Consider the following 113,361-nt stretch of genomic DNA (forward strand, 5'->3'; position numbering starts at 1 on the left):
ATAAACTTTCTTGAAGGGGATATAGGCCATGGCTACCGAGCGGAATTAGTGTGGCAGCGCAGCAGGGTGAAATCGGCCTGTTGCCGGCTGAGCGTGTGCTTGAAATCGAGAATCCACCCTTCAGCCCGTTCGCCGCGCTCGGTGGTAAAGCGAACCCGACCAGTAGGCCTGGCCAGCACACGCACAGCATCACGCCAGGTGCAGGGGGCAGTAAAACTGTAAGCCTGATTGAGCCACAGGGGAGCACCCAGATCAGCCACTGGGATATCAGCGTTTTCCACCACGGCCGTCGCCTCACCAAACAGGCGGGAAGCGAAGGCGTTGTTACCCTCACCGAAGCGGAACCGCACCGACTTGCTGCGCTGGGGCTGCAGGCCCGCTGCTAGCACGGGCGCATGGCGCCGTAGCACGCGAGCCGGGGAAAGGCGGGCATTGTAGACGGTATCGGGGGAGAATACCCCGGTTAGCTCCGTAAAGAGCTGATTGCGTTCGGTCACGAAGCCGCGCTCCGCATCCCGCAGCACGCAGATCAGAAACAGGTCGTTATCGGCGCCAGTGTCAGTGGTCGAGGTAGCATCGTAGCGGTTGCGCCGCACCGACTCGATATAAAAGCCCGACGTGATGTATTCGCCCACGGCGGAATAGGTACCCTGAATAAGGGATAGGGGCAAGCTCCATTCCCGGCGGGTATTGAACTCATCCAAGCCGTTCACCTGCTGGGCCTGCCACTTGCGGTAGCCGGTTTCCACTTGGTTGTAATAGCGGTCGGTGAGCTCACGCTCCACCAGGTTGCTAACCAGTGTACCCTCTTTATCGGGCAGCGCGTCGCTAATGGACTGGGCAAGCTCTAACACCACTTCATCCGAATAGAAGTAGCTGGCCTGCTCCACTCGTACCACCTCCTGGCCAGTAGGCAGCCGCTCAATACCAGTGCCCAGCCACCACGCGTCGCTAAGCGAGCCAAACAGGCCCTGCCACGTAGCAAACAGGCTCTTTTCCGCCAGGGGGAAGCCCCGGGCCTGAAAGCCGCCGGTGACATATGTGAGACTGCCCTCGCCATCAACTGCGTAGGCCGGGCTGGTATCGGTGCGGCCAAAGAAGTCAGACCGGAATGCTACCGCGCTATCGGTAGTGGCCTGGGCCAGACGGTCCAGCGCCTCATAGGCCAGTAGGCCCGGGCACATCGTGGCGTCGGTCTGGGTTTCGGCCTCCATCTTGAAGTAGGAGCCGGGCAGCATATCTACCAAAACCGTGAACTGATAGGGGCCGATAGCGGGCCCACTGATATCATAGACGTGCAGGCGACCGTAGAAATAGACTTTATCGCCTATCTCCAGCGTGCGGGTCACCTTGTAGGGAGCGGTCAGGTTGTAGCGGAATTCACCGGCAATACCCGACTCGCGAAAGCTGGCCAGCTTGACCGGCTGCTCGTTGTTGATGCGGAAATAGACCTCGCCATCGGCCTTATCGAAGTCGCCCCGGCCGTTGGCGCGCTGAATACGCAGGCGGCTGAGCAGGTTGATATCAAAGCTGAAGCGGCCACGCTCGACCGTGGTGTAGATGGCCACTTCGGGTGAGGTGTTGCCCGTAGGCACTGTCACCCCACCACCGCCCACTTCCTGTACCCCGAAGTCATCAATGGCGGGCGAGCCGAAGCCGAAATACAGCACCTTAAACCGGCTTTCGCCATCGGTGACATAGTCTGGCAGCGGGGGCAAGGGCGAGGCAGGCGTTACGGCTTCGTAGCGCTTGCGAATAGCTTTGCTGTGCAGCTCTACCGACACCGGCTCCAGAGCAGCCAGCGACGTGCCACTGATGGAATCACGGCCCAACAGATCTACCGTGGTATCGGCGCGATTGAGAAACTTCTGGGTAAAGCCCGTTTTCTCGGCTTGGCAGCGGAATTCGGTTGCCGTTTCACTGCGGCCGGTAAAGTCCAGACGCCCCTGGTAGTAAACATGCCAGAGAAAGTCATTCGGATCGAAAATCTCAATCAGCAGTTCTACCTCTGCTTCAATACCCGCCAACTGGTAGGCCTGGGATAGGTACTTCTTCGCCTCCTTGATGAACGCGAGCTCTACCGTGTACTCGGTAGTCAGGCCGTGCAGCTTGCCATCGCGGTGCAGCTGAGCACCTACATCTTCCCAGCCCCGTGGGTCATGCTGCGACACCAGCGAGCCGAAACGGCTGCTGAGCAGGGTGAAGCGCAGAAGTGGCTGATTTTGTTCTAGCACCGGCTAATTATTGTTGTACAAAATACACAACAATAATCCGAAAAACCTACAGCCCTTCGGGGTGTTCACGCTGCTTCTTGCGCTCCAGCCAAGCCAGCCGGGCCTGGAATTGAAACACAGGCAGGTTGCCCGCATCGGGGGTGCCGGTTTCAGCCAGCAAGGCGCACAGGTTCTCGAAGTTGCGGTGCATGCTGGTGAGCACGTTGTCGGGGTCGCCGTCGTGGAATACGTCGGGCCGGGCTGCTTCCAGCAACCACCTGTCTACCTCTTCTACGATCTTCAGGTAAGACGCCTCGCCACTGAGCAGGTAGTCACATAGTGCCAAGCCCCGCTTACGCTGCTGACTCGCGATGGAGATGGCTTCGCCCTCGCCGTTTTCACGCTCCGGAAACAGGTCCTTTAGCTCAGACGGTAGTTTTTTTTTACGTCTTCGACTTCCGTCGTTACCATTTCCATCGTCAGGCCATACTCACTGACTTGTTCCAGCAGGGCCTGCAAAGCGGCTTCTGAGTAGTCCGTAACCGGCTGGCCATCTACTTCGGCAATCAGGCAGCCAAAGGCCAGCTGCTGGGGCGAGAACTGCTCCAGCGCGAAGTGAAACGCGTAGTGCAGGTTGGCCAGCTCCGTGCCGGCTTCCTGGAGCATGCCGGCGGCAATCAGCTGGCCAGTGCGACTGAAGCGCTGGTTGATATCGTCCGGAGTAGAGCCAATCCCGCCTTGCTGCACGATATAGGTGTTGAAGGCCAGGTGGCGCCGCGCCGGCAGCTCGTGCACGGTCTGGTACAGCTTAATTGAATGCAGAGGATTGAGCGAGAGTTGACGCATATATTGATGTGTATTTTAACCAACTATATAAAGATAAAAAAGCCCTGCTATTACTAGTAGGGCTTTTTTCATTAACAGTGATTTGGAATCCAATACTGCTTTTCAGCAGTACGTAGCCTTCCCCATCTATCTTGTAGCTCGGTTGCCCAAAGGACAGCTTTGTAAGCGCCTACCTTGACTGCGAGTTTAGCAATGCCGACTACCACCTTTATCATTACACGAGAAGATAGAAAAGGCGTATAAGCCTTGAAGGCAATGACCGTGCAGTTTAGAAGTTCTCCATAAAGCCTTGCAACTTCAGGATTATCAACACGGCGAGCGTTACGAGTAGGCTTGATTACGCTGTGATCGATTTGACGCATTGTCCTGAGGATAGATCCAAGATTGAATGAGTGCTTTACAGCATCAAATTCAAGTGTCACCTGGTTCGTTCTCTCAATCAACCACCGAACAACGGCATAGTCACGCTTGGTCAAAGCTTCCTGATGTGATTCATGGATAAACTGAATCATATCTGATCGTACCTCGCAGAAACGGAACATTACTTTGTCATCTCTTCTCATTTTGAAGAGATAAAAAGCAAACCAGATCTGGAATGTTATTACCGGAATAAAGAGCAGATAGATCATTTTCTAGCGTTTCTTCGGGATGGTTGATGTGAAGGTGGGGTAACATCAAATTTTTTATCGAGCTGAGTCAAGTAAATGTCTCGGTATCGATCATTGTCTTCCCGTAACCTCTTGATCTCACTATTTTTTGATCTTATCAAAGTCACCATTAGGTAACTTATCAAACCAACCATAGCGAAAAAGAGGGAAATTGTTAAGGCTTTTGCCCAACCAAGCGCATTAAAAAGTTTGAGAAAACTGTCTGTGAACTCACTGAAAGTAGAAGCTTCTTGTAGTAGTAAACTCATGGGTAAAGTAAAGCGCCCAAGAGACTAATACATAGATTAATTCGGGCTAAATAACGCCTGAAGTTAATCGCTTATTTCACTTCAATACTAATTCACAGACTTAAAGTTTAAACTTTAGTGAAAATGATATGATTATTTGACGCTGCGAACATATATATAAGGTACGTACGCGCGTGCATGAGACCTTTCTTAGGCATTGGAGCGCACCTTCAAGCATTAGTCGTTGCGCTTGTGGCGCTTATTGGTGTGCTGAATAATGTTGCTACCACGGCGCTCAAACCGCTGCATACCATCTTCGGTCATGCGATACTCCGGCCGCTCGTACCAGGCTTTGATCAGCCGGTCGTTTTCTCGGCGGTTCGCTTCTGCTAAGGCATGCACGGACCGGTTATCGACAACCGGCGCCGACAGCCGCTCGATAGCGGTAGAGGAGCGCGTAAGTTCCTGCTGGTAAGGTTGGGTAAGCAGACGGTTGTTGATAAAGCGGTTTTCCCGCACGATGTCGCGGGTTTCGCTCGCGGTATGCACCGTGGCACCCTGGGGCAGGTAGGTAACAGTAGGGCCGGCGAACATCTGCGCGCCACCACTGGGCGTGCTCACAAGCTCCGCGCCCCGCTCACCTACCATGGCCCATTCCGCCGGACCACCATCACGCCCTTTGAAGTACTGGGGTATTGGCCGGGCTACGATAGCTGCGGCCTGGGCCAGGCCCTGGGCAATAACAATAGCCGACAGGATGCCCGCACTGATACCGAAGTCAGCATAGCGCGTGCCACCACCGGTGCTGAGCACAGAAGTAACTGCCATAGCCGTGTTCAGCGCCACGTTGAAGAGGGCCGCAGTTTTATCCGCTTTGGCCTGCTTCTGCTTGATGGCCAGTTCGCGCTTGCGGAACGTTTCCTCAATCTGGGCTTTTAGCTCTTCATTCTCGCCGGCTACCTTCAGCTCTGCATCCTTCTTGAGCTGCACATCCTGCAGCTCGCGGTTGCGGCGCTGGGCCCCGATTTCGAAGAATGAATCCGATAGCTGCTGCAGGTTTTGCAGGCCTTCAATGATGAGCTCGCCCTCGTGCTGGCGTAGCTCGTCTTTCTTCTGCTGCAGCTCGCGGGCCCGCTGCAGCGCAGCCTGATCCGCTTCGATCTGCCGCGCCCCGTCCTTTTGCAGGTTGATGACCTGCTGTAGGGAGTAGTCATTATCGAGCCGACGGAGTTCCTTATAGTAGTCGCGCTTGCTGATGAGGCCGGCGGCCAACTGGTTCTCTAAGGCCAGCTGGTCCTGCACGTACTGCTTAGCCAGATCAGAATTAGCGAGGTCCGAGTTGAAGGGGCGGGTGCTGGTCAGCGCCTGCTTCCGCTTCGCTTCGGTATCGGCTTCAATCTTGGCAATCTCTTCGGCGTTGCCCTTAGCCGCCCGTATGCGGGCATCGTACTCAATTTCGATAATCTCTAGACGACGCGCTGAGGCATCCAGCGCCGCCTGTTGGCGGGTCTGGTAGTCGTTCTGCTCGTTCTGAGCGATCAGGTCGAGCGTGTCGATTTCCTGCTGCAGAATCAGCTTATCTACCTCGCCTAGCTGATCGAGAATGCTGTTGCGCAGCGCGAGCTCGTCCTTGGTGAGGTCGCGCTCAATGCCCAGCATCTGCTCGGCAAACGCTTCACGCAACCGGATGCGGGTTTTCTCCAGCGCCTGCTGCCCGTTGATCTGGTCTTTATAGCTCTGGGCCGCTTCCCGGATCAGTTCGTCGCGCTCCAGCTTAGCCAGACTACGACGCACGTCGGCAGCCTTACGAGTCGCATCCAGGCGCACTTCTTCCGAGTTAGCCGGGTTTTCAGCTTGCCGGTTGAGGTCGGCTAAACGAGCCTCCAGCCGCTGCTTTTGCAGCTCATATTCAGCCTTAGCGACATCGGCAATGCTCTTTTTCTTCTCCTTGTCCTTTTCAATGGTGGTATCCTCGCCATCGATCACCTCCTGCACCACCTTGGTGCCAGCTTTGCGCACCGAGTTGAGCGCGGCCTGGGCATTAGCTACGTCCTGTTGCTGCTTTTTCAGCAAGGCCCCGTTGTCTTTCAGGCGAATTTCAGCGTCCAGCATGGCCTGAGCCGCATCCAGCTCTTTCTTACTGAACATCTGGGTGCCCTGGCTATCGACCTGCTTAATACCGATTTTGCCGAACTCATCGCGCAACGCCTGCCGGTCCCGAACTGCTTGCTCCAGTTCCTTCCGACGCTCCGCACTCATGCCGGACAGGTCCAGCTTGGCGGTGGCGCCTGATACCTGCTCTGTGAGCTTAGCCTGCAGCTTCTGGGTAGCTTCCACAGCGGATTCCGCGTTTTTCAGCCCCCGCACCAACACTCGCTCATTTTGGGTAGCCAGCGCCTGTCGCGCCGCAATAGCATCCCGGGTAGCCCCGGTATTGAGCTTAAACTTGCCAGTTTCCTTATCCAGCGATACTACCGAAGCGCCTAGCGTTTTCTGCAGCTTCAGCGCCGCGTCGGCCATCTCTTGTTCCTGGCCAGCACTACGGTTGGTAGCACCCGCTAGCTCCTCATAGCGGTTCAGCAGCTTTTCGGCGGCTTCTGCCTGATTGAGTAGGGCTTTGGTGCTGGCCGCTGTAGCACCGAACTGCTCCACACTCACCGGCTTTACCAGCTTGGCTTTGGTGGCCAGGTACGTGAACCCATCGGCGGCCTTGCCCAATAGGCCTACCAAGCCGGAGATGTCGCGCCGGGTATCATCTAAAAATGACTTGAGGCCCTTACCCACGGCGCCATCCGTGACGAAGTCTACGATGCTCTTCTTCGTCTTTTCCCAGGACCCGGCCAGGTTGTCATTCACCAACGCGGCTTCTTCGGCCAGTGAGGTGCCGTTCTGCAGCTGCTCGTTGGCCGTTTTCTGGCGCTCCGCAAACAGTTCGGTGTTTTTGGCCAGTGTGGTGATGGCATTTTTGGCCTCCCCACTGGACAGCTTCAGCGTGCCGAGTAAGCGGTTGAACTTGGTCGTGTTGGTGCCGCCCGCGTTCAGGCCGCGCAGGAACAGCTGAATAGCGCCCTGGAAGTCGGTGTTGACGAGTCGGCGGAACTCGGTCAGGGTCAGGTTGGAGTTGGCAAGCTTGGCAATGGCAAAGCTTTCCTGCGTCTTCGTCGAGAGCGTGTTGAACAAGCGGTTCAGGGCGGTGCCGCTGGTTTCGGCATTGGAGCCGGTTTCCTGCAGCACGGCGGCGTAGGCCAGTACGTCTTTCAGGCCCAGGCGCGCGTTGGCAGCCGTAGCACCTACGCGTAGGGCTACGTCAGTCAGGAAAGGGGCGGTGGCCGCACCTTCGGCCCCAATTTCGTTGATAGCCGAGCCGATGTCAAGCAGGTTCTGATTCTGATCCGGGCCCAGCGTTTTGCGGAACACCATCTCGATCTTGCCGAGCTCCGTCGCGATTTGCTCCGCGCCGCCGCTGAAGTCATCACCCAGAGCCTGCACGGCGACATCGATGGCCTTGGTGTAGCCCTCAATCTCATCCTTACTCTTGCCCAGCTGACCGCCGACTTTGGCAATATCGAGCAGGCCCGACAACGAGGTGCGGGTATCGAGCTTCTTTAGGTTGGTGGCAAGATTGTCGAACTCCTCTGCGGTTTGCCCCGTGGTTTTGCGCACGGCAACCGCCTGATCCGAGTACTGGACGTTCTTCTCGAACAGTTGCTGCAACCCCGTAGCCAGGCCCTGCAATCCGTAGTAGGCGCCGGCAAAGGACTGCACCAGACCGCCCATGCCTTTCTGGATGTTGGCGGTGAAGCCGCTGGCCTGGCCTGATTGCACGCCGTACTGACGTAGCTGGCCATTGACCTTGCCCAGTTCAGCCTGCGTCTGCTCCAGTTCAGCTTGGAGCTTATTCTGCTGATCAGCAGTAAGCCCGGTGGCGCGCTGCTGTTGCTGCAGCGCTACGGTATCCGCTTGAAGTGCCGTTTTCTGCCGCTCCAATGCCGACACGGCTTCCAGAATGCCCTTGGCATAGGAGCCGACCTCGCGGAAGTTCTGGTTGAGCTCGCGGTCAAAATCTTTGAGCTTCTGGGTATTGTCGTAGAACTGGAGCTTGAGTTTCTGGGCCGCTGCGTTGGTGGCATCGAAGCCCCCGGGCATAGCCCGAATCTGATCACCCAGCGCTTTCGTGTCGAGCGCGAGCCGGTTGTAGGATCCGGAGACAGCAGTCAGTTCCGAATTGGTGCCCCGTATCGCTTTGCTGAGCTGATCCGTAGCCGCTTTCGTTTCCACGATGCGGGCCGCGTACACCTTCATCCGGGCGATGTCGCCGGCGGCATAGGCCTCTTTCAGGCCCTGCTGCTGACGCTTCAGCGAAGCAGTCAGCTCGTCAGTCGCTTTCTTGGCGGCCCCACGCACCGTGTTCTGGCCATCCAAGGCCTTCTTGTAGTTGTCCTGCTCTCTTGCCAGTGCCGCTACCTGAGCAGACAGGGCCTGCAGAGCACCGCGCTCTTTCTCACTGCTGACATTGGTCTGAGCAATGCCGTTACGAGTGGCCTGCAATGAGGCCTGCACGGTAGCCAGGCCCGTAGCGATGCGCTGGGCATCTGCATCCAGCGACTTGGCGAGGTTCTTATAGTTGCGGTTGAGGCCCTGAACGGACGTGGTGAACTCTTTGAGTTCCTGAGCCCCAGGGCCCAAGGATTGAAAGAGCTGCTCGTAGGAAATAGGTCCGGCCATGTCGCGTTGATATTATTGGGTAAAGTACACAACAATAGAGCGGATTAGCAACAGTGGCCTAGGCCACTAACTAGGTTGGCTCAACTATACCCAGGACCTTAAACAGGCGGTATTGATCGGGGTCCCAGGTCAGCAGCACGTCCAGCGTTTCTTCTCCCTGTTCGAAATAAAGCGTGATGCGGCCGGCGCGCACACCTTCTTCCCGGAGGCGGCCCAGCACGACAATGGGGCCCATGGTCAGCACATACAGTCCAGCCGTTACCTTTGGGTAGTCCGGAGCGTACACGCGCTCTGTGGCGACGGTGGCACCACTGGGCACGAGTGGGGCCATTAGCTCCGTGGCAATGGTAAAATAGTCAAGGTCTGGCTGCAACAGCCGTAAAGTGGATGGGTTACCCGCTGATCTATCTATACAAAAGGCAGTCATTTATCCGGATTTTACTATTTCAATTCTGTTTGTACATTTACAATTCTGTTGCAAACATAACACCAATCTATATCCTTACACCACCCCAAAAAGAGAATGAAAACTATCAATTCGAGAATTGCGCATCTGATTGCTATAGAGGGGCTAAACAATAATTCATTCGCCAAAAGAATAGGCGTTTCGTCCACTACTATCAGCTACTTGGTAGGGGAGAGGCAGAGCCGGCCGGGCTTCGATGTGATCGAGAAGATTGCGGTAGCATTTCCTGACATCAACATGGACTGGCTGATCCGGGGAACGGGCCCGGAACGGAAGCAGGCCGGCAAAGCACCTGACACCTTCTGGAGCCTGATGCAGAACGAACGTAGCCGCTATGGCACGCTAATGGGGCTGCATGGCAGCTTATCGGGCGACTTTGATGTGGTGCTGGGCGAGTTGAAGACAGCATCGAACTAACTGCAACAAAAAGCCCTGCTATCACTAGCAGGGCTTTTTTGTGTCTCTGTACTTTACCCCAAGGTAGCGCTAGGGCAGCGGATAGTTGGGCAGCTTTGCACTATAAGGAACAGGTTTATAAATCCTGGCTATTCTTTTACAAGGCACCCTAGAACCGCTCTTAAATAATCCAAAAATTAGCGCAAGGTTAACTTATACGTTTCGGTTCGGACTACTTCACCATGTTCAGTAAGATTTTGTAGAGAAGCGTAATAACTAATAGTCACTGGGGTTTGATAGCCTATTTTTCTAACAGCTTCTTCGATAGCGCTGTATGATATAAATAGTCTGAACTTAGAAAAAGCAGCGCCATTACTCGATGGCTTGAAACTATCTGCCGTTGTGAGATTATCAAATTCGTCATCAAATTTATCTTTTGCGCCTAACTGAGTTGAGTTTACATAAAAGTAAATTATTAATCTGCAAGACGCGTCTTTTGAGTTGTAGATCTTGAAGTCACTTTGGAACATAACCCCGGTCATACCTTTCCATCGAGCATTTTCCGTTTTGTCTAGCGTTAGTATACTTCCACCACGTGAACTATTAGGGGCGTCTATTATTGTGCCTGACTTGACCGAATTTGAATTCAATGGGGTGCTATCGTTCGGGTCGTTCTCCTCAGTTGTTGGGCCTCTTGGTACAGGGGGGGATACTGGGTTGGAAACAGACCCTATTATGGTTCCATCAGGACCAATTTGTGAAGGAAGGAGGCCTGTAAGCTTTGTCCCATTTCCGCAAACATTAATTATACTTTCGCATGTGGTACCTTGGGATACACCGTTAATATATTTATCACTACATGTAGACTTGTATACCCCTGTTTTGCCTGTTTTAGGATCGGTACAAAGCACATATTTGTATCTTACATTTCGCTCTTCTACTTGAGCAAACGCTTCAATACCATAAGTTGATATTGACAAGAGAAAAGCAACAATTGAATTACCAATATATTTAGTAGCCATCTTATTGTTAATCAAGTTAAACTGATTCTGCCAGCATATGACTTTTGGGCAGACGGCTTTACAGAGGTCGTCTTTATGCATACAAGTCATGATATATATTAAAATACTAATTTTTTTTAATATATACCTACATTAACGCTGCCTTTTAATTATTATCCCTCTCACCCCATTACCTGAGCCTGCACTGCTCGACACAGGGCCGCCGATGGAAACGCACCTGCTACCCACCACCAAGGCAGGCCTAGCAGCACAATAGCCGCAATACACAAAAACAGCCCTATCCAAAACCCCAAACACAGGTCGCATCGCCGAAACCAAGTAGGCCCGTGCACCTCCCAGGCCTGCAGCCAGCCCCATTTGGCAAAGCAGAACATCAGGGTAGCCGCCGACAGGGCCACCAGTATCACGAGGGCCAGTAGCTCCGTTAGCATAGCACGTTCAGCATCGAGATTTCCAGTTGCACCCGAAAGCAGCCGAAGGGCCACCGCAGCGCCTGCTGTGCCTTCACGCTTTCCAGCGAAAAGCCCCGGTACACCTCTTCTGTCGCAGTGTACACGCGTAGCACTGGGACGGCGGCCTGGTCCAACACGCGCAACACGTCGCGCTGAAGCTCAGGGCCGAAGTCGTAATTTTTCGAGGGGTCTACTTTGGGCAGGTGGTAGTGCACGATCAGGTCCACGCCCTGCGTCAGCTGCAGCGTACCCATGTCGAGCGAGGCTGCATCCGGATTGACGGCCGGGCCGGTAGGATAGAAGAAGCTGTGGGCGGTGATGTTATCGTTGGGCAGCACGTCGCGGTACTCCGCTTTGCCGTCGTACACCGCTGGATAGTAGATCGTTTTGTTGTTTTCGGTGCGGCCAGCGCGCACAGCGCGGCCGTAGGCCACCTGTAGCCAGGGTAGCGTGGCCATCTGCTGCTGAAGGCGCTGCAGCTCTTTGTCCAGGCCTACTGGGCTGGGAATGGCAGGCGCCTGGGGATTGAGGTAGGAGACGGACATCAGTTGGCGAGTAAGCGGATGTATTGGCCACCGAAGCGCTTTTTATAGCGCAGGTAGGCCTTGAGTACTTGGTTGAAGTCTGCTCTGATGTGCAGGCTCCTGCCACACCAAAACACGCTGCATACCGGATATTGCTCTTCTGGATATTGGGCCGGTTCCACTGCCGATGTAACGCCCGACGCTTGTTCCCATTCCCAGGCACCTATGCAGGATTCTACCTGGTTGGTGTCCTCATTCAGCCAGATTTGCTGTGCCATAAAGACAGTGCCGCCGTTGGCTTCAGAAAAGTGTGGTTGTTGATCCGTATCCGTCATACCCCTAAGATACTACGCGTTTTTTCGAGCAATTCCGGCTTTACATAGTCCTGCCGAAACTCCTCTAAGGTGTCTTCAGTGAGGCCTAGAATCTCCTCGCCGTACTTCTCTTGTAGCTCGTCAGACTTCGGATCAGTGGCCACCATTTCGAACTGCTTGCCGCCTAGATTGGCCACGATTGAGGTGTAGAAGTCGCCTTTATCTCGCAGCGTTACCCGGTCGGTGGGCTGGCCTTTGATTTCCTTGAGCGTGCGAGTCAGGTCAGCATATTCCGGGGTGATATCCTTGCCGGTGCTGTCCTTGCCCTGGCTGAGCTGCTCCGTGTTGGCATCTTCCAGAAAGGCCGTATTGTCCCGAACCACCTGCTCAGTGGCCAGCTCCAGCGCCTGGGGCAGCCGCTGTAGGCCACGGGCCAACTCGTCTAGGCGGTCCACAGCTAGATGGTTTTAAACTTGACAGCACCCGGCTTCGGGGCGCAGGGCAGGCACGTCTTGGAGATGCCCGACAAATCGACCTGTAGCGCACTCTTGGCGGTTTCCAGCTGGGTGAGTAAGCCTGGTTGCCCATTGCTACGGTTGTTGAGCTCCAACAGCGCGAGGGCATCCGTTTTGTAGGCGCTGCTGTTGTCGCGCGTCGAGTAGGCCAGTACCTGAAGCAGGTCTACAGCCAGCTGCAGCCGCAACGCTACCTCAAATGCTGGCAGTTGCCTAGTTAATGCGTTAGTAAGGTCACAGGAGGCTTCTAGCTGCAGATTCAGGCCCCAGTTGGTATCGGAGTAGTAGGAGAACAGAGTCGAGTAGAGCGGCTCGTCAGGGGCGGCCAGGTAGGCAAACGGCAGCACCTGCACGTAGGGGCTCCACTGATCGTACTGCATGTAGGCATTGCCACAGCACTGGCCAGGGCGCTGCTGTAGGTTCTGATCGAGCCGAATCGCTTGGCCCTGCATATCATCCTCGTAGTAGCCGATGTACCAGGTGCCACCTTTCTTGCTGCTGAGCACGAGGGGAGTGGCGAGGTTGCTCCATTCGAAATACACCCGGTCGAGACGGGGCAGCGGCAGCTCCTGCACGGGGGCTGTCAGATCGGAGCTGTGGAACACATACAGCTTGAATCCGGGCTCCGGCTGCGTGAACTGAGTCCCTACGGCCGTCACCCGCACCGACACATCGGGCTGATCCGCTCGCATGCGCACTGCGAGGCCTACAAAGCGGCCCTGTCGAATGATCTTGTCGCGGTACTGGCCACTGTAGTTAGTGAGTGGCTGATCCTGTAGGAGCCTTTTGCCAGTGCCGGTGAGCTGCTTCTGGGTTTGCCAGTCCGTCAGCACCTTCGTGGCGGCCGTCACCCGGGCAGTGTCCAGCCACTGGAGAAAGCCCGTCTCTTCCAGCTGTGGGGCGGCCAGTCGCAGGTTAGCCAGTGTAAGCAGCGGATGCACGTCCTGCACGGCGACAGTGCCTTCAGGCGCCAATAAGGTATCGGGGAGTTCGGGCTCGTCGGTGGCGCCGGCATAGCTGGTACGGTAGCCGACGGTAGCCGCGAGCAGGGCGGCGAGGATGAGTGGTTGGAACATGGCGGGAAATAGTCAGATATGAAAAATGCCCGTCCCGAAGCCGGGCCGGGCATTTTCTTATAAAAGGGCACTCTTGGCTAGAACCTAGGCCGCGAGCTTCTGCTCTACCTTGATGATGGGGAAGAAGCGACCAGCCTCATCAGAGGTATACACCTTTACTAGGCAATAGTCAGCACTCCACTCCATAGACTCCACTGAAGTGCGGGTCAGGCCCTGCAGCTGCACGGCAGCTGAGGTAGCTGACTCATCAGAACAGTCCTGACGGTAGTACAGGCCCATGGTGCCCAGGCCGGGCACGTCCTGCTTAGTCCATTCGCGCACTGGGTTTTCAGCACCACCATGCGCAACACCACGGTCGCAGTCTGGGTCGATACGCGACACGATGCCGACGGCACCGTTGCCTACCAGGTACTGCACAGCGCGGTTGCCAGCGCCAGCAATCACGCGGTTAGACGAGAAGAACGAGCCTACACCGTCCAGCACGTAGCTCAGGTCGCCTTCGTCGGTTGTGCCTTGGCCCTGAATCTTACGCACATCGGCCATCGACATGGGGTTGGCCAGCACGTCAGGCGTACCGGTCAGGTCCATCGTTTCCAGAATCGACTGGATGAAGTTGTAGTAGTCCAGACGCTCCGCATCCGATACCTGCAGGGCATCGTTGGCTTCAGGGAAGTAAGCCAGGATAGGAGCGGGGAAATACTGGTTTTTGCTCAGCTCCAGGTGGTCTACACATTTCTGGTCCAGCAGGGTCATAGCGGCCAAGCGGCGCGCTTCGAACATGCGGTAGATGTAGTCCTGCTCACCCAGCTCATTGTTAATGAACTGCGAACGGATGATAGGGAAGCCGAACGACAACGTGAAGAATTCGAACGTTACGAGCTTCGAATTCAAGCCACCTACCTGCACGGCGCAAGTGCGCGTGTTGCCGATGGTGGGGTTGATGTAGTCGATGACAGGAGCCTGCACGACACGGCCGAAGCTGTTTTCCAGCGCGGTTTTAAGCTCTCCCGTAATTGCACCTGTGGGCGAAGCAGTCTGCTTGCGGTAGAGGGAGAGGGCACCGAAGTTGGAGCCGCGTAGTTCCAGCGAGTCCAGGCCGCCGGGACCACGGCGGTAGCGGGTGCGGACGTTCTGCTTAAGGGTTTGGGCGAATGAGGCCATTTTCTTGAGAGTGAAATAAATGAGGTGAAACAGATCCTGCCTCGGTCGTCCCGTAACCTTGCAGAGGGTAAGCGTAAGCGTAAAACGGAGCCGGCAAGCGTCCCTTGCCGCCGGGTCCGGTAGTTCTATCGCATCGGAAGTTTGTCGCCTGCCAGGCTATCCCAGGCGGCATCGTACTCCTTGGTGTCCTGGCCTAGGCCAAGCTCCATGAGGTAGTCCATCAGTTGGCTCTGCGACTTTACAGTGGCAGGCAAAGAGGTCGGAACTGCCTTGCGGCCGGTGCCACCTGCACCACCTGCACCACCATTGCCACCCTGGCCACCAGCACCACCACCAGCACCCGGCTGGCCATTATCGACTACATCCTTCAGCAGATCGGCCAATAGGTCCGAAGCCGTAGCGGGCTGGTTGTCCTTGTTCAGGGCCACCTTGCCATCCCGGAGGTAGACGACGGACTCAGTGCCATCAGCATTCTTCTGGGCGGCTGCCATGCCGACAATCGCACTGGTAGCGTTATCAACAGCCAGCTTGCGTAGCGACTCGGGAAGGGCAGCATTCAGCTTTACTTCGCGCAACCCATCCCGGATATCGAGCATAACATCCTTCTGGAACAGCTTGGTGTCGCGGTCCTTGATGTCGTTCTGATAGGTTTCCTCCTTTTTCTGAAGGGCCTCCAGTTGCGCTTTCAGCGTTTCGTTGCCGTTGCCATCCTTGATCTGCTTCTCTAATTCCGCAATCTTGGTTTGCAGCGGCGTGGTTGCCTCTGTGACGCTGGTTTTCAGACCACCAATGACGCGCTTGGCGAATTCGTAGGTCTTCTCCGTTGGATTCTTGGCAATGCCAGAGGTATCGAAGATGTCCTTATCCAAGCCATCGTAGATCTCTTTGGTTTTGGTGCCGATGAAGGTGTTTTCCTCCTCTGCGGTGCGCGCTACGTAGCCTTGGCTTTTAACGGCACCTACGAGGTGATCCTTTAGAGCAGGGTTGGCTGCCACGGCAGCGGTCAGCTCTTCAGGGGTAAACGTATTGTCTGTGATGGCCATACTGAGTCCCGTTCAGTCGGTAGTTATGGGTGGGAAATGATTATGCGGTATTCGGTGCGGATGGGAGAGGAGAAGTGAGCCGGCCCCGTTTGATCCCACCCGCTGGGACCGGCTCAGGTCGCTTATGCAGCGTCCGTTTCCTCTTCTTCCTGCTCCTCGCCAGCGGTGCTATCCTTGGCCTTGATCAGGTCGATCAACTCGTTATAGCCAACAGCTGGAGCTACCTCGTTATAAAGCTGCTGATAGCGCATTTGCGCATCCTGAAGAGTAGGCAGGCTAGCCAGGGGCTGAGCAGGTTGCTTAGGCTCACCTGGCTCAGCAGGTTGAGCAGCTGCTTTGGCTACAGCCTTGGGGCGTGGGTCGTGCAGAATCGTCTGCTTGTCAAACTCGGCGAACGAGTTGTTTTCTACCATGCGCTCAAACTGGGCCGGAACCAACTTTACAACTTTCGATTCCTCTACATACTTCTTGCGCACCGGATCATTTACCTCTTTGGTGAGCTTGAGGTGGATGCGGTCAGCTTCATGGGCAGGAAACTCATAAGAGTCGTCGGCATTGCCTTTGGCCTGCTCAATATCCTCGCCGCTAAGCTGCTGGCTCTGGAGCGTTTTGAGGTCTAGTTTCGCCTTTGCCGCTGGTTTCGATGCGGTTGGCGATTTTGGGGCTTTCGTTGACATAAGACAGAAGAAATGAAGTGATGGATTCGAGCTTGATGTGGTAAGGCTGCAGCGAAGCGAAGCGGCGCACATCCATCTGCTCGGACTCGAAGCGGGTGAGGTAGCGGCCGAAATCGACTTTCAGCCGCATTAGGCCTAGGTCGAATAAGTCCTTGGCCATGGTGTTGCTGTCGGAAGTAGCCAGGGCAATCATGGTCAGGATCTGCTCGACCGAGTATTCCGGATAGGGCTCCAGATCGGACAGGATCCGCATGCGGTCCAGCTGCGCCGGGTTGTTGCGCCACTGCGTCTGGTAGCGGAAGTCGCGGGCCTGGCTCAGCTCATACACGGGCCGGCCGGCTTTGCGGGCTTCGGCTTCTTCGGTGGCGAGCTGCTCCGGGGTTTTGAGGTAGAACCGCTCACCCATCGACACGAATGTGCCGCGGTACAGCGGGCCGTAGCGCAGCTTGCCCTTGGTGGTGAGGGTCCAGGCGCGGGCGCGCTCGATAGGCTTCTTGAACTCCACCAGGACATCCTGCTTGATCTCAAAGCCACCCTGCACCTGCTTGGTGTTCTTGGCTTGCTCGTTGCTGGGCTCGCCACCACCACCCAGAACCGAGCGAAGCAGCGCTTCCCGGCGGCGCTCCTGCATCAGCTGGACATGCTCCAGCACAGGAACCGACGGCGTCACCATGCCAACAGGGTCGCGGGTATCGGGCATCTCCTTGGAGGGAGCCGGTACTTCCACGTAGGAACCGGGTCCGATCAGCTCACGAGCTGCGCAGGAGGGGCATACCTTCTCGGAGTAGAGCGGGCGCTGCTCCCCATTGCTGAGCGTTTCGTAGCCTTTGATAAATGACACAAAGCCACCCTGGCATACTTCACCTTCCCCGCCCTTGTAGCCACATTCCTGCTCGAAACCCCACATGATAGGGAAGGTGCCATGCAGGCGGTAGTACTCGATAGCGGCATCCCAGAACACGTAGCGGTCCAGAGAGCCCAGCACCGACGACAGCGGGGCACGACGGGCAAGGTTGGTTACCCCATCCATCGCATCATCCCAGAGCACACGCGCTGGGCAGTAACCTAGGATGTGCGGGTTGCGCAGCACTTCCGTCCACTCTTGCTCGCCACGGGGCTTCTCGAAGATGCAGTAGGCCGCATCATCGTAGCAGGCCATGCGCTCGATCACGAGGTCTGAGCCTTCCTGACGGCGCTCTGGCAGCACGAACAGCACATACTCACAGGTCCCATCCGAACGGAGCGCTACGTCATACAACTGCTCCAACTCCAACAAAAAGACGTAGGGCTCCGGACGGGAAGTGCGCTGCTCAGCGGCCATATCGACCACTAACAGCGAGTGAGGGCGGGCCTGAATAGCCTGAAACGCATCACCAGACCAGAACTCCGACTCGCGCATTTGGGTGCGGTAGGTTTCGAAGTCCGTCTCCAGTTCAGGCGTGGCCAGTTCGCACTGCACCAAGCCATCCTGCGCCTCAAACACGCGGCGTAGGCCCGTGCTGATATCTTCTACCACGTCGGTAGAAGGCAGGGGAGCCGGTACGCACTGCTGCCAGCGGGTGAACTTATCCTTGGGCAATAGGCCCTGCGCATACTCCCGAATGTAGCGCCACCCTTCCGGCCGGCGGTCCGGGTCCATGTGCGCTATGGCGTGCAGCTGGAGGCGCTGCTCGTGCCGTAGACATGCCTCAATGGCCCCCGCGTTGGCGGGGGCCTGGAGAAGCTGACGAACCTGATCGGGAGAGAGAATCATTCGGGCCTATTCGGCGGGAGTGGTGGATTCGGCAGGCAGGTCTTTCGTCCAGCCCTTGGTGATGCCTTTCGCTTCCTGAAATGCCAGGATAGCTTTCGCATGTTCAGGCGTGAAGTCCTTGTTAGTACCAAGGCCCTGCGAGTGGAGGGTAATCTTAATATCCTCCATCGTGATGGGGGTAACAGCAGATTGTTTGGCCATGGAAGTAGGGGCAACTAAATCAGGTGAGAGAAAAAAAGGAGGGCTAGACGTCGAGCGCGCTCAGCGCTTTGAAGCTGGGCTCCGTCATCACGATGTCTTCTTCCCACCCATCTTCCAAGGTGTAGCCGAAGGGGCTGATGTTCTTGGACTTCAGGCCTTCCGAGCCGGGCGAGCCGATGTAGAAGTTGCTGAAGGGAATGGCGCGGCCGCCTGATTTATGGATCAGCGTACCGAAACGGTTGATCCAGATGATGCCAACGCGGGCCGTGCCGAGTTCAGCCGCAGATTCAGCTACTAGCTTCTTAATAGAAGCTTGGATATCGGAGGGCAGGCCAGTAAACTGACCTTTGGGCTTCACTGGGCCTTCGCCGGTGTAGAAGCCGGCGCCGCCGATGCTGGCGTTGGTGCCTTCTTCCGCAAACTGGGCCTCCGAGGAAGGCACGGTGTGGTTGGTGAAAAAGGGCGTCAGGATCAGCTTGGTGCTGTCTGGGGCTGCCATCAGCGCTACCCACTCATCAATGGTTTTGATGGTGGTATCGTCGGTGAAGGTGGGGGCGTCGTTCAGACGCACAATAGCCGCCCGGACGATCTGTTCAAAGTTTACCCCGCAAATCAGCTTGGCAATAGCAGATAAGGAGGCTGGAAGTGTGCAGTTGGCCATGACGGGCTAGGGTTGAAGTACGTACCAAATATTGTTGTACAAAATACACAACAATAATCCGTATTTACAACACCTCATGTCTGCATAAAAAAAGCCCTGCTTCTGCGTCGTATCTTCGCGGCCCCAACCTGCGATAGTATGAGTTCCAAGAAGCTGAGCACCTCCGAAGACCTGAATAGCTACGGCGCCAACAAAGCCTACATCCGTATCTTCAAGTATGCCCCACTCAACCAGTACGACCACCTGATCTGCGTGCATGGTGACCGGGGGCAGGGAACGACGGGAGAGGTAGCCCACCTCAAGATTAGCGAAGCCACCTACAACGCCATTGCTGAGCTATACCCAATTGCTGAGCGCGAATCCAACCTGTTCCGGAGCGAGTTCTTCGAAGTAGCGCAGGTGCTAGCCCTGGTGCACGCAGAAGCACTGGCTCCTGCGGAGGAAGAAGCATAACAAAAAAGCCCACCCCGTAAGACGAGGTGGGCTTTTTTGTTATCTGCGAGACTATGGGATAATTGGAGAGCCGCTGTCTGGAATCCAGTTCAGACCATCTACATAGCCATGCCAGAACTCCGCCTGGCCATCTTCTCCTACACTTAAGTAGTATTCCCAGTTGGCATAGGCCTCGTTATAAGCCCGATCCATTTCTATTTCATTCTGGCCAGTGCGCTGGGCGAAAGCTTTGCCATCTCTAAAGCCTAAAGTATAGCCAATAGGAAGAGCCACTTTGACTGTGTTAATTTTGCTAACTGGCGCAGCCTCAAGGGCTGAGCTCACGCCAAACAGCATAACTGCTAGGGCAAAAGAATACGTGATTCGTTTCATAAAAGGAAGGTGGATAGATGAATGATAGGCAAGTCTACCTATTTCCATATACCAGCGAAAGGACAATTGTCCCGCTTTTGTGACATCCGCCTAATTCACCCGCCGCATAAAGCCTTTGCGGGCGACTGGCTGCAGCTCGAACCACTCCCGCATCATGAAGGTGTCGCCGAAGTCAGGCGAGCGACCTAGGATGATCTTCTGCTCTTCCTTGGTGTTGATCTGCTTCTTGCCCTCTTTGTCCGCTTTGGCCCGCTTGATGGCTTTCAGGTCCTGCTTGATGACGTCGCGCACATCCACTACCTGGCTGCCCACTTTCATCTTCGTGGTGCGCTGGCCATCAATCAGGCAGCTATCGGAGGTGACCTCGATACGCACCTCGCCGCGGTTGGTGCGGGCCGCGCTGCGGTAGTAGCACTGGGTTTTTAGGTTCTTGTACGATTCCTTGGTGCCCGTCTCCGGATCCGGCAGGGCAGGAGCACCGCCGCTGAAGCCACTGTAGCCACCCAGCGCTACGGCATGGCCGCCGACGCCGTCCTGATCGACCAGTACATCCGACTGGGCCACGTTGTAGCGCCTACGCAGGGGCTCTACTGCCTCTACGATGTCGCGTGCGCCGGTCTTGCTGATGACCGTGATGGCAACAACGGTCCAGCCCTGCCACGCTTTGATCACGCACTTATCCTGGCCAAATCCGGCGGCGTCACAGGTGATACAGCGCCGGGGCTGGGCTTCAACTACCGGGTAGTTGGTGAACAGATCATTGAGGCGAGTCGGCTCATATAGCGCCAGGCCATCTACCTTGATTTTCCAGTTGCCTTCCAGCAGCTGGGCTTTCGTCTCCTCATCCTGGGCCATCAGGCCGGCGAGGTATTCGGGGTTTACCGCGAGCAGCTTCTTGTTCTCATAGATGCTGCCCGGAATGAAGGTGAGGCTCTTGGGGCTGGTCTGGGCCAATTCCCCAGCGAACAGGTGCGGGGCCTGCTCTACCACTTCTTCGGGCGTATCGCCCCAGATCATGTTCTCGCCGTCCCGAGTGAAGTAGCGCAGCTTACCGGCCCGCTCCGGAATGGGGAAGCCATCAGCCCCGATCCACCACGCAATAAGCTCCGCTACCCAGCTATCCGGATCCGGGTTGCAGCTGCAGCGCACGTAGGGCCGCACGCCGCACATGCTGCGGTTACGGGTGAGCATGTACCAGAACTGCTTCTTGGTGAAGTGGGTGAGCTCGTCGAAGATGATCAGCGGTATCTGGGTGCCCTGCCAGTCAAACATATTCTTCTCGTGTTGCATGTGGGCAAACGAGACGCGGGCGCCACTGGGAAACTTCCATTCCAGGTCGCCCTGCCTGGCACCTACCATCGGGTACAGGTCCTTGCTGGTATCCCACAGGCCGCCTTCGTTCGTGACCATGGCGTAGGTGCGACGGAAGATAACCGCGCCGAAGTCCTTATTGAACCGGTGGCGCGAAGCTTCGATCAGCAGGGCATATGTCTTGCCGCCGCCGGCGCCACCACCGATAATGGCGATGTCAGCAGCCGTCGATAGGGCCGCCATCTGGAAGCCTGGCTGCGGTGTAATGATCTTTGTTTCAGCTGCTGATGCAACACTCATTTGGGTTCCGGGGTACTATAGACTGATACTAACTCGTTTGATACGCTATGGATACTATCCCACAGAACCCCGATTTGCCAGTTGAAGACTCTACAAACGATCTGTGGATGGATGATTTAAGCGCCTTATCCGGGGCGTTCAATCCAGCTATGCTCACCCATGAGTTCTCTCTGCACTTGGGCCTTGGGGAGTAGCTTCCTTCTCCAGCCATTCCAGCCAGGGGAGAGCATTTCCCGGACGTGGCGAGAACACCAGGGGCCTAGGCCTTCACCACCATTGCGACGGTCCCCGTAGGCGGGGAATAGCCACTGATCGTACTGCTCGAAGAAGCGTTTGTGCACGAGGGCTTCTCGCTCGTTCAGCCAGTCTGATGCCTCCTGAGCATCCTGTGCCACCTGGCACTTCGCCTCGGCATAGCATGCGGCTATTTCATCCTGCACTGCCCAGTGAGCTGCAGTGGCCAGGTCGTCTATGAGGCTAGTCGCGTCCATTGTCGGGCATCATGATGTTGGAACCGGGCATATCGTTGCCGTTGGTGGTATGGTCCACCTTGACGGGTGCGTAAGCTCCGAGCAGCTTCAGAATCTTATCAGTCGCATCCTTGGCATCATGCAGCTCCACTGCCCAGCCGCTGCGCGTAGGCTTATAGCTCTTGATAGCACCCAGCTGGTGTAGCTCCTTGGCCTTCTGCAGATCGACGTGGGCAACTTTGCGCATGACCGTCTTGCCGTGGGATAGCTCCTTGGCATCTGGGTCTTTCTGCATGATGATCTCATACCGCAACAGCCGGCGACGAAGTCCCACCAACTTGCTGCGGTGCATCTTCATCTCTTTCTTGCTGTAGCCGGCCCGACGGGCGTACTCGTCTTCAAATTCAATCTCCTGCTCTACCTCTTCATAGAGTTCAGAGATAGGACGCATGATGCGAGGCGTATGCGGCTCCTCCTCGAAGCGAAGTAGGTCGCTCATGCTTACCCGGGCCCAGCCTGCCATGCGAGCTGCAGCCTCTTCGGGACTCATATGCAGCTTGGCTGCTTCTTCCAGTACCGCTGCCTTTATTCGCTCATCAGCCAGCATGTTAGTGGCTTGCTGCTTGGCGGTAGCTTCGCTGTAGCCTGCCATACGCGCTGCTGGAGCACCTTTCCAAAGCAACGCATAGAATTGCGCGAACCGGCGCTGATTGTGGCTCAGTGGCTTATCAGAGTGCGCGGCAGTAGTGGATTCGTCTGGCTGTCCCGTGGCCATGTCGAAAATAAAATCTGGTAAAGAAAGGTAAACCGGTATTGTTGTGTAAAGTACACACAAATATTCCGGAATTAGTGCCTCCATCTGCTGGAGTAGAACTAATTCCGGAATAGATGGGGTGCTAGGCGGCCTGGTCTAGCTCGTAGGGCATCTTATCGCCCTTGGCCTCATTGCAGGGCAAACAGAGCAGCTGCAGATTGCCTAGGTGGTTGCCGCCGCCTCGACCACGGGGAACGATGTGGTCTATCGTGAGGTACAGGCGGCTGTTGCACTGTTGGCAGTGGTTGCCATCCCGGGCGATGAGTTGCTGCCGGATGGTTTTCCGCTGACTTGGGGTGAGCTTGGGCGTCTCTGCATGGAACAGGGGCCGTGGTGGGCAGGTGGCGTACTTCTCTTTCTGCCGTTTACGCCGGCGGGCTTTCTTGCCCTTGCTGGGCGGCTTATCCGGCGGGTAGTAGTCTGCTTGGATGCGGGCCGGCGTCTTGCCATAGGAGCCTGCTTTGAAGTACTGGACCTCTCCGGTTTCGGGGTCTCGGTTTTTACCGACGCGTCGCAGCTTCATGGCTTAAGCGCTGGCTGGAAACTGATCAACCACCTCATCAGGCACTTGCCAGAGGCTTAGGGAACCACGGCAAGGGATAGGCGGCATGATGGTGACAACATCGGACAGCTTCCAGGCGAATCGACCTTCGCAGTAATCACCGGCGGCTATTTCCATCTGTGATAGGTCACCTTTCGCCACTACTACTTCCCCGGCTTTGGTTGTAAGGCCTACGATAGAATCCTTGCCGATTATGTTGAAGCAGTCATCAACGTTGCAGGTTCCCAGTATAGCACCACGAGGGAGAGAATCGAAGGTCAAGCCATGCTTGGCTAGCGCTTCACGGATGTAGCTATTATTCTCACACACATGGCGGGCCCAATAGGGCTTACCAACGCTGGCATGGATAGCCAAGTGGCCACGGTGCTTGGTAGACCACGATCGGGTTTCGAACTGCTTGTAGCCCAGCTGAATCAATGTCGCGTAGGGCTGAATTAAGGATAGTGCTTTCATTTTACTGTCGTGCTTTTAGTAATAGACTGCTTCCATTCATTGAACTCCCGTCTGACCTGCTCCAGGCTGCGGCCCTCGCAAGCAAAGCCACCAGCGGCCCGGACTTGCTCCAGAAACTCGCGCTGCTTTGGCTTGAGGGTATCGGTGCCATATTTCACTTCGACCGCGACGAAGTGCCCCGTAGGGCGATAGAAACCTAGCGTGTCGGATAGGCCTACCTTGCTGCTGCCTTTGCGAAAGGCCCCGATTTGCGGGTCGTAGAGAGCCGCATTGTTGTGACGCCAGATATAGCAGCCCTCGTAGGTGAGCAGGTCGCGGATGGCCGTGGTGAGGTCGTTGGTGGCCTGTGTGTTGCGGGTTCGCTTGGGCTTGGGGGCATCCGGATCCGGTGGGGCTCTGGAAGTTGGCTTGGTGCTGCCAATGATGCGGGCCATCAAGTGCGGAGGTAGGACAGTTTTAGCCATCAGGAAGAGAAGCCGTAATCCGCTGCCGCCTGGTTGTGTCCGTTGGCATCGGGCTGGCCATAGGGCACTGTGGGCTCTTGAACTTCCCAGCCATGGGTGATAGGGTGGAGCTTGTAGAGTGCGTATTGAATCAGGGACGCCACTTCAACCACCTTTTCACTTTCTATACCCTGTAGCTTTTCCAGGCTTGCCTGCAACAGCAACTCTACCTCCGTAATGCCTTCTGGAGTAATTCCGGCCGGCGGCATCGGCTGCACATCACAGATGGGCGTCACCAGCTGCCAGCGGTGGCCTAGGAGCTCCAGAAATTTCAGGGCTAAGGCATCGGAGCTAAAGCGCTTGTCTGTGATGCGGCCTTCGCTGTGTTGATATTGGTAGGATTTCATTTTACTCGCTTTTCTTAGGGACAGGACGCAGCATATTCGCTGCTTCCTCAATCATCAAATACCATTCATCCGATCGGCTACTCTCCAGAGTTAAAGCGCGGTCTAGAATAGCCAAAGCATCCTGGGTGCTAGCCTCAGTATAAGGTTGCAGCACATCATCCAGACGTGAACCGATGCGACAACCGTTGATTGCGTTCTGCTCATCATGTGGGTTCACGCCAGCGTCATCAAGTCGCTGATGAACATATGCCTTGAATTTGCGCAGGTTGCGCACCTCATCCACTAATTCTGGGATAGCATATGAAGCCAATGTTGTCAACTGCTCATCAGCTATTTGCTTATCGGATGGGCTACCATGGCTACTGGAAACCTGCCAATCCTCGCATTCTTCCAAGAATCGCGAGAGCTGTTTTTCGTCTAACACGTTACTGAACCTGCTCATAAGGGAGATAATTAAGTTTTGATGGGATTTGAATGGTGGTGGTGTCACCGATGGGGCGTCTATCCAGTTCCCGCTTAGCCGCTTCCTGCTCCAGTAGCTCTACCCGGGCGGCATAGAGCCGATACTCGCGACGGTAGCGGGATAGCTGCCGATCTGTGAGTAAAGGCAGCCGGCGGCTCAGCTGGTCGAGACTCATGGCCTTAGCCCCTGCGACTCTCGCCGTCGAAAGGGATGATGTTACAGAGCTCATACAGCCGATCAGCTACTCGGTCGCCATACAGATCACGCAGAGAGGGCATATCAGTAGGCATGCCCTCATAGCGCTCCAGGGGGTTATTGGTGCTTAGGTGAGTACCCCACTGAGGCAACTGGCCTCGCTCATACCGGGAGTACCGGCCCAGCAGAACCTGCGCAAGTGGAGCCTCTTCATTGCCCCAGCTTTTCACCACCCCAGGTTCGGCTGCCACATCATCAATGCACAGGCTTTGGCCACCCATGCCGCAAAACGTGCGCTGCAGCTGCTCTGCCTGGTCACCTGCTTTGTAAGCGGCGGCGATGCGTTCTGCCATCACCATGCCGTAGGGGCGATGTGGGTTCTGCTGGTAGCAGGCCATCATATAGCTTTTCCCAACGCCAGGAGGACCAGCAATCAGTAGCCCTTTCTTGATGGTGAACGTGTCATCCTGAAACCATTCCTCCCCTAATTGTCGAACCAGACCTTCGTGGCCAGCAAAATAGGCAGCACAGAAGGCAAACAACTGCTGTTGACGTTCCAGAGGCAGGGAGAACTTGCGGGGGGGCATGCGCGCAGCGCCTAGGCGAATACCTTGTTGCACTGCCCACGCCTGCAACTCATCAGGAGTAAAGCGAGGGGTGCTAGCCTTGCCATGCGCTTGTTGGTACTGCACCTGCGCATCGTGGTAGCGAGAGGCTAAGTTGCCCCAGGCCCGCCGCTGCGCAGCAGCCAGTGCTTCCGTAGCCTCTTCCGCTGTAAGCTCTGTCAGTTCAACTTTCAGTGGCAGGTACGGAGGTGGCGTAGCCGACGGACGAGGGACAGATTCCCAAGTGTCTCGTTCCTCTACATACAACAGGTCGCAGTTTAGGTGTGCCCAGAGTCGATGTTCGCGATAGAGCTTACCGTACTTGACCTTTTTAGCGCGATGCAGGGCCTCTTGCACTTGGCTTGAGGTGAGTTCTACCTCATCAGGTGTTTCAGGTGGCTGCTCAGGCGACCTTCTGGCGACCATAGGCGGCAGCGGGGAGGTTGGCGACCCGTCCTGCTGCTGCGGGACGGCCTGTGCCAGGAGTGCGTTGAATTCCATTTGATTGGGTTTTGAGGGCATCTGCCAAGGCAACTACCCAGTCTTTTTCATTCCAGCCGCCATCTGCGAAGGCTTTGCTTTCGTCGCCGATAAAGCCTTTCCAGCTGTGTACCCGCTCCTGGGTGTGGGCCTTGTAGCCTCGGTAGGCTTGGAACTGAGCCTGTAGCAGCGGGCCCTGGCCGGCTTCGAACTGCACCCGGCAGAAGCGGGTAAGCCGCATGCGGCCGTCGGCCTGTGCAATGGAGAGCTTGAAGTATTCGGCCATCTGGTCACTGAGCAGTCGGACCTGGCCTGCCCACTCCGGATCGGGCCGAAATTCTGGCTTGAGCTCGCCGGCCGGCGCCGCGGCCCCAGTGTGCGAAGCCGACGCGAGCGAGCCTTCAACAGGTAACTCTTCTGTCAGGCGAGGTCCTTCAATTTTTGAGCTTTCAACTTCCAACACACCCACCACGGGGGTAGGGGGTGTTTCTTTTATAGAAGTTGAAATAGAAGATGAAAAGTGAAGAGCTTTTTCTGGGTTATGGGTTGGCTTTTCATTTGAAAGCCGTGGGTTTTCTACAGAAAGCGGTGGGTTTATTTGGCTTTCGTTTGGGTTCTTGCGAGGGCGCCCACCCTTGGAGCCGTTAGCGGATTGCTTCTGACGATTAACCCACTGCTTTTCGGCTTCGGCAACCAAGCGAGGGTTGTAGCGAGTAAGGCCATCGGGGGCCTGGGGAAACTTGCTCAGGATCATTTCCCGACTCTGTTGCCACTCCTCCACACTGAGGCGAGCGAGCCGGCGCATCTTGTCCTCACTATTAGGTAGATGGCCGGGTTGCTCACCTTGCCAGGCATTGAATAGCAGCAAACAGTAGGCTCCCACCTCGCGGGCGTCCATCATCTGCACGTCGGGCGAGCTGAGGAAGTCACCAGTATAGAGTTGGAATGCGGGGGATTTCATTAGGCTGCGGATTTATGCTGGCCAAGGACTGCGTCTCGAAGACGAGCAGCTTCCCCTGTCACAGGCAGCTCAGTTAGGCTCCAGCCATTCTTGAAAGTGGCACCACCAACTATTTCCAGTTGAATGAGGTGAGCATATAGCTCAGGGTTATGTTGGGCGCCATTGAGCAAATCGTTCTTGCTGCCCAGCACACAGAAAGCACAGCTCAGACGCTCGTTACCGAAGACGTAGGCCGGGTGGCAGGGCCATCCCTGCAACGCCTCTTCGTGCTGGCCTGCGGCATACAACAGCCGGCGGCGGGTAAGCTCCGCTGAGCTGGTACCGCAGGCCTGCCAGATTTCTTCTGTATTCCAGTGCAGAAGCGGACGCCAGTTCAAGGCAACACGCTGGCCCGGGTTACGAGCTGCCAGCGCCTCTTCTGGTGTCATCGCCGAGAGGTTGCGCGTAGCCTTCTGGCTACTGGCAGTGATGCCTGTGCGAATTTCTACCACTGGCTTCTTAGCGCGGGCGTGGCTCTCATCAGCCCGAACCCCTTCCGCCGAAATCACTACCTCAGCCGAGCGGAGCGCTGTATCAATCGGGCCACGCTTTAGATCAGAGGTGCAATAGCGACTGGCAGAAGAGGGCCAGAAAGGAGCTGGGTTGCGCAGGGCCGTATCAATCGGGCCGGCCTTCAGGTGGCTAGTGCAGTAGCGGCTTGCCGACGAAGGCCAGAAGGGAGCACCACTTTCGCGGGTGGCTTCCAAGCGCTCTTCGAAGCGGGCTACTAAATCACCTTTGGGCCGGCGCACAACCAGTAGTGGCATGCCCGCATCTTCCGCCATGCGTTCCACCAAGGCGGCAGTCTGTGGCCACTCGGCACGGCCTAGGTCGGCATGCACCACGTAGCACCGTCCGGTATAGCCTTGGGCCCGGAACCAGGGAGCCAGCAGCGCTACCAATGCCTGCGAGTCCTTACCAGCCGAGAGACTTAGTGCCAGATCGGCGCCACCTCGTAGGGCAGCGTCAATCACAGTAGGCACCGCCAAGGTGGCAGCTGGGCGTGCGAATAATGGGATTTGTTTAGGATCCATTATGCAGCCTCCTTTCTAGGCGTTTCCGCATCCAACAGATCAAACAGACTGGGCACAGAGGCCTTGTACTCCGCTTCCCGGCAGTACACCTGGCCAGCCTGCCAGTACTCTTTCTTGAGCTCGATACCGTAGCCGCGGCGGCCTAGCGTAACGGCCCGGAACGGTACTGTCATCAGCCCGCCGAACGGATCTAGTACAACCTCATCCTCATTGCTCCAGCGGCGAATCACACGGTCTACAATGTCAAAGGGCAGGGGGCAAATGTGGTTCTGAGCGTTGCGCTTGAACTGCTCACCATTGAGCGTGCGCATGTACACCACATCGGTGGCTACCATCTCGCTGTAGCTCTGGGGAGGCAGCATCATAAAGGAAGAGGGCAAGCGGCCGGCGCTATCCAGCTCTTCACTGAGCCGAACATGCTCCTCATAATCATAGACGTGGGAGAGGTTCCGCTTCTTGAACCACTTGCCAATAGTGTCCAGGCTCTTATTGCGGATGTCGCCAGGGCTCAGCAATCGGTCGCCACTGCTACGCCACAACGCGTGGGCATCCAGCTGCCAGCGGCCCCTGGTGTACTCTTCCTTGTTCTTTACTACCGGCTCATCCGCATAGGCATTGGAGAGGTCGGAGGGGAGCTTGCGGAACAGCAGCACATATTCGGGCATGCCATAGCTCATCTTTGTGCCATCCTTGCACTGCTCACTCCAGCCTAGGCGGTAGGTCTGGTTATTCTCGCGCACTACATCGGTCAGGATGGTATTGCGACCCATAAAGACGAACCCGCCCTTTTCAAAAGCATCCGAAGTCTGATCCGAAAACCGCTCGACTGTCATAAAGCCATTGCCTGTAACCGATCCGTACCGAATCCGGTCCTTGACGTGTATAGCAGCGATACGACCAGGCTTGAGCACCCGTAGCAGCTCTGGCACTAGGAACTCGAACTGCTCAAAGAAGCGATCGTTGCTCTCGTTATGCCCGAAGTCGTTGTAGGAGGCAGAGTATTCGTAATGGTTGCCGAAAGGGATGCTAGTGTGCACGAGGTCCACAGAGTTATCGGCCATCGTGCGCAGCTCAGCTACACAATCGTTGTGCACGCAGGTGTAGCGCTTGCCCTGAGCTACCTCGCGCTCCACACCCAGTGAGCGGGTAAGGCGGGCTTTTTCCGCTTGATGCGACAGCCCGTACGTTTTGATGATGCCACGCATGGTTTCCATCAGCTCGTTGTGGCGCTGCCACTTGGCTTCCAGTTCTTTGCGGATCGGCTCTTCAGCAGCGGTGTAGATGATGTGCACCTGCACTGACTCTTTCTGCTGGAAGCGGTGTGTGCGGTGCACAGCTTGAATAAAGTCTTCGAAGCGGTAATCAATACCCAGAAAGACGTTGCGCGAGCAGTGCTTCTGAAAATTACAGCCAGAGCCGGCTATTTCTGGTTTGGTAGACAGGTAAGGAAACTCGCCGTGGCTGAAGCCTACAATCAGCTTTTCCCGTAGCTCGAGGTCCTGCGAACCGAATACCGACTCCACACCAGGTACCGCTTCCGCAATGGCGCGGCGCTCATCTTCCAGGTGGTGCCAGATAAGCCAGTGGTCCAACTCTTCGGCCTGGAGCAGCTGCACCATCTTTTCCACGCGAGCAGGAATGCTGCGCTTCTTCTCGCGAGCTGCCGCCTGCAGGTTGCCTTTCGTAGAAGCGAATACTTCCGACTGGCCACTACGCTTATCAACGTGCGTATCCGATTCGCCCTCCGTAATCAGGTGCCATTCTACCCGTAGTTCGGGCAGGTCATAGCCCTCATCGGAATAGCCCAGATCAGAGGGGCGGGTAAGAAACAGAGCCCACGAGCTAACCCACAACCAGAAGTCTGCCTCGTGCTGGGGGTGCAGGGTGAGGTTGCCAGCCTTCTGCGAGTCGCGCTTGAACCAACGGGTTAAGGCCTGGCCTGAGTCCATTACACCCAGAAATTCGGCGTAGTGAATCAGCTCCTTATACTTGTTAGGCGCGGGCGTTGCCGTGCACACAAACCGAAACGGTACCGACTTCAACAGCTTGGTGAATTGCTGATAGGTATCGGTACCAATGCTGCGCAGTACACTGCCCTCATCGAGTGTGACGGCCGTCAGCTTGGCTAGAAATTCCGCCGAAAAATGCCCGTCGCGAACCCGCTCATAATTGGTGATGAGAAACGGGCTGTCACTGACCATCGCTTCCGCATCGTTGCGCACGTAGTTGATGCGCACACCCAGACGAGGGCCATCTTCTTCCGTGAACTGATGCTTCACACCCAGCGGGCATACAATCATCACGTAGCCTCCGCGCTCTTCTCGGATAGCGCGTAACAGCTCGATTTGGGTATGCGTCTTGCCTAGGCCAAAGCTCGAGCCTATTAGGGCGCGACCTTTTTTCAGGGCCCAAACGATAGTATCTACCTGGTGCGGTAGGCTGGAGGGGTGAAGGCTGGAAGGATTTATATCAAAGCCGGCATCTTCGGCCAGCTTGATTTTGGAGCCTAGAAATTGAGTGTAAGAATCCATGGGAAGGATACAAAAGGGCCCGACTCGCCCCCGTGGTGAGTCGGGCCGGTGAGTGTTAGAGATAGTTGTTGAGCATCACAGGCATGAGCAGGCAGAGCATGCCATCATCGGCATCAGCCGACTGCAGCACAGCCGCGCGACTAGGCAGGCTCATGCCGATTTTCACGCTCTGGCAGGGCATCTTCTCTAGGAAGTAGCGTAGGAAGCGGGCGTTGAAGCCGATATCCAAATCCTGTCCCGTGTAAGTGCCTGGGATGGTCTCTGTGGCCTTATTCTGGAAGTCCAGATCCTCGGCAATTATTCGGCAATCCGACGCCTCTTGCAGGTCGAACTTCACCTGATAGGTGGTTTTGTTGCTGAACAGCAACAGTCGTTTCACGCTGGCTAGTAGTTCTGTGCGGTGTACTATCAGCACATTCGGGTTCACTGCTGGAATGACGTTGTGAAAGTCAGGATACTGTTCCGCAATAAGCCGCACCTGAAATTCACCTTTCTCCAGCTTAAACAGGGCCTGTGTAGCACCGACGATTACCTCGACCACCTCACGTTGGCTTACCAGCTTGAGCAGTATCTCGCAGGCCTTACGAGGTAGAATAAAGCTGTTAATAGTGCCTTTCAGCTCGTGCTGATCCTGTTTTCTCATTACCACCAAACGGTGGCCATCAGTGGCAGCAAATTCCAGCTTATTGGATGTAACAATGACCAACACGCCGCACATAGCGGGGCGCAACTCGTCTGTGCTGGTGACAGGCAGAGTCGCACTCAATCCAGCCAGTAGAATATGGCCAGGCACAGATAGGGTAGTACCGACAAAGCCCAGGGCGACTTCAGCAGGATAGTCCCCTGCTTTCTCCCCTGCTATTTCATACCGGGCGCTACCAGTGCCACTCTGCAACAGCGTGTGCGTTAGTGCTGCGTTTATGTGCAGAGAAGGGTCTGGCTTGTCATAATCCAGCATCTTGAGCGTAAGCGGCTGATCTTCCAGATTTTTCAGTAGCTCAATCAACTGTTTGCCGGGTACGCATAGGGCGGCGGCATCGGTATCACGACGTTCCAATAGAAGCGGCCGCGAAGTAAAGCGGTGTTCCAGGTCGTATCCAGTAACCCGCAGGTAGGAGAATTTTCCGTACTGACCTGATTCAGAAGTGATGTCGAGGAGCAGGTTCTCCAGAATCGGAACAATCGGCTGATGGGAGGGAACCGCGAGTTGAGCGTATTGGGCCGCTTTCAGCAGGGCCGCATTGCTAAGTAAAAACGTGGTAAGCGCAGTGCCAACAGTGGTAGTAGACATGATAAGCGGGCTTAGAAGATGGGGAAATCGGAACCGAACGGGTGGCCTTCGCTGAGTTGGTAGACCGCCTCATCATGGGAGGTCGGCACCGTCATCAGCAGCGAGTCAAGAAAGAAGTTGGCCCGTTCAAGTGCTTCGGATAGGTTGCGCTCGTTCAAAGGAGTAGGGCATGCTTGCCTGCGACGTCGGGCCCTTGCCAACTTGCGCTGCAACTGCTGGTACATGGCCAGCTGCATTTTTAGCTTGTGGCTCATGATGCGGCTTTAAGGCGCCGACCTGTCCGGCGGTGGGAGATGCGCAGCAACTGTTCAGGTAGCTGCGCTTTATCCTGATCCAGTGTTAAGCTATTGCGCTCCTGCCAGGCCTGTACCGCACTCAAGCGAATACGATAGCCTCTTGAACTTTCGGTGCACTGCACTACAGGCAGGTTGCGCTGGTGATAGGAAGGGAGCCGCAGGTAGCCCCGCACCGTGCTTACCTCTAAGCCCAGTATATCCGCCACTTCCTCGCAGGTGAATTGCGGATCAGGCTTGGGAAGTGCCTGATAGTATTGTTGAGCTGCGAGACTGAACTGTTCCGCCATCAGGGACTTTATAGCCGACTGATTGATATCGAAGATGTCCATTAGGCCGCCGCTTTATAGTCAGTGGGACCATCGTGTTTATCAATCACCGCTTTAAGCTTCGCCAGTATTTGCTCTGCTTGCTCCGGGGTTCGACGGTTGATATTTAGCAGCTGCTTTGTCTTTTCCGGCCGGGAAATAGCTGGGTGATTCAGCAAGGCTATAATCGACTTGCGCTGTTCTGCAGAAGCATAGCCATCCCCCAACTCCTGCTGTGCTACAGCAGCAGGTACAGGCATTTGAGGCAAAGCAAATTGATGAGAAGCTTGTGCCTGTTCGGCTGGTTGAGGCATCTGAACTAACTCCTGCATAAGCTCTGCCAAGGCTAAGGTGATTCCAGCCAGCTTAACCAGTTCATTAATGCCATTAGACAAGTCTCTTGCCTCGGCGTATATATTGGCTCGCTCTTGTGCCTTATGCATGTCAGCAACTAACTCGACGCTTGAAAGCGTGCGAGCGGTGCCTAGTGCGGCATATACCTTTTTGAAGAGACCATCCTTCGCCATCCGCTCAATAGAGGTTGCTGCCTCTTGCATCTGGCCTATTTCGCGGTCCATATCGGCTTGGGACATTTTGCCACTCAGTACTCTGCCTGGGTAAAAGCCATGCCTCATCTTGATCTCACGCCGAAGGCAACTAGCCTGTTCAGAAAGCGTGTAAATCGGTTTTATTTTTTCTGCCATATCTTTACAGTGGATTCGACCTGAAAGGGTTGATGGATTAGTTAGAGCCGCTCACGTTGCCGCGTGTGCGGCTCATCTGTTTTAGGGCCTATCGCAGAGCTTAATCAGCAGGTAGGCAGTCGGGGCAGCGATGGCGAGCAAGAGCAGGCCTAGAATGCGCCGAATCAGAGAGAGCGGCTTCATGACCAAGGCTGGTCTAAGACCTCCTGCGCTTCCCGCAACGTGGCCTCTTGGTTGACTTCGTCTCGTATTATCTCACGCATGCACTCTGTGATAGAGAAGGTATCCTCCGCAGTGACATTGTGCAGCACCAGCGCTTTAGCGCGCCAATCCTGCCCAGCAAAAAGAATAATGGAGGGCGCTGTCAGGACGTAGTAGGCAGCTAACAAGCGTCTCCAGAAACTCAAAAAGGGCTTTTTCATAAGTCGGTAGGCTCTACTGGTGGTGGAAAACCGGGTGACTGTTTCGGGCGACGGGGCTTAGGCTGCGACACTGTGCGGCTCAATCAGCATGGTGACCTGGAATGGATCGGCGGTGGGCTCTACTACACCAGGCTGGTAAGCCTGAAGAGCAGCCTGGTACGCGTCGCCTGCCTCATTGCTGGCTTTGAAGGCCGCGCTGTGCGTCTTAGCCAGCAGCGTCACGACTTCCATCGGGTGCTCCTCCAGCGCCTGCTTGAGCAGAGAATCTGCCAGCTTAAAGGCGCCCTGTGCCTCGTAAGCCGCTTGCTGCAGTTCGTGTAGCTCTTCCATGGCCTAGGCCGCGATAGAGAGGTGCGACACTTGCATGATAGTAGCATGCTCAGCAGGAGCAGGGAAGTAGAGCAGGGCGCCGGCGGCGTACTCATCCAGGCGGTACTCGCGCAGCGTAGCCGGCACCTGGCCTGCGAAGAAGAACTCTTCCTCACAGCCATCTTCCAGAGCGAGTCGGAACAGCGAGCTATCAAAGCCTTTAGTGTAAAGACTTAGCTCTCCATCCAAGCCACGTGCCCACCCTATAATTGGGAGTAATTCGTACTCATCGGCTTCGTCTTTTTTGTCAGCCTTGGTACGCACGGCCAGCTGATCCTTTGGCTGGGGCTGGGAGATGCTCACCGGTCCTTTCGGCGTCTGGAGCTTGTAGAGGGGAATGGGAGTGGAAACGACCATAGTTGTAAGGATTAGAAAAAGGGTGTTGTGGTGATGCGGTTGCCGCCGCTGTTCGTGAAATGTCAGATTAAGCTGCTGTCGCGTGCTGCTGGGCATGTTGCCAGCGGGCGAAGCCATCGGGGTTCGTTTCTTCTGCGAGGGCCTCAATAGCAGGCCAGAGTCGTGAGCCGGTGTTTTCAAGAGAGATGACGCCGCTTAACTGGCTGGCGCTCTTGCAGCCAGTGCGCCGGGCCAACTCCTTGATAAAGCCAGTGGGCATCAGCTCTCGCATTGTGGGGGTGGGGTTCGGTTCCATAGGCAGTTTGCGCCGCTTCGTATATTGCGGCTGTTCTTCTTCTTGTTCTTCTTCTCAAAGGTGTAAAGTAAATCTGATAATGTCAAGTCTAGTTTACTATAACCGAAGATTATTCTGATGGAAATTTCTGAAACATCTGTTTCTGAGCGTCTTACGCAATTGGTTGCTCACTTCGAAAAAGGCAACAAAGCGGCATTTGCACGCACTATCGGAATAACGCCCCAGGGTGTAGGAGACCTATTGAAGGGAGCTTCGGGGGGGCCAAGCTTCACCGTTCTGCAGAATATTCTGATGAAATATCCTGGTGTAAATCAAGAATGGTTGATTTTTGGGCGAGGACCTATGCTCAACCCGATGGATAGCGCTGATAAGGTCGAGGCAGCGACTAAAGCTTTATTGAATACCGGTGAGCGCACTAGTGCGATCTACATGATGGACGAGCCAGAAAATCACCTTCATCCAGGCCAGCTTAAAAGATTCCTGGAAGAGCGAGTGGTTGTAGTCGATCAGCAAGGCAACACTATAGCACCCATTGTCAACTATTCCGTGGCCGCCAACTACCTGAGTGGCTATCAAACCCAGGAATACTTCGAGCACCTAGACACGCTCTCTTTGCCGCCCATGCTGGTGAAGGGAGGGCGCCACATGGTATTCCCGGTTATTGGTGATTCGATGTATCCCACCTTCAATGCGAAGGACTACGTGTTATGCCGTGAAGTCCAGAAAGGCGACTGGGAATACATCAATGATTTCACGGTATGTGTGGTAGTCAGTGAAACCTATGGCCTGCAGCTGAAGCGCGTAAAAGTGCGGCCTCGCGAGGGCTTTATCCGCTGTAAATCCGATAACCGCCAACACCGCTCCTATAATATAGAGCTGAATGAGGTATTGGAGATTTGGCGTTTTGAGTGGCGCCTTACTGCCTGCGCTGATAATGTGACAGAGAATGTCTTTATGAAGGTGGATAACCTTGAAGACTCCGTGCAGGACCTACGCATCCTTGTAGAAGGCCTAATGGATAAGAAAGAGCTACAGCGGCTGCTGGATTTGAAATCCACAAAGGGCGAATAAACCTATCTAATCTATACTATATGCTCTCGACACTACTACTGGAATATGGTGAAAATACCGGCTATGGCATAGGTGGCATCATTATGCTGGTTATTCTGGGCCTGCTATACTTTATACCAGCGCTTATAGCCAAGGGCACCCGAAAAGGGGAGTCCGTCTTCTGGTTGAACCTGCTGCTGGGCTGGACTTTCCTGGGGTGGGTAGGTGCCTTGGTGTGGGCGCTAATGAAGGACGCGCCACCAGTTGTTATCAAACAGACTGTGCAGGCGCCACCAGTGGTGCCCTCTAATTCTGTGGCTGATGAGCTCGATAAGCTGCGTAAGCTCCGCGACGCGGGCGAGCTGACCAACGAAGAATTTCTCCAACAGAAATCGCGGTTACTCCGTGGCCTAGCATGAGCTATCCAGAATTCGATATCGAGCAGATGGACCGGCGCTTCGTGCACGAGCTCGCTCGCCTGCACGAGATAGGCCAGTTCGACACGTACTCCGACCTTATGGAGCAGATGGGACTAGAGCGCGGCTTCGTGACGCGCATTGAGAAAGGCCGCTACCACGTCAACGTGCGGCTGCTCTACCAGGTGAAAGTGCTGTGCCCACAGCTCGACCTGGAGTGGGTGGTGATGGGCGCGCCGGCGACGGGCCGCGCCGAACCAACGGGCTGGCCAGAGCGACAGGTAGGGCGGCCTATTCGAGCCTGATCGATACGAACTGTGCCCAGAACCATACCCCAAAGTAGCGGGGTGTGGTAATGAGTACTGATAGTCAATTGGTTAAGAAGTAATAACGGTTTCCGGGTGGGGGCGGCTTTTTTTGTGCAGTTATATCATTGCTAACAATAAAGCCTCTACAGAAATGTAGGGGCTTTATTGTATATACCTCTGAAGTAGTGTTAAGTATGAGTATCCACATCATTGACTTCCAGGGCTGGGGAATAGTGCGCACGAAGCCGACTAATTAAGCGCTTATGTATCTATGTATAGATAGCTGTTGAGGCTTATCATCTTACTTTCTGCCTGTAGGCAGCGTATTCTTGTATTTGACAAGTGCTACCCTCAAACTAAGGGAGTAAGTCAATGCCATAGTCTGCCGGACTGCGGGCAAATCTGTTCCTATATAGTAATGGGCTAGACAGTTTATCAAATTAGGTTTGACTGTGTTGAGTTAGTTCCTAGGCCCTTAGCTATGTCTGAACGTCCAGTTGCCTTGATATTCGCCAAGTGTTTTTAATGTACATAACAGCAAAAATATTTCACTGTAGGTATTAACATCATTGCTATTTTACGTAAGTTTAACAAGAAAATATTGAACTTATCTCGAAAGGGCTTATGCATTCTTCTACGCAAGAGAAACCAGTTGCTGTAAACCCCCATTCTTTATTTCATATCTGCAAAATAGAAAATAACAGTTCCCAACTCTTACTGTGGAGTTTCATATGTGCAGGAATCTTCTTGCGTATTTTCCATTATGTTGACAATCGATCTTTTTGGATCGACGAAATTTATCTTAATACTAGTATTATAAAGATGAATTTTTGCGAATTGGCAACCACTCCCTTGTATTATGAGCAAAAAGCACCATTAGGATATTTATGGCTTGTACGATTGACAGTGATACTGTTCGGAAAGAGCGAGATGGCACTTCGGCTTGTTTCACTGCTGTGCGGGGTTGTTACACTGCTAATTTTTCTGCCTGTTACACGCTATTTTCTTCGATCTAAAGGCGTGGTAGTAGCTATGGCTTTAATAGCTTTAGCTCCTCCTATTATATATCACTCAGTAGAGGCTAAACAGTATAGCATGGAGTTAATGGCTTCTGTTCTATGCTTATTTCTTTACATCAGATACAAGCAGGAGCTGACTTGGAAGTCACAATTTATATGGGGATTATGGGGAGCAAGTATTCTATGGTTTTCTCATTCTTCTATATTTATTTTAGTAGGTATAGCCTTAGGGTGCGGTCTTACTGGTCTACTTAAAAAAGATTGGAAGCTTATAACCAAGCTCACGCTGCCATGTACTATGTGGGCTAGTAGTTTTATTATAAACTATGCCCTTTTTACTTATAAATCATCAGCAGCGGCTTGGCTTACAGCATGGTTTGAAGTAAGATCTGGCTTTATGCCTTTATCTGCAGATACCCCTAAATGGCTTTATCGCGCACTAAGTAATCTGCTAAATTACCCATTAGGCATATTATGGAAGTTCTCTCTTCCCGAAGCCTCCATTCTGGCTTTAGTAATCAAATTATTTTTCGTATTGATTGCACTTACGTTCATTGGTCTGAGCATTGTTAAGCTTTATCGCAATAACAGCCCATGTCTAATTGTATTGCTCTCCCCAGTAGTTTTAACTTTATTAGCTTCGTGTTTGAAGATTTATCCTTTTTATGAGAGGCTAACTTTATTTTTAGCTCCTATATTTATTTTACTCCTTGTAATTGGGAGTAGTAGATTAGCCGATTTATTGCCAGTGAGTTCCCGCCGATGGTCTTATGTAGTATTCGTGCTACTATTGATATGGCCATTATGTAGTTCTACTGTTCAAGCAATTAATCCTCAACTATTCGGTGGCACCAAAAAGCAATACTACAGAGAGAGCCTACTATATTTGGATCAGCATTACCAGAAGGGAGATGTAGTATATATCTACTGGAATACGCTGCCGGCCTATCGGTTCTACAAGGAGGCGTATAATTTAAAATTCAAAGCAATAAAAGGAAAGGATGCACGGTATGTCTCCCATAATGCTCGTGAATATTTTCAAAGATTAGCCGCTGATAAAGAGATTTTAGTTGGCAAAAAGCGCGTATGGTTCCTTTATGAAAGAGAATTTGTAATAAACATAGGCGAATATGATAATCAGCCTAATTGGTACTATGCTTTACGGCCCGAAAGTGGTAACTTATTTTATAGCTATATAGCGGATGCGGGAAAGGTAATACATACCTATAAAAATGCTCAGCATACTGTAAGTGTATTGGATTTATCTATGCCAAAAAATGGCTGGTGAGACAAATAATATATAAATTTTATTTGATATATTATTGTTAGGATTCAAATGTCTGTACAAAGGTATAGTAAGTTCAAGGTGCAAAATATACAGCTATAAAGTTTAGGTATAGTCACAATAGGAGTATATTGCGAAACATGGTATTTGTACAATGAATTTTCATGGAGTGCTATAAATCCTATTAATGGAATTATTTTTAATATCCTTTTATTAATCTTGCATTTATATATTGACGAGAGGTATCATACGTCTCTTTTTCTGTTATAACGGCTAACCAGTTTATATAACGCCGTTGTATTTCTGTCAGTTGAGCATTGTATGCTTTCCAAGCTACGCACCGCAACATTCGTTAAGACTTAAGTATGACTATTAAAAAAAGGTGAATCATTTGATTTACCTTTTTTTATTGACTGAATGATATAAACTATAGCTTGACAAGTACAGGCAGTTGCAGTTCAAACTGTCAGGCGAACTCCTGACTGGTTAGAATGTGGCCTTGCTTCTGGGCATTGTTTGCCACGCTATAGCCCCACTGAGCGGCCGCCAAGCGTTGGTAGGCGTTCCGTGGTGGCCGCTGCTGGTAAAGCCGCAGTCGCCGATGTTGAAGAATCCTTGCAGTAACTGCTGGACCCGCCTCCATTGCATGGCAGCGCCCCGGGCATGGGAGAGTTAGTAAGCGGAGTAAGCATCGGCCATCAACTCGGTTCTGAGGGTTTCTTCTGGGCTGCTTACGCAATGGTATCGGGATAGTGACTAAAGTATAAGATAATCTTGATATATCATAAAATAATTGGCCATATAAACTCATCTATACCACCACCATCCGCTACCTGTACTTCATACCCTGTTTAATTATTGACAAAAATTAATATAATAGTCTTACAATCAGTGAATAAAGCCACAGTTAAGCTGATTCTGAATTGGTATATAATAAGTTTATATAGAAAAAATGTTCTGTTGCCAGGAAACGCCAGTGCTTACTTAGGTTCTTAGCCCTAAGTGAGCACTGGCGTTTCCTGGCAACAGAACATTGACAACGAGTGGCTAATAGAACCAGGAGTGGCCTAACGACTGTAATACGTGTCGGTGTTGGTATGACCACGGCCCGGAATGAACTCACCTTCTGCATGCAGGGTAAGTTCGCGGGAAGTCAGATCAACTATCGTAAGGATGGCCCGGGCTCTGTCGTAGTAAATGGTGGAGCCATCCTGTACATAATTCAGGGGAGGAGTAAGAGCAGTTCCGTCGGGGAGGAAGCGCTGCAGTGTTTCGCCGTTTATATCGAGATACGTAGCGCCCGGTGCAGCTGCTTGGGGCGTGGTCTGAATCACCTCATTATTGACATCATAGCGCGTGATAACGGCGTGCTGCCATATCCAGCGGCCCTCCAAGGAAGGCTTAGGCTGCGGATCAGTATTGGTTTTTTCTTTCTGGCAAGCAGAAGTAAATAGCACCAGGCCTAGAAACAGCAGGGGTAGATTGCGAATCATGATATGATGATGTAGCTTCTAATAGAGTTACCAGCCAGGATAAGCGCCGGTAGGAGTAATATCTGGCAAAGGTACTATTTGGATAGTATAATTTATAATTATTTGCCTAGCCACCTCTATTCTGTACCGCCAACGCATAAAAGGCCTACACCAAAATAGCTCATTACCAAGCAGGGGCTGGTTCTGTGCGGGTAGCGAATTTATTTGTGGGGCTGCTGGCTATTCTGCGCTTCATGGAGCCAGGCTCGGGCGTCCGTGATGTCGTCGAACATGCGCATCTGCAGGCGTCCGCCAATTCCGATGTGCATGGACTCAGCGGAAAGCGCGGCCAAGGACTTGGCGCTTACCACGTGGGCAAAATGGGTGAGGCCCTGCGCAATAGCGCGCGGTGCCCATTCGGCCACAATCCACTGCACGGCGTGGTCCCATGGCCCAATCACGTGCCGGTTATCGTTTAACAGAAATTGGCACGCGTGTTCTTTCAGGGGTTGCAGGCAGGCATCGGCACCAACCATAACGCCGGAAAGCGTCTGATGGCCTATCCAATTATTATACACCCATTTATTGACAGCATCATACTCTGTGGTCATATAGACGTTGCCGAATCCATTGCGTAGCACTGTTTGCATGAGAAAGGCGTTTGGAATGAACTGTAAGATCGGGGCTGCTCATGCACTACTAGGTGGTCTGGCTGCCCCTGGATGGCAAGCTCATTTTCGTGGACGATAGTAAGAGTAGCGGTACCAGTAGCCTGCATCCGAATGACCAAATCTACTCCTTTTCCCCAGACCGGAAAGTGTCACTTGAATCTTTGATTTATCCCAATACGGTTGACACTTGCTGCCTCATCAGAAAGAGGGTTTGAGCCCTCCTGTGTATACATGGTTGCTTCGGCAAAACCAACTAACCGGCCTTTGCTCTGCAACCAAGCGCAGCTATTCATTACAACTTATACGGGAGGCAGCAGAGTGGCCTAAGCCACTCTTATGACGGCAATTGCAGCCCGTAGAGAGACTAAAACTGTATGCAGCAGGAAGGATCAGGCAAAGAAGACCAGCGCCGAGAGCAGGGTGGTAACCACTTGGTGCCAGCTGGCATACGACCAAGGGCTGTTTGCAGGCAGGCTGAAATGGGTAGCATCGCGCTTTGCTGCCGCCGCCCAGGCCAGCAGAACATGGCGGCCGGGCAGCACTTGATCTGGCTGCATAGCGGCGGGCCAAAGCTCCCTAGGCCACTCGTACAGGAAGTACTCGGCTTGGTCGGCAATGCGGGCCAGCCGAGCGGCCGCGTAGGAGTCGGAATGCGTGATGTGGCGGGCGGAGCGGTACAAATCTCGCAGCGCCTTTCTGGATGGCAGCGCCTGAACAGATTCGGTCGGAAAACAGGAAGCGGAATTTTTCATCAGCCCCCACCTACGAGGCACTAAAGTGAAACGGATTGAGGGATTCAGCAGAAACAGACAAGAAATACATAAAAAATTAAAAGTTGAATTTTTTCGCTAAAACGGCTGTTTTAGCGCTCTTTTCGACCAGTTCAGGAAAGGAGCTGCCGCGGTAGTTCGGCGTCATCGGGAAGCACCTCGGCCCCCGTGCCGTGGTCGGGCGCTAGGGATTTCCAGGTGGCCTGCTTCAGCTCATCAAGGCGGCGCAACGTATCAGCAACGGTGCTGTTGGCGCGCAGTTTCTCGAAAAGGCCCGTCTTGTGACCTACTTTAATCAGCTGCTCCAGGGCAAACGGCAGCACCCACCCTACCACGCTGGAGGCCAGCACACCACGTAGGCCTATGCGCAGCAGCAAGCGGGCCGCCATGCGTTCCAGCAGGAGTGCTCTGACGGCAGGCAGCCCTTTGTTGGTCAGGAAATCGATGACTAGTTGCGCGTTGCCTTTCTGTACTTCTGCCCGCAGTACATCCTGAATAGAATCGAGGGCGGTCCGGACTGCACGCTGAAACAACCGGCCGGTCTGCCAGGCGCGTAGGCCAGTAGCGCGAGCGGCGCTAAAAAGAGGCGGGAGAAAGGAGAGTTTCTTCATGAGAATAAGCACAACACTATGTGTACGGCTGGCCATCAAAGATGGCTATTGCAGGCTGCCCCCAAACCAATGAGGTGCGTTTCGCGTCCTGAAGCAAGTCGGATGTTTTTCCGACAACCTAACGGCCTTTTTATATGCACCACATTAGCATAACCCAGCCCGGCGGCCCAGAAGTGCTGCTGGTGCAGGAGTCTCCCCGGCCCCAGCCCAACGCCCATGAAGTACTGATTCGGGTGCATGCCGCCGGTGTAAACCGCCCCGATGTGCTGCTGCGCCAAGGCAAATACCGCGGCAGCGGCGACGTGGCAGGCCTGGTGCCGGGTCTGGAAGTAGCGGGCATTGTGGAGCAATGTGGCACTACTGTGCAGCGCTGGCAGCCCGGCGACGCCGTGTGCGCCCTGCTTACGGCGGGTGGCTATGCAGAGTACGCCGTAGTAGATGCCCGGCATTGCCTGCCGGTGCCCGAAGGCTGGACCATGACGGAGGCAGCCTCACTACCCGAAACCGCATTTACGGTGTGGCACAACGTGTTTCAGCGGGGCGCTTTGCAGCCCGGCGAAACGCTGCTGGTGCACGGGGGCAGCAGCGGCATTGGCATCACGGCTATTCAGCTGGCGCATGCGCTGGGCAGCCGGGTGGCCGCCACGGCAGGAAGCGCCGAGAAATGTGCCGCTCTTGGTCCGTTAGGAGCCGATATCGTCATCAACTATAAGGAAGCCGATTTTGAGCAGGTGCTAGCTGAAGAAGGCGTGGATGTGGTGCTGGATATGATAGGAGGCGAGTATACTCCCAAAAATCTGCGCCTGCTTCGCCCCGATGGCCGTCTGGTTTTCATCAATGCCATGCAGGGTGGCCTTGCAGAGTTCAACGCGCTGGACGTGATGACCCGGCGCCTCACCATTACGGGGAGTACGCTGCGGCCCCGCTCCGCTGAGTTTAAAGCGGCGCTGGCCGCCGCCGTAGAGCAGCACGTGTGGCCTTTGCTGGCGGCCGGAAAATTTCGCCCCGTTATCTATAAAACCTTTCCGCTTTCTGAAGCCGCCGCTGCGCACAAGCTCATGGAGAGCAGCGCGCACATTGGGAAGCTAGTGCTCGAGGTAGTATCAGGCAAGCAATAGGGGCCAGCAGCCCAGAGCACGACAAATAAAATATGTAGGCCAGTGTATTGGAAATAAGCTGGCTAGGCCACGTATAGCACTAAAAAAGCCCGCTGTCGAGCGGGCTTTTTTAGTGCGTAGGGAGTAGTGAGTTTACATCGAATGTCAATGAAAACAGGCCTAGGCCCGCTTCCATTTGATGGTGCACCCGATGGCTTTGGTGGAGTTTACGGAGGCTGGCTTGCCAGCCATAATATCGGTCAGGGCATTTTCCAGGTACTTGGTTTTAACCTGGCTGGCATCCTCGGAGTTGTCATCAATGGCCCCGATGTAGCTCACCACGAAATCTGAGCCTTGGCGCGTGAGCACATACAGGTGGGGCGTGCGGGTGGCGCCGTAGGTTTTAGCTACCTGCTGGGTTTCATCCTGGAGATAGGGGAAGCCATACCGCTTGGCTTTGGCCCGCTTCTGCATTTCGGAGAAGGAGTCGCCGGGGGCTACGCTGGGGTCGTTGGGGTTGATGGCTACTACTGGGTAACCTTGGCTCGCATATTTCTGGTGGAGTGCCAGAATGCGGCTCTCGTAGGCCTGTGCGTAAGGACAAGTGTTGCAGGTGAACACCACAATGTAGCCCTTCACAGCTTTGTTATCGGCCAGGGAAACCATTTTCCCATCTACATTCTTGAGCTTGAAGTCCGCGACCTTATCGCCAACCTGGTAACCCGGCGACGCCGGCCGAAGCACAATGAAGCTGCTCAGCGCCAACAGTAGGCACGCAGCCAGAAAAGGGAGGAGCTTTTTCATAAGACAGAAGAAGTAAAGTGGAAGATTAGGAACCGTAATGCTCACATTATAAGTGAGGTGAAAGGCCTAAGGGACTCGTCAGAAGATGCTTAAGATTCCTGGCGCCGCTCGAAATGACTAGGCTACAAATGCCTGCTACTTTACAAAGGCCTGCACATGCTGGTTCAGCTCGGCGGCCGTGAGCTCCTGCTCGAAGGTGGCGCGTTTCTTTTTAGCGCTGTTTACTAGGATAGTAAACGGTATTGCACCGCTCCATTTAGAGTCCACTTTATCCATCCAGGAGTTGGGGTCGGGCTCGTTCAGCAGCACCACTTCCGACTTCAAGCCGCGCTTGGCCACGAAGGGTTTCACTTTTTTGTCGAGCTGGGAGGCGTAGTCCATACTCACCAGCAGCACTTTCACCTTCTGCTTGGCGTAGGTGGTGGTCAGCTGATCGAAGTGGGGCAGTTCTTTCACGCAGGGCGCACACCAGGTGGCCCAGAAATTCACCACGTAGGTAGTGTCGTTCTGCTGGCTCAGGCGCTTCTGCAGCTCCGGCAGCTTGATTACCGTGACTTGCTGTGCTAGGCCAGGTACCGCAAACAGAAGGGCTGCTGCCAGCGCCAGGTATTTTAGTGAGTTCATGTAAGGAGGGAAGATAGTTGTGCTAAAGACAGCTATAGCTGGTAAGAAGTTGCGGGAAGTGGCCTAGCAGCTCATAAGGCAGGCGTGGGAATGAGGCAGAGACGCAATAGTTGGAGTCTCGTTGTTGCTGAGGTTGTTTGGCTGGAACTATTCTAGGCCAGTCGTTCAACGCCAAGACTCCAACTATTGCGTCTCTACATGGTTCTGGCGTCAGCAAGATATAACACCCCTATCCGGGCTCGTGGCACATATGTTGAGCACAAACCTTCCGTTACCTTTGTTACTCTTCTGAAAAACGCTCCCCTTTGGGTTATGAATAAAACGTATTGCCCCAGCCTCACCGAGTACAAGCGCCGCCTCAGCCGGGAAGTAAAAATTGGCGACCTACCCATGGGTGGCCTCAACCCGATTCGGGTGCAGAGCATGACTACCGTAGATACCATGGACACGCTGGGCTCGGTGGAGCAGACGCTGCGCATGGTAGAAGCCGGCTGCGAGTACGTGCGCATCACGGCGCCCAGCGTGAAGGAGGCCCAGAACCTGCTGGAAATCAAGAAGGAGCTGCGCAAGCGCGGCTGCACCGTGCCGCTTATTGCTGATATTCACTTCACGCCCAACGCCGCCGAACTGGCCGCCCGCATAGTAGAGAAGGTGCGCGTGAACCCCGGCAACTACGCCGACAAGAAGAAGTTCGACATCATTGAGTACACCGATGCCACCTACGCCGCCGAGGTAGAGCGCATTCGGGAGCGGTTCCGGCCGCTGGTCCAGATCTGCAAGCAGTATGGCACCGCCATGCGCATCGGCACCAACCACGGCTCCTTGTCCGACCGGATTCTAAGCCGCTACGGCGACACGCCGCTGGGCATGGTGGAGTCGGCGCTGGAGTTTTTGCGCCTATGCGAGGAAGAGAACTATTACGATGTGGTGCTGAGCATGAAGGCCAGCAACACGCAGGTGATGGTACAGGCCTACCGCCTGCTGGTGCAGAAGCTCGACGAGGAAGGCCTGCAGCCCTACCCACTGCACCTGGGCGTAACGGAAGCCGGCGAAGCCGAAGACGGCCGCATCAAGAGCGCCGTAGGCATTGGCACGCTGCTGGAAGACGGCCTCGGCGACACCGTGCGCGTATCGCTCACCGAAGCTCCCGAAGCCGAAGCTCCCGTAGCCAAAGCCCTCATCGACCGGTACACCAACCGCGCCACCGAAGCCAAGCCAATTGCTCCGCTGGCCACTGATTTTGCGGCAGTTGTGGGTAACAACAGCGCTCTAGGCCAGTCAGAAACGGCGGCTGTGGTTGCGGCCGATGCTGACCTTTCGCCAATTGACCCGTTCCAGTACCACCGCCGTGCTACCCGCGAGGTGTTGAACATAGGGGGCCAAAATGTGCCCCGCGTAATGGCCGACCTCTCGCGCTTGCCCGGCCTGGAATACGCCGACCTGCGCGCCGTAGGCCACTTATACTCTGCCTTCCTCGACAAGTTCCAGATGAACGACCTCGGGGCCGACTACGTGTATTCGGGCCAGCGCCCGATTCCGTTTATGCTGCCCAATGGCCTGAAGGAAGTAGTTGACTTCTCTGCCTGGCTGGACGGCGGTCAACGCCCCGACCACTTTCCGGCCTTCACGGCGGCGGAGTTTGCTACCGTGGAGGCCCGGCACCCGGAGCTAAACTTCGTGTTCCATAACCTGGCTTCGTTGACGGAAGAGGCCCTAGGCCACCTCCACGCTGACCCCACGGCGGTACTCATCCTCTCCACCGATAACGCCCACGCCATGCCGGAAATCCGGCGGGCCTTCTTCCGACTCATTGAGAAGAAAATAACGAACCCGGTCATCATCAACCGGCAATACCCCGTGCTCACGCCCGAGCAAACCCAGCTCTACGCCGCTACCGATGTAGGTGGCCTACTGCTTGATGGCCTCGGCGACGGCGTGGTGCTGAGCACCGAGCTGCTGCCCGAGCGTAGCAAAGAGGAGTGGCTCCAAACCCTGGACCAGCTCAACCAGCTCAGCTTCGGGATTCTGCAGGCGGCCCGCACGCGCATGTCCAAGACGGAGTACATCAGCTGCCCCAGCTGCGGCCGTACCCTGTTTGATCTGCAGGAAACTACCGCCATGATCCGCAAGCGCACCGACCACCTAAAGGGCGTGAAAATCGGCATCATGGGCTGCATCGTAAACGGCCCCGGCGAAATGGCCGACGCCGACTACGGCTACGTGGGCGTGGGCAAAGGCAAAATTGCCCTCTACCGCGGTCAGGAAGTCATCAAGAAAGCCGTGCCAGAAGAACGGGCTGTGGATGACTTGATTGAACTGATGCGCGAGGATGGCCGCTGGATTGAGCCTATGGTGCTGGAAGAGCCGGTGGGTGCGTAAAATAGCTTAATAATTCATATTCAACGGGGTTGGACTGTACAGTTCAATCCCGTTTCTGTTACTGTGATTTTATGTCTCATGCTTGATTTTTACTTGATTAAAGATAGTCAGCCAACGCAAAGCGAAATTACTGACCTAGAATACCTGGGTGGAATAAGAGAAGCGCTATTTTCTCAACTTCAGACTGAGGGCATAATTGAACCTAGGTTTGATTTTTACAGTGACTTTCGCTGGGGAAGTGAAATGGCAGCGCGAATGCTAGTGACGCTACAGAAACGACTACCATGCGCACCTCAACAAATGGAGTGTAAGTCTTTCATTGCACTACTGCATAAAGCAGTTGGGGCGAATGGTGGATTGTTAGCAGTTGGCGATTAAAAGATCAATGAATGAATTTCAGGAAAGAGAAATAGTTAAAGGGTACTGGCTTTATGATGGCTTGCTTAAGGAAGGAGTTATCATAAAGGCCATTGCTTATGACTACTGGTATGAACTTGAAAAATCAGACGGCCTAGATATGGCTGATGAACAACCCGAGTTAAATGCTATGGGTGAAATGTATATGATAGAGTGGACTGACCATATGCATAAAATCCGGGAGAGCTTTACAGTTGGAACTCTAGATTTGGATTCGACAAAAGCGGTAGCCGAAGTCGTTGTCAATCAACGTATAGATTGGGTTTGAATTTCTAAATCAAACATCCGCGCCCTTTACCTCTCTATTCTCCCATAAAAATACGCGCATTAATAATCGGGCCTACCGGCATGGTGGGAGAGGGCGTGCTGCATAAGTGCCTAGGCCACCCAAAGGTGCAGGTATTTACTTGGATACAATTGAGGTAGATACTACCGGCGCTCTGGGCGCGTAGAATTGGCTACTACGGACGGAGGTGCCAGCACACGTTTCAGGTAGGCGTTTTGGTATTGAATCCAAGTGGCCAGATGCTGGTGGCTTTGCTGCACGAAGGCGGGCATCTGGTCGGCGAGGTTGTGGGCTTCCTGCGGGTCTTTCTGCAGGTCAAACACCTGGGTTTGGCTGGTGTTGGCGTTGAAAATAACCTTGTGCCGGGGTGTGCGGAAGCCGAAGGTGTACTGTGAATAGGGGCTAAAAAAATACGCTCGGTTCTTCCGGGCGGGGTTGAAAAGGCTGGTGCCCTGCCACTCGGCCGGAATGGGCTTGCGCAGGATGTCCAGGATGGTGGGGGCCACGTCAACCTGGCCGCCGACTGCTGCCAGTTTTTCGCCGTGGAAAAGCAAGGGATTAATCAGTAAGAGCGGAATGCGTACGTTTTCCTCATAGATGTTGGAGGCGTGGCCGAACTGCACATGGCGGCCGAAGGCCTCGCCATGGTCGCCTACCACCACTACTAGCGTTGATTCGGCCAGGCCGCGGCGTTTCAGCTCATCGAGCAAGTGGCCTAGCTGCTGGTCGCTGTAATGCAGGGCATTGAGGTAGTGGTTGAGGTAGCGTTCCGAAGCACCATAGTCCTTTTCTGCTCCCACCGGAAAGTAGGGGTAGTGGGTCTGGGCCGTCCAGATGGTGGCAAAAAACGGAGCTCCGGTAGTGTCGGCGGGCAGCCACTGAGTATAGGCTTTCAACAGACATGATTCATCGGCGCTACTGAGAAATTCATCTTCCGCATCAACCTCAAGTGCTGGCCTAGGGCAAGCAATGGTTTGGAAATCGGCAATAGTATCGAACTGGCGGCTGGCCAGAAATCCGTGCATGTTCTGGAAACGCGTATCGGCCGCAAAGAAAAAGCCCGTCCGAAACTGCTGTTTCTTCAATTCAGAGCTTAGAGAGGGAATCCGGATATTAGGGTGTTCCACGGTAATGCACTGGTAGGAAATCATAGGGTAGAGCGAGCCCAACAGGGACACCACGGCGTTGTTGGTGCTCGGGATTTGGGCATACATATCCGTAACCCGCAACGAGTTAGGTAGGTAACGGGCCAGCTCGGGCATCACGTTATAGCGGGTCTGGTAGCCCGGTACATACTCCGCGGGCACCGATTCCAGCACAAACAGCACCACATTGCGAATGCGGGTGTGAGAAGGCGCCAGGCTGTTGCGGCCCCTGGCGGCCTGCGGGGTAGGGAAGGCCTCAAACCCCACGGGCACCTGCATGGTAAACAGATCGGGAGTGGTAGCCAGGGCGGCGTATATGGAGTGGGAGAAAGCCAATACGGGGTTGGCTACATGCTTGTAGCCCAATTCGTTGCTGGCAATGTGGCGAGGCGCCATTACGAAGTACACCCCCAGAAATGCAGCCAGGCCAAACAAGGCACGGCGGGCGTACTGGCCTTGCGCATCGAAACGACGCAACAGGAACTGCAGGGTGTAACCGGCGCTCAGCAGTAGGCCACTCCAAGCCAGCAATTTAGCCCCCCAGCGCCAGGAAAGGTTGGCCAGCACCGCCGCCTTGGAGTCGCTGTTTTGCATGAAGTCGGAATAATAAAGCCAGGCATAGGTAAGGGGGCCACCCAGCAATTGGCTGGTCTCAACGTAGCTCAGGCCAAAAGCCACCACTACCAGCGCGCAGCCTACAAAGGCACCCAGCAGAAAGGACTGGGCCCGGGATCTATTGCGCAGCAAATAAGCCAGCCCCATGCTAAAAGCCCCCATACCAGCGGCCAGTAGCAAGTCATTGTAGGACGCTAATAAGATGACGTAAAATGCCCTTGGATAGCGAAACACCACATGGTAAGGAGTCTCCATTACCCGACATCGAATCAGGAACAGAACGAGCATCAGGCTGCAGGTAAAACAGCCAATTTTGCGAATAGTAGTAGTGTTCATAGGAAGCGGGATAAGTAATCTTGCACCAGCCCGGGCCAGGTAGCATAAGGCCTGGAACCGATAACAGGCCTATCAATTCTCATTAGCCGCAAAGCAGAACACATTATTAGGCCAGCTGCCAATAGATTGTTTTTATATTGGTATAAAGCAAATAAAAATTGTCATAATAGCAATATAAATATAAGTGTTTTGTGGGTTGCAGCTGACTATAATAAATGCTGATCTGGGAAGATTATAGCTGATTATGTAAAACATCCGTGCCACTCGTCCGTCTACTTTATCATGAAAATACGCGCAATAGTAACTGGGGCCACCGGCATGGTGGGAGAGGGCGTGCTGCACGAAGCCCTGAACCACCCGGATGTAGAGCAAGTGCTGTCCATTAGTCGCAAGCCCAGCGGTATCACGCACCCCAAGCTGCGAGAGATTCTGCACGAGAACTTCCAGGACCTAACCGCTATTCAGGACCAGGTGACGGGCTACAACGCCTGTTTTTTCTGCCTGGGCGTATCGTCGGTGGGCATGAAGCAGCCGGAGTACCGCCGCCTGACCTACGACCTTACGCTGCACTTCGCCCAAACCCTGCTGCCCCGCAACCCCGGCCTCACGTTCTGCTACGTATCCGGCGCCGGCACTGATAGCACGGGACATGGCCGCAGCATGTGGGCCCGCGTGAAGGGCCAGACGGAAAACGAGTTGCTGCAGATGGGCTTTGCACAGGCCTACATGTTCCGGCCGGGCTTCATGAAGGCTACGCCGGGCCTCAAGCACGTGCTGCCTTACTACAAGTACTTCGACTGGATGTATCCGGCACTACGACGGTTCCTGCCGCAATACGTGTCTACGCTGGCGGAGCTAGGCCTGGCCATGATACAGGTAGTGCAGAAAGGCTACTCGAAACGGGTGCTGGAAGTGCCCGATATTGTGGCGCTGGCCAAGGTGTAGGGAGATTTTGGGAAACCTCATCGGTAGCTGAAACAATTAGCGGATATTTGTCGGGATTTTTCCGCTTCTACTTCCATCCGTTTGAGTCAGACTGCTGACCTAGTTGCGCCGGTCGCGCTGGTATTGCCCTGTTACAATCCGCCCGCTCACTGGACCACCAACATTCTGGAGAGCCTCGGGCGTCTGCAACTCCTGTTGCCAGCAGAGGCTCTGCCCATTCATCTATACCTCATCAATGATGGCAGTGCCGGCGTGGCTCCCGAGGACGTGCAGTTTCTGCAGGAACACCTGCCGCATTTCACGTACCTGACGTACCCGCTTAACCGGGGGAAAGGCTACGCCCTCCGGACCGGAATTTCGCAGGTAACGGAGCCGCTGTGCCTGTTCACGGATATCGATTTCCCGTACGAGGAAACCAGCTTAGCCACCGTGTACAAGGCCCTGCGCTCCGGGCAGTGCGATGTAGCGGTTGGCACCCGCGACGAGGCGTACTACGAGAAGGTGCCAGCCAGCCGCGTATTCATTTCCAAGATGTTGCGCCGCAGTACGCGCTTTCTGCTGGGCCTGGCCGTATCGGATACGCAGTGTGGGCTGAAGGGCTTCAACCAGCGGGGGCGGGAGGTATTTCTGCGCGGGCAGATTGACCGCTACCTCTTCGATCTGGAATTTATCTTCCTGGCCTCGCGCTCTGCCGAAAAGCTGCGGGTGCTGCCTGTGCCGGTGCGGCTCAAGCCCAACATCATCTTCTCCCGGATGAGCCCCAAAATCCTGCTCAATGAAAGTGGGAGCTTCCTGAAAATACTGCTGGCACGCTTTGTATGAGCGCTATACCGGCCCTGAAAAGCAAGAGCCAGCGCTCTGGCTGGCTGACGCATCTGCTGGTACTCGCGGCCATTGTGCTGCTTGGCGCGCTGCTGTTTGGGGATATTGCGTGGCATCCTGGCGAGTACCTGTTCAGCCGCGACGGCGACGGTATCAAAAACTACTACACAGCCGCCTGGTACGTGCAGCACGACCGGGCGTGGTGGTTTAGCGGCATGAATTATCCCTTCGGGGAGCACGTCATCTTCACCGATAACCAGCCGATACTGGCCTACGGGCTGGCTGCTTTGCGGCGGCAGGGCGTGGCGCTGAATGTGGTGGCCGTTTTCAATGGGCTGCTGCTGCTGGCTCAGTTGCTGAGTGCCCCGCCGCTGCTGGCGCTGCTGCGCCGCTGCCGCCTCCCCAACTGGTACGCGTCTATTACCACCGTACTTATCGTGCTGCTGGCCCCGCAGCTGGAGCGGCTGCTAGGCCACTATGCGCTGGCATATTCCTGCGTGATACCCATGCTGTGGTATCTGCTGGTGCGGGCCACCGAAACCGGCACACGGTACCCTGGCCGCTGGTATGTGGCCTACGGGGCATTCATGCTGCTAACTGCCTGCCTGCATCCTTACTATTTCGCCATCAGTGCCTTGCTGCTACTGGCCTACAGCATGGTGCTGTGGTGGCAACTGCCGGCTGGCCGATTGCGCAGCCGCCGCACTTTGGTGTTCTGGGCCAGGGTGTTGGCTACGCTGGTGCTGCCCGCTATGCTTTTCCAGGGCGGGTTGCTGCTTACTGACCCCAATGCCGCCGACCGCCCCAGCCTGCCCTATGGCTTCTTTGCGTATAGCTCCTCGGTGTGGAGCGTGTTTTTCCCCGTCGAAGCGCCGGTGCAGGCGTGGTGGCAGCGTATTTTCCATACCCCCGATCCTAGCTGGGAAGGACAGGCCTACGTGGGAATAGTGGCTACCGCCCTCACGCTGGGCACACTTTGGCGCGTAGGTCGGCGGCTGCGGCGGCGCCAATGGCAGCGGTTGCGGCGGCCCGCGCTGCCGCCAGTGCTGCGCATCAGCCTCTGGGCCGGCTTCTTGGTTTTGCTGTTTTCCATGGGCTGGCCGTTCCGGTGGGGGCTGGAGGGGCTACTGAACTACCTGGGTCCGATTCGGCAGTTTCGCTCCATCGGGCGCTTCGCCTGGATTTTCTACTATTTCTATTCCGTGTATGCGGCCTACGCGCTCTACCAGGGGTTTCGGTGGCTACGTCAGCGCCCGCACTGGCATCGGTGGGCCGGGCCCGCCCTGGCGGGGTGCCTGCTGCTGTGGGCGGCGGAAGGCGTGTTCAATGCCGCACACAAAGCCTATCAGATTCAGCACCCCACCCAACATGCGGAGCGCCGCCTGCCAGCTGCCGGGTCTGCGCTGGTTCAGTATCCGCAACGACTAAAACGGGCTGGCCGCAGCTCATCAGAATTTCAGGCGATTCTGCCCGTGCCGTTTTATCTGGTCGGGAGTGAGGTGTTTACGCTTTTTGAGGGTGATGAAAGTGCGTACCAGAGCATGCGCGCCTCCCTCGAAACCGGACTTCCGCTGGCCACTACCATGCTCTCCCGCACGCCCTTGTTTCAGGCTCAGGCCACCGGGCAGCTGGCCAGCAATCCGGCCATCGACAAAGCCATTCTGGCCCGCTACCCCGACCGTAGGCCACTGCTAATGGTTATTCAGGCCAAGGAGCCCCTGGATTCGGTGCAGCGCTCTTTGCTGGCGCGTGGCCATATTTTCTACCGCGACTCCACAGTCTGGCTGGCGGAGCTGCCGCTGGCAAAGCTGGAGGCCCGCCCGGCCCTGCTGGCCGAGTTTGAGCGGCAGCGGGCTTCCTTAGTGGCCTACGCGGGCTATTGGGCCTCGGCACCCGCCCCGGAAGTGGCCTACGAGGGCTTCAACCAACCCAAAGCACCCCCGGCTTTCCCCGATGCGGGTAACATTCCGCCGCTGCTCGGTGCTGGTGCTGGTTCGCTCCGCAAGGGGGGCTTTGCGCTGCTCAACCAGCCCATGCCCCGCGCCGGCTGGTACGAGGCCTCAGTATGGGCCTACGTGCGCACCGCCGACCTGCCCACCCTGCACGCCAGCCTACTGAGCGCCAGTGGTACCGTACTGGACAGCACCAAGGCCGAAACCAAAGCCAGCGTGGATATTCTCGGCAACTGGGCCCGCCTTACGGTGCGTCTGCGCGTAAGGCAATCCAACCAACGCATTCGGCTGTGGTTGAGGGGGCGCCGGATTATCTTCGATGAGTTTGAGCTGCGGCCCAGCAACATCACTGTGTGGCGCCAAAACTCGCCCGCTGGCCCGCTGGTGCGCAACAATTACCCGCTTATTGCCCCGCCCATTCCAGTAGCCTTGCCCGAACCGAAGTAATCAGACAGCCCATTCTTTCAGCCAGCGACGTATACTTCCCGGAGAGATTATGCTGCCCGCACCTGCGAAGAAATGGCGAAACGTTTGCTGACCCTGCCCGAGTTAGGCTTACTGATTTACATGCTCCGGGATAAGCCCGAGGTATCTCGGCTGTTGGCCTTGCTGCCGGTAGCGGAGGTGGAGGGAATTGCCGATGGTGGCATGGGTAGTCTGCGCTTTGTCAACAGCAACCCATATCGTCGCCTTGGCCAGGCGGTGGCCACGCTCCGGTATCCGGATGCCGATGGGGTGCCGGTGTTGGCCACACTTTATCTGGATACCGACGGCGTGCTGTATGAGCTGGATAGTTGGAAGACCGATGGTTCTCCATTGCAGCGCATTCCGGCCTTCTAGGCCAGTCATTTACTTACACTTGTCTTTGCGGCGCGTATCAATTACGTGCGCAATTTTCCAGCCATCGGCCAGCTTTACCAGCTGAAAGGAGTTGTAGCCGCAATGGCTGAAGGTGCTGCCGAGGTAGAACTCATACGGCGTCCAGACGCTGGCCAGGTTGGCGTCAATCAGTACTTTATCAAACGTGATGCGCTCATCATACACCTCCTTGTGCGGGGTGCCAACCATCTTCACGAAAGCCGAAGGGTTTTCGGGCCGCAGCTGCGTCTGACCATTTTTGGCAGCAATGGTATGGAACACCGCGCCCGGTGCCAACGTGCTACGCACCAGTGTACTATCACCCTTGCGCATGCCTTCAAAAAACGTGCGGATGGTAGTTTTCACCAGCTCGGTTTCAGCAGAAGCGGTCTGGGCGTGGGCACCGGAAGTCAGCAGGAGTAGGGCCGCCGACAAAATGTAGGGAAGCTTCATGACAAGGGAGGGTTATAGAGGCCCTAAAGATGCTGTTTGCCGGCGGGCGTTGCAACCCCGCAGATCTACTGGCTCGTTTGGCCGTATCACTTGGCAAGCCGCTCCCAGAGGGTAGCCTGACTGGCCTAGTTCGTAAAATTATGGCTTGGTCGCGCTTGCCTATCTGGGTAAAGTTACTTTTGTGATGCGCCGGTATGTGTACCAGCGCTTTCCGCTCTTCTAGGCCACCCTATGTCCATCCGCCGAACCTTCGACCTGATTGCCCACCGTGCTGCCACTACCCCCCAGGCCGACTGTCTGGTTGAAAAGAAAGAGGGCACCTGGCGGCCCCTAAGCGCACAACGCGTGCTGGATCTTGCCAATCAGGTAACGCTGGGCCTGCAGGCACTCGGCATCAAGCGTGGCGATAAGGTGGCCATCATCTCCGCTAACCGCCCCGAGTGGGTAGTCGCCGATTTTGGCATTGCCCAGCTGGGAGCCGTGAGCGTGCCCATGTATCCTACCATTACGGTGGAGGATTACCGCCACATCTTTCAGGATGCAGGCGTGCGGGTGGTGCTTGTGCAGGACGAGAAGCTCCTGGGTCGCGTGCAGGAAGCCGTGACTGGCCTAGAGCAGGGCCCCGAGCATATTTTCAGCTTCGATAAGCTGACGGGTGTCCGCCATTTTGAGGAGCTGCTGACCCTAGGCCAGTCGGCAGATGCGGCAGAGCTGGTTGTCCTGAAAGCGGCCGTACAGCCCGATGATCTGCTGACGCTGATTTATACATCGGGCACCACCGGGCGGCCTAAGGGCGTGATGCTTAGCCACCGCAATATCCTCTTTAACTGCGAAAACCTGACGAGCTATCTGCCGCTGCCTCCCGGCCAGAAAGCGCTCAGCTTCCTGCCGCTGAGCCATATTTTCGAGCGCACGGCCACGTATCTGTACCTGCTGCTGGACTTCAGCATCTGGTACGCCGAAAGCGTGGACCGCATTGCCGACAACCTGCGCGAGGTGCAGCCCCAGGTATTTACCACGGTGCCGCGCCTACTCGAAAAAATCTATGATAAGATTGTGGCGAAAGGCCAGGAGCTGACCGGCGCCAAGAAAAAGCTGTTCTTCTGGGCCCTGGACCTAGGCCTGCGCTACGATACGCAAAAAGACCAGGGCTTATGGTACAATGCGCAGCTGGCGCTAGCCAATAAACTGGTATTCAGTAAGTGGCGTGAGGCTATGGGCGGGAAGATACACTACATTGTGAGCGGCGGCGGGGCCCTGCAGCCGCGCCTGGCCCGCGTGTTCTGGGCTGCGGGAATCCGGGTGATGGAAGGGTATGGCATGACGGAAACTTCCCCCGTGATTGCAGCCAGCCAGCCCGTGCCGGAGGGCAACCTCATCGGGGCGGTAGGCCCCACAATTCCGGGAGTAGAAGTGAAGCTGGCCTCCGACGGTGAAATCCTGACCCGCTCGCCCTCCGTGATGCAGGGCTACTACAACCGCCCCGACCTTACGGCCGAGGTAATTGACTCCGATGGCTGGCTCCACACCGGTGACATTGGAGAGTTTATCCAGGGGCGCTTTCTGAAAATCACGGACCGCAAAAAGGAGATATTCAAGACCTCCAATGGCAAGTATGTGGCCCCACAGCCTCTGGAATCGAAGCTGTCGGAGTCGCCGCTGGTGGAGCAATGCATGGTAGTGGGTGAGGGCGAGAAATTTGCGGCCGCGCTGCTGGTGCCGGCCTTCACGGAGCTACGCGCCTGGGCTACCAGCCATGGCCTGCCCTCCGACCTTACCGATACAGCACTAGCCGCCCACGCGCAGGTGCAGCAGCTCTACGACGAGCTGGTGCAGCGCACTAATGCGGCGTTTGCACAATGGGAGCAGATAAAGAAGGTAGCGTTGCTGCCGGAGCTCTGGAGCGTAGAATCGGGGGAGCTGACGCCTACCCTGAAGGTGAAGCGCAAGATCATCAGCCAAAACAACCAACAGCGCATCGAGGCCCTGTACCGCTAGAACTGCTGCCTAGGCCACCCGATAGCCGGAAACGGAAGGTGGCTAGTGCGGAATATTTCGGTTTCGGGGCAAATCTTTCTGCCACTGCGCGTGTTACTTTAGCATACCATAAGCCTCAACTCTATGCGTACCAAAGGCCTTTTCAATTTCGGTCCGGTTTTCGGGTATTTCTTTCGTAAGAACGACCCAAATCGCACAAGCAACTTCAATTTGCGCACCATGCACTTCATCAACAAGCTCTCTATGAGCATGTTCCTGGTGGCTTTCATCGTGCTGCTGTACCGCTGGTTTATCCGCTAGGCTCTAGCGTTTTTCAATAGAATACCGTCATGCTCCCTTCCCGGGTATGGCGGTTTTTTTATGTATAGCGTTACTTCGCTCTTATGAACATCGAAGAATTCCGCGACTACTGCCTGCTGAAAGCCGGCGTAACTGAAGAAACGCCCTTCGGCCCCGAAACGCTGGTGTTTAAGGTTGGCGGCAAAGTATTCGCCCTCACCGACATCGATACGTTCGGCAGCATCAACCTCAAATGCGACCCGGAGCGCGCCCAGGAACTGCGCGAGCAATACGACTACGTACTACCCGGCTACCACATGAACAAGAAGCACTGGAACACGGTGCTCATCGGGACGGGCGCATCCGTAGGCCTCTTGCGCGAGCTGATTGACCATTCCTATGACCTCGTGCGGGCTTCGTTGCCCAGAAAGCAGCGGGAAGAGCTGGCCGAAGCCGAAAACCAGGCAGAATAAAGCTGGGATGCTGGCCTAGTGCGTTGTTAGTCAACGACGTATCCGGTGCGGGCGGGAGGCCAGGCAGGGGTGGGCTGGTCGGCCATTTCCAGAAGGGTGGTTTCTATCATTTGACTCATGGTGTTCAGGGCCAGGTCGTTGGGCTCGGTGCCAAAAGGCTCTTCAATTTCCCCGATAATGGCATCCAGCGCCATAAACGTGTAGCCAATAAATACTACAATCAGTGGTGTGGCCCAGCTGATGCTTTCCACCAACCCAAATGGCAACAGGAAGCAGTAGAGGTACACGGTGCGGTGTAGCAGCACGCTGTACGTGTAGGGCACGGGGGTGCTGGCCAGCCGTTCGCACCCGCCCACAATGTCGGAGAGCTGGTTGAGGTTGCGGTCGAAGGCCAGTTGGGTGTTGGTATCGAGGTGGCCGGTTTCGCGGGCTTGCTGTAGCCAGCGGCCCATTTCGCGCAGCAACAGCATGGGCCGGAAATGGGCCTGCTGAACCGTGTAGGCCAGCTCCGGCGGCAGCAGACGCTGCAGATCGGCCGCCGGATCAGTGTGGCGGAGCTGGTGGCGCAGGGTGTGGGTGAAGGCAATGAGTAGCCGCACAAACTGCGTAACCGGCGCCGAGCTAGCGGGGTAGCCGCTCATGGTGAGGGCCTGCCGCGCCAAGGAACGGGTATCGTTGAGCAAGGCGCCCCAAAGTTTGCGGCCTTCCCAGTATCTGTCGTAGCTCACGTTGTTGTAGAAGCCAAGGAAAATGGCCAGCGCTACGCCAAATAGCGTAAATGGCGCGGCCGTAAGCGGCACTCGGTGCTGAAAAATGGTGCCGTGGAAGTACGTTACGCCCAACGATACCACAAACAAAATCAAGAGGCGCGGCAACACCTGCGGCAGCACGGAGCCCTGCCACACAAACAGCATGCGAAACCAGTTGTATCTCGGTCGGATAATCATAGGCCCGCTTACGGACAACGGGCCAACTTGGCCGGTGCTTTTCTGGAGGTGCCTTGCTTCGGCAGCTCGCCCGGCATAGCCAAGCAGAACGGTTTTGAAGAAGGTAGTAGAAAGAAAAAGGCTCGGCAGACGAATCCGACGAGCCTTTTTTCTAAAACGACTGGCCTAGGCCACTTACACGACCACGTTCACCATGCGGCCGGGCACTACAATGATTTTCTTGGCCTCTTTGCCTTCGGCGAAGCGGGCCAGAATATCGGTAGCACGCACGGCGGCCTCGATTTCGGCGGCGGTGGCAGTAGCCGGGAACTGCAGCTGCTCGCGCACCTTGCCGTTGATGGCTACTGGGTAGTTCACGGTGTCTTCCACCAGATATTCCTCCTTGAACTCGGGGTAGCTGGCCGTGCTGATGCTGCCAGCCGGGTGGCCTAGCAGCTGCCACAGCTCCTCCGCTAGGTGCGGCGCATACGGCGACACCAGTACCACCAGCGGCTCCAGAATGGCGCGGTTATGCGTGTTCAGGGCCGTCAGCTCGTTTACCGTAATCATCAGGGCGCTGACGGTGGTGTTGAACGAGAACTTCTCGATGTCCTCTTCCACCTTCCGAATGGCCTTGTGCAGGGCCTTCAGCTCGGCGGGCTTGGGAGCCTCGTCGGTTACCCCGAAGTCGCCATCCTGGGGGTGGTAGAGACGCCAGAGCTTCTTAAGGAAGCCCGCCACGCCGCTCATGCCGTTGGTGTTCCATGGCTTGTATTGCTCCAGCGGCCCGAGGAACATCTCATACAAACGTAGCGCGTCGGCTCCATACTGATCTACAAGTACGTCAGGGCTTACCACGTTGAACTTGCCCTTCGACATCTTCTCGACTTCCCAACCACTTACATAACGGCCATCATCTTCGAGAATAAACTCAGCCGAAGCGTAGTCAGGGCGCCACTTCTTGAAGGCTTCGGTGTCCAGAACATCGTTATTCACAATGTTCACATCGACGTGCAAAGCGGTGGTTTCATGCTGGTCTTTCTTGCCAAGTGTAACGAACGTGTTGGTGCCGTTGATACGGTACACGAAGTTCGAGCGGCCCAGGATCATGCCCTGGTTGATGAGCTTCTGGAAGGGCTCAGCGGCCGTTACCAGGCCTAGATCTTTGAGGAAGAGATGCCAAAAGCGGGAGTAGAGCAAGTGGCCCGTAGCGTGCTCTGCACCACCGAGATATAAGTCTACATTCTGCCAATACTGCTCGGCTTCCTGGCCTACAAAACGCTCGTTGTTTTGTGGGTCCATGTAGCGCAGGTAGTACCACGAGGAGCCGGCCCAGCCGGGCATGGTGCTCAGCTCGTACTCGTACTGGCCTTTGTACTTCCAGTCTTTGGCGCGGCCCAGGGGTGGCTCGCCGGTTTCGGTGGGCTTGTACTCATCGATTTCCGGGAGCACCAGCGGAAGGTCGGCTTCAGCTACGCCGTAGGCCACTCCATCCTTATAGTAAATCGGGATAGGCTCACCCCAGTAGCGCTGGCGGCCAAAGATGGCGTCGCGGATACGGAAGTTGGTTTTGCCCTTTCCAATGCCGCGCTGCTCCAGCTCCTGAATCAGGATTTGGGTAGCCTCTTTGTAACCTTTGCCTTCGATGAGGCCGTGCAGGTAGGTGCCTTCCTTGGTCGGGTCGGCCTGTTCCTCGATTTGCTGCTGATCTACCACCTGCACGATGGGCAAGTCGAAGTGCTTGGCAAATACGTAGTCGCGCTGGTCGCCGGAGGGTACGGCCATTACGGCGCCGGTGCCGTAGCCCGCCAGCACGTAGTCAGCAATCCAGATCTGAATGGGCTCCCCGCTGAACGGGTTGAGGCCGTAGCTGCCAGTGAAAGCACCCGAAACGGTTTTGGTATCGGCCATCCGGTCGCGCTCCGAGCGGCGCTTGGTGGCATCAATGTATTCCTGAATAGTTTCCTGCTGCTCCGGCGTCGTCAGCTCTTTCACCAGCTCGTGCTCCGGGGCCAGCACCAGGAACGTAGCGCCGTAAATAGTGTCCACGCGGGTGGTGTAGACCTTGATTTGGGCGCTTTCGTGGCCTTGCACCGAGAAGGTCACTTCGGCCCCAATAGACTTGCCAATCCAGTTACGCTGCATCTCCTTCACCGCCTCGGGCCAATCGATAGTGTCGAGGCCTTGCAGGAGGCGGTCGGCGTAGGCAGTGATGCGCAGGTTCCACTGCGGCATCAACCGACGTTCCACGGGGAACCCTCCGCGCTCGGAGAGGCCATCTTTCACCTCATCATTCGAGAGCACCGTGCCTAGGCCCGCGCACCAGTTCACGTAGGTGTCTGACTGGTAGGCCAGTCGGTAGGGGTGCACGGCCAATAAGCGCTGCTTTTCGCTCATCATCTGCCACTGGCCCGCCGTGAAATCGTGGCGCTCTTCCTCGTCGCCGGCGGCGCGCAAGCCCCGGCTACCACCTTCGGCGAACTTGTCGAGGAGGGTTTTCAGCGGCTCGGCGCGGTCGGTATCGAGGTTGTACCAACTATTGAACAGCTTTAGGAAGATCCATTGCGTCCATTTGTAGTAGCTGGGGTCGGAGGTACGCACTTCGCGGCTCCAGTCGTAGCTAAAGCCCAGCGAGCTAAGCTGTTCGATGTAGCGGGCAATGTTCTCGCGGGTGGTTTTCTCAGGGTGCTGGCCGGTCTGGATGGCGTACTGCTCGGCGGGAAGGCCAAACGAGTCGAAACCCATGGGGTGCAGCACGTTAAAGCCCTGCAGCCGCTTGTAGCGCGTGACAATATCGGAGGCGATGTAGCCGAGGGGGTGGCCTACGTGCAAGCCCGCGCCGCTGGGGTACGGGAACATGTCCAGCACGTAGTATTTGGGCTTCTCGGAGGCGTTATCGGCCTTGAAGGTGTTGTGCTCTTTCCAGTGGGCTTGCCACTTCTTCTCGATATCCTGGGGATGGTAGCCGGGCATGGGCAGTCGGTAATACGATGGTTCGGAACGGGCGAAATTACGGAAAAACAGGCGCGACTGGGCTTTTTTGTATAAGTATGGGGCCGTAAGAAGTAAAAGACGGGCCCGTAGCGTATAGCCGAAACAGCATACAGAAGAAATTACTGATGCTGAACGGTATAGAGACGCAACATCCTGCGTCTTCGTGTAGAACGATAATCAGAACAACTGCCCCAGTCCGATTCGAGGTACATACCTTCTGCAACGCCTGTACGCCACAAGTGCGTCTCTACACCATTTACCATACGCAGCCTCTGCTAGCACAAGCCAACACTGGCCTAGCTCAGCCGTAAGGAATGAGACCCACTTAAACCCTGCTGCTGTTGCATTATATCACTATTCTGCTCCGCTTCCTGCGTCAACGGTTTGATCTGCTAGATGACACCGCCGAGCCGCACGTAATTGAGGAAAGCGTTGAGTCGAGCACTTCGTTCAAGGGGACCAATCTGTGGGTGCTCATCTTCGCCATCTTGATTGCCTCGGTGGGGCTGAACGTAAACTCGACGGCCGTCATCATCGGGGCCATGCTGATTTCGCCGCTCATGGGGCCGCTCGTGACGCTGGGCTACAGCGCAGCTACCAACAACCCCGATTTGCTGCGTCGGGCCATCCGAAACCTGGGGCTGGCCATTGGTATCAGCCTGCTCACGTCCACGCTCTACTTCCTGCTGACGCCTCTGGAAGGGGCACAGTCGGAGCTGCTGGCCCGCACCGAGCCCACCATCTGGGACGTGCTTATAGCCTTATTTGGTGGCCTAGCCGGCGCCGTAGGCCTCACGCGCCGTGAGAAAAGCAACGTCATTCCGGGTGTGGCTATTGCCACCGCCCTCATGCCGCCGCTGTGCACTACGGGCTACGGCCTAGCCTCGGGGCACTGGCAATATGCCTTGGGAGCGTTCTACCTGTTTTCCATTAACTGCGTGTTTATCACGCTGGCTTCGTTTCTGGTGATGCGCCTGCTGCGCCTGCCGCCGCACCGCTTTCAGCACGAGCAACAGGCCAAGCGGGTGCGCCGGCTTATGCTGCTGGCAGCAGTAGTGGTGGCGGCGCCCAGTGTGTGGCTAGGCTACCGGATTGTGCAGCGCTCGGTGTATGAGCACGCCGCCGAGGATTTCGTGCGGGAGCAGCTTAATTTCCCGGGTACCTATGTGGTGACGCGCCAGATTGATGCCCGCCGCCGCCGCATCAATGTGCTGCTGGTGGGGCCCACCGTCGATTCGGCACGCCTGGGCATGGCCAGCCGTCAACTGGCCCGGTACCGCCTGACGCCCACCAACCTCACCATCCGGCAGGGCCTACAGGCCTACGACTCGCTGGATGCGCAGGCCTTGCGCCAAAACCTGCTGGAAGATGTGCGCGCCCGCCAGAACCAGTCGCAGCTAAGGTCGGAGGCGGAAATAGCGCATCTCCAGCAGCTGGTGGCCACGGCTCAAACGGTGCTGCCCGCTTCCGAGGCGCTGCTGCGCGAAGTAAGGGTAGAGCACCCCGCAGTACGCCGGTTGGCGCTGGGCCAGCTGCTGCGTCCCGCTATTCAGCCCGATTCCTTGCCCGCAGATACGGTGCTGGTAGTTAGTGTAGAAGCGCGGGTTCCCGTGCCTGCTACGGAGCAGGAGCGGCTGGTGCAGTGGCTCCGGGCGCGCACCAACCGCAGCCAAGTAGAACTGCTGGTACTGCCGCCTGCCCCTGTTCGGAAGCTAGCGCCGCTGCAGCCCCGCGCCAGCGGTCAGGTGGCCCCGGTGCCAAAGAAATAAGCTGCTCCGGACTAGGTATGAACTTACGTACTCAGCAAGGTGCGGCCGTCCCAGGTACCCTCGGTGCTCAGCACCCGGAAGCGGGCAAACAGTTCCTCGCCGTACCATTTCTCCTGGCGAGTGAGCCGGATAACTTCCTTGTGCTTCTCGCTGCGGTAAGCGTAGTCTTGCATAGCCTGTGCCGATTCCCAGAGGCTCACGGTGGCCTGCCGCACCACGGGCAACTCGCCTAGGCCTATAGCGGCCCGCACGCCGGGCGCATCGGCTATGGTAGCGCTGGTGGGGGCCACATAGCGCCAGAAGCGGGGCGTTTTCTGCCACCGGATGGAGGCGCGGGTGAGTACGGCCACGGGCCCGCCCTCCGGACTCAAGTCTTCAGAGGCGTAGTCGAACGGATTAACCCCATCCCACAGCCCATGCGACTTAATAGGAGCCAGTTGGGCAGTCCAGATTTCCTGGGTGCGCTCCAGATACTGCTGCCACAGCGGATGGGTGGTGAAAAACGCCTCGGCGGCATCAGCGGAGTCCCATACGGCCATGAAGCCGTAGCGGTGCAGGTTGGGCAGGGCGCCAAAGCCGCCCGCGCCGCTACCCAGCAGCTTCTGGAAGCGCAACCCAGGTACCCGCTGCAGTGGCCGTTGCGCGGTACCCATCTGAGCCAGTCCCCACCGAACGTTGCCCGGCTTCAGCGTAAGAATAGAAAGAGTTGTAAGCAACTGAACAAGAGTTAAAAAAGAACGGCTCAGCACCCTCCGTGAAAAACAGGGGCTTCTGCGGGAACCGTCGTCAGCACGAAGTAAGGAACTATCACCCGCCCGTAACAACAAAAAAGGGCCGGAATTGCTTCCGACCCTTACACTTGTGTCGAGTGGCCTAGGGCTACTTTACATTCACTTTAGCGTGCTCATTTACGTCATCCGACGTAGCCCGCTCCCCAGTGGCTAGGGCTTTCACGTAGGCCACGGCCTGGGTAAGCATGCTGCTGGGGGTATCCCAATACTCGCCTTTTTCAATTTCCACTTTCAGGATCATGATGTTGGGGTCGTCTTTGCCTTTCGCGAACCAAGCGCGCATCGGCTCACTCCAGAGCTTGTCGATTTCGGCCTGGTCGCGGTAGGCGTTGGCGCGGCCCGATACCGACACGTACACATTGTCTTCGGGCTTGCCGTAGCTCAGGTTTACGTGGCTGTCTTTCTTGACTTCGTATACCTTGGCTGAGTCTTTATCGGTCAGGAACACGAGGGCGCTGCTGCCGTCGGGCTTTTGGGTATACATGGGGCGGCTGCGCAGGCTGCCGTCGTTGTCCTGGGTCGTGAGCATAGCGATGCGCACATCCTTAATCTTATCGAGCAGTTTGGACAGGTCGTTTGTTACGGGCGATGAAGAAGACATAGTTGGGGTGTTTTGAAGGAACAGAAAGGATAGCAGGCGGCCGTTACGATAACTGAGTAGGGCCGTTGACTTGTTTCCTTTACGGTTGAGCCCCGCCTCGGGTTGGCACTACGGTTGAGCCTCTGCCTCAATTTTGCCGTACTTTCCGCTACCCATGAATTTCCTCGCCCACCTGTTGCTCTCCGGCTCGCCGGCCACCACGCCCGATTACGATGATATCGTGGTCGGCAACTTTGCCGCCGAAGCCGTGCGCGGCCAGGCCGGACTACTGGCCTACACGCCCGCCGTGCAGCGCGGCATCCGGCTCCACCGCTTCATCGATACTTTCACCGACAGCCACCCCGTAGTACGGCGCACGACTGCCCGCCTGCGCGAAGCCGGACTCGGCAAGTGGGCCGGCGTGGTATCCGATGTGGCCTACGACCACCTGCTGGCCCGCGACTTCTCCCAGTACCACTACGATGCCGCCGAACCACTCCCGGCCTTCGCCCAACGCCAATACGCCCTGCTGCACGCCCGCCGCCACGAGCTGCCGGAGCGCCTGCAACAGATGTTGCACTATATGCGCCAGGGCGACTGGCTCACCGGTTACGCCCACCCAACTGGCCTAGAGCAAGCCTTGTTAGGCCTCTCGCGCCGCGTACCCGCCGCCACGGTGCTAGCCTCCGGAGCAGCGGCGTTTCTGAAGGAACTGCCAGCGTATGAGGCGGATTTCGCGGAGTTTTGGCCGGAGTTGAGGGCGGCAGTTCTATTGCATGTTGGGCAGAATTTTAAATAATTATGTACCAATGAAAAAGAGGCAAAAGGAAATACCGGGCTCAATAGTTAAAGTGGCATTTGACAAAAAATATCACATTTATGCTAGGGTGCTCAACTATGGAGATTTAGCTTTCTATGATCGTAGGTTTGATTACGATGCGACTGATTTAGAGGCTGTTATTCGTTGTCCTATTATATTCAAATCTATAGTTAATGAAGGTGGTGTAAAGCATGGTCGTTGGCCCATAATAGGACTATTGCCATTAGAAGGGAAATTGCAGGAGTCTAAATACTGTCTCGGAAGGTATAATGCAGATAGTTGTAATACTTATATAAATGGTGTTGTTCACCACAATGTGCCACTTGCTAATTGTAAAGGAATGGATGACGGAGGAGTATGGAGCCCTGAATTAATAGAAGAACGTATTAGAGACTTTTATAATGGGACGCCCAATTACTGGGTAGAACGGTACGCTCAGTTGTGGACTAAATCAGACACCAGTAATTAACAATTTTGGATAATAAAAACGGGGCCACGTGGCCCCGTTTTTATTAGCTAAGTAAAGCAACGTCAGCCTAGTGCTGGTGGCCGCCTTCGCCGTGTACGTGGCCGTGGTCTAGCTCTTCGCGGGTGGCTTCACGTACTTCGGCTACTTTGCCGTCGAAGTGCATGACCATGCCGGCGAGGGGGTGGTTGAAGTCCATTTTGATGGTATCGGCACCGATATCCACGATTTTGCCTTGCATGTGGTGGCCCTGGTTGTCGGCCATGGGCAGGAAGTTGCCTACCTGCACCATCTCGTCGTCGATTTTGCCGTCGATTTCGAATACGTTTTTCGGGATGTCCACCACGGCCTGCTGGTCGTAGTCGCCGTAGGCCTGCTCGGGGGTGAGGGAGAAGTTGAACGCGTCGCCGGCCTGCTTGCCGTCGAGCTGTCGCTCAAACTCTTCGGGTAGGCCACTCTGGCCGAACAAGAACACCATCGGCGCATCTTCTTCGGCCGATTCTACGAGAACTTTCTCCTGGTTTTCGTCGGTCACACTTAGGTCGTAGGTGATGGTGACGACTTTGTTGGGGCTGATCTGGGCCATAATACTGGAAAGGACGCGGGCGTCCGGGGGATGGGTGAGAAATAGGTTCGGCTGGCTAGTTACGGAAATGACCGCTAAAAACGAGCCTCGAACCCCTTGTCATACTTGAACCCGGCCGGGGGAGTTGTGGCTATGCAAAATTTTGGCATTGCCTAACAGGGTTATTCGCTGGCCGTTAAGCTCAGGAATACCTCTGTATATATCACGTACGGCCTTATTGGCCCTTCCCTCGGCTTTCTTATGAAAAATTTCCTTCCTGCCCTCCTGATGGGCGGCGTGCTACTGGCCGGCTGCCAGTCCAACTCCTCCAACACCGAGAACAGCACCCCGGCCACCCCGCCCGGCGACTCCACCGCCACCGTGCCCGCCACCACCGATACCGTGGCAACCATCGGTAGCCCGAAGCTGCTGCACACCCTCGATGAGGCCCAAAACACCCCCGATGGCCTGGCGGTGGCGCCCAACGGCAGCCTGATTTTGTCGGTGCCCAACCTGGCCAACAACTCCTACCCGGCGGTGCTAATGGAGATGACCGATACCAGCCTCAAGCCCTACCTCACCAACCTGCCCGTGGAGCCCACCACCAAAAAGGCCGCGCCCATGGACCTGGCATTCGGGCCCGATGGCAACCTCTACTATGCCGAAAACCAGTACGAAAACAGCAAAGATTTCAAATCTCGGCTGATGCGGGTGCGGGTGCAGAACGGCAAGCCTGGCAAAGTGGAAACGGTGGTCGATAACTTCGCCCTGGCCAATGCGGTGCTCTGGAAAGGCAACACGCTCTACGTGACCGACAGCCAGTGGGACATGCCCGACAACGACAAGGGCAGCGCCATTCTGCACTTCACGCTGGCCGAGCTCAGCAAAGGCCCCATTCACCTCAAGCCCAAAACCAAAGACCCGCACGTGCTGGCCATGTTCACGACCACCGTCAACGAAACCGGCGTGGATAATGGCGCCGATGGCCTCGACTACGACAGCCAGGGCCGCCTCTACACCGGCTCCTTCGGCGACGGTAAGTTCTACCGCGTCACCCTCAAGCCTGATGGCAGCCTAGATAAGCAGGAAACCCTCACGCTCACCGGCAAGCAAATCCCCTGCATCGACGGCCTGATCATCGACCGCAAAACCGATAAGGCCTACGTGTGCAACTCCCGCGAAAACGCCATTGAAGTAATCAACCTCAACGATAATTCCGTAACCACCCTCGCCCAAAACGGCGACACCGACGGGTCAGGTGGCCTACTAGACCAGCCTGCCGAAGTGCTGCTGAAAGGCAACCGCCTCTACATCTCCGACTTCGACAAACCAGAGAAGAATTTCATCAACAGGAAGTCCGACGCCCCGCACACTATGTCGGTGATTGACTTTAAGTAGGAGAGTAGCAAGTAAGAACACCAAATAAAAAAGAACGTCATCCTGAGTGCAGCGAAGGATCTTGCGTGCTGATGTTGAGTTACCATTACAACACCAGCACGCAAGATCCTTCGCTGCACTCAGGATGACGTTCTTGTAAAGCTCGCGACATACTTTGACGCCGCTCAGCCTGACTGCTCTATTTTAGGCCTAGGCCTATTTATCCAGCTCCTCGCGCCATACGGCTACGAATGGCTCTTCATCCTCGATGCGGTAGGCGCAGCGCATCACGTTGGTATTGCTCTCGATTGCTATGTTGCCATCCGTATCAATAGCAATGAAGCCTTTATCGCCCTTGAGGTCTTCTGCGCGGAGCTGCACGGCTTCTTTGCAGGCCTCCTGCACGCTCAGGCCTTTATATTTGACGAGGGCATAGACTTCATGAGCCAGAGCACCGCGGAGTAGCACTTCACCATCGCCGGTGCAGGACACGGCGCAGGCTTCGTTGGCAGCGTAGGAGCCTCCGCCAATTACGGGGCTGTCGCCGACGCGGCCTTTGCGTTGGCCTTCAATACCCCCTGTGCTGGTGGCCACGGCAAGGTTGCCATCCTGGTCGAGGGCTACGGCGCCTACGGTGTCTTTTTGGGGCACTTTGGCTTCATCCATCACTATTTCCAGCCATTCTTGGCGGGTTTTTTCCGTCTCAAAATAATGCACGGCCTCCATGGTCAGGCCATGCTCCAGAGCAAACTCAATGGCGCCATCGCCGGAGAGATACACATGCTCGCATTTCTCCATTACGGTACGCGCTAGGGTAACGGGGTTTTTGACATAGCGCACGCTATTTACGGCGCCAGCTTGCAGCGTACGGCCATCCATGATGGAGGCGTCCATCTGCACTTCGCCCTGTAGATTGAGGCTGCTGCCTCGGCCCGAGTTGAAGTTCTCGTTGTTTTCGAGGCTGTTCACCGTAGCCTCCACAGCATCCAGCGCGCTACCCCCGCGATGCAAAATTTTCCACCCGGCCTTCAGAGCCGCCTGAAGGCCTTCGCGCAGGGCGGCTTCCTTCTCTGGGGAAATACTACTGGGGTCCATAGTGACGGCGCCACCGTGCAGTACTAAGGCATATTTCGGCATGACTAGGACAGTTTTTAGAGAATAATATGCCGTCCTTACGCACAAAAAAAAAGCCCCGTTCACAATGACAGGGCTTTTCAGTGTAAGTACGAAGAGAAATCTGAACGTCCGAATAAATACGGAGCGACAGTGAAGTTGTAAAGTTGTGAGTTGAACGTTTGAGTGGGCTTAGGCCACCTCGCGCAACACTTACTATACTTATTGCAGCTCCCAGGCGGTGCGGTAGGCCCCGATGCTTTCTACATAGTCGAGGAAGGCTTTGTAGAAGGGGTGGGAGCCGAGGGTGCTGGAGTCGCCCACAAGGAGGAGCTTGCGGCGGGCGCGGGTCATGCCTACGTTCATGCGGCGGATATCGGAGAGGAAGCCGATTTCACCCTGGGTGTTGCTGCGCGTGAGGCTGATGGCAATGATGTCGCGTTCCTGGCCCTGGAAGGAATCGACGGTGCCAACACTGAGCATTCGGTGCTCCATGAGGCCCGCCAGCTCGTCGTTTTCCTCTACCGCATCCTTCAAATAATTGATTTGGGCGCGGTAGGGGGCAATTACACCGATGGTGAGCAGGTCCTCGGTGTGGTCGGCCTGGTCGTAGGGTTCTAGCAGTTGCGCGAGGCGCTTCAGGAGTAGGTCGGCTTCCTCGGGGTTGGCGGTGGAGCGGCTGTCTTCGATGGTGATTTCCTGGAAGCCGAAGCCGGCCGTATCCAGAAATTCCACGGCCATGTCGGGGGCGAAGCGCAGGTCGTAGTCAGGCAGGTCGGCGTGGGCCACGCTGGGCGCGGCTTTCAGGCGGCCTTCGTAAAACTGCTCCGAGCTAAACGCCATAATCTGCTCGTGCATGCGGTATTGCACTTCCAGCATGCGGGCCGTGTTGGGCTGGCGCTTGATGCACTTCTCGAACAACGTTTCGCGTAGGCCACCCTGAGCGGCTTTCTCGCTCTTCACCGTCGGGGGCAGCTGCTGATGGTCGCCGGCCAGCACTACGCGGTTCGCCTTCGTGATAGGAATCCAGCAGCCGGGCTCCAGGGCCTGAGCAGCTTCATCAATGAAGACGGTTTCGTAAGTGAGGTGGCGGATGGCGCGGTTGGAGGCGCCTACCAAGGTGCACGTAATCACCTGCACCTGCTCCAGGAGGTCCTCCGTGATGTAGCGCTCCAGCTGGTCCGACTCCTGCAGCAGCAAGTGCGCCTGCTCCTTCAGGTGGCGGCGCTGCTCACGCTCCTCCCAGCCAAAGTGGCGCTTGAATTTGCTGGCCTGCTCGCGGTACTGCTCCGCGGTCTGACGCATGCTTTTCAGCTCGGCGTAGCTCTTGTGGTTCATGATCTGGGCATCCAGCGTGTGCTGGAGCAGCAGGTCAGACACCCGCGAGGGGTTACCCATCCGAATTACGTTTACGCCGCGTTCGGCCAGCTTTTCCGTCAGCAAATCCACGGCCGTGTTGCTGGGGGCGCACACCAGCACCCGCCGCTCGCGCCGAATGGTTTCCAGAATGGCCTGCACCAGCGTAGTGGTTTTGCCGGTGCCGGGAGGGCCGTGGATGATAGCCACATCCTGAGCCGCCAGCACGTGACGCACGGCGGCAATCTGGGAGTCGTTGAGCGGGCTGGGATAGTAGGGCTGTACTTCGCTTTCGGGCTTGTACCGGGCGGGTTTGGCACCCAGCAGCACGTCGCGCAGCTCGGCAATGCGGCCCTCGTAGGCACCCATCACTTTGCCCAGGGCGTACTCCATCTCGCGGTAGCTCACCTCATCGAAGGTCAGATCTACGCCCAGCTTGCCTTCTTCCACCCAATCCGGAAGGTCTTCCTTGGTGGTGGCCAGCAGGATTTTATTGCGCTTTACGCTGGTAATAACGCCGTTAAGCGTAGGCCTGTCTGAGCCCGAGCGGCCGGGAATGTTGCCGAACAGCGCAGCGTTTTTGCCTACTTGGAACAGGTGTAGGCCACCCAAATTAGCGGGGCGTTCCAGCTCCAGCACAAGCTTGCCGCCGAAGCCGATGTCTTCCTTGGTTATTTTGACGGGGTACCACGTCAGGCCGCGCTGCTGGCGCTCCGCAATGGAAGCCTTAGCGCTCTTGATTTTGAATTGTTCGAGGTCCTCCTGCTGCTCCAGCTTCATGAGGGCCTCTACCTTGCGCAGCTCTTTTTCCAGCGCGTAAGGGTCGGTAAATGTAGGTTGTTCAGACAAAAGAAGGGGTATTTGGAGATTCGTTGATAACAACGAAACAGGCAAAAGAGTGGCCGAAGGTCGGAGGGATTTTTGGAAGTAGGAGTGATGCAGGTATTTAGTTATAGCTCAAGCTTCGAGTATAACACCTTTGCACTCTGCCATCACGATCAAAGAAAAGTAAGTACAGTACTGACTTGTCAAAATCGGAAATAATGTTTCGTCGGGCCAATGGATATGCTTCTATATCACTCACCTCTGCTAGCAGAACATCATTGTCCAACTGGGAGAACATAACGGCTAAACAGCCTTTTTCAGCACCGGGAAGCTTTGTTAGGTTAGTACTGAAAGGGAAGTGAGTAGCCCTGTGAGGTGTAGCTTGCTCTAATGTGATTAAAGAATCTAATAACAGCCGTTCCTTTTGGTAGCTTGAGTAACCCCATCGTTTGGCAAGCTGTTCAGTGAAAATACTTTGGGGAAACGATACAAGGCTATCAAATACTATGACACATGGTTGGTTCCACTCTTTTATCTCCGGACTGTTTATAATGTGCAGAAAAGCCGTTTTATAGAGTTTTTCTGGGGTAGAAGGACCTGTCTGCCCGTAACTAAACAGCGGAAGTATGCCCAGCGTGAAAATCAGAAGTCGCTTCATGATAAAACTCTGAGCTTAATACAGCACTCTTATACAAGCCGAAGTTATTAAAGCTATAACGTATACTCTACACTGCATCTGCTAAGCATAGAATTAAAGACTGAAGTCTTATGGCACTTCAGCTATTCTCGGTAACCCACACAATACTATGCAACCATCCACCCAAGAGCAAACCGATAAAGAGAAACAACTTGCGGCTACCGCGGCCATGCGCTGGGTGCGCGATGGTATGGTGATAGGCCTAGGAAGCGGCAGTACAGCCGCGCAGTTCATCACGCTGCTAGGGCAGGAACTGCGCGATGGCAAACTGCGCATACAAGCCACCGCTACGTCCGTGGCAAGCGAAACGCTGGCGCGCAGCTTCGGAATTCCGCTGCTGGAGCCACGGCGGGGGCTTCGGTTTGATCTGACCGTTGACGGAGCCGATGAGCTTGACGACCAGCTGCGCCTTATCAAAGGCGGGGGCGGGGCGCTGCTGCGGGAAAAGGTACTGGCCACAGCTTCCGACTACCTGCTGATTATTGCCGACTCCTCTAAGCTGGTGCCGCAGCTAGGCCAGTTTCCGTTGCCGCTGGAAGTGGTGCCATTTGCGCTGCCTTGGGTGCTGGATGCGGTGGACGCGCTGGGCGGCGCGCCTACAGTGCGTCCGGATAAACAGAACAACCAGGAAATGGCGCGCACCGACCAAGGCAACCTGCTGGTGGACTGTCATTTCAAGGCACTGGCAGACCCCGAGCAGCTGGCGCTCCAACTGCAGGCTATTCCCGGCATCGTAGAGCACGGCCTGTTTCTGGGCCTAGCAAGTGCCGTGCTGATAGGAAAGGGTGAGCAGGTCGTAGTCAGAAAAAGAGGAGCAGAGCCTGTAAATGCCATGCAATTCACTGAGCTTCCCTAAGCTGGCATGGATAGTTAGTTGCCACATAAAACATCATGCTGAGCCGTAGACGAAGCATCTCTACCGCTTCATTGCAGAGGCCTAGGCCATTTGATTAGTCAGAGGTAGAGATGCTTCGACAAGCTCAGCATGACGGTTATTTTGACAAAGTCAGCAGGCGAGATGCTTCGCTTGCGGCTCTGCATGACGTTCTTGTGGCAACTGTCCGCTCTGTAACAGCAAATAACAACCGACTAGAACGACTCTTGGTAAACAACATCAGCAAATGAGAGACGCAACATCTTGCGTCTCTACAACTGAGTTGGCGCGACGATTTGCTAGGCCACCTTTCTGCCTACATCAAGAACTACTTCGGCAGCTTGGACGCGGCTGATTCATCCAAAAACCAATGCAGCTCACCCGTGGTGGGAACAATGAGTTGCGCGGGAAATTCTTCGATGTTCGGTGCCTCGGTCAGGACGCGCTGCACGGCGGCGGCTTTGTCGGGGCCATACACCAGGAAGGCCACGGCTCGCGCCTGATTGAGTAGGGGAGCTGTGAGAGTGATGCGGTATACCTGTTTGTCTTCCAGAAACACTTCCCGGGCGCCCACGCTGGTATCATGCAATACGGGCGTGTGTGGGAACAGCGAAGCTGTGTGGGAGTTGTCGCCGAGGCCCAGCAGCACGAGGTCAAGCTGTACGCTTTCATCGCCAAAAAAACGCTCGATAGTCTGCGTGTAGTTTGCCGCCGCTTCGGCCGGTGAGAGGATCGTATCGATAGCAAACACCTGCTCGGGCGCTATGAGCAGCGGGTCGAGCAGCGTCAGTCGGGCCATGCGGTAGTTGCTTTCCGCGTCGGTATGCGGCACGTAGCGCTCATCGCCGAAGAAGAAGAAGACTTGTTGCCAGTTTACCTGGTCGCGGTAGGCAGGGGAGGCAAGCAGCTCGTAAAGCTTCTTGGGGGAGCTGCCGCCTGATAAGGCCACTGTAAACTTGCCCCGGGCCGCAATGGCCTGGCGGGCTACTTGCACGAAGTAGTCGGCTAAGTGGCCCAGGACTTCATCGGCTAAAGAAAATATGTGCAGCTGCATAGGCCTAGTGCTTGCCGTTGAGAGGGAGCGTGAACCAGTGGAAACCGTCGCGGGCAATGAGGGCTTCGGCTACTTCCGGCCCCCAGGAGTCGGCGGAGTAGTTGGGGAAGCTCTGGCTGGCCCGGCCCTGCCACGAGTTGAGGATGGGCATAATCAGGTCCCAGGCCGCTTCTACCTGGTCGCCGCGCATGAACAGGGTTTGGTCGCCGAGCATGGTATCGAGCAGCAGAGTTTCGTAGGCCTCCGGCGCCTGGCTGGTGTAAGTGCCTTTGTAGTCGAAGACCATGTCCACGGTGTTCAGCATCATGTCTAGGCCAGGGCGCTTGGCCTGCACCTGCAGCCGGATGCTCATCTCGGGTTGAATGCTGATAATGAGGCGGTTTTGCTGCCAGCTCTCGGCGGTTTCGGCCGGGAAAATGCAGTGCGGCACGTCTTTGAACTGCACGGTGATGATAGACGCCGAGCGGTGCAAACGCTTGCCGGTGCGCACATAAAACGGCACACCCTGCCAGCGCCAGTTGTCCACGAAAAACTTGACGGCCGCAAAGGTTTCGGTGTTGGAGGTAGGGTTGGCACCGGGCTCCTCGCGGTAGCCAGGTACTTGCTTGCCTTCCATCCAGCCATCACCGTATTGGCCCCGCACCGCCGATTCGCGCACATCTTCGGGGGCAAACCGGCGCATGGCCCGCAGCACATCTACCTTGCGGTTGCGCACCTCATCGGCAGTGAAATCAACGGGTGGCTCCATGGCCACCAGGCACAGCAGCTGCAGCAGGTGGTTCTGGATCATATCGCGCAGGGCGCCGGCGCCGTCGTAGTAGCCGCTCCGCTCGCCCACGCCTAACTGCTCGGTCACGGAAATTTGCACGTGGTCGATGTAGTTGCGGTTCCAGAGCGGCTCGAACAGGGCATTGGCGAAGCGGAAAGCCATGATATTCTGCACGGTTTCCTTGCCCAGGTAATGGTCGATTCGGTAAATCTGACGCTCGGTGAAAATCTGGCCTAGCAGTTTGTTCAGCTCCCGCGACGACTCCAAATCATGCCCGAATGGCTTTTCGATGACGATGCGCGTGCGTTCGGCATCAGCGGTCAGGCTGCTTTTGGCCAGATTGCCGGCAATAACAGGAAAAAACTCCGGCGCCACAGCCAGGTAGTAAATCACATTGGCCTCTGTATCCCAGTCCTTCTCGTAGCCTTTTATGCGCTTGCTAAACTGCTGATAGGTAGTAGCTTCCTGTACATCCGAAGCCTGATAGACCATATGTTCGGCGAAGTCAGACCACGCCTTTTTGTCGGCTTTGCCTGTGCGCGAAAACTGGTTGATGCCGTCCAGCAACCGGGTGCGGAACTGCTCATCGGAGAGGGGCGTGCGGCCCGTCCCGATGATGGCAAACTGTTCGGGCAGCTGCCCATCCAGAAATAAGTGGTAAAGTGCAGGCGTCAGCTTGCGGGCATTCAGGTCGCCGGTGCCGCCAAAAATGACGAAAATAGTCGGCTGGACTTTCTTATTCGGGCTCATGCGCACGTAGGATGTAGCTGATGATAAAGTAACGGCGGGCAGCCTACTTGTTCGGAATTACGGGCTGCTCCTGCGTATTGTCGGGACCGACCGGCGTGTCTTTCTTGTTGGCCGCGTCCTCGTGCGAAGGCGTCCATTGGGTGTGGAACACGCCTTCGTGGCCGATGAGCTCATAGGTATGCGCCCCGAAGTAGTCGCGCTGGGCCTGGATGAGGTTTGAGGGTAGGCGGGCGGTCCGGAACGAGTCGAAATAGCTCACGGAAGCCGCGTAGGCCGGTAGGGCCAAGCCCGCCGTAATGGCCGCGGCTACTATCGTGCGGGCACCCGGCACCGCCTCCTGAATCAGGGCTGTCACCTGGGCATCCAGCAGCAAGTGTTCCACCGCCGGGTCCTGCTGATAGGCATTGAAAATATCGTTGAGGAAGCTGGAGCGAATAATGCAGCCGCCGCGCCATATTTTGGCAATTTCGGCCAGCTGCAAGCCGTAGCCATACTCCTGCGAAGCCTTCTCGAGCAGGTGCATTCCCTGCGCATACGTTACGACCATGCTGAAGTAAAACGCCTGCTCCAGGCTGCTCAGCAGAGCCTCTTTATCTCCGGCAAGCGCAACAGAAGTGGGGCCATACTGGGCTGCCAGCTTCTCGCGGAGGGCTTTGTACTTGGATAAGTCGCGCAGGGCCACGGCCATATCTACGGTGGGCAGGGGCATTTCCAGGTCCATGGCTACCTGCGAGGTCCACTTGCCGGTGCCCTTGGAGCGGGCTTCATCCTTGATATCGTCGAGCAGTAGATGATCGGTGCCGGGCGCCTTAAACGTGAAGATATCCTTGGTGATATCCAGCAGAAACGACTGCAGCCGGCCTTCATTCCACTGCGCAAACACCTTCCCGATAGCGGCATTATCCAGCCCTAGGCCGTGCTTGAGTACTTCGTAGGTTTCGGCAATAAGCTGCATCAGGCCGTACTCAATGCCGTTGTGCACCATCTTCACGAAGTGGCCCGCGGCGCCCGGCCCAATGTAGGTCACGCACGGCTCGCCGTTCACTTTGGCCGCAATGGCCTCAAACATGGGCTGCATGACCTGGTAGGCCTGTTTGTCGCCGCCGGGCATCATGCTGGGGCCGAAACGGGCGCCTTCTTCACCGCCCGAAATGCCCATCCCGAAGAAGTGCAGGCCCGCCGCTTCCAGCGCGGCCGCCCGGCGGTTGGTATCGGTGAAGTGGGAGTTGCCGCCATCAATGATAATGTCTCCCTGGGCAAGTAGCGGCTGTAATTCGGCAATTACGCTGTCCACGATTTTGCCCGCCGGCACCAGCAGCATAATGGAGCGGGGCGTTTGCAGGCTTTGCACAAAGGCTTGTATCTGAGAAAATCCTTGGACGGGCAGGCCGGCGCCTTCTTCGGCCAACAGGCCTAGCTTGCTGCTGTCTTTATCGTAGCCTGCCACTCCAAAGCCGTGGTCGGCCAGGTTGAGAAGCAGGTTGCGGCCCATGGTGCCCAGGCCAATCATGCCAAACGAAGTAGTTGTAGGCGTGTCGCTCATCATATAGTGTTTTCTTGGTGTGATAGTGGCCTAGGAAGGCAGAAGTGGCGGCGAAAAGCTAGTAAATGTTTATTAACGGGAGGGAAGCCCGCCCGAAAGTACCCAAGCCCCAGGAGCTGAACGGTAGCCTGGGGTGTAGCGGACCGAAACCTGTGAAAGCGTACTCCGGATGCTCTTACGTATGGAGAGGGAATGGGGCCAGCACAACAGCAGGAATCTCAGCAAAACCCTGGAATAGTACCGGTCAGGCCTATCGGGGAGGCGCTTGCTGAAGTCCCAAAATGGCTGCTGATTGCTTCCTGAGAAGTAGGATAGCTGGCCGAGAACCTGCACCTTGGAGTGCCTTGCCTGGAGCTGCGGCAACCTGCCGAGGCGTACGTGCGTCTCAAGCATCTGCCCACTTTTCCTGTGCTCTATGCCCTACCAACCAAACCCAGCCCGCTATTCCTCCATGCTCTACCGGCGCTGCGGCCGCAGTGGCCTACAACTGCCGGCCGTGTCGCTAGGCCTCTGGCACAACTTCGGCGACGTAGATGTGCTCAGTAACTTCCGCGCCATCCTGCACCGGGCCTTCGATAGCGGCGTCACGCACTTCGATTTAGCCAACAACTACGGTCCGCCGCCCGGCTCCGCCGAAACCAACTTCGGCCGTATTCTGAAGGAGGACTTCCGGGGCTACCGCGACGAGCTCATCATCTCCACCAAAGCCGGCTACCACATGTGGGAAGGCCCGTACGGGGAGTGGGGCTCCCGCAAATACCTCATCTCCAGCCTCGACCAGAGCCTCCGGCGCATGAAGCTGGAGTACGTGGATATCTTCTACTCGCACCGCCCCGACCCCGATACGCCCCTAGAAGAAACCATGGGCGCCCTCGACCAGGTGGTGCGCCAGGGCAAGGCCTTGTACGTGGGTATCAGCAACTACCAGCCCGCCGAGGCGGCCCGTGCCCAAGAAATTCTGCGGGAGCTGGGCACGCCCTGTCTGATTCATCAGCCCAAGTACTCGATGTTTGAGCGGTGGGTAGAAGGTGGCCTACTGGATTTGCTAGGCCAGGAAGGCGTGGGCTGCATCCCATTTTCGCCCCTGGCCCAGGGCCTGCTCACCGACAAATACCTCCGCGGCATCCCCGACGATTCGCGCGTGGCGAAAGGCGTGGGCTTCCTCACCGAAACCCAGCTGACGCCCGAACGCTTGAGCCAGATTCAGCAGTTGAACACGCTGGCCCAGGAACGCAGCCAAAGCCTGGCCCAGATGGCGCTATCCTGGATTCTGCGCGATGAGCGCGTGACGTCGGTGCTCATCGGGGCCAGCAAGCCGGAGCAGCTCACGGATTCGCTGAAGTGCCTGGAGAACATCCAGTTCAGTGAGGAAGAGTTGGGCCGAATAGAACAAATTCTGAAGTAGCAATCAGTAGAAAAGTGGCCTAGGCCTATCCCGGCGTGTCATGCATTTGCAACTGCAAGGGATAATACGTCTGGATAGGCATAGGCCACTTTTGCGCAAAAATCAGACTCCGTTAGCGGGTTTCCAGCCCAACCGATGCAGCCGGCAGCCCGGCCGCTGTAGCTCGTAGAGTCATTTTGCCGGCTTTGCCCGTTGATTTCACAATGACGAGTGCGCGGCCCTGCCAGGCGTTGCGCTGGGGGCTTTGGTAACTTTCCAGGCTTCGCGGATTTGCATTGCCGACGCCTACTATGGTGCCAGGGCCCGTCAGCTCAAATTCTAGGGCATTTTCGGCTTTGGGATGTCGTACGCCTTTGCTATCCACCAACTCCACCGTTATGTAGCTCAGGTCCTGGCCATCGGCGCGCAGGGTAGCGCGGTCCGGTGTCAGAGTCAGGCGGCTAGGTTGCGCTGCTGATTGCAGAATGGCCGTACTGACAGATTTTTTGTTGGAATATCCAATGGCCTTTAGCTCGCCGGGCTGGTAAGGCACGCTCCAATTAGCAGTGTATTGGGTGGCGCGGGTGGTGGGCTTGCGGCCCAGGCTTTTGCCATTGAGCAGTAGCTCCACTTCCTCGCACGAGGAATAGACCTCCACCGTAAGCGGCTTGTTTTCCTGGCCTGGCCAGGTCCAGTCGGCCAGCACATCGTGCCATTCCCACTTGCTCCAGTCTTCCTTGTTAGGGTTCAGCGCGAAAGAAGGGGTAGGGGGCTTCACGAACAGCGAAACCTGGCTTTCCTTCCAGAGTGCATCGCGGTAATACGACTGCGGGCGTTTCCAGCCGCAGATGTCAATGTCGCCGCAAAAAGCCAGGTTCCAGGGGTAGAACTCCTGCTTCTGCCAGTAGCCCAGCCACCCAATGCTAGCCTCGCCGATGTAGTCAACCGCCGTCCAGACAAAGTCGCCGATTACGTAGGGATGGTCCTGCACCTCCATCCAGCTGCCAAACGCCTCCAATGGGTACGACTCCGAGCCGAACATCACGCGCTGGGGCAGCCGGGCGTGGTCCTGGGCATAAATATCCGGCTGATGATGGTCGCCGCCGGCCGCATAGTTGTAGCCGGCCACATCCAGCACCCCGAAGTATGGGTCTTTGTCGGGCGCGAGGCCATTTACACCCGCCGTGACGGGCCGTGTGGCATCGAGCGTACGGATGTAGTTGGTCATTTCCTGGGCCGTTTTCACGCCGGCCGGGGTACCGCGTTCCGGAATTTCATTGCCAATGCTCCAAAAGATGATGCTGGGGTGGTTTCGGTCGCGAAGCACCATGCTGGCCACGTCCTGCTGCCACCACTGGTCGAAGTAGAGGTGATAATCGAAAGAATTTTTGCTTTCGCGCCAGCTGTCAAACGCTTCGTCGATAACCAGCATCCCGATCCGGTCGCAGGCCGCGAGCAGGGCCGGGGAGGGTGGGTTGTGGGAGCACCGGATGGCATTGTAGCCGCAGGCTTTCAGCAACTCAATTTTGCGTTCCTCGGCCCGGTCGTAGGCTTTGGCGCCCAGCGGGCCGTTGTCGTGATGAATGCAGCCGCCTTTCAGCTTCAGCGGCTGTCCGTTCAGCTGAAATCCGCGGGTCGCGTCTACCGCAATGGTGCGGATGCCAAACGGCGTTTCTACCTGATCTACCAGTTTTCGGTCCTGATAAACTTCCGTTACGGCCGTGTACAACGTAGGCCTGTCAACGGACCATATGGCGGGTGATTTCACCGACAGAAGTTGGTCAACCGTGGCAGTTTCGCCCGCGGCTACTGTTTGTTTTGATTCCGTACGTGCGGCGGGTTGGCCTTTGGGTCCGCGCAGGCTGGTAACCACCGTAAACTGGGTGGCTTGTCCGCTCTGGTTTACCACCTGGGTTTGCGCCTTCACCTGGGCGCCGTTGGTTGTTACTTCGGGGGTAGTGAGGTACGTGCCCCACGGTGCCACGTGGAGTGGTGCCTGCACCGTAAGCCACACATGCCGGTAGATGCCCGAGCCGGAATACCAACGGCTGTTCTGGCCTTCATTTCGGACCTGCACGGCTAGCACGTTTCGGGCCCCGAGCTTTACCTTGTCGGTGACATCATACCAAAAGCTGGTGTAGCCATACGGGTGGGTGCCCAGCAGCTCGCCGTTCAGCCACACTTCGGCGTTCATATACACGCCATCAAACTGCAGCTGGATATGCTTGCCTTTCTGTGCAATTGGCAGGTCAAACGTTTTGCGGTACCACCCCGTGCCGCCCGTCGTGAAGCCGCCATTGGCCTGGCTGATGGCTTCGGGGCTGAAGGGGGAGCTAGTGCCGAGCAGATCTTCAATGCTCCAGTCGTGGGGCAGGTCGAGCGGACGCCACTTGCTGTCGTTGAAATCGAGCTTCTCAGCGCCTTGCGCTCCGCCGCGGTGAAAGCGCCACCCGGCATCAAACAGGGTAGTTTTGTTGGCCAGCGTTTGGGCTTGCACAGCAGAGGTCAGAAAAGCCAGCGCCAGAGTCAGGAGAGGTTTCATAGAATAGCAGGGAAGGTTGGCCTTCTGGCTAGGCGTTGTTACGATGAACAGATGCAGGTCATCTGGATTGGTAGCGTGCTACCCACGTAGGCCAGTCAGATCAGGTAGCGAAGCTAAGAATTCTGATAGGTAGATGAGGCTAGGCCACCTAGGCCAGTCTGGAAGTGGCCTACGCTCCACTGAGCCAGCCAATGCTTTAGTGAGCAACCTCGTGGGGTGTGCCGTAAAAACTTCCTGCACCGGTGGCTACATAAACCGCCGCAGTTTCTACCTTATGACGATTTCACTTGTCTCCCTGCATGAAAAAAATCTACTACCTACTGGTTGGCTCTCTGCTGGTCAGCTCGCACCTCGCCTCAGCCCAAACCCTGGCTGAAAAAACGAAAGGAATGCAGAAGTTCTCGGGCTTCTTTCCGTTTTACTGGGATGAGAAAGGCGGCCGCATCCTGCTGGAAATCGATAAGCTCGACAAAGAAATTCTCTACGTCAGTACGCTGCCCAATGGGGTGGGCTCCAACGACCTAGGCCTCGATCGGGGCCAGATTGGGCAGACGCGCGTGGTGAAATTTGTGAAGAGCGGCCCCAAGATTCTGCTCCTGCAGCCCAACTACGATTTCCGGGCCGTGAGCCAGAATGCCGATGAGCGCAAATCGGTGGAACAGGCCTTTGCGCAGTCGGTTATCTGGGGTTTCAAGGCCGAGGCGCAGGAAGGAGGCAAGGTGCTGGTTGACCTGACGCCCTTCCTGATGCGCGATTCGCACCAGATTGGCGACAAGCTGGAAGACCTGAAGCAGGGGGCCTACAAGGCCGATGAAAGCCGCTCGGCGGTGTTCATGCCCAACACCAAAGCCTTCCCCGAAAACTCAGAGTTTGAAGCCGTGATTACACTCACGGGCAAAGCCAAAGGCCGCGAAATCAGCTCCGTAACGCCCGATCCGAACGCCGTGACGGTGCACATGCACCACTCGTTCATTCAACTCCCCGACGATAAGTACCAACCCCGCGCCTTCGACCCGCGCGCCGGCTACTACGCCAACGAGTACATGGACTACGCCACGCCCATCGATCAGCCCATCATGAAGCGGCAGCTCGTGCGGCACCGGCTCCAAAAGAAAGACCCCACGGCATCCGTCAGCGACCCGGTAGAGCCCATCATCTACTACCTCGACCGTGGCGCGCCCGAGCCCGTGCGCTCGGCCCTGATGGAAGGCGCCGCGTGGTGGAACCAGGCCTATGAGGCGGCCGGCTACCGCAACGCATTTCAGGTTAAGCTCTTGCCCGAAGATGCCGACCCCATGGACATCCGCTACAACCTCATTCAGTGGGTACACCGCTCTACCCGGGGCTGGTCGTACGGCGCCAGCATCACCGACCCGCGCACCGGCGAAATCATCAAGGGGCAGGTGTCATTAGGCTCGTTGCGCGTACGCCAGGATTTCCTGATTGCGGAAGGCCTGCTGCAACCCTATGAAGATGGCAAACCCACCAGCCCCGAAATGCTGCAAATGGGCGTAGCGCGCCTGCGCCAGCTGGCTGCCCACGAGGTAGGCCACACGCTAGGCCTCTACCACAACTACTCGGCCAGCACCAAAGACCGCTCCTCCGTGATGGACTACCCCATGCCCCGCATCAAAATGCGTTCCGATGGCTCCATCGACCTGAGTGAGGCCTACGGCGTGGGTATCGGCACGTGGGACAAGCGCGCCATTCTGTACGGCTACCAGGATTTCGGCCCGAAAGCCGATGAAGTGGCCGGCCTGAAGGCGATTATGCAGCAGACCTTAGCCGATGGCTACGTATTCATCTCGGATGCCGATGCCCGCGCTGCCGGGGGCGCCCACCCGTACGCCCACCTCTGGGACGAAGGCGCTAACGCAGCCGATGAGCTCAACCGCCTGATGGATGTGCGCAAGCAGCTGCTAGCTCGCTTCTCTGAAAAAGCCCTGGCCCCCGGTCAGCCCATGGCTATGCTGGAAGAAGTGCTGGTGCCCATGTACCTGCTGCAGCGCTACCAGGTAGAAGCAGCGTCCAAGGAAATTGGCGGCCTTTACTATACCTATGCCGTGAAAGGCGACGGCCAGACTATCACCAAATTCGTGGAGCCCGCCGAGCAGTGGAAGGCCTTTGATGCCCTTATGCGCACGATTTCGCCTCGGGAATTGGCCCTCTCCGAAGAGCTGCTGACTAAGATTCCGCCGCGCCCCGTGAACTACGGCCGCTCCCGCGAAACCTTCCCCAGCCGCACCGGCCTCACCTTCGACCCCACCAGCGCCGCCGAATCGGCGGCAGCTACTACCCTGGAGTTCCTGCTGAACCCTCAGCGCGCCGCCCGCCTCGAAGAGTACCACGCCCGCCATACGGAGCAACCTGGACTAGCCGCCGTGCTCGACAAACTGCTGGATCAAACCTGGCGCAGCAAGCCGGAAGCCGGCTACTCGGGGGAGCTGCAGCGCCTGGTAAACACCCTCACCCTGCAGAAACTGCTGGCCCTGGCCGCAGCCTCACAAGCCCCTGTGAATGTGAAAGCCTTGGCTGCTTTGAAAGTAGAAGAGCTGAAAAAGCAGCTGCAGAAAGAGCAAAAGTCAGGCAAAGACGAAGGCCGCAAAGCCACCGCCTTCGCCGCGGTACGCATGATTGAGCAGTTCGAAGCCACCCCCGAGAAATTCCAAGCCGCCCCCGCTCTGCCCATGCCCGACGGCGCCCCAATTGGGGATGATGGATGTGAGGGGTTTTAGATAGTATAGTGGCCTAGAAGATTGCTTTAAGTATAGATAGAAAGACCTGCTGAGCGAAGCTTGGCAGGTCTTTCTATGTAAGGTCTGACTTGATTGTTTTATTCAAAAAAGTCGCCCGGGTCGGCTTGGCTCAGGTACTTGCTTAGGCTGCCCAAGTCGGCAAAGATGGGGTGAACGAGGCCTAGCAGTTGCTGGGCACTGGCGCGGCTATCGGTGTAGGCCCGGAAGATTTCGCCTTCGCCCGCTAGCTCGATGTGGTCCAGCAGCTCGGGGGCGTGTTCTTCCACAATGGTTTCAATGTGCTCAGCCCAGGAAGCCCCGCTGCCGCTGAAGCCGTACCGCTCGAATACCGTGTAGTAGTCGTCCATGTCGGACAAATCCACCACGATGCGGTACTGGCGCTCAGGCGTAGTTTGCTCTTGCAGGTCGTAAACAACGAAAGGGTGATAGATATTAGCCATTGGCCCAAAGGTACTCGAAGCGACCTGAAGCATCTCGTACGCACTCACAAGCTTTCATTCTAAACCTGCAAACTGAAAGCAGGCATAATCAGGCTTTAGTCGTGTGAATAGGTTGCGCTAGGTCACTTTTCACACGTGAAAGGTCCTTCCTTCGTCAGGATGACGTGCGGTAGTGGTTCAAATACTTACTGAATCCCAATCTCACCATTTCACTTTTGCGCATACGGGCTGCCGGCGCGGTGCTGGCGCTCAAATTCTTCGCGGGAGCAGAGCGATTTTACATCAACCATGCGGTCGATGGACAGGATGCCGTCGAGGTGGTCGATTTCGTGCTGGAGCAGTTCGGCGAGGTCGTCTTCGGCGCCGGCGTGAGTTTCGTGCCACTGGCCTAGCAGGTCCTGGTAGCGTACCGTAATCCATTCGTATCGTTCTACCTGCATGAAGATGGAGAGGAACGATAAGCAGGCATCCCACACCACCATCTTCTCGGGACTGTGGGCCACAATGCTAGGGTTGATTAGGGGCCAAACCGGCTTACCCGGTAGCCGGAGCAGTACCACGCGGTGCAACTCCCCAATCTGGGGCGCCGCAATGGCGCGGCCGTAGCCGGTGGTTTCGCGCCAGTGGCCTACGGTGTCCGTAAGATCATCGACGAGGGCCGCAATGGCGGGCGTGGTGGGGTCGGGAACGGGCAGAGCCACAGCACGGAGCGTGGGGTGGCCTAGCTGTAAGATTTCACGGATGGGCATAGGAAGGCTGATGGCAGAGCATAATTTACTTAATGTATAAACTATGTACGTACATTAATTGTATCTTTACTGTTGTGGCTAGCTACATAGACGGCTTCGCCACGGAAAGCTGTATTCGTTCGTTGATCAATGGATTATGGAAATTGGAATAGATAGTTTCGCAGCCGCGCTGCTCGATAATGGCACCGGAAAAACACCTAGTGGCCTAGAGGCCATGAGCGAACTGCTGGAGCGGATTGAGCGGGCCGATCAGGTGGGCCTCGATGTATTTGGCATGGGCGAGCATCACCGCCCCGAATACCTCGATTCGGCCCCGGCCGTGATTCTGGCCGCAGCCGCGGCCCGCACCAAGCGCATTCGCCTCACCAGCGCCGTAACGGTGCTGAGCGCAGCCGACCCGGTACGGGTATTTCAGGAGTACGCCACGCTGGATTTGGTGTCGCAGGGCCGGGCCGAAATGGTTGTAGGCCGGGGCTCTTCTATTGAAGCGTTTCCGCTGTTTGGGTTCGACCTCGACGACTATGATGAGCTGTTTGCCGAAAAGCTAGAGCTGCTGCTTAAAGTTCGGGACCAGGAGCGGGTGCAGTGGTCGGGTAAGTTCCGGCCGGCTCTCACGGGGCAGGGTATTTACCCTAGGCCAGTGCAGCCCCAGTTGCCCATCTGGTTGGGGGTAGGCGGCACGCCACAGTCGTTTGCGCGGGCGGGCATGCTGGGCCTGCCATTGATGGTGGCCATCATCGGGGGCGACACGCACCGTTTCCGACCGCTCATAGATCTGTACCGGGAATCCGGCCGTCGGGCTGGCTACGCACCAGAACAGTTGAAAGTAGGCTTGCACTCGTTAGGCTATGTAGCCGAAACCACCCAACAGGCGCAGGAGGAGTTCTTTCCAGGGTACGCCCGCACCTTCAGCAGCCGGGCCCGGGAGCGGGGTGGTTCGCCCGTCACGCGGACGCAATTTGATATGCAAGCCGGCCCCTTAGGAGCCCTTTTGGTGGGCAGCCCCGAGGAAGTGGCGGCCAAAATCCTGCGTCACAGTGAGGCGCTGGGCGGTATTTCTCGGGTAACGTTTCAGAAGGATGTGGCCACGCTGCCCCACGCTAAAATCATGCGGTCCATTGAACTGCTTGGTACCCGTGTAGCACCGCTGTTGCACGCGGCTGGCTAACTCCAAGAGTTGCCAGTAAGGTTGCAATTGCTATAATGAACAAGGGGTATAGATAAAAAGCAAAAGCCCGTCCTGCTGAGCGCAGTCGAAGTATCTCTACCGCTGTCTAACTCATTTGATTATTCACGGTAGAGATACTTCGACTGCGCTCAGCAGGACGATTTAGCGTATTCAACCCAGAGTAAATCACTGGCCTAGCGGTGCTTAATGGCCTGAAGCTGTTGGCGCAAATCGGAGGCAGTGTACACCCGGCCGCGCGTAATGACGGTGTTGATGTGGCGCAGGTTGCGGATGTTTTCCAGTGGGTTCTGATCCAGTAACACCAGGTCGGCGTCTTTGCCCTGCCGGATGGTGCCGGAGTGCTGGTCGGCTTTCAAGAAGCGGGCGCCGTTGATGGTGGCCGTTTGCAAGGCCTGAGCCGGCGTGAGGCCAGCTTGCACCATAAGTTCCAGCTCGCCGAGCAGGGATGTACCGGGGTACACGTAGGAGTTGGATGCACCGCTGTCGGAGCCAGCCAGCAGCGTTACCCCCGCCTTCTGCATGGCCGGAACTAAGGTCATAAACTTCGCGCCGAGCTGCTTATTAAAGGCTTGGGTTGCGGCAGATTGGCGGCGGGCCCCGTTCAGACGGCCTGCATAGGTGCGCTGAATTTTTGGATCGATGTAGGCCAGTAGCGTGTCCTGGGAGTGGTCAGTTACGGGCAGTTCGGCCAGTAGCTTCTGAATGTAGAGCGTGGGCACCACGGCCGTTTTATTTTTCACTAGTGTGCGGTAGATACTCGCTTCCGCATCGGCATCGAAGGTGCGGTAGATGGCAGGTAGTACCGCAAACAGGCCTAGTGGCTTGGCTGTGCCAAGGCTGCGCTGCACCGCCGTCGTGATACTGTCTTCCTTACTGGAGCAAGCCTTAAACACATAGTACAAGTGCTCCGAGGCATCCAGGCCCCGGTCTGAGGCTTCGCGGAGCGTGGCGGTGTAGGGCATGTGGCCCGTGGTCAGCATGCCGCGTTTTTCAGCCGAGGTCACCGTATTCAGGAAGGCATCCCGCGAAATAGTGCTTTCATAAATCTTAACGTAATCGACTTTCAAAGCTTGCAGAGAGTCAAGCGCTTTGTCGATATCGGCCTGATTTTCTACCGCTAACGAGCCCGCCCAGGTAGGTTTCGGACCATCGATTTTGGGGCCGGAGGTGTAAATAGTTGGTCCCGCCAGTTGCCCGGCCCGAATCTGTTTGCGCCACTCAAAAACGGCTGGGGTCAGGTCGCCTCCCGCATCGCGGACCGTAGTGATGCCGTGGGCCAGATAAAGTGGAAGAAGGTTGCGGTTGGCGGTAATGAGCGAGTCGCCACCCCGGAAGTGCACGTGCATATCCCAAAGGCCCGGAATCAGGTATTTGCCTTGGGCATCAAGGGTTTGCTTAGCCGATAGTGGACGGGCCCCTGTCTTTTCCAGTCGCCGAATCTGGCCATCAGTTATAGCCAGCGTTTGGTCTGGTTGAACCTGGCCGGTTTCTACATCCACCACGTTAGCGTGCGTTATGACAAGGTCGTAGGCCTGTTGGGGCGGATGTGTCGCGCAACCTGCGGCGAGGAAAGGCAGAGATACGGCAAATAGGGGGAAGAGGGGATGCATTAGCTGCTTGTATGGAAGACTAAAACTAGCCCGACACTTTCCTTCGCAGATAAGGAAGGAGAGTGTCGGGCTACACTTGAAATGGCTACCCCCTAAACAACGCGGCCAGTTGCTGCAACAGTACCGTACCGCTCATCCACGTCATGATGAGTACTACTAGGCCGCCAAAAAGCGCAAGCCACAGCGGGTGGCGGTACGTGGTGCCGACGACGCTGGGGCGGTAGGCGGCTACGAGCAGGGTTCCTAGGGTAATGGGCAGGATAAACCCATTCAGGGCCCCGGCCCATACGAGTAGGCTTACGGGTTTGCCAATCGTGACAAATACTAGGGTCGATAAGACGATAAAACCAATAATCCAGCGGTTTTCGTGCGCGGCCACGCTCGGCAGCATCGACTTGAGAAAGGAAATGGAGGTGTAAGCCGAGCCGATGATCGACGTAATGGCCGCCGCAAACATCACCACGCCAAACAGTTTGTAGCCCACTTGGCCCGCCGCCAGCTGAAACACCGACGCGGGCGGATTCTCGGTGCCAATAGCTAGGCCCCGACTCACGACGCCTAGTGTGGCCAGAAACAAAAACACCCGAATGAGGGAGGCGACGGAAACCCCCATGATGGCGCTTTGCGTCACCTGGGGCAGTGCCGAGGGGCCTTTGATGCCGGCATCGAGCAGGCGGTGGCCTCCAGAAAACGTGATGTAGCCGCCCACGGTGCCGCCCACTAGGGTAATAATGGCCGTAAGGTCGATGCGCGATGGCGCGATGGTGCGCAAGGCTGCTTCCGCAACGGGTGGGTGTGTCGTGACGGCTACGTAAATGATTATCAGAATCATTACTAGCCCCATGAATTGCGCAAAGCGGTCCATGACTGGGCCGGCCTCGCGCACGACAAATACCAGCAGGGCCAAAGCCGCAGCCACCACGGCACAGAGCGTAACGGGTAAGCCGGTCAGCACCTGTAGGCCCAGGCCAGCACCGCCCACGTTACCGATGTTGAACGCCAGGCCACCCAGCACAATCAGGGCCGAGATAAAGCCGCCCAGGCCCGGCAGCACGCGGTTGGCAATATCCGGGGCCCGCATTTCCGACACGGCGATGACCCGCCAAATGTTGAGCTGCACCCCAATATCAATCAGGATAGAGGTAAGAATCACAAAGCCGAAGCTGGCCCCCAGTGATTGAGTGAAAACGGTAGTTTGGGTCAGGAAGCCGGGGCCAACAGCCGAGGTAGCCATCAGGAAGGCCGCCCCAATCAGGACGCCCCAGTTGCGCGCCGGCCTCACGCGGAAACCGACTGATGGGCCCGCACCGCAATATCTTCCTCGCGCAGCGCGACCCGAATCTGCTGGGCAAACTCCAGGGCGTGGGCGCCGTCCCCATGCAGGCACACGGTATCCGCCTGAATCGTTACATCCTCACCGGAAAGCGCCCGCACCCGGCCTTCTTTCACCATACGCACCACCTGCGCTATGGAAGCGGAGGCTTCCGTAATCAGGGCGTTGGGCTGGCGGCGCGGCGTGAGCGTGCCATTGGGTTGGTAGGTGCGGTCGGCGAAAACCTCGTGGGCAACGGACAGGCCTAGCTTCTGGCCGGCACTGATTATGGCACTGCCGGCCAGCCCATAGAGGCAGGCTTCGGGCTGCACGCGGTACACGGCTTCGGCAATGGCTTCGGCAAGGCCAGGATTCACGGCAGCCATGTTATAGAGCGCGCCGTGTGGTTTTACGTGGTGTACGTTGCCTCCTTCTGCCCGCACGAAAGCCGCCAGGGCACCCAGTTGGTACACGGTCATGTCGTAGGCCTCTTCTGGGGAAATGGCCATTTCGCGGCGGCCAAACCCCACCAGGTCGGGTAGGCCAGGGTGGGCGCCGATGGCGACGTCGTGTTGCAAGGCCAGGCGCACAGTGCGCTTCATAACGGCCGGGTCGCCGGCGTGGTAGCCGCAGGCAATATTGGCGGAGGTAACAAACGGCAGGATGGCTTCGTCGTGGCCCAGGGAGTAGGCGCCGAAGCTTTCCCCCATGTCGCAGTTCAGGTCGACGGAGTAGGGTGGGTTCATCGAAAGTGAAATAGGGCAAGGCCCCGTTGGAGTTGCTGAAGAGCTTGTTCCTGGTGCAGATACCAGTATTGGGCATCGGAAAGGCTGATTTCCTGAAAGCGCAGGCGTCCGCCGGGCGGCACCTGGGCTAGGCGCGGCAAGTCGGCCGTCATCACCTGCGCCAGGCGCGGATAGCCGCCCGTGGTTTGATGGTCGGCCATGAGCACGATGGGTTCACCTGCGGCCGGCACCTGCACCGTGCCGAAGGTAACGGCCGTGGAGAGAATTTCCAGCTCGTTTTGCAGCTGCAGAACCGGGCCAGCCAACCGGAAACCCATGCGGTCGGAGTTCGGTGTAACGGTGAATTCTTCCTGCCAAAAGGCCTGCTGACTTTCCTCCGTGAACAGCGCATATTCCGGCCCCCGCATGGCCCGGATTATAGGACTGTTGCTGGGTACGGGCGTCAGCTGCGGGTCAGGATACCAGGTGCTGGCGGCCCAATCCTGGCCTGAGGAGTGGCCTAGCAGCTGCTGGTGGAGGCGTTTCCCAGCAGGAGTGGGGCCGGGGGCGGGCAGCACGTCGCCGGCGCGCAAGGCCCGCCCTTCTAGGCCACCCAGGCCTGCCCGCAGATACGTAGACTGACTTCCTAGCACTGCCGGTACCTCAAACCCGCCCGACACGGCCAGGTAGGCGCGGCAGCCCATACGCGCTGAGCCAAACGCCAGCTCACAGCCCCGCCTCACGGCCACTGCGCGGTTGAGCGGTACGGGCTTGCCATCGAGCTTGGCCGATAGGTTTGCGCCCGTGAGAGCTATCAGGTGGTCAGCTTCGAATCGGATTTTGGGTCCGAGTAGTGTTATTTCCAATGCTGCCGCGCCACCATGATTGCCGACCAGCAGGTTGGCCACCCGCAGCGCCCGCGCATCCATAGGGCCACTCACAATAACGCCCACCTGCTGATAGCCGAAGCGGCCGGCATCTTGCAGGGTAGTGAGCAGGCCAGGGCGAAGAATGCTACAACTCATACTGCTGGTATTGCTCCGCTGAAATGGATACAAACCTCAGCCGCTGGCCCGCGTGCAGCAAACTCGGCGATGCTGCTTCGGGCGTGAACAGCCGCAGCGGCGTGCGCCCAATCAGCTGCCAGCCGCCCGGGGTAGGCAACGAGTACACGCCCGTTTGGCCACCGGCAATGCCCACCGAACCGGCCGGCACGAGGGCGCGTGGCTGGGTTTTGCGGGGCGTAGTCAGCTGCTCATTCATGCCGCCCAAGTACGGGAAACCCGGCGCAAAGCCAATCATATACACCAGGTAGTCTGGCGCAGTGTGCAGGGCAATTACCTCGGCGGGCGCTAGGCCAGTGTGGCGGGCTACTAGCTCCAGATCAGGCCCAAACCGCCCGCCGTAGCACACCGGAATTTCTACTACTTCAGTTGCCGTTTCAGGCGCCGCCGTGGGGGCTTTCTGGAGCAACTGCTGCAAGGCACTAGCCACGCTTTTGTAGGGATCTTGCTGGCCGGCCCGGCTGACCACCCAGGGGTCGTAGTACACCGTGAGGGTAGTGAAGGCCGGCACATATTCGAGAAATCCCGGAAACGGATGGTGCTCCAGGTAGAGGCCTAGGGCCTGAATGGTACGGTGCGTGGCCTCCTCAATGGTTGTGCCGAACTGCACCACAATGGCGGCATCGCCGAGCGGGTACAGCTGCACGGGCGACTGCTCTGAGTTTCTCCGCAAAGGCTGGGCCATCGGCTGGTTTGCTTTACCTTGGGTCTTCGACCTGATGGAATTTTCTGGAATGAAGCTTCAATATACTACTAGTGTGCGCACAAGCGCGCTGCTGCTTGCCCTAGGCCTGTTATCCTGCTCTAAAAAGCTGATGGTTTCTGATGCTGCCCCGTCCGCAACGCCGGTAGCCGTGGTGCCCGGCGTAAGCCAGCAACTGGCGGAAGACCGTGCCCGCCGTCTTTCACGCCTGGGCTATGACCTACAGCTATTCGTGCCGTCGCGCAAAGACCAGCCTATTGCGGCTACCGAAACCGTCCGGTTTCACCTCACGGATGCCAGCCAGCCTGTGCAGCTCGATTTTAAGGAGCAGGCCGACCATCTGAAAAGCTTGAAGGTGAATGGCAAGCCAGTAACGATTGACTTCCGGCAGGAGCACTTGGTACTACCCCCCCAAAGCCTAAAAACCGGCCCGAACGAAGTTCAGATTGAGTTTACGGCCGGCAATCAGAGCCTCAACCGCAACGAGGATTTTCTCTACACGCTGCTCGTGCCCGACCGCGCCCGCACCGTGTTTCCGGTCTTCGACCAGCCTAATCTGAAGGCATCCTTTCAGCTCACGCTCACGATGCCGCCCGAGTGGCAGGCCTTAGCCAACGGCCCGCTGCTCGATTCCACCACCACGGCCACGAGCAAAACCCTGCGCTTCGCGCCCTCCGACACCATTAGCACCTACTTGTTCTCGTTTGCGGCGGGGAAGTTCACGCGGGTTTCGCGCACGCTGGGGGGTAGGGACATGCAGTTTCTGCACCGGGAAACGGACCAGGACAAGTTGCGCCTGAGCCTGGACCCCATCTTCCAGATTCATGCCGACGCGCTGAAGTTTCTAGAGGCCTACACTGCCATTCCGTACCCATTCCGCAAGTTCGATTTTGTAGCCCTGCCCGATTTCCAGTACGGCGGCATGGAGCACGTGGGCGCCATCGACTACAAAGCCAGCACGCTGTTTCTGGATGAAGGCGCCACCCAGGATCAGAAAATCAGTCGTTCTAACCTTATTGCCCACGAAACTGCCCACATGTGGTTCGGCGACCTAGTGACCATGCAGTGGTTCAACGACGTGTGGATGAAGGAGGTGTTTGCCAACTTCATGGCCGACAAAATCACGCAGGTGGCCGTAGCTAATTCCAACTACGACCTCAAGTTTGTCATCGACCACTACCCGGCGGCCTACGGCGTCGACCGTACTACCGGCGCCAATCCTATTCGGCAGGAGCTAGACAACCTGAAGGATGCCGGCTCGCTCTACGGCAACATCATCTACCACAAAGCGCCCATTATGATGCGGCAGCTGGAGCGCCTGATGGGAGAGGAGCCCTTCCGCCTAGGCCTGCAGGAGTACCTCAAAAAGTACAGCTTCGGCAATGCCACCTGGCCCGACCTCATTCAGATCCTCGATGCCCGTACCCCCGCCGACCTCCAAGCTTGGAACCAGGTGTGGGTGAACCAGCCCGGCCGCCCCATCTTCGACTACGACCTGAAAACCAGCAACGGCAAGATTGCCAGTCTACAGCTCACCCAGCAAGCCGAGGATAAGTCGGATAGGCTGTGGCCCCAATTGTTTGAGGTGCTGCTGGTGTACCCCGGCGGCCAGGTAAAGGAGCTGACCGTGAACATGAACCAGCGCCAGGTTGCGTTATCCCAGGCGGAAGGAGATGCAGCCCCAGCCTTTATTCTCTTTAATTCTACTGGCCTAGGCTACGGCGTGTTCCCGCTTGATAAGCAGCTGACGACTGGCCTAGCCCAGCTGCAGAACCCGGTTGCTAGGGCTTCGGCCTACGTGAACCTCTATGAGAACATGCTCAACGGCCGCAGCATTGCACCGCGGCAGCTGCTGGAGGTGTATCGGCAGGCGCTGCCAAAGGAGAAAGAAGAGCTAAACATTAAGCTGCTGACCGGCCAGCTCACCGATATCTACTGGAAGCTTCTGAAGCCGGCGGAGCGTCTGGCGCTGGCGCCCACGCTGGAAAAGGAGCTGTGGCAGACCATGCAGCAAAACCCGGCGGCCAATTCCAAGAAGCTGTTGTTCAAAGCGTATCAATCTCTTGCCCTGAGCAAAGAAGCCCAAACGCGCCTCTACCAGATCTGGGATAAGCAGCAGGCTCCTACGGGCGTGAAACTCACCGAAGACGACTACACCGCCCTGGCCTTAGCCCTGGCCGTCCGGGACTACCCCGCCGCCACGCCCATCCTGCCCAAGCAGCTCACCCGCATCCAAAACCCCGACCGCAAAAAGCGCATGGAGTTCCTGATGCCCGCCCTCTCGCCCGATGTACAAACCCGCGACACCTTCTTTGCCTCGCTTTCCGACGAGAAAAACCGCGAAAAAGAGGCCTGGGTAACGGCAGCACTGGCCTACCTGCACCACCCGCTGCGGGCCGCTACCTCCGAGAAGTACCTGCCCCAAAGCCTGGCGCTGCTCGAAGAAATACAGCAAACCGGTGACATTTTCTTTCCGGCATCCTGGCTACAGGCCACGCTAGGTTCCTATCAAACGCCCACCGCCGCCCGCACCGTCCGTGACTTTCTGGCGGCGCACCCGAACTACAACCCGAAGCTGCGCGCCAAGCTCCTGCAAGCCGCTGATGATGTGTTTAGAGCCGAAAAACTAATGATGTAAAGATGTCCTAGTACCAACAGAACCCCCACACCGCACGTCATCCTGAGTGCAACGAAGGATCTTGTCACGCCTAAACGACTGGCCTAGCGCCTTGTGCTGACGTGACAAGATCCTTCGCAAGCTCAGGATGACGTGCGGTGTGAAACTGCCTTACACCGGAAACTCAGCCCCGCAATGGGGGCAGCTATGCAGGTTGGTGCCGGCGTAGTACAGGCGTTTCCACCACGCAGCGTTGGATACGGGAGCCGGGTCGGGGGTGCCGCACTTGGGGCAGCGGACTACTGACCTAGCGGTACGCTGCTGCTCAAACTCCTCTACTGTAGCCTGGGCGTTGGCAGTATCTTCTTCCTCAATGAGCAGCTGAAAATACATGCCGTCGCCGAAGGGAAAGGTAGGTGGGCCACATGTTTTTACCAGCGCTGCCACCTCAGCTTCCTGAAGTAGCTGGTACAACTCCACCGCTTCAGAGTAAGTCAGAAATTGAGCAGCCGGAATAAACATTTTTTTATCTTCTGTGACGTCACAATTCCTCCGCTAAAGTGACAGAGTCGTAACCGGGCGGGTACTGCCAGCAACCTGCAAGACATAGCCAACCGGTACAGAAAAGGCCTTGGGATACTTGTGGGTCAGCGTGTAAAGGCAACCTAGAAGGGCGTGCAAAACGTGTCACAAACAAGCGTCTAGCTTCCTTTCGTCGTGTCCTTAAAATTTGTCTCTTTGAGAAGAGTAGTTACCTTCTTGAAATGTGTGGCTGGCAGACTGGCTTGGTAAGCAGATTCTTTACATTCGCACCCCTCTGGATAACCTAACTGAGTGATTGGGTTTCCTTTGGAAAGAGCCTCCTGCTGCAACAGGAGGCTCTTTTAGTTATGAGCTCTTATAACCAGTTTCCTATTTGCGGCGGCGCGCTGGCGTGGCTAGGCGGCTACGCAGCTTCAGCACGTAGGCCAGTAGGCCTATCGAAAGCACGGCCAGGCCGGCGGCCAGCAGTTCGCGGCTGGTGCGGGCCTGGGTGGCCTCGGCTTCGGCGGCCTGCAAGTCCTGCAGCTTCTTTTCGCGCTGTTTATCGCGGAGCTGGAGGTTGGCAATCTGGTTTTCGAGGTCGTAGAAGCGCTGGCGGGTGCTGCTCTGGTCGGTTTCGGCTACGGTTACCTGCTGCTTGGCCTGCTGGTTTTCGGCCACTACGGCGGCGGTGCGGCGTTGGGTAGCGTCCTGCACCGCCCGGATGAGCTCAGTGTCTTTGCGGATAATACCTTTGAGGGCATCCACCACTTCCTGCAGGTCTTTCTTGCTGGGCTTGTTGGCCAGGAAGGCGTTGCGCTGGGCATTGGCGTCTTCGTATTGGCGCACCAAGGTTTCCCGCTCCTTAATCAGGCGAGGCAATGGGTCGGCCACCGGCGCCAGGGCGGGTGTTTGGGCAAAGCTAAAAAGCGGCAGGAAAAGGAGGGCGGCGGTAAGCGAACGGGAAAGCATCATAGTCGCAAAGAAACGACGAACTGGCCTAGAAGGATATATTCTGGCGGAAACGCCTGCTTGTGCTACCTCTGGGGTACTAGAGTGGCAACGACTTCTGTGGCCAATACAATTGCACTGCTAACCTGGCCTAGGTATCTGACGTGCTAACGAAAGGCCGTCATTTCAAGCGTAATAAGTTAATGTGAAGCTGATCAAAAAATCAACAGAACGTCATGCTGAGCGGAGTCGAAGCATCTCTACCGCTTCGTTAGCTATACTTCAACGAAGCGGTAGAGATGCTTCGACTCCGCTCAACATGACGTTCTTGTGAGTTCGGTATGATTTTCTGAACTGCGTATATAGTAGCAGTCTTAGTACGCGAGATTATCCAACAAGCTCAGAATTAGGGGCTTCCCTTTTGCTGTATAACATTCACATGCGCTAGGCCAGTCGAGCAACCGTAAACGCGAGGTTGCTTACTTGATATCCTATCCGCCCAGCGCTGGCACCGGCTGCCGGATTTCCTTGGGGCGGTGCTTGTAGAACGCTAGAATCAGGATGGGCAGCAACGTCAGCTCGGCGACTACGCCGAACAGCAGCGTAAGGCCAATGAGCAGGCCTACGTAGAAGGTGCCGTCGAAGGAAGAAAAGATGAGCGTGGAAAAGCCGCCGACGAGAATAAGGGAGGTGACGATAACGGCTTTGCCAGCCATCAGGTAGGTTTTACGGACGGCCTTGAACAGGCTACGCTCCTTGAGCAAAACCAGCTTGAGCTTGCTGATAAAGTGAATAGTGTCATCGACAGCTATTCCAAAAGCAATGGTGAAGATAATGCTGGTGCTCACCTTCATGTGCACGCCGGCCAGCCCCATTACGCCCGCCACAATGAGAATGGGCACCAAGTTCGGGATGAGTACGACCAGCGTCATGCGCACGCTCCGAAACAGCACCAGCACGATAAGCGTGACCATCACGATATCGATGCTCATGCCCGTTATCATGTTCAGGGTGAGGTTTTCGTTGTTTTTATCAATGAGGTTAGCCGAGCCGGTGAGGCGGGTTTGCAGCACAGTGGCGTCGGTGTGCTCGGCCAGATACTGGCGCAGGTCGGCGTTGAGCTTATCGGCCCGGATGCTGCCTACGTCGGGCATTCGGCCGGTCATGCGGCCTTCGGAGGCATCGGGCAGCACCAACGCCCGGAACTCCGGCTTCTTGCGGAAGACCTTGATCTTTGATACCAACCGCTGTAGCTCAGCATCGGAATCAGGGAGGCGGTATTCTTCCAGTAGGCCACCGTTCACGGCTTTGCGCACCGATTTTACCAGTGTAACCGGTGAAGCCACGAAGTTAAGGCCGTACTCTTTAAGCAGGTAATTCTCAATCTGCTCAGTCTGGCGCAGCACGGGCAGGTCGTAGATAGTGCGGCCGGGGCCGGGCTTCAGGTCCAGCTCGAAGGGGCGCACACCGGCAAACTGCCGCTCAAAAAACCGGAAATCCAGCTTCACGGGGTCGTTTTTGGAGAGGTCGTCGAGCAGAGCGGAGTTGATGCGGATGCGCGAGGCCGAAGCCACGGACCCAATCAGGAGCAGGGCGCTGATGGCCACCACCCACTGCCGACGCGCCAGCACCGTCCGAAACATGCGGCCCAGCACGCCGTCCCAACTATGGCCCTCCTGGCGCGGAATGCGCAGCTGGGGCTTGCGCAGCAGCATGAGCATAGCCGGCAGCAAGGTAAACGACAGCACGAAGGTGAGCAGCACCGCAATACCCGTAAACAACCCGAAGTTGTAAATCGGGCGGATGGTGCTGGTCATCAGGGTAAAGAAGCCGATGCTGGTGGTAAGCGCCGAAAGCCCCGAGCCAAACCCCGATTCCTTGAGCGTAATCAGCAGAGATTCGCGCTTGGAAGTGCCGTAGCCGAGTTCCGTGACGTAGCGCGTAATGATGTGGATGGTATCGGACATGCCCACCACAAACAGCATCACGGGCAGCAGAGCCGTCATCAGATCAATGCTCACGCCAAAGGCCGACATCACGCCCAGGCCCCACAGAATGGAGCCCAGCACCACTACCAGCGGCAGCACCACGCCCCACCACGTCCGGAACGTAAACCACAGCAACCCCGTCACGAGTACCACCGAGAGCGACATAAACACCATCAGCTCCCGCTGCAGACGGTCTACGAAAATCGACTGCGCCACCAGTTTGCCGGCCAGGTGGTAATCGGCCTCCGCGAAGCCCTGGCGGCTCAGCTCGGTGCGCACGGCCGCCAAAAGGGAGTCGCCGGGGGGCTTGCTGAGGTTGGGGGAAGTCTGTAGCAGAATCGTGACGGCGCGGGCATCCTTGGAAATCAGGTTGCCGATGAGGCCCGGCGTGCGGTACACCAGCGCCGAATCCTGGGCGCGGCGGGCGGGCTCCTCGGGGTGGAGGTAGGGCACGTTGAACACGCCCAGGCCCTCCAGCACCGGGTTGGTGGCGTTGGTCGGCGACGTGACGTGCACCACATGTGGCCTACGCTGGATAAAGCGCGTAAGGGAATCTACGCGGGTCAGGAACTGTGGCTCAAACACGGTGCGGCCGGCCGGCGCTTCGAGGCCCAGCAGCACGTAGTCGTTGTCGTTGCCGAAGCGTCCGGAGTATTGCTGGTAGTAATCCAGGTCGGGGTCGCCGGCGGGGTAGAAGTCGTTGAAGTTGTAGTTGAAGCGCAGCTGCGCCACGAAATACACGCTCACGGCCGAAAGCAGGGCCAAGACAAGCAGAACACTATAACTGAGTTTGCGGAGGGGCATAAGCGGTAGCGCGAACCCAGCGGTGCGCGCAGCAGAGGAAAAGGTGGCCTAGGCCAAGTACAAAAGCCAAAACAAAGCAACTGCATCCCGCCGATATACTTTCGGAGTGGCCTACAGTTGCTATCTTAGGGTCGGCGGTAAGCCAACCGTCATTTTCCGGCTTTTGTTTCCCTTTTACCTCTTCGCTGTCATGAAAAACGCCCTGCTCGCCCTTGCTCTGTTCTCTTTCGTTGGTACTGCCGTTGCGCATGAGGGCCACAACGACGATAAAGCCAAAAAGGGCAAGAAGGAAGCCTGCACTCCAGCCATGCAAGCCAGCTGTGCCCCCGGCAAAAAAATGGCCTCGGGCGGCTCCTGCTGCATGAAGAAAGGCGCCAAAACTGCTGCTGTTACGCCCGCACCAGCGGCAGCGGCCGTGAAGTCGCTGTAGAAATTAATCCTGTTCGCTTAGAAAACCTCGACATAGAAATGTGTTGAGGTTTTATTTTTTGTAGAAATAGAAGATACTTATAGCTTTAGCAAATATTAATTAACCCTAAAAACATAATGGAGCTTATCGATCAACTTACCAATCTAGCCTCGCGGGCACAGAAGCAAATTTCCCACATCCAAACGGAAGAAGCTACCAAGAATGCGCTTGTAATGCCATTCATCAATGCACTTGGGTACAATGTCTTTGACCCCACAGAAGTAGTGCCTGAGTTTATCTGTGATATAGGCACGAAAAAGGGCGAAAAGATTGATTACGCCATCATGCGCGATGGTAAGCCTATTATTCTAGTAGAGTGCAAACACGCTGGCGGCGACTTGAATATCAATCATGCAAGCCAGCTGTTTCGATATTTTCATGTCACAGAAGCGCGTATTGCAGTACTTACAAATGGCATCACTTATAAGCTGTTCACGGATTTAGAACAGCCTAACAAAATGGATGAGCGTCCATTCATGGAATTTGACTTATTCAACTTTCACGAAAACGACGTCGCCGAAATAAAGAAATTAAGCAAAGCGTCGTTCAATATCGAAGACATGCTGTTTGCCGCATACAATCTGAAGTATATGCGGGCTTTCAAAAAGTACTTCGATGAACAGTTTACACAGCCATCTGCTGATTTCATTCACTTCATATCTAAGCAGATTTACGATGGGGTCCTGACACCCAAACTAAAAGAGCAGTTCAGCATATTGGTGCATCGTTCATTTCACCAGTTTCTAAATGATAAGATAGCCATGCGCTTACGCTCGGCAATGGCCGACACAAGTAGTCAAGGTATCTTGGCAGTTGATATTCCGATGCCACAAGTTCCTGATCTGACACCAACAGAAGTAAATCTGGAAAACAAGGACAAGGATATTGAAACGACTGTTGAAGAAACCGAAGGATTTATGATTGTGCGAGCTATTCTGCGCAAATCAGTACCGGTTCATCGGGTGGTAATGCGGGATGTTCAATCCTATTGCGGCATTCTACTTGACGACAATAACAGGAAACCAATCTGCCGATTGCATTTCAACGGCAGTAAAAAATACGTGACGTTATTTGATGTTGAAGGCGGGGAGCGAGTTGATATAAACTCCCTGGACGATCTATATGGCTTGGCCTCCCGGATTCGTACAGCTGTACAACGCCATGAAACAAAAGTGCCGGAAGCTCCCACAGTGTAAAAGCTGGTACCTGCTCTTTTACAAAAGAAGCCCTCCTGTATTATCAGGAGGGCTTCTTTTGTAAATAAAACTCAATCATTAACTCACCCGTTTCCACTCAACTGCTCCAGCCGCACCTTCACCTCGGCCAGCCGTGCCTGCTTTTCCGTTTCGCGGCGGGCAATGGCAGTGCGGGTCCAGTAGTGGTGGGCACCGAGAAATTTTACCTGAATCTGATACCAATCCTGCTCATCGGGCACCATATCGCGGGCTTGCCACTCCTCGAAGAGCGTCTGGCTGGTCGACCAGAAATCGGGGCGGCCCAGGTAGTCGAGGTCGGCGTCGCATAGGATTTGGGCCAGATGCAGATGGTCGGGGGCTTGGGGAAGCTGAGTGGCCATAATCATGCGGCAAATCAGCTCTACCTGGCTGGGCGAATAGGCCATACCGGGCAGCACCCGGCACACCAGCTCGCAGCTGGCGGCTTCGTGGCCCTTGTAGGTGGTCAGAAAGCCAGAATCGTGATACAAAGCTGCCGTGCGGAGCAGCGTGAGGTCGTCGGGGTTGGTGATGCCTTCGGCTGCGGCCAAGGACGCCGATTGCTCTACCACATCGAGGGTATGGTGCAGGCCATGGTAGAGCAAAGAAGCTGGCAATTGCTGACGCAGCAGGTTCAGCACATAAGTTTCAGCGCGTAGGTGATCCATCGGGCAGGCGGGCAGGGATAAAGTACTGTAATAACAGGAAAAAACCGGTGTCATGCCGCGCCAGGCCGTTATCTTGCGGCATCTCATTTCGGTTGCCAGTTGCCAATGTCGTTCTGACTAACAACTGGTAACTGGCAACCCGCAACTGGTAACTGAAGCCAAGAATGACACTACTTGAACGCTGGCAGCAATTGCTGGGGATTCGGCCCGATGAAGGGCGCACGGTGGGGCTGTTCTTCCTGCACAACTTTCTGCTGGGCATCGGCACCATTCTGGTGTACGTGTCGGCCAACGTGATTCTGCTCGAAAATAACCCCGAGCGAAACCTGCCCCTGGCCTACGGGGTGGCGGCGCTGTTGATGATTGCGTCCGGCAAAATATATGCCCATTTTGAGCATCACCTGGGGCTGCAGCGCGTGGCTGTGCGGGTGCTGCTGGCTGTGGTTATGCTGACGGGCGTGCTGGGCGTGTTGGTGGCCGTAGGCCACTCGGTAGCGGCCGCCGTGGTTATTATGGCGGGCTACCGCGTCATTTATCTGCTCACCAACCTGGAGTTCTGGGGCGTGTCGGCGGTGGTGTTTGATGTGCGCCAAAGCCGGCGCCTGTTCAGCGTCATCAGCTCCGGCGACATGCCCGCCAAGGCCCTGGGTGCCGTGCTGGCCATCCTGATTCATCATCATACGGAGCTGCTGTGGCTGCTCCTGACGGCGTTTGCCGCCTATATATGTGCCCTGCTGGTGTTGCAGGCTACCGGCCGCCTGCACGTGGTAGAAGCCCGCTCGGCCGCCCGCGCCCAGCGCACAGAAGCCGTGACACCTGGCCTACAGCGCTGGTTTGGGAGCAGCCGTCTGGTGCTGGCCATGTGCCTGAGCATGCTGGCCATTGCGGCCGTTACCACTGGCATTGAGTATTCGTTTTTCGTCAACGTCAAGCACCGCTTCCATGATCAATCGGTGGTGATGCGCTACGTGGGGGGCGTGCTGGCTCTCACCTACTTGCTGGCGCTGGTGTTTAAGCTGCTGCTTACCAGCCAAACGCTCGATCGGGTGGGGTTCCGGGGTACGTTGCTGGCGCTGCCGGGCACGGTGCTGGTGGGGCTAGGTCTGTACGGGGTGCTGCACCTGACGGGAGGGGCTGAAGAGAATCTGATGCTGTATTTCTGCGGGCTGTTTCTGGCCCTGGAAGTGCTGCGTAGAGCTGTGTTTGATCCGGTTTTCCTGATTCTGTTTCAGCCGCTGCCCGCCACGGAGCGGCTGCAGGCGCACACGCTGGCAAAAGGCGTGTATGAGCCACTGGGCATGGGCCTGGCCGGGGTGTTGCTCTTCGCTTTTCATGCGCAGCCAGCACTAAGTCAGGTGCTTACGTTTGGCTGGATGACGCTCCTGGCGCTGGCCGCTCTGGCGCTGCTGTACCGTGCATATGGCCACTATCTGGCCGAGCTGCAGCACGCCGTGAGCCGCCGGTTTGCGCCTTCGGAAGAGGGTTTCTTCGCCTCGAACGGGACTGGAGTTGCCAGTGGCCTAGCCAACGGGACGGTGCCTGATTCTGCGACTATTCAGGCCCTGATTATGGCCCTCACGGATAAGAATACGCGCGCCGCTGCCACCGATCAGCTGGTGCAGCTCGGCGAAGCAGCTTTGCCTGAACTGACCGAAACCCTGCACACAAGCACCGACGAGGCCCTAATCCGGCGTGTAGCCCAGCTGCTGGGGCATGTACGCCGCCCCGCCAGCCGCCAAGCGCTGGTGGAACTGGCCCGGCAGCCCAACCTTTTCCGGCGAGAGGCCGCGCTACGGGCGTTGCGCAGTTTTGAGCCGGTAATTGCCGATGCTCCCATTTTTCAGGGGCTGGTGCAGCAGGAGCTGCGCCTGGCTCATCAGTTGCTTCTAGGCCAGCTGAGCACGGCCAATGGCCCGTTGCAATCCAGCCTCGACTATGAGCTGCTACGCGTGCAGCAGCGACTATTCGGCCTGCTGTTACAGCTCTATCCGCCCCAGATCATTGCTGATGCCCAGCGCGGCGTGGCGCATGCTGCCCGCGAGCGGCAGGCCAACGCCCTCGAAATGCTGGACAACCTGATTCCCAGGCCAGTATATCAGGGGCTGCAGGCGCTGCTGGATGTAGTGCCAGTGGCGGAAAAGGTCCGCCGGTTCAACGCATTGTTAAGCGCAAATGGGGCCGCTATGTCCATCGTGCCTGGCATTGTGGAGCGCGGCGAAGTGGCCTACACCGACTGGACGGTAAGCATGGCGCTTAGCCAGTGGCACCCCACGCCCTACACCGTAGGCCAGGCCTTGCCCCATTTGCACAGCACTAACCTACTGATTCAGCAAAGTGCGGTGGCCGTTCTAGACCGCTTCGCGCATGCTGCCCCCGAAGATTACCAGCACTTGCTGGAAGCCCATCCTCACTTAGTATCCTTGCTCATGAGCCACCACGCCACCACATCCCGCATCTCGGCTACGGAGCTGGTTGCCCTGCTCAAAAACACGGCGCTCTTCTCCGAAACCCCTGAAAACGTACTCAGCAGCATCGTGCCCATCATGAAGGAGGTGACCTTCCGGGAAGGGGAGCAAATCTTCGCCAAAGGCGACCTGGGCACGTCCTTGTTCATTGTGCAGGAAGGGGAGGTAAACATCCTCAGCGGCACGCAGCAGCTGGCCACTTTCCGCCCCGGCGACTTCTTTGGCGAGCTGGCCTTGCTGGATGCCGAGCCGCGCTCTGCCTCGGCCGTGGCTCACGGCTCGGTGGTAGCCTTCCGCCTCGATCAGGAAGATTTCTACGACGTGATGGAGGAGCGGGGCGAGGTATTGCGCAATATCATGCGCGTGCTCTGCCAGCGCCTCCGCCGCCAAAACGAGAAAATGCAGGTGCCGGAGGTGAAATAGTGAGTTTGACGTTCCGCATTAATAAAAATCAGAGCAAAAGCCTGATAGTCAAAGGTAAATGCCAGGCAGTGTAGCGTCTGCCACGTGGGTATTCGTGTAGCTGGTAGTACATTCGGAAGCGGCAGCCACTAAACATGTGGCTGCCGCTTCTGTGTTTACCGTAAAACCTGGCTTCCGGACTACTGCTAGGCCTATCTAATGGGGTAGGTTATCAGCCGAAGGAATTCAACAAGAAAATACGTGTAAGTAGAGTAGTATGGATAAGATTGCATTAGTAGTAGGGGCAAGCGGCATCATTGGCAGCAACCTGGCCCAAGAGCTACTCGCGAATGGCTGGACAACGTATGGCCTGGCCCGCAAGCCCAACACTGAAATAGCCGGCCTACAGCCCGTAGCTGCCGATTTGCTCAACGAAACTGGCCTAGAGACTGCCCTGGCCGATGTAGCACCCACACACGTGTTCATCACCAGCTGGATGCGTAATGACACAGAGGCGGAGAACATCCGCGTGAACAGCGCTATGGTGCGCAATCTGCTCTCGGTACTCTCACCCAAAAAATCGGTGCAGCATGTGGCGCTTGTTACGGGCCTGAAGCATTATCTGGGGCCATTTGAGGCCTACGCGAAGGAAGGCGTACTGCCGCCCACGCCTTTGCGGGAGGAGCAGCCCCGTCTGCCCATCGAGAACTTCTATTATGCTCAGGAAGATGAGGTGTATGCCGCCGCCGAGCGCGACGGGTTTACTTGGAGCATTCACCGCCCGCACACCATCATCGGCAAAGCCGTTGGCAACCAGATGAATATGGGTACCACCCTGGCCGTGTATGCCACCCTCTGCAAGGAAACCGGCCGGCCCTTCCGCTGGCCTGGCTCCAAGGCGCAGTGGGAAGGCCTCTCCGACGTAACCGATGCCCGCGTGATAGCCAAACAGCTAATCTGGGCCGCCACCACGGAAGAGGCAAAGAACGAGGCCTACAACGTGGTGAATGGTGATGTATTCCGCTGGAGCTGGCTCTGGGGCCGGATTGCCGACTGGTTTGGAGTAGAAGCGGTGGGCTTCGATGGCACCATCCATCCGCTGGAAAGAGAGGAAACCTTTGATCAGACTTTATGGGGACTTATCAGACGCCGTTCTAATCTGGTTGAAGCCGACCTCAACCGTCTGGTCTCGCCCTGGCACACCGACCTGGACCTAGGCCGCCCCATTGAAGTCATGACCGATATGAAGAATAGTCGGAAACGGGGCTTCACCGTGTTCCAGAGCACGGAAGACTCTTTTTTCGACCTCTTTAAGCAGCTGCGAGAAGACCGCCTGATTCCATAAAATCGGCAAGCTCTCGGAACCAAGTACAATAATCATCCAATACAAAAGGCACGTCATCCTGAGCCTAAGCGAAGGATCTTCTTAGGTTAGCACGAGGCGCTAGGCCAGTCGTTCAATCGTAAGAAGATCCTTCGCTTAGGCTCAGGATGACGTGCCTTTTGTTCTTGCTAAATCTCCACTTCGCCGCTAGGCCACTACTTCGTAGATCATCACGGGCTGGGCCTTGTTTTTGAGCGTCACTTCCTTGATTGGCCGGCACTGAAACGACTCTTTCACGCGCTGGTAAGTGGCTTCCGTGATGATGATCTGGCCGGGGAGAGCTGCGGATTGCAGGCGCTGGCTTACGTTCACGGTGTCTCCGATAACGGTGTAATCCAGCCTTTTGAGGGAGGCCGAGCCGATGTTGCCCGACACCATTTCGCCGGTATTGATGCCGATGCTGACCTGCGGGTGGTACGGCTGACCATCGGGCAGCGTGTCTTGGTTAGCCTGCACCACGGCGCGGGCAGCCAGGGCGGCATCCATGGCGCGGTCGAGGTGGTATTCGCCCCGGAACACGGCCATCACGGCGTCGCCCATAAACTTATCTACGTAGCCGCCCTGCGCAATGATCTCCTTCACCATCTGGTCGAAGTAGGTGTTGAGCATCGACACAATGTTGGCCGGTGGCAGGACCTCCGAAAGCGACGTGAAGCCGCAGATATCAATGAAGGCCACGGTGGCTTCCACGGTTTCGCTGGCCATCAGCTTGTTCTCGAAGCCCGGCCGGCCCATGAAGTTGAGCACCGTCTCATCCACGTACATGCGCAGTATGTTGTTCTCCTGGATGGCCTGCAGGGTTTCGCGCAGCTGCCGCACCTGCTGGGCGGTTTTCTCCATCGTCAGCTCCAGATCCTGAAAATCCACGGGCTTGCACACGAAGTCGAAGGCGCCGCGGTTCATGGCCGTCCGGATGTTCTCCATATCGCCATACGCCGAAACCATTACGGTTTTGATGATGGGGTTGGCTTCTGGCATCTTGCTGAGCAGCGTCAGGCCATCCATCACCGGCATATTGATGTCGGAGAGGATGATGTCCAAGTCGGGGTGGGTGCGCACCGTATCCAGGGCCTCCTGGCCGTTGCTGGCAAACACGAACTCGTACACGTTTTCCCGGATTTTGCGCCGGAATTTCTGCTTGATGAGCAGCTCTAAGTCTGCTTCATCATCTACTACCAGTATTTTAGTTTTCATGGCTCGCGAGCAAGGTCAGTTTTTCTTTCAGGGCCGCGAAGTCAACCGGTTTGGTCAGGAAATCATTGGCTCCTAGCTGCATAGCCTCTTTGTAGCTGTCGTCGTCGCTGTAGGCCGTAATCATCATCACCTGGGGCGGGGTGGGCGGCGGAGCTAGGTACTGCTGCTTGATGTGCTTGAGCAGCTCTAGGCCACTCATGCCGGGCATATTAATGTCGGACAATATCAGGACTACCTCGGAGGCATGCTCACGCAGATACGCTAGAGCTTCTTCGCCCGAGTACGCAAAAGAAAAGGAAAATAAGCCACTGCGAATTTCCCGGCGGAAGCGTTGCTCAAAGAGTGTGCGCACATCCATCTCGTCGTCTACTACCAGTATCTTCATCGGGTGCAAAGCTAGTTGAAATAGGATTTGTGGTAGGAAAAATGGTGAAAGGTGAAGTTGGAAGGAGAGTCCTTCGCTTGCCTCGCAGCCAGAGCAGAGTGAGAAAATGGCCCGTATAGCTGGTAGCTAGGCCAGCCATACGCCCGAGAGTATCCTTTTATTAACACATCGAGCAGGGGCATAGCTGCAGCCCAAGCGCATGTTATTTTGTTCTTTCCGCCACTCCATCACTCGGGGGCAGTGTAATGATGAATTCGGTGCCTTCTCCTTCGTTGGTTTCCAGCGTGAGCGTGCCGCCGTGGCCTTTCGTGATGATGTCATAGCTCAACGAGAGGCCTAGGCCAGTTCCCTCACCGGTCGGCTTCGTGGTGAAAAACGGCTGAAAGATTTTCTGCTGTACCCCCACTGGGATGCCGGTGCCGTTGTCGCGCACCCGCACCTCCACCTCCCCCGATGGGATATGGCGCGTACTCACGCTAACGGTGGGCGTGTAGCCCTGCGGACAGCATTCCTTTTTCTTTTGCACGGCATAAAAGGCGTTGGTAAACAGGTTCAGGAGCACCCGCCCCAGGTCCTGCGAAACCGCTTCCACCTTGCCCAGGTTGAGGTCGAAATCCGTGACGAGCGTAGCGTTGAAGGACTTGTCTTTGGCGCGCAAGCCGTGGTAGGCCAGGCGCAAATATTCATCGGCCAGCGTATTGAGGTCTACTTCCTGCCGCTCCCCGGTACTGGCACGGCTGTGCTCCAGCATGCCCCGCACAATGCTGGCGGCCCGCTGCCCATGATGGGTAATTTTCTGGAGGTTCTTTTTCAGATCGTTGAGCAGTTCTGCTTCTAGCTCGGGGTCGCGGGTGGGGCTTTGCCGTTCGTCATCAAGCTCATCGATCAGCTCTGCTGATACATCGGAGAAGTTCGTGACAAAGTTGAGCGGGTTCTGAATCTCGTGGGCAATGCCCGCCGTGAGCTCACCCAGGGAGGCCATTTTCTCACTCTGGATCAGTTGGTTTTGCGTGATTTTCAGCTCCGTAAGAGCCTCGCGCAGTTCTTCGGCTTGTTTGGTAAGCGTAGCTGTGCGCTCACCTACCAAGCGTTCTAGCTCGGCGTTTTGGGCTTCTATCAGGCGCTTGGCTTTCTCTTCCTCTTCGCGTTCCAGGCGTTCTTTTTCCAGCTGTTTCTTCTGGTTGCGGGCAATCAGAACGAAGGTGAAAAGCCAGATAAGGGCAAACCCCTTGGACGTGTCGAAGGCGTCGTCGTACTCTTTCAGGAAGTGGCCGCCCGTAAGCTCCAGTTCCAGCTCAATGGCCGAGTACAGCACGTAGGGTACCATGGCCAGCAGGAGCGTGCGCGCCGGGCGGTAGGTTTGCAGCCGAAGCAGCACGGCCAGCACCACCATAAATACCAGCAGCAGGTACATCTCGTCCAACTGATCGGTTTTCCACCGAAACACGACGGCGATGCCATAGAGCAACGCTCCTGGCAGCCAGATCCAGGAGAGCAGCCCGTTCCAGCGTGGCATGCGGGTTGGGAGGTCGAAAAACCGGCGCAACGCCCGCACAATCAGCAGCGCAACCGGTATAACGAACAAGATGGAGGTATTGACGCTCATGAGCAAAACCTGGTCAGATGCAGCGGGAAAGGGATTGGGAAGGCGAAGCAGGTGTGGCAACGGATGAGCTGGAGCGGTTACTGATGGGCACGGAAGGCGAAATTTTACTGGAATAAGTTACTTCTTTTCCTCCCCAGCTGTGGCCTTCTTCGAGCCCCAGCCTTTGGGCAAATCCACCGTGAACTCAACCACGGGGTTGCTGGTGCGGGAGCCTTTGCCGGTTAGGGTCTTGCGCTGGCCTTTGTTGCGGGAGAATATGGTTTGCGCGTAGTCGCTGAGCTGCGCTACAACCGTCGGTAGCGTGACGCTCACAGTCATTTGCTGCTGGGTGTTGGCCGGGTTTTCAACCGACCGGCCCTGAGCTAAGCCGCTTTTGCTGCCCAGCTGTAGGAGTAAAAACAGAATAATTGGTTTAGAAATAGCCATCGGAAGTATATTGATGACCTAAAGATGCTATTATAAAGTAGTTTCTGCCAAGCTTTTTGCTCTACTGCTGCAAGGCTTACGGTTGAGGTGGCCTAGCCTTACGGAATTGGTGGGCCTACCTTATAGGTAACTAGCTGAGAAAAAGGCGCTGGGAAAAATAAACGCCAGAAACCGGATCAGTACCTGCGAATAAGAGCGTGTGCTGGGTCGAAGGATTTCCTAATTTTGGATGCTGCGTAGCATCCACTTGCTTTCCGCAGTACCTGCTATAACCTCCTCCGACCATGCGCCAGTACCTCGACCTCGTTCGCCACATCCTCGACCACGGAACCCGTAAAACCGACCGCACGGGCACGGGTACGCTGTCCGTATTCGGATACCAGATGCGGTTTGATTTACAGCAGGGTTTCCCGCTCGTCACAACCAAAAAGGTGCATCTGCGCAGCATCATTCATGAGTTGCTGTGGTTTCTGCGCGGCGACACGAATATTGCCTACCTCAAGGAGCATGGCGTGAGCATCTGGGATGAGTGGGCAGATGCAAACGGCGAGCTGGGTCCCGTATATGGCAAGCAGTGGCGCGCCTGGCCCGATGGGAATGGCGGCACCATCGACCAGATCAGTGAAGTGGTGCGCCAGTTGCGGGAGCAGCCCGATTCGCGCCGCATTGTCATCTCCGCCTGGAACGTTGCCGATTTGCCGCTGATGAAATTGCAGCCCTGCCACGCGTTGGTGCAGTTCTACGTGGCCGATGGGCGCCTATCGTGCCAGCTCTACCAGCGCTCCGCCGATGTATTTCTGGGCGTGCCGTTCAACATTGCCAGCTACGCTCTGCTGACGTTGATGCTGGCGCAAGTGAGTGGCCTAGAGCCTGGCGAATTCGTTTGGACCGGCGGCGACACCCATCTCTACAGCAACCATTTGGAGCAAGCACGTCTGCAGCTCACGCGGGAGCCCCGTATGCTCCCAAAAATGCGCCTCAACCCCGATGTGAAGGATATTTTTGGTTTCCAGTTCGATGATTTTAAGCTGGAAAACTACGACCCGTATCCTGCTATCAAGGCCCCAGTAGCCGTATAGCAGCTGCCTTTAGGAATGCAGGAAAGCGGTGGCGCATTTACCTCCATAATCGTGTGGGCTACCATACCACGCACCGGATCCTATGGGGGCCGGCCAGCTAAAAAAACCGATCAGGTCTGCCTTAAGTAAAACCTAGGCCTATGTCCTGATCAAAGCAGCATTGTGCTTATCTGCCTGGCTTACAGATATTCGTGTCTTTTTTGTCTTTTTCCATGGCTTGCTCAGGCCTGCCCTGGAATATGGGGCCGTATTTAGGCTGTGAATGATTCTATAGAAGTGGCTTTAGATTTAATTGAAGAGGACAGAAGAATGTTATAGTTGTATTCTTGAAAAATAATTTATCAAAATCACATCAACTTTATTTTTGTAAAATATTGATTTGAAGTGATTTGTGTTATAAAGCGAAAATTACGGCAAAATTAAATATTCCAGATAAAATCTAATTTAGACAGAAGCGTCGTATATATCGGTATGAATGCCGTTGCTCCTGTTTCTACTACCACTCCCCAACTGTCGCTCCGACATAGGGCCTGGGTGGCGCTCTACTCTATTGCAAACTGCCCAAATAGCCGGGCAGAAATTCTTCGCATTAACAACGTCACTGAAAACGATCTGGCGGAATACGAGGACAGCTGGTTGCGAATGCGCCGCCGCCAACCGCCCGGCTAAACCACCTCATGAACCTTGTAAATTCAAAAAAGCGTCAATCATTTGCTGATTGACGCTTTTTTATGTTGTGATATCGGCCTGGCGAAGCTGTAGGAAAAGTGGATGTTCTGCCGAGGAGAATGTGCTGTCAGCTACCTGCCGTACCGGACGTATGCCCGCAATATTGGCCGTAAAGACTGCTTCCGCCGCCAGCAATTCCGTAGGCTCATAGAGGCCAGGGCGCCAGGGGAGGCCTAGCGCCTGGGCCTTCGCCTGTAAATGGGCCAGCCGAACACCTGCCACGCCTCCGGCCTCCAGATCGGGGGTGTAGATGGTGCCCTCACGGATCCAAGCCACTGCAGAGGAAACGGCCTCGGCTACGTGACCCAGCCCAGACAGCAGAATCAGTTCATCGAGGTGGCGTTGCTCCCGTTCCTGCGCCGCTAGCACGTAGCTAAGCGCATTAGGGCCTTTGCAAAAGGAAACCGCCGAAAACTGCGTTTGCACCGTTTGGGCAAAGTCAGAGGAGTGAATAGTAGTGTTAAGCGGAAGAAAGTCCTGACAGGTTGCCAGCCAGTCGCAGTGGGTGGTAGTAGGGGTGTAAAGGCCGCCTCCGCTCCGCCACAGATGTAGGCGCACCCGCGCTACCGGAATATTATTGGCCGAAGCCAACTGGCCTAGAGTTGCGCTCAGAGTGGAGCCCGTAGCTAGCTCAGCCGGAAGGTGCAGGTTAATAGTTGCAGCAGCTCGTTGCAGGCGGTGGAGATGCTGAGGAAGGTAGCGTAGGCCTGTCTCAGCCCACACCATCGTCTCAAAGAATCCATCGTTGAAAAACAACCCGCGGTTGGGCAGCGGCAGCGCGAAGTTATCGGCTGGCAGAAGCTGGCTATTGTGCAGAAGCAGGAAGCTTGTGGCCATAGGACGGTTTTTCGGTGACGTTTTCCAGGTAAAGTGTAGCGTTGGACTTGGCCTAGTTCAGCTGAAACCGTTTGCCCGGCAACACCTTCACTACGCCCCGAAACTCCAGGCCCAGCAGGAGGGAAGCCACCTGATGCACGGGCAGTTGCGTTTTCCAGGCTACCGTATCCATGTGCTCCTCCTTCACGGCCTGCAGCACTTCCAGAATCTGGAACTCCTCAGGGCTGAAGTCGGCTGGGTCGTAGGCCGTAGGGCCTTTGAACTTGCCGTTGAGGTGCAGCGCCGCATCCCAATTAAGAAGCTGCTCTAAGTCCTTGGGCTCGGAGTACAGCGCCGCTTTGTTGGCTTTGATAAGCTCGTGGCAGCCTTCGGAAGCCGCTGAGCCCAGCGGGCCAGGTATGGCCAGCACGTCGCGGTCGTAGCCATGGGCCAGGTCGGCGGTGATGAGGGCGCCGCCTTTGCGGGCAGCTTCCACTACCACCGTGCCGTCGGAAAGGCCCGCAATGATGCGGTTACGGGAGGGAAAGTTGTACTTGTCGGGCTGGGTGCCGAAGGGGAATTCCGTCAGTAGGCCACCCTGGCTGAGCATTTTCTCGGCGGTTTTGCGGTGGGCCGCCGGGTAGAGGACGTCTAGGCCAGTCGCCATGACGCCCACAGTTTCCAGTCCTTCCTGCAGCGCGGCGCGGTGCGCGGCAATATCAATGCCGTAGGCCAGTCCGCTCACTACCAAAGGGAGGTGCGACACGAAGCCTTTCACCAGCTTCTCCGTTTGCTCACGGCCGTAGTCGGTAGCCTGGCGCGTGCCCACGATGGCCACCGTTTTCGGGTGGTTGAGGTCGGCGGTACCTTGGTAATACAGTATGGTAGGCGCATCCGGAAGCTGCTTGAGCCGCGCGGGAAACTGCTTGCTAGTATAGAACAGAATCTGCACGCCTTCCTTTTCGGCTTTCCGTAGGCCATCTTCCGCCCGCTTCAGCGCTGTGGTGCGCTCTAGGCCAGTCAGGATAGCCACCGTGGCCGGCCCGATGCCCGGAATCTTGCGCAGCTTGCCCGGCGGCAGGTGCAGCACATTCTTGGCCGAGCCGCCGTAGCTCATCAGCTGCCGCGTCAGTTGCGGCCCAATATTGGGAAATAAGGTTAGCGCGACTTCGTGAAGGAGGGTATCGTCGGGAGTAAAAATAGACATAGCGAATAATCAATTTAGCACGTCACCCTTCCTGCACCAGTATGACGGATCATGTCAGGAAGTATGGTCCAGGGGTATCTAGCCCTGCGCCTTCCCAATGGCGTCCAGCTCCTTTTTCATGGTCACGAGGAAGCCGCGCACTTTCTCCAGGCTCTGAATCACGTCGATTTTCTCCTTGAGCTGCGGGCCTTTCTGCTTGAGCATGTCGCGGGCGCCGGGAATAGTGTAGCCGCGTTCCTTTACCAGGTGGTAAATGGTGCGGAACGTGTCGATATCCTGGGGCGTGTAGAGGCGGTTGCCCTTCTTGCTTTTGCGCGGACGCAGCTCCTCAAACTCCGTTTCCCAGAACCGTATCAGCGAAGGGGCTACATTAAACTGCGCCGCCACTTCGCCAATGGTGAAGTACTGCTTTTCGATATCGCGCTCTTTATAAGGCATGGAGGTGAGCTGTAACACGAGGCTTCCGCTTCGCATGGTGTAGAAGGGAACCGGGGCGGTGGGCTCTGATGAGAAGCAGAAGCTTCGCGGCGGAGCCCACGTTTCGCTTTCCAAGTTAGGCCGGCTACCTTTGCTGCCGGCCCAATTATCTTTAATTGCGAAAAGTAGCCAAAATACCGGCCGCTGCCAATTTCATCGAACCCTACGCGTCGCGAAGGAAAATTCGCGTTACTCCTATGTCACTCCCCACCGCCAGCCACGTCCGCCAGCAATTCCTGGATTTCTTCGCTTCTAAAG

At 56.2% G+C, this 113,361-nt stretch carries 111 protein-coding genes and 1 pseudogene (2 of these 112 running past the window's edge); 33 read left to right on the top strand and 79 right to left on the bottom strand.

The genetic code is table 11. From position 1 onward, the window contains the following. The 7 genes and pseudogenes from CFT68_RS03040 to CFT68_RS03075 form a co-directional block, all read right to left on the bottom strand. Positions 1–30 carry the 5' end (the start) of a copper resistance CopC family protein gene (locus CFT68_RS03040; RefSeq protein WP_088841946.1) on the bottom strand. 1,779 nt of this gene lie to the left of the window's left edge, so 30 of the gene's 1,809 nt are visible here — the first part of the coding sequence; the start codon lies at positions 28–30; its stop codon lies off the left edge, out of view. 2 nt (positions 31–32) lie between these two features. Continuing rightward, entirely contained in the window at positions 33–2,234 is a 2,202-nt protein-coding gene (locus CFT68_RS03045; RefSeq protein WP_088841947.1) for a hypothetical protein, read from the bottom strand. 46 nt (positions 2,235–2,280) lie between these two features. Then, the gene (locus CFT68_RS03050) at positions 2,281–2,559 is read right to left on the bottom strand and encodes a hypothetical protein (protein WP_088841948.1); all 279 of its coding nucleotides are present in this window, start codon (positions 2,557–2,559) and stop codon (positions 2,281–2,283) included. 74 nt (positions 2,560–2,633) lie between these two features. Beyond that, positions 2,634–3,059 (bottom strand): hypothetical protein, encoded by a 426-nt coding sequence (locus CFT68_RS03055; protein ID WP_088841949.1) that lies wholly within the window; start codon positions 3,057–3,059, stop codon positions 2,634–2,636. Between the two features lie 71 nt (positions 3,060–3,130). Beyond that, positions 3,131–3,688 (bottom strand): hypothetical protein, encoded by a 558-nt coding sequence (locus tag CFT68_RS03060; RefSeq protein WP_088841950.1) that lies wholly within the window; start codon positions 3,686–3,688, stop codon positions 3,131–3,133. Positions 3,689–6,675: 2,987 nt separating this feature from the next. Further along, a pseudogene (locus CFT68_RS22365) lies at positions 6,676–8,679 on the bottom strand (phage tail tape measure protein); the annotation flags it as partial. Positions 8,680–8,749: 70 nt separating this feature from the next. Further along, positions 8,750–9,052 (bottom strand): hypothetical protein, encoded by a 303-nt coding sequence (locus CFT68_RS03075; protein WP_088841953.1) that lies wholly within the window; start codon positions 9,050–9,052, stop codon positions 8,750–8,752. 150 nt (positions 9,053–9,202) lie between these two features. Here CFT68_RS03075 and CFT68_RS03080 point away from each other — a divergent pair, with 150 nt between their 5' ends. Continuing rightward, the gene (locus CFT68_RS03080) at positions 9,203–9,562 is read left to right on the top strand and encodes a helix-turn-helix domain-containing protein (protein ID WP_141106416.1); all 360 of its coding nucleotides are present in this window, start codon (positions 9,203–9,205) and stop codon (positions 9,560–9,562) included. 176 nt (positions 9,563–9,738) lie between these two features. On the opposite strand, the gene CFT68_RS21435 is transcribed toward CFT68_RS03080, so the two are convergent. The 12 genes from CFT68_RS21435 to CFT68_RS03135 form a co-directional block, all read right to left on the bottom strand. After that, entirely contained in the window at positions 9,739–10,644 is a 906-nt protein-coding gene (locus tag CFT68_RS21435; protein WP_141106417.1) for a hypothetical protein, read from the bottom strand. A gap of 80 nt (positions 10,645–10,724) precedes the next feature. Continuing rightward, entirely contained in the window at positions 10,725–10,994 is a 270-nt protein-coding gene (locus CFT68_RS03085) for a hypothetical protein (protein ID WP_088841955.1), read from the bottom strand. After that, entirely contained in the window at positions 10,988–11,560 is a 573-nt protein-coding gene (locus CFT68_RS03090) for a hypothetical protein (RefSeq protein WP_088841956.1), read from the bottom strand. The genes CFT68_RS03085 and CFT68_RS03090 overlap by 7 nt, the downstream gene beginning before the upstream one ends. Then, positions 11,560–11,874, bottom strand: a complete 315-nt coding sequence (locus CFT68_RS03095) for a hypothetical protein (protein WP_088841957.1) — start codon at positions 11,872–11,874, stop codon at positions 11,560–11,562. The genes CFT68_RS03090 and CFT68_RS03095 overlap by 1 nt, the downstream gene beginning before the upstream one ends. Beyond that, positions 11,871–12,308: a hypothetical protein gene (locus tag CFT68_RS03100; protein ID WP_088841958.1), complete on the bottom strand. Its 438-nt coding sequence runs from the start codon at positions 12,306–12,308 to the stop codon at positions 11,871–11,873. Before CFT68_RS03100 ends, CFT68_RS03095 begins: the two co-directional genes overlap by 4 nt. Positions 12,309–12,310: 2 nt before the next feature. After that, complete coding sequence (locus tag CFT68_RS03105; protein ID WP_088841959.1) at positions 12,311–13,444, bottom strand: hypothetical protein; 1,134 nt, start codon at positions 13,442–13,444, stop codon at positions 12,311–12,313. Positions 13,445–13,528: 84 nt separating this feature from the next. Next, positions 13,529–14,605, bottom strand: coding sequence for a hypothetical protein (locus CFT68_RS03110; protein ID WP_088841960.1), 1,077 nt, complete (start codon positions 14,603–14,605; stop codon positions 13,529–13,531). A 125-nt stretch (positions 14,606–14,730) separates the two neighbouring features. Next, positions 14,731–15,648 carry a hypothetical protein gene (locus CFT68_RS03115; RefSeq protein ID WP_088841961.1) on the bottom strand — a complete coding sequence of 306 codons (918 nt, stop codon included), beginning with the start codon at positions 15,646–15,648 and terminating at the stop codon, positions 14,731–14,733. A gap of 122 nt (positions 15,649–15,770) precedes the next feature. Beyond that, positions 15,771–16,325 carry a hypothetical protein gene (locus CFT68_RS03120; RefSeq protein WP_088841962.1) on the bottom strand — a complete coding sequence of 185 codons (555 nt, stop codon included), beginning with the start codon at positions 16,323–16,325 and terminating at the stop codon, positions 15,771–15,773. Continuing rightward, entirely contained in the window at positions 16,234–18,078 is a 1,845-nt protein-coding gene (locus CFT68_RS03125; RefSeq protein WP_088841963.1) for a hypothetical protein, read from the bottom strand. Before CFT68_RS03125 ends, CFT68_RS03120 begins: the two co-directional genes overlap by 92 nt. Before the next feature lie 6 nt (positions 18,079–18,084). Then, entirely contained in the window at positions 18,085–18,279 is a 195-nt protein-coding gene (locus CFT68_RS03130; RefSeq protein ID WP_088841964.1) for a hypothetical protein, read from the bottom strand. 43 nt (positions 18,280–18,322) lie between these two features. Beyond that, entirely contained in the window at positions 18,323–18,940 is a 618-nt protein-coding gene (locus CFT68_RS03135) for a hypothetical protein (protein ID WP_088841965.1), read from the bottom strand. Between the two features lie 138 nt (positions 18,941–19,078). Between CFT68_RS03135 and CFT68_RS03140 the strand changes: the two genes are divergently transcribed. Continuing rightward, entirely contained in the window at positions 19,079–19,393 is a 315-nt protein-coding gene (locus tag CFT68_RS03140; protein ID WP_088841966.1) for a hypothetical protein, read from the top strand. Between the two features lie 51 nt (positions 19,394–19,444). Here the strand turns inward: CFT68_RS03140 and CFT68_RS03145 are convergent, their stop codons facing one another. Together CFT68_RS03145 and CFT68_RS03150 are read right to left on the bottom strand one after the other, a co-directional pair. Then, positions 19,445–19,765, bottom strand: a complete 321-nt coding sequence (locus CFT68_RS03145) for a hypothetical protein (protein WP_141106418.1) — start codon at positions 19,763–19,765, stop codon at positions 19,445–19,447. Between the two features lie 90 nt (positions 19,766–19,855). Continuing rightward, positions 19,856–21,376 carry a terminase large subunit domain-containing protein gene (locus tag CFT68_RS03150; protein WP_088841968.1) on the bottom strand — a complete coding sequence of 507 codons (1,521 nt, stop codon included), beginning with the start codon at positions 21,374–21,376 and terminating at the stop codon, positions 19,856–19,858. 47 nt (positions 21,377–21,423) lie between these two features. Between CFT68_RS03150 and CFT68_RS22370 the strand changes: the two genes are divergently transcribed. Next, positions 21,424–21,570 carry a hypothetical protein gene (locus CFT68_RS22370; protein ID WP_394340104.1) on the top strand — a complete coding sequence of 49 codons (147 nt, stop codon included), beginning with the start codon at positions 21,424–21,426 and terminating at the stop codon, positions 21,568–21,570. Here CFT68_RS22370 and CFT68_RS03155 read toward each other — a convergent pair. The 20 genes from CFT68_RS03155 to CFT68_RS03245 form a co-directional block, all read right to left on the bottom strand. Then, complete coding sequence (locus tag CFT68_RS03155; protein ID WP_088841969.1) at positions 21,502–21,867, bottom strand: hypothetical protein; 366 nt, start codon at positions 21,865–21,867, stop codon at positions 21,502–21,504. The genes CFT68_RS22370 and CFT68_RS03155 overlap by 69 nt on opposite strands. Next, a complete protein-coding gene (locus CFT68_RS03160; protein WP_170934681.1) occupies positions 21,854–22,621 on the bottom strand; it encodes a terminase small subunit in 768 nt (255 codons plus the stop codon). Before CFT68_RS03160 ends, CFT68_RS03155 begins: the two co-directional genes overlap by 14 nt. Before the next feature lie 121 nt (positions 22,622–22,742). Further along, positions 22,743–23,183 (bottom strand): HNH endonuclease, encoded by a 441-nt coding sequence (locus CFT68_RS03165; RefSeq protein ID WP_088841971.1) that lies wholly within the window; start codon positions 23,181–23,183, stop codon positions 22,743–22,745. 3 nt (positions 23,184–23,186) lie between these two features. Next, positions 23,187–23,675, bottom strand: coding sequence for an ASCH domain-containing protein (locus CFT68_RS03170; protein WP_088841972.1), 489 nt, complete (start codon positions 23,673–23,675; stop codon positions 23,187–23,189). Then, positions 23,672–24,139 carry a VRR-NUC domain-containing protein gene (locus CFT68_RS03175; RefSeq protein ID WP_141106419.1) on the bottom strand — a complete coding sequence of 156 codons (468 nt, stop codon included), beginning with the start codon at positions 24,137–24,139 and terminating at the stop codon, positions 23,672–23,674. The genes CFT68_RS03170 and CFT68_RS03175 overlap by 4 nt, the downstream gene beginning before the upstream one ends. Further along, positions 24,139–24,525: a hypothetical protein gene (locus tag CFT68_RS03180; RefSeq protein WP_088841974.1), complete on the bottom strand. Its 387-nt coding sequence runs from the start codon at positions 24,523–24,525 to the stop codon at positions 24,139–24,141. Before CFT68_RS03180 ends, CFT68_RS03175 begins: the two co-directional genes overlap by 1 nt. Position 24,526: 1 nt before the next feature. Next, the gene (locus CFT68_RS03185; protein WP_088841975.1) at positions 24,527–24,967 is read right to left on the bottom strand and encodes a hypothetical protein; all 441 of its coding nucleotides are present in this window, start codon (positions 24,965–24,967) and stop codon (positions 24,527–24,529) included. After that, positions 24,951–25,163, bottom strand: a complete 213-nt coding sequence (locus tag CFT68_RS03190) for a hypothetical protein (RefSeq protein WP_088841976.1) — start codon at positions 25,161–25,163, stop codon at positions 24,951–24,953. Before CFT68_RS03190 ends, CFT68_RS03185 begins: the two co-directional genes overlap by 17 nt. A gap of 4 nt (positions 25,164–25,167) precedes the next feature. Next, the gene (locus CFT68_RS03195; RefSeq protein ID WP_141106421.1) at positions 25,168–26,145 is read right to left on the bottom strand and encodes an ATP-binding protein; all 978 of its coding nucleotides are present in this window, start codon (positions 26,143–26,145) and stop codon (positions 25,168–25,170) included. A 46-nt stretch (positions 26,146–26,191) separates the two neighbouring features. Further along, positions 26,192–27,229, bottom strand: a complete 1,038-nt coding sequence (locus CFT68_RS03200) for a DUF1376 domain-containing protein (RefSeq protein ID WP_088841978.1) — start codon at positions 27,227–27,229, stop codon at positions 26,192–26,194. Further along, positions 27,229–28,242, bottom strand: a complete 1,014-nt coding sequence (locus CFT68_RS03205) for a phosphoadenosine phosphosulfate reductase domain-containing protein (protein ID WP_170934682.1) — start codon at positions 28,240–28,242, stop codon at positions 27,229–27,231. Before CFT68_RS03205 ends, CFT68_RS03200 begins: the two co-directional genes overlap by 1 nt. A gap of 59 nt (positions 28,243–28,301) precedes the next feature. Further along, the gene (locus CFT68_RS03210) at positions 28,302–30,833 is read right to left on the bottom strand and encodes a DNA methyltransferase (protein WP_088841980.1); all 2,532 of its coding nucleotides are present in this window, start codon (positions 30,831–30,833) and stop codon (positions 28,302–28,304) included. Between the two features lie 55 nt (positions 30,834–30,888). Continuing rightward, positions 30,889–32,124, bottom strand: a complete 1,236-nt coding sequence (gene dnaN / locus CFT68_RS03215) for a DNA polymerase III subunit beta (protein ID WP_088841981.1) — start codon at positions 32,122–32,124, stop codon at positions 30,889–30,891. Between the two features lie 11 nt (positions 32,125–32,135). Beyond that, positions 32,136–32,378, bottom strand: coding sequence for a hypothetical protein (locus tag CFT68_RS21440; protein ID WP_141106422.1), 243 nt, complete (start codon positions 32,376–32,378; stop codon positions 32,136–32,138). After that, a complete protein-coding gene (locus CFT68_RS03220; protein WP_088841982.1) occupies positions 32,375–32,749 on the bottom strand; it encodes a helix-turn-helix domain-containing protein in 375 nt (124 codons plus the stop codon). The genes CFT68_RS21440 and CFT68_RS03220 overlap by 4 nt, the downstream gene beginning before the upstream one ends. Then, the gene (locus CFT68_RS03225; RefSeq protein ID WP_088841983.1) at positions 32,749–33,429 is read right to left on the bottom strand and encodes a hypothetical protein; all 681 of its coding nucleotides are present in this window, start codon (positions 33,427–33,429) and stop codon (positions 32,749–32,751) included. Before CFT68_RS03225 ends, CFT68_RS03220 begins: the two co-directional genes overlap by 1 nt. Positions 33,430–33,608: 179 nt before the next feature. Next, entirely contained in the window at positions 33,609–33,851 is a 243-nt protein-coding gene (locus CFT68_RS03230; RefSeq protein ID WP_088841984.1) for a hypothetical protein, read from the bottom strand. A 57-nt stretch (positions 33,852–33,908) separates the two neighbouring features. Next, the gene (locus tag CFT68_RS03235; RefSeq protein WP_088841985.1) at positions 33,909–34,181 is read right to left on the bottom strand and encodes a hypothetical protein; all 273 of its coding nucleotides are present in this window, start codon (positions 34,179–34,181) and stop codon (positions 33,909–33,911) included. Between the two features lie 3 nt (positions 34,182–34,184). After that, positions 34,185–34,577 (bottom strand): hypothetical protein, encoded by a 393-nt coding sequence (locus CFT68_RS03240; protein ID WP_088841986.1) that lies wholly within the window; start codon positions 34,575–34,577, stop codon positions 34,185–34,187. Positions 34,578–34,644: 67 nt separating this feature from the next. Further along, the gene (locus CFT68_RS03245; protein ID WP_088841987.1) at positions 34,645–34,872 is read right to left on the bottom strand and encodes a hypothetical protein; all 228 of its coding nucleotides are present in this window, start codon (positions 34,870–34,872) and stop codon (positions 34,645–34,647) included. Positions 34,873–34,989: 117 nt separating this feature from the next. Here CFT68_RS03245 and CFT68_RS03250 point away from each other — a divergent pair, with 117 nt between their 5' ends. From CFT68_RS03250 to CFT68_RS03265, 4 genes are all read left to right on the top strand, one after another. Next, a complete protein-coding gene (locus CFT68_RS03250) occupies positions 34,990–35,943 on the top strand; it encodes a S24 family peptidase (protein ID WP_088841988.1) in 954 nt (317 codons plus the stop codon). A gap of 20 nt (positions 35,944–35,963) precedes the next feature. Then, the gene (locus CFT68_RS21900) at positions 35,964–36,341 is read left to right on the top strand and encodes a superinfection immunity protein (protein WP_088841989.1); all 378 of its coding nucleotides are present in this window, start codon (positions 35,964–35,966) and stop codon (positions 36,339–36,341) included. Then, positions 36,338–36,643 (top strand): hypothetical protein, encoded by a 306-nt coding sequence (locus tag CFT68_RS03260; RefSeq protein ID WP_088841990.1) that lies wholly within the window; start codon positions 36,338–36,340, stop codon positions 36,641–36,643. The genes CFT68_RS21900 and CFT68_RS03260 overlap by 4 nt, the downstream gene beginning before the upstream one ends. Before the next feature lie 627 nt (positions 36,644–37,270). Continuing rightward, positions 37,271–38,953: a glycosyltransferase family 39 protein gene (locus tag CFT68_RS03265; RefSeq protein WP_088841991.1), complete on the top strand. Its 1,683-nt coding sequence runs from the start codon at positions 37,271–37,273 to the stop codon at positions 38,951–38,953. 1,064 nt (positions 38,954–40,017) lie between these two features. Here CFT68_RS03265 and CFT68_RS03270 read toward each other — a convergent pair. From CFT68_RS03270 to CFT68_RS03285, 4 genes are all read right to left on the bottom strand, one after another. Continuing rightward, positions 40,018–40,443, bottom strand: a complete 426-nt coding sequence (locus CFT68_RS03270; protein WP_088841992.1) for a hypothetical protein — start codon at positions 40,441–40,443, stop codon at positions 40,018–40,020. A gap of 200 nt (positions 40,444–40,643) precedes the next feature. Further along, on the bottom strand, positions 40,644–41,072 hold the full coding sequence (locus tag CFT68_RS03275; protein ID WP_088841993.1) for a hypothetical protein: 429 nt from the start codon (positions 41,070–41,072) through the stop codon (positions 40,644–40,646). 410 nt (positions 41,073–41,482) lie between these two features. Further along, positions 41,483–41,845: a hypothetical protein gene (locus CFT68_RS03280; RefSeq protein WP_141106423.1), complete on the bottom strand. Its 363-nt coding sequence runs from the start codon at positions 41,843–41,845 to the stop codon at positions 41,483–41,485. 131 nt (positions 41,846–41,976) lie between these two features. Continuing rightward, complete coding sequence (locus CFT68_RS03285) at positions 41,977–42,474, bottom strand: hypothetical protein (RefSeq protein ID WP_088841995.1); 498 nt, start codon at positions 42,472–42,474, stop codon at positions 41,977–41,979. 134 nt (positions 42,475–42,608) lie between these two features. Here CFT68_RS03285 and CFT68_RS03290 point away from each other — a divergent pair, with 134 nt between their 5' ends. Next, a complete protein-coding gene (locus CFT68_RS03290; protein WP_088841996.1) occupies positions 42,609–43,592 on the top strand; it encodes an NAD(P)H-quinone oxidoreductase in 984 nt (327 codons plus the stop codon). A gap of 159 nt (positions 43,593–43,751) precedes the next feature. On the opposite strand, the gene CFT68_RS03295 is transcribed toward CFT68_RS03290, so the two are convergent. Beyond that, positions 43,752–44,375: a thioredoxin family protein gene (locus CFT68_RS03295; RefSeq protein WP_088841997.1), complete on the bottom strand. Its 624-nt coding sequence runs from the start codon at positions 44,373–44,375 to the stop codon at positions 43,752–43,754. Between the two features lie 135 nt (positions 44,376–44,510). Then, positions 44,511–44,999, bottom strand: a complete 489-nt coding sequence (locus CFT68_RS03300) for a TlpA disulfide reductase family protein (protein ID WP_088841998.1) — start codon at positions 44,997–44,999, stop codon at positions 44,511–44,513. A 312-nt stretch (positions 45,000–45,311) separates the two neighbouring features. On the opposite strand from CFT68_RS03300, the gene ispG reads away from it, so the two are divergent. From ispG to CFT68_RS03315, 3 genes are all read left to right on the top strand, one after another. Next, positions 45,312–47,378, top strand: a complete 2,067-nt coding sequence (gene ispG, locus CFT68_RS03305; RefSeq protein ID WP_088841999.1) for a (E)-4-hydroxy-3-methylbut-2-enyl-diphosphate synthase — start codon at positions 45,312–45,314, stop codon at positions 47,376–47,378. A 78-nt stretch (positions 47,379–47,456) separates the two neighbouring features. After that, on the top strand, positions 47,457–47,756 hold the full coding sequence (locus CFT68_RS03310; RefSeq protein ID WP_088842000.1) for a hypothetical protein: 300 nt from the start codon (positions 47,457–47,459) through the stop codon (positions 47,754–47,756). Between the two features lie 7 nt (positions 47,757–47,763). After that, on the top strand, positions 47,764–48,063 hold the full coding sequence (locus CFT68_RS03315; RefSeq protein WP_088842001.1) for a hypothetical protein: 300 nt from the start codon (positions 47,764–47,766) through the stop codon (positions 48,061–48,063). Positions 48,064–48,224: 161 nt separating this feature from the next. Here CFT68_RS03315 and CFT68_RS03320 read toward each other — a convergent pair whose 3' ends face one another. Beyond that, complete coding sequence (locus CFT68_RS03320; RefSeq protein ID WP_088842002.1) at positions 48,225–50,177, bottom strand: LTA synthase family protein; 1,953 nt, start codon at positions 50,175–50,177, stop codon at positions 48,225–48,227. Between the two features lie 282 nt (positions 50,178–50,459). Here CFT68_RS03320 and CFT68_RS03325 point away from each other — a divergent pair, with 282 nt between their 5' ends. The 4 genes from CFT68_RS03325 to CFT68_RS03340 all read left to right on the top strand — a co-directional run bounded on the left by CFT68_RS03325 (position 50,460) and on the right by CFT68_RS03340 (position 54,736). After that, positions 50,460–51,122 (top strand): Rossmann-fold NAD(P)-binding domain-containing protein, encoded by a 663-nt coding sequence (locus CFT68_RS03325; RefSeq protein ID WP_088842003.1) that lies wholly within the window; start codon positions 50,460–50,462, stop codon positions 51,120–51,122. An 81-nt stretch (positions 51,123–51,203) separates the two neighbouring features. Beyond that, positions 51,204–51,944: a glycosyltransferase gene (locus CFT68_RS03330; RefSeq protein WP_170934683.1), complete on the top strand. Its 741-nt coding sequence runs from the start codon at positions 51,204–51,206 to the stop codon at positions 51,942–51,944. Next, entirely contained in the window at positions 51,941–54,343 is a 2,403-nt protein-coding gene (locus CFT68_RS03335) for a hypothetical protein (RefSeq protein ID WP_088842005.1), read from the top strand. Before CFT68_RS03330 ends, CFT68_RS03335 begins: the two co-directional genes overlap by 4 nt. Before the next feature lie 72 nt (positions 54,344–54,415). Further along, positions 54,416–54,736 carry a DUF6984 family protein gene (locus CFT68_RS03340; protein ID WP_141106424.1) on the top strand — a complete coding sequence of 107 codons (321 nt, stop codon included), beginning with the start codon at positions 54,416–54,418 and terminating at the stop codon, positions 54,734–54,736. A gap of 9 nt (positions 54,737–54,745) precedes the next feature. Here the strand turns inward: CFT68_RS03340 and CFT68_RS03345 are convergent, their stop codons facing one another. Beyond that, positions 54,746–55,207, bottom strand: a complete 462-nt coding sequence (locus CFT68_RS03345) for a Cif family virulence factor (RefSeq protein WP_088842006.1) — start codon at positions 55,205–55,207, stop codon at positions 54,746–54,748. Positions 55,208–55,438: 231 nt separating this feature from the next. On the opposite strand from CFT68_RS03345, the gene CFT68_RS03350 reads away from it, so the two are divergent. From CFT68_RS03350 to CFT68_RS03355, 3 genes are all read left to right on the top strand, one after another. After that, a complete protein-coding gene (locus tag CFT68_RS03350) occupies positions 55,439–57,205 on the top strand; it encodes an AMP-dependent synthetase/ligase (protein WP_088842007.1) in 1,767 nt (588 codons plus the stop codon). Positions 57,206–57,328: 123 nt separating this feature from the next. Then, positions 57,329–57,505 carry a DUF6728 family protein gene (locus CFT68_RS21760; RefSeq protein ID WP_170934684.1) on the top strand — a complete coding sequence of 59 codons (177 nt, stop codon included), beginning with the start codon at positions 57,329–57,331 and terminating at the stop codon, positions 57,503–57,505. 83 nt (positions 57,506–57,588) lie between these two features. Further along, positions 57,589–57,957 carry an MmcQ/YjbR family DNA-binding protein gene (locus CFT68_RS03355; protein WP_088842008.1) on the top strand — a complete coding sequence of 123 codons (369 nt, stop codon included), beginning with the start codon at positions 57,589–57,591 and terminating at the stop codon, positions 57,955–57,957. Positions 57,958–57,983: 26 nt separating this feature from the next. On the opposite strand, the gene CFT68_RS03360 is transcribed toward CFT68_RS03355, so the two are convergent. Next, positions 57,984–58,904, bottom strand: a complete 921-nt coding sequence (locus tag CFT68_RS03360; RefSeq protein WP_088842009.1) for a bestrophin family protein — start codon at positions 58,902–58,904, stop codon at positions 57,984–57,986. 174 nt (positions 58,905–59,078) lie between these two features. After that, positions 59,079–61,856 carry a leucine--tRNA ligase gene (gene leuS, locus CFT68_RS03365; RefSeq protein WP_088842010.1) on the bottom strand — a complete coding sequence of 926 codons (2,778 nt, stop codon included), beginning with the start codon at positions 61,854–61,856 and terminating at the stop codon, positions 59,079–59,081. Positions 61,857–62,218: 362 nt separating this feature from the next. On the opposite strand from leuS, the gene CFT68_RS03370 reads away from it, so the two are divergent. After that, positions 62,219–63,646 carry a TIGR00341 family protein gene (locus CFT68_RS03370; RefSeq protein WP_088842011.1) on the top strand — a complete coding sequence of 476 codons (1,428 nt, stop codon included), beginning with the start codon at positions 62,219–62,221 and terminating at the stop codon, positions 63,644–63,646. A 23-nt stretch (positions 63,647–63,669) separates the two neighbouring features. On the opposite strand, the gene CFT68_RS03375 is transcribed toward CFT68_RS03370, so the two are convergent. Together CFT68_RS03375 and CFT68_RS03380 are read right to left on the bottom strand one after the other, a co-directional pair. Then, entirely contained in the window at positions 63,670–64,362 is a 693-nt protein-coding gene (locus CFT68_RS03375; protein ID WP_245815262.1) for a spheroidene monooxygenase, read from the bottom strand. A 163-nt stretch (positions 64,363–64,525) separates the two neighbouring features. After that, complete coding sequence (locus CFT68_RS03380; RefSeq protein WP_088842012.1) at positions 64,526–65,038, bottom strand: pyridoxamine 5'-phosphate oxidase family protein; 513 nt, start codon at positions 65,036–65,038, stop codon at positions 64,526–64,528. A gap of 154 nt (positions 65,039–65,192) precedes the next feature. Between CFT68_RS03380 and CFT68_RS03385 the strand changes: the two genes are divergently transcribed. Both CFT68_RS03385 and CFT68_RS03390 read left to right on the top strand, forming a co-directional pair. Beyond that, a complete protein-coding gene (locus CFT68_RS03385) occupies positions 65,193–65,816 on the top strand; it encodes an acyl carrier protein phosphodiesterase (protein ID WP_088842013.1) in 624 nt (207 codons plus the stop codon). Continuing rightward, the gene (locus tag CFT68_RS03390; RefSeq protein ID WP_088842014.1) at positions 65,794–66,306 is read left to right on the top strand and encodes an Imm26 family immunity protein; all 513 of its coding nucleotides are present in this window, start codon (positions 65,794–65,796) and stop codon (positions 66,304–66,306) included. Before CFT68_RS03385 ends, CFT68_RS03390 begins: the two co-directional genes overlap by 23 nt. A gap of 67 nt (positions 66,307–66,373) precedes the next feature. Here the strand turns inward: CFT68_RS03390 and CFT68_RS03395 are convergent, their stop codons facing one another. Continuing rightward, positions 66,374–66,889 carry an FKBP-type peptidyl-prolyl cis-trans isomerase gene (locus CFT68_RS03395; RefSeq protein ID WP_088842015.1) on the bottom strand — a complete coding sequence of 172 codons (516 nt, stop codon included), beginning with the start codon at positions 66,887–66,889 and terminating at the stop codon, positions 66,374–66,376. A gap of 240 nt (positions 66,890–67,129) precedes the next feature. On the opposite strand from CFT68_RS03395, the gene CFT68_RS03400 reads away from it, so the two are divergent. Continuing rightward, positions 67,130–68,266 (top strand): SMP-30/gluconolactonase/LRE family protein, encoded by a 1,137-nt coding sequence (locus CFT68_RS03400; RefSeq protein WP_088842016.1) that lies wholly within the window; start codon positions 67,130–67,132, stop codon positions 68,264–68,266. Positions 68,267–68,461: 195 nt separating this feature from the next. Here CFT68_RS03400 and CFT68_RS03405 read toward each other — a convergent pair whose 3' ends face one another. The 3 genes from CFT68_RS03405 to CFT68_RS03415 form a co-directional block, all read right to left on the bottom strand. After that, positions 68,462–69,382: an isoaspartyl peptidase/L-asparaginase family protein gene (locus CFT68_RS03405; protein ID WP_088842017.1), complete on the bottom strand. Its 921-nt coding sequence runs from the start codon at positions 69,380–69,382 to the stop codon at positions 68,462–68,464. 198 nt (positions 69,383–69,580) lie between these two features. Then, positions 69,581–71,563, bottom strand: a complete 1,983-nt coding sequence (locus CFT68_RS03410; protein ID WP_088842018.1) for an AAA domain-containing protein — start codon at positions 71,561–71,563, stop codon at positions 69,581–69,583. A 97-nt stretch (positions 71,564–71,660) separates the two neighbouring features. Continuing rightward, on the bottom strand, positions 71,661–72,197 hold the full coding sequence (locus tag CFT68_RS03415; protein WP_088842019.1) for a hypothetical protein: 537 nt from the start codon (positions 72,195–72,197) through the stop codon (positions 71,661–71,663). Positions 72,198–72,345: 148 nt separating this feature from the next. Here CFT68_RS03415 and rpiA point away from each other — a divergent pair, with 148 nt between their 5' ends. Further along, positions 72,346–73,092, top strand: a complete 747-nt coding sequence (gene rpiA, locus CFT68_RS03420; RefSeq protein WP_088842020.1) for a ribose-5-phosphate isomerase RpiA — start codon at positions 72,346–72,348, stop codon at positions 73,090–73,092. A gap of 346 nt (positions 73,093–73,438) precedes the next feature. Here the strand turns inward: rpiA and pgl are convergent, their stop codons facing one another. Genes pgl through gndA form a run of 3 tightly spaced genes read right to left on the bottom strand, consistent with a single transcriptional unit; the run spans position 73,439 to position 77,229 of the window. After that, on the bottom strand, positions 73,439–74,164 hold the full coding sequence (gene pgl, locus CFT68_RS03425; protein ID WP_088842021.1) for a 6-phosphogluconolactonase: 726 nt from the start codon (positions 74,162–74,164) through the stop codon (positions 73,439–73,441). A 4-nt stretch (positions 74,165–74,168) separates the two neighbouring features. Continuing rightward, positions 74,169–75,683 carry a glucose-6-phosphate dehydrogenase gene (gene zwf, locus CFT68_RS03430; RefSeq protein WP_088842022.1) on the bottom strand — a complete coding sequence of 505 codons (1,515 nt, stop codon included), beginning with the start codon at positions 75,681–75,683 and terminating at the stop codon, positions 74,169–74,171. A 43-nt stretch (positions 75,684–75,726) separates the two neighbouring features. Then, the gene (gene gndA, locus CFT68_RS03435) at positions 75,727–77,229 is read right to left on the bottom strand and encodes an NADP-dependent phosphogluconate dehydrogenase (protein WP_245815263.1); all 1,503 of its coding nucleotides are present in this window, start codon (positions 77,227–77,229) and stop codon (positions 75,727–75,729) included. Positions 77,230–77,641: 412 nt separating this feature from the next. On the opposite strand from gndA, the gene mgrA reads away from it, so the two are divergent. After that, positions 77,642–78,631 carry an L-glyceraldehyde 3-phosphate reductase gene (mgrA, locus tag CFT68_RS03440; protein ID WP_088842023.1) on the top strand — a complete coding sequence of 330 codons (990 nt, stop codon included), beginning with the start codon at positions 77,642–77,644 and terminating at the stop codon, positions 78,629–78,631. Positions 78,632–78,743: 112 nt separating this feature from the next. Here the strand turns inward: mgrA and CFT68_RS03445 are convergent, their stop codons facing one another. Further along, positions 78,744–81,152: a glycoside hydrolase family 2 TIM barrel-domain containing protein gene (locus tag CFT68_RS03445; RefSeq protein ID WP_088842024.1), complete on the bottom strand. Its 2,409-nt coding sequence runs from the start codon at positions 81,150–81,152 to the stop codon at positions 78,744–78,746. Between the two features lie 299 nt (positions 81,153–81,451). Between CFT68_RS03445 and CFT68_RS03450 the strand changes: the two genes are divergently transcribed. Beyond that, positions 81,452–83,887, top strand: a complete 2,436-nt coding sequence (locus tag CFT68_RS03450) for a zinc-dependent metalloprotease (RefSeq protein WP_245815264.1) — start codon at positions 81,452–81,454, stop codon at positions 83,885–83,887. A gap of 98 nt (positions 83,888–83,985) precedes the next feature. On the opposite strand, the gene CFT68_RS03455 is transcribed toward CFT68_RS03450, so the two are convergent. Both CFT68_RS03455 and CFT68_RS03460 read right to left on the bottom strand, forming a co-directional pair. Continuing rightward, positions 83,986–84,348, bottom strand: coding sequence for an Imm51 family immunity protein (locus tag CFT68_RS03455; RefSeq protein ID WP_170934685.1), 363 nt, complete (start codon positions 84,346–84,348; stop codon positions 83,986–83,988). A gap of 209 nt (positions 84,349–84,557) precedes the next feature. Continuing rightward, complete coding sequence (locus tag CFT68_RS03460; protein ID WP_088842026.1) at positions 84,558–85,097, bottom strand: peptide deformylase; 540 nt, start codon at positions 85,095–85,097, stop codon at positions 84,558–84,560. A gap of 136 nt (positions 85,098–85,233) precedes the next feature. Between CFT68_RS03460 and CFT68_RS03465 the strand changes: the two genes are divergently transcribed. Beyond that, positions 85,234–86,265: an LLM class flavin-dependent oxidoreductase gene (locus CFT68_RS03465; RefSeq protein ID WP_088842027.1), complete on the top strand. Its 1,032-nt coding sequence runs from the start codon at positions 85,234–85,236 to the stop codon at positions 86,263–86,265. 194 nt (positions 86,266–86,459) lie between these two features. Here the strand turns inward: CFT68_RS03465 and CFT68_RS03470 are convergent, their stop codons facing one another. From CFT68_RS03470 to pxpB, 5 genes are all read right to left on the bottom strand, one after another. Next, entirely contained in the window at positions 86,460–87,896 is a 1,437-nt protein-coding gene (locus CFT68_RS03470) for an amidohydrolase family protein (RefSeq protein WP_088842028.1), read from the bottom strand. A gap of 85 nt (positions 87,897–87,981) precedes the next feature. Continuing rightward, the gene (locus tag CFT68_RS03475; RefSeq protein WP_245815265.1) at positions 87,982–89,178 is read right to left on the bottom strand and encodes an NRAMP family divalent metal transporter; all 1,197 of its coding nucleotides are present in this window, start codon (positions 89,176–89,178) and stop codon (positions 87,982–87,984) included. After that, on the bottom strand, positions 89,175–89,954 hold the full coding sequence (locus CFT68_RS03480) for a LamB/YcsF family protein (RefSeq protein ID WP_088842029.1): 780 nt from the start codon (positions 89,952–89,954) through the stop codon (positions 89,175–89,177). Before CFT68_RS03480 ends, CFT68_RS03475 begins: the two co-directional genes overlap by 4 nt. After that, a complete protein-coding gene (locus CFT68_RS03485; protein ID WP_088842030.1) occupies positions 89,951–90,958 on the bottom strand; it encodes a 5-oxoprolinase subunit C family protein in 1,008 nt (335 codons plus the stop codon). The genes CFT68_RS03480 and CFT68_RS03485 overlap by 4 nt, the downstream gene beginning before the upstream one ends. After that, a complete protein-coding gene (gene pxpB / locus CFT68_RS03490) occupies positions 90,948–91,682 on the bottom strand; it encodes a 5-oxoprolinase subunit PxpB (RefSeq protein ID WP_088842031.1) in 735 nt (244 codons plus the stop codon). Before pxpB ends, CFT68_RS03485 begins: the two co-directional genes overlap by 11 nt. Positions 91,683–91,731: 49 nt before the next feature. On the opposite strand from pxpB, the gene CFT68_RS03495 reads away from it, so the two are divergent. Then, the gene (locus tag CFT68_RS03495) at positions 91,732–94,338 is read left to right on the top strand and encodes a M1 family metallopeptidase (protein WP_088842032.1); all 2,607 of its coding nucleotides are present in this window, start codon (positions 91,732–91,734) and stop codon (positions 94,336–94,338) included. 150 nt (positions 94,339–94,488) lie between these two features. Here the strand turns inward: CFT68_RS03495 and CFT68_RS03500 are convergent, their stop codons facing one another. The 3 genes from CFT68_RS03500 to CFT68_RS03510 form a co-directional block, all read right to left on the bottom strand. After that, complete coding sequence (locus CFT68_RS03500) at positions 94,489–94,791, bottom strand: hypothetical protein (protein ID WP_141106426.1); 303 nt, start codon at positions 94,789–94,791, stop codon at positions 94,489–94,491. Between the two features lie 438 nt (positions 94,792–95,229). Next, positions 95,230–95,814: a hypothetical protein gene (locus tag CFT68_RS03505; RefSeq protein ID WP_088842034.1), complete on the bottom strand. Its 585-nt coding sequence runs from the start codon at positions 95,812–95,814 to the stop codon at positions 95,230–95,232. 467 nt (positions 95,815–96,281) lie between these two features. Further along, on the bottom strand, positions 96,282–98,582 hold the full coding sequence (locus CFT68_RS03510; RefSeq protein WP_088842035.1) for an efflux RND transporter permease subunit: 2,301 nt from the start codon (positions 98,580–98,582) through the stop codon (positions 96,282–96,284). 190 nt (positions 98,583–98,772) lie between these two features. On the opposite strand from CFT68_RS03510, the gene CFT68_RS03515 reads away from it, so the two are divergent. Both CFT68_RS03515 and CFT68_RS03520 read left to right on the top strand, forming a co-directional pair. Next, positions 98,773–99,012: a hypothetical protein gene (locus CFT68_RS03515; protein ID WP_088842036.1), complete on the top strand. Its 240-nt coding sequence runs from the start codon at positions 98,773–98,775 to the stop codon at positions 99,010–99,012. A 116-nt stretch (positions 99,013–99,128) separates the two neighbouring features. Next, entirely contained in the window at positions 99,129–100,247 is a 1,119-nt protein-coding gene (locus tag CFT68_RS03520; RefSeq protein WP_088842037.1) for a type I restriction endonuclease, read from the top strand. Between the two features lie 83 nt (positions 100,248–100,330). On the opposite strand, the gene CFT68_RS03525 is transcribed toward CFT68_RS03520, so the two are convergent. Next, the gene (locus tag CFT68_RS03525; RefSeq protein ID WP_088842038.1) at positions 100,331–100,933 is read right to left on the bottom strand and encodes an HD domain-containing protein; all 603 of its coding nucleotides are present in this window, start codon (positions 100,931–100,933) and stop codon (positions 100,331–100,333) included. A 164-nt stretch (positions 100,934–101,097) separates the two neighbouring features. Here CFT68_RS03525 and CFT68_RS03530 point away from each other — a divergent pair, with 164 nt between their 5' ends. Beyond that, positions 101,098–103,821, top strand: a complete 2,724-nt coding sequence (locus tag CFT68_RS03530) for a cyclic nucleotide-binding domain-containing protein (RefSeq protein WP_088842039.1) — start codon at positions 101,098–101,100, stop codon at positions 103,819–103,821. 256 nt (positions 103,822–104,077) lie between these two features. Then, the gene (locus CFT68_RS03535) at positions 104,078–105,145 is read left to right on the top strand and encodes an SDR family oxidoreductase (protein WP_088842040.1); all 1,068 of its coding nucleotides are present in this window, start codon (positions 104,078–104,080) and stop codon (positions 105,143–105,145) included. Between the two features lie 186 nt (positions 105,146–105,331). Here CFT68_RS03535 and CFT68_RS03540 read toward each other — a convergent pair whose 3' ends face one another. The 4 genes from CFT68_RS03540 to CFT68_RS03555 form a co-directional block, all read right to left on the bottom strand. Then, the gene (locus CFT68_RS03540; protein WP_088842041.1) at positions 105,332–106,378 is read right to left on the bottom strand and encodes an adenylate/guanylate cyclase domain-containing protein; all 1,047 of its coding nucleotides are present in this window, start codon (positions 106,376–106,378) and stop codon (positions 105,332–105,334) included. Beyond that, entirely contained in the window at positions 106,368–106,763 is a 396-nt protein-coding gene (locus tag CFT68_RS03545) for a response regulator (protein WP_088842042.1), read from the bottom strand. The genes CFT68_RS03540 and CFT68_RS03545 overlap by 11 nt, the downstream gene beginning before the upstream one ends. Positions 106,764–106,965: 202 nt before the next feature. Next, positions 106,966–108,369 (bottom strand): ATP-binding protein, encoded by a 1,404-nt coding sequence (locus tag CFT68_RS03550; RefSeq protein WP_245815266.1) that lies wholly within the window; start codon positions 108,367–108,369, stop codon positions 106,966–106,968. 117 nt (positions 108,370–108,486) lie between these two features. Beyond that, positions 108,487–108,795 (bottom strand): hypothetical protein, encoded by a 309-nt coding sequence (locus tag CFT68_RS03555; protein WP_088842043.1) that lies wholly within the window; start codon positions 108,793–108,795, stop codon positions 108,487–108,489. A gap of 284 nt (positions 108,796–109,079) precedes the next feature. Here CFT68_RS03555 and CFT68_RS03560 point away from each other — a divergent pair, with 284 nt between their 5' ends. Beyond that, positions 109,080–109,874 (top strand): thymidylate synthase, encoded by a 795-nt coding sequence (locus CFT68_RS03560; RefSeq protein WP_088842044.1) that lies wholly within the window; start codon positions 109,080–109,082, stop codon positions 109,872–109,874. Positions 109,875–110,603: 729 nt separating this feature from the next. On the opposite strand, the gene CFT68_RS03565 is transcribed toward CFT68_RS03560, so the two are convergent. From CFT68_RS03565 to CFT68_RS03575, 3 genes are all read right to left on the bottom strand, one after another. Continuing rightward, the gene (locus CFT68_RS03565; protein WP_088842045.1) at positions 110,604–111,440 is read right to left on the bottom strand and encodes an aminotransferase class IV; all 837 of its coding nucleotides are present in this window, start codon (positions 111,438–111,440) and stop codon (positions 110,604–110,606) included. A gap of 52 nt (positions 111,441–111,492) precedes the next feature. Beyond that, a complete protein-coding gene (gene dprA / locus CFT68_RS03570; protein WP_088842046.1) occupies positions 111,493–112,626 on the bottom strand; it encodes a DNA-processing protein DprA in 1,134 nt (377 codons plus the stop codon). Positions 112,627–112,704: 78 nt separating this feature from the next. Beyond that, on the bottom strand, positions 112,705–113,064 hold the full coding sequence (locus tag CFT68_RS03575; RefSeq protein ID WP_088843655.1) for a MerR family transcriptional regulator: 360 nt from the start codon (positions 113,062–113,064) through the stop codon (positions 112,705–112,707). A gap of 236 nt (positions 113,065–113,300) precedes the next feature. Here CFT68_RS03575 and alaS point away from each other — a divergent pair, with 236 nt between their 5' ends. Beyond that, positions 113,301–113,361 carry the beginning of an alanine--tRNA ligase gene (gene alaS / locus CFT68_RS03580; protein WP_088842047.1) on the top strand. It continues 2,624 nt past the right edge of the window, so the window shows 61 of its 2,685 coding nt (coding positions 1–61); the start codon lies at positions 113,301–113,303; the stop codon falls past the right edge of the window.

The organism is Hymenobacter gelipurpurascens (assembly GCF_900187375.1).
Classification (GTDB): domain Bacteria; phylum Bacteroidota; class Bacteroidia; order Cytophagales; family Hymenobacteraceae; genus Hymenobacter; species Hymenobacter gelipurpurascens.

Coding starts and splice junctions, on each gene's coding strand:
- CFT68_RS03545 (WP_088842042.1), bottom strand. CDS start 106,763: ATGAAGATACTGGTAGTAGACGACGAGATGGATGTGCGCACACTCTTT.
- CFT68_RS03405 (WP_088842017.1), bottom strand. CDS start 69,382: ATGCCGAAATATGCCTTAGTACTGCACGGTGGCGCCGTCACTATGGAC.
- CFT68_RS03115 (WP_088841961.1), bottom strand. CDS start 15,648: ATGGCCATCACAGACAATACGTTTACCCCTGAAGAGCTGACCGCTGCC.
- dnaN (WP_088841981.1), bottom strand. CDS start 32,124: ATGTCTACTACCACTGTTGGCACTGCGCTTACCACGTTTTTACTTAGC.
- CFT68_RS03080 (WP_141106416.1), top strand. CDS start 9,203: ATGAAAACTATCAATTCGAGAATTGCGCATCTGATTGCTATAGAGGGG.
- leuS (WP_088842010.1), bottom strand. CDS start 61,856: ATGCCCGGCTACCATCCCCAGGATATCGAGAAGAAGTGGCAAGCCCAC.
- CFT68_RS03530 (WP_088842039.1), top strand. CDS start 101,098: ATGACACTACTTGAACGCTGGCAGCAATTGCTGGGGATTCGGCCCGAT.
- CFT68_RS03555 (WP_088842043.1), bottom strand. CDS start 108,795: ATGGCTATTTCTAAACCAATTATTCTGTTTTTACTCCTACAGCTGGGC.
- CFT68_RS03310 (WP_088842000.1), top strand. CDS start 47,457: ATGCTTGATTTTTACTTGATTAAAGATAGTCAGCCAACGCAAAGCGAA.
- CFT68_RS03445 (WP_088842024.1), bottom strand. CDS start 81,152: ATGAAACCTCTCCTGACTCTGGCGCTGGCTTTTCTGACCTCTGCTGTG.
- CFT68_RS03150 (WP_088841968.1), bottom strand. CDS start 21,376: ATGAGTGTTGCATCAGCAGCTGAAACAAAGATCATTACACCGCAGCCA.
- CFT68_RS03260 (WP_088841990.1), top strand. CDS start 36,338: ATGAGCTATCCAGAATTCGATATCGAGCAGATGGACCGGCGCTTCGTG.
- CFT68_RS03560 (WP_088842044.1), top strand. CDS start 109,080: ATGCGCCAGTACCTCGACCTCGTTCGCCACATCCTCGACCACGGAACC.
- CFT68_RS03470 (WP_088842028.1), bottom strand. CDS start 87,896: ATGCATCCCCTCTTCCCCCTATTTGCCGTATCTCTGCCTTTCCTCGCC.
- CFT68_RS03240 (WP_088841986.1), bottom strand. CDS start 34,577: ATGGTCGTTTCCACTCCCATTCCCCTCTACAAGCTCCAGACGCCGAAA.
- CFT68_RS03295 (WP_088841997.1), bottom strand. CDS start 44,375: ATGAAAAAGCTCCTCCCTTTTCTGGCTGCGTGCCTACTGTTGGCGCTG.
- CFT68_RS03355 (WP_088842008.1), top strand. CDS start 57,589: ATGAACATCGAAGAATTCCGCGACTACTGCCTGCTGAAAGCCGGCGTA.
- dprA (WP_088842046.1), bottom strand. CDS start 112,626: ATGTCTATTTTTACTCCCGACGATACCCTCCTTCACGAAGTCGCGCTA.
- CFT68_RS21900 (WP_088841989.1), top strand. CDS start 35,964: ATGCTCTCGACACTACTACTGGAATATGGTGAAAATACCGGCTATGGC.
- zwf (WP_088842022.1), bottom strand. CDS start 75,683: ATGAGCCCGAATAAGAAAGTCCAGCCGACTATTTTCGTCATTTTTGGC.
- CFT68_RS03380 (WP_088842012.1), bottom strand. CDS start 65,038: ATGTCTTCTTCATCGCCCGTAACAAACGACCTGTCCAAACTGCTCGAT.
- CFT68_RS03360 (WP_088842009.1), bottom strand. CDS start 58,904: ATGATTATCCGACCGAGATACAACTGGTTTCGCATGCTGTTTGTGTGG.
- CFT68_RS03060 (WP_088841950.1), bottom strand. CDS start 3,688: ATGATCTATCTGCTCTTTATTCCGGTAATAACATTCCAGATCTGGTTT.
- CFT68_RS03125 (WP_088841963.1), bottom strand. CDS start 18,078: ATGATTCTCTCTCCCGATCAGGTTCGTCAGCTTCTCCAGGCCCCCGCC.
- CFT68_RS03160 (WP_170934681.1), bottom strand. CDS start 22,621: ATGGCCACGGGACAGCCAGACGAATCCACTACTGCCGCGCACTCTGAT.
- CFT68_RS03235 (WP_088841985.1), bottom strand. CDS start 34,181: ATGGAAGAGCTACACGAACTGCAGCAAGCGGCTTACGAGGCACAGGGC.
- CFT68_RS03245 (WP_088841987.1), bottom strand. CDS start 34,872: ATGGAACCGAACCCCACCCCCACAATGCGAGAGCTGATGCCCACTGGC.
- rpiA (WP_088842020.1), top strand. CDS start 72,346: ATGCAACCATCCACCCAAGAGCAAACCGATAAAGAGAAACAACTTGCG.
- CFT68_RS03055 (WP_088841949.1), bottom strand. CDS start 3,059: ATGCGTCAACTCTCGCTCAATCCTCTGCATTCAATTAAGCTGTACCAG.
- CFT68_RS03265 (WP_088841991.1), top strand. CDS start 37,271: ATGCATTCTTCTACGCAAGAGAAACCAGTTGCTGTAAACCCCCATTCT.
- CFT68_RS22370 (WP_394340104.1), top strand. CDS start 21,424: ATGGATACTATCCCACAGAACCCCGATTTGCCAGTTGAAGACTCTACA.
- CFT68_RS21435 (WP_141106417.1), bottom strand. CDS start 10,644: ATGCATAAAGACGACCTCTGTAAAGCCGTCTGCCCAAAAGTCATATGC.
- CFT68_RS03465 (WP_088842027.1), top strand. CDS start 85,234: ATGGAAATTGGAATAGATAGTTTCGCAGCCGCGCTGCTCGATAATGGC.
- CFT68_RS03190 (WP_088841976.1), bottom strand. CDS start 25,163: ATGAGTCTCGACCAGCTGAGCCGCCGGCTGCCTTTACTCACAGATCGG.
- CFT68_RS03110 (WP_088841960.1), bottom strand. CDS start 14,605: ATGGCCTCATTCGCCCAAACCCTTAAGCAGAACGTCCGCACCCGCTAC.
- CFT68_RS03085 (WP_088841955.1), bottom strand. CDS start 10,994: ATGCTAACGGAGCTACTGGCCCTCGTGATACTGGTGGCCCTGTCGGCG.
- CFT68_RS03395 (WP_088842015.1), bottom strand. CDS start 66,889: ATGGCCCAGATCAGCCCCAACAAAGTCGTCACCATCACCTACGACCTA.
- CFT68_RS03180 (WP_088841974.1), bottom strand. CDS start 24,525: ATGAAATCCTACCAATATCAACACAGCGAAGGCCGCATCACAGACAAG.
- CFT68_RS03515 (WP_088842036.1), top strand. CDS start 98,773: ATGAAAAACGCCCTGCTCGCCCTTGCTCTGTTCTCTTTCGTTGGTACT.
- CFT68_RS03165 (WP_088841971.1), bottom strand. CDS start 23,183: ATGAAGCTGCGACGCGTCGGTAAAAACCGAGACCCCGAAACCGGAGAG.
- CFT68_RS03250 (WP_088841988.1), top strand. CDS start 34,990: ATGGAAATTTCTGAAACATCTGTTTCTGAGCGTCTTACGCAATTGGTT.
- CFT68_RS03140 (WP_088841966.1), top strand. CDS start 19,079: ATGAGTTCCAAGAAGCTGAGCACCTCCGAAGACCTGAATAGCTACGGC.
- CFT68_RS03290 (WP_088841996.1), top strand. CDS start 42,609: ATGCACCACATTAGCATAACCCAGCCCGGCGGCCCAGAAGTGCTGCTG.
- CFT68_RS03280 (WP_141106423.1), bottom strand. CDS start 41,845: ATGAAAAATTCCGCTTCCTGTTTTCCGACCGAATCTGTTCAGGCGCTG.
- pxpB (WP_088842031.1), bottom strand. CDS start 91,682: ATGGCCCAGCCTTTGCGGAGAAACTCAGAGCAGTCGCCCGTGCAGCTG.
- CFT68_RS03565 (WP_088842045.1), bottom strand. CDS start 111,440: ATGGCCACAAGCTTCCTGCTTCTGCACAATAGCCAGCTTCTGCCAGCC.
- CFT68_RS03275 (WP_088841993.1), bottom strand. CDS start 41,072: ATGCAAACAGTGCTACGCAATGGATTCGGCAACGTCTATATGACCACA.
- CFT68_RS03520 (WP_088842037.1), top strand. CDS start 99,129: ATGGAGCTTATCGATCAACTTACCAATCTAGCCTCGCGGGCACAGAAG.
- CFT68_RS03400 (WP_088842016.1), top strand. CDS start 67,130: ATGAAAAATTTCCTTCCTGCCCTCCTGATGGGCGGCGTGCTACTGGCC.
- CFT68_RS03270 (WP_088841992.1), bottom strand. CDS start 40,443: ATGATTCGCAATCTACCCCTGCTGTTTCTAGGCCTGGTGCTATTTACT.
- ispG (WP_088841999.1), top strand. CDS start 45,312: ATGAATAAAACGTATTGCCCCAGCCTCACCGAGTACAAGCGCCGCCTC.
- CFT68_RS21440 (WP_141106422.1), bottom strand. CDS start 32,378: ATGAGCCACAAGCTAAAAATGCAGCTGGCCATGTACCAGCAGTTGCAG.
- CFT68_RS03175 (WP_141106419.1), bottom strand. CDS start 24,139: ATGGCTAAAACTGTCCTACCTCCGCACTTGATGGCCCGCATCATTGGC.
- CFT68_RS03220 (WP_088841982.1), bottom strand. CDS start 32,749: ATGGACATCTTCGATATCAATCAGTCGGCTATAAAGTCCCTGATGGCG.
- CFT68_RS03510 (WP_088842035.1), bottom strand. CDS start 98,582: ATGCCCCTCCGCAAACTCAGTTATAGTGTTCTGCTTGTCTTGGCCCTG.
- CFT68_RS03210 (WP_088841980.1), bottom strand. CDS start 30,833: ATGGATTCTTACACTCAATTTCTAGGCTCCAAAATCAAGCTGGCCGAA.
- CFT68_RS03415 (WP_088842019.1), bottom strand. CDS start 72,197: ATGAAGCGACTTCTGATTTTCACGCTGGGCATACTTCCGCTGTTTAGT.
- CFT68_RS03340 (WP_141106424.1), top strand. CDS start 54,416: ATGGCGAAACGTTTGCTGACCCTGCCCGAGTTAGGCTTACTGATTTAC.
- CFT68_RS03325 (WP_088842003.1), top strand. CDS start 50,460: ATGAAAATACGCGCAATAGTAACTGGGGCCACCGGCATGGTGGGAGAG.
- CFT68_RS03095 (WP_088841957.1), bottom strand. CDS start 11,874: ATGACGGATACGGATCAACAACCACACTTTTCTGAAGCCAACGGCGGC.
- CFT68_RS03460 (WP_088842026.1), bottom strand. CDS start 85,097: ATGCCCATCCGTGAAATCTTACAGCTAGGCCACCCCACGCTCCGTGCT.
- CFT68_RS03335 (WP_088842005.1), top strand. CDS start 51,941: ATGAGCGCTATACCGGCCCTGAAAAGCAAGAGCCAGCGCTCTGGCTGG.
- CFT68_RS03455 (WP_170934685.1), bottom strand. CDS start 84,348: ATGGCTAATATCTATCACCCTTTCGTTGTTTACGACCTGCAAGAGCAA.
- CFT68_RS03390 (WP_088842014.1), top strand. CDS start 65,794: ATGTTGGGCAGAATTTTAAATAATTATGTACCAATGAAAAAGAGGCAA.
- CFT68_RS03145 (WP_141106418.1), bottom strand. CDS start 19,765: ATGAAACGAATCACGTATTCTTTTGCCCTAGCAGTTATGCTGTTTGGC.
- CFT68_RS03170 (WP_088841972.1), bottom strand. CDS start 23,675: ATGAAAGCACTATCCTTAATTCAGCCCTACGCGACATTGATTCAGCTG.
- CFT68_RS03385 (WP_088842013.1), top strand. CDS start 65,193: ATGAATTTCCTCGCCCACCTGTTGCTCTCCGGCTCGCCGGCCACCACG.
- CFT68_RS03535 (WP_088842040.1), top strand. CDS start 104,078: ATGGATAAGATTGCATTAGTAGTAGGGGCAAGCGGCATCATTGGCAGC.
- CFT68_RS03130 (WP_088841964.1), bottom strand. CDS start 18,279: ATGGCCAAACAATCTGCTGTTACCCCCATCACGATGGAGGATATTAAG.
- CFT68_RS03225 (WP_088841983.1), bottom strand. CDS start 33,429: ATGGCAGAAAAAATAAAACCGATTTACACGCTTTCTGAACAGGCTAGT.
- CFT68_RS03315 (WP_088842001.1), top strand. CDS start 47,764: ATGAATGAATTTCAGGAAAGAGAAATAGTTAAAGGGTACTGGCTTTAT.
- CFT68_RS03135 (WP_088841965.1), bottom strand. CDS start 18,940: ATGGCCAACTGCACACTTCCAGCCTCCTTATCTGCTATTGCCAAGCTG.
- CFT68_RS03575 (WP_088843655.1), bottom strand. CDS start 113,064: ATGCCTTATAAAGAGCGCGATATCGAAAAGCAGTACTTCACCATTGGC.
- CFT68_RS03550 (WP_245815266.1), bottom strand. CDS start 108,369: ATGAGCGTCAATACCTCCATCTTGTTCGTTATACCGGTTGCGCTGCTG.
- CFT68_RS03200 (WP_088841978.1), bottom strand. CDS start 27,229: ATGAAATCCCCCGCATTCCAACTCTATACTGGTGACTTCCTCAGCTCG.
- gndA (WP_245815263.1), bottom strand. CDS start 77,229: ATGATGAGCGACACGCCTACAACTACTTCGTTTGGCATGATTGGCCTG.
- CFT68_RS03345 (WP_088842006.1), bottom strand. CDS start 55,207: ATGAAGCTTCCCTACATTTTGTCGGCGGCCCTACTCCTGCTGACTTCC.
- CFT68_RS03350 (WP_088842007.1), top strand. CDS start 55,439: ATGTCCATCCGCCGAACCTTCGACCTGATTGCCCACCGTGCTGCCACT.
- CFT68_RS03505 (WP_088842034.1), bottom strand. CDS start 95,814: ATGATGCTTTCCCGTTCGCTTACCGCCGCCCTCCTTTTCCTGCCGCTT.
- CFT68_RS03540 (WP_088842041.1), bottom strand. CDS start 106,378: ATGAAAACTAAAATACTGGTAGTAGATGATGAAGCAGACTTAGAGCTG.
- CFT68_RS03320 (WP_088842002.1), bottom strand. CDS start 50,177: ATGAACACTACTACTATTCGCAAAATTGGCTGTTTTACCTGCAGCCTG.
- CFT68_RS03525 (WP_088842038.1), bottom strand. CDS start 100,933: ATGGATCACCTACGCGCTGAAACTTATGTGCTGAACCTGCTGCGTCAG.
- CFT68_RS03185 (WP_088841975.1), bottom strand. CDS start 24,967: ATGAGCAGGTTCAGTAACGTGTTAGACGAAAAACAGCTCTCGCGATTC.
- mgrA (WP_088842023.1), top strand. CDS start 77,642: ATGCCCTACCAACCAAACCCAGCCCGCTATTCCTCCATGCTCTACCGG.
- CFT68_RS03090 (WP_088841956.1), bottom strand. CDS start 11,560: ATGTCCGTCTCCTACCTCAATCCCCAGGCGCCTGCCATTCCCAGCCCA.
- CFT68_RS03480 (WP_088842029.1), bottom strand. CDS start 89,954: ATGAACCCACCCTACTCCGTCGACCTGAACTGCGACATGGGGGAAAGC.
- CFT68_RS03300 (WP_088841998.1), bottom strand. CDS start 44,999: ATGAACTCACTAAAATACCTGGCGCTGGCAGCAGCCCTTCTGTTTGCG.
- pgl (WP_088842021.1), bottom strand. CDS start 74,164: ATGCAGCTGCACATATTTTCTTTAGCCGATGAAGTCCTGGGCCACTTA.
- CFT68_RS03120 (WP_088841962.1), bottom strand. CDS start 16,325: ATGTCAACGAAAGCCCCAAAATCGCCAACCGCATCGAAACCAGCGGCA.
- CFT68_RS21760 (WP_170934684.1), top strand. CDS start 57,329: ATGCGTACCAAAGGCCTTTTCAATTTCGGTCCGGTTTTCGGGTATTTC.
- CFT68_RS03485 (WP_088842030.1), bottom strand. CDS start 90,958: ATGAGTTGTAGCATTCTTCGCCCTGGCCTGCTCACTACCCTGCAAGAT.
- CFT68_RS03495 (WP_088842032.1), top strand. CDS start 91,732: ATGAAGCTTCAATATACTACTAGTGTGCGCACAAGCGCGCTGCTGCTT.
- CFT68_RS03155 (WP_088841969.1), bottom strand. CDS start 21,867: ATGGACGCGACTAGCCTCATAGACGACCTGGCCACTGCAGCTCACTGG.
- CFT68_RS03285 (WP_088841995.1), bottom strand. CDS start 42,474: ATGAAGAAACTCTCCTTTCTCCCGCCTCTTTTTAGCGCCGCTCGCGCT.
- CFT68_RS03105 (WP_088841959.1), bottom strand. CDS start 13,444: ATGTTCCAACCACTCATCCTCGCCGCCCTGCTCGCGGCTACCGTCGGC.
- CFT68_RS03230 (WP_088841984.1), bottom strand. CDS start 33,851: ATGAAAAAGCCCTTTTTGAGTTTCTGGAGACGCTTGTTAGCTGCCTAC.
- CFT68_RS03450 (WP_245815264.1), top strand. CDS start 81,452: ATGAAAAAAATCTACTACCTACTGGTTGGCTCTCTGCTGGTCAGCTCG.